This window comes from Deltaproteobacteria bacterium (assembly GCA_013151235.1).
Classification (GTDB): Bacteria; CG2-30-53-67; CG2-30-53-67; order CG2-30-53-67; family CG2-30-53-67; genus JAADIO01.
The window spans coordinates 1-115343 of the sequence record JAADIO010000055.1; the positions used below are offsets into that span (position 1 = coordinate 1).

A 115343-nucleotide genomic window follows, 5' to 3' on the forward strand; every position below is an offset into this window, starting at 1 on the left:
AGGAGTACTTTTTTTTCTTGACAACTGTCAACCATATCAGCCTGTCGAACCATGAACGGAATCCGAAAAACGACTTTTTACGACACCATCAAGGTTTATTGCAGAATCTTCGTCTTCGGGAATCTTCGAATCCGCACTCCCTCCATAATGTATCTTTATTGAAAGTAGGCGTGTATATTCCGTTCTGCTTTAAACACCTGTCGCAGGCACGCCTTTCGAACTGGACTTGATCTGTATGGTCCGAGAATAACAAAGTCTGCCCCCGGGAGGTTCGGATAGTTGCCCATACCGCTATACAGCGCTTTGTCGATGGGTTAGAAGGTAACATTTCCATCGCCCCCCTACCACCCAAGCTACATGACTCCGGCTTTTACCATGACGGGACTTGCACCCGTTAGTGTATGCCGCCCTTCGCCGGGCACGCTCAAGATTAAAGACTTGATCCTCAATCTCCACTTATTCGTTTATAATTCCTTGACGACAGCCCAAAGTTGTTGTACAATTTACACATAATGTACATTTTGGAGGTATCGTCATGATTACTGTAACTACAGCCGAAGCCAGAAGAAAACTTGCAGAAATCGTCAACAAGGTTAAGTATGGGAAAGAGCCTGTTGTCTTAACCCGAAGGGGCAAGGAAATTGTCGCTCTTGTTTCCATGGAAGAACTTGAACTGCTACAGTACATTGAAGATCGCATTGATATTGAAGATGCCAGGAAAGCCCTTAAAGAGCCAGGTGAAAATATTCCGGCGGAAAAACTCTGGAAGGAGTTGGGGCTTTAATTCATGAAATATTCTGTTGAGTTCAGACCGTCCGTTCTGAAAAGCTTGAAGCGGCTTCCCAAAAAGGATTTGCGACGAATCAAGAAAAAGATAGATGACCTTTCAGAAAATCTGCCTGACCCTTCCATCACCAAAATGAAGGGAAACAACTCTTTCCACAGGATACGATCCGGCGATTATCGAATTATATATGAAATACATAATGATCGGCTATTCATCCTCGTTGTAAAGATCGGTCACCGGAAAGACGTTTATACAAAACTCCGATAAACTGCGTACCCTTTCGTGAAACGGCTTTGTCAATACCCCCCCCCTCGTGGCCGGGCTCTTCCCGGATTTCATTCATGCGCACGGAATAGGGACGGGTCTTCGCACGGAATAGGGACGGGTCTTTAATCTTGAATTTACTTCATCGTTCAGTATTCAATATTCTGTCCGACCCGCCCAACGGGATATCAAGATTAAAGACCTGGTACCAAATATCGGTACCAAATCTCCTCCCGGATCAACTGCCTTTTCAAATCCCCCCTATCCCCCCTTTCGCTAAAGGGGGGGAGCACAAGGTCGTGGGCTATCGTTTTGATCTTCGCCTTTTCCCCGTGCCTCCCCGCCTGCCTGTGCGTGTCCGCACCTGTCTGCGTGCGGGCCGCCCGCACAGGCAGGCGCAGACAGGTGTTCCCCGTGGTTCAGGTCACGATCGCTTTTCATCTTGATTTCCCCGACGCGGTCCCCTATGATGGGCCAAAATTTTCAAAAGGACCTGTATAATGCAAGTGATGGCGCTTCATTCCCCGAAACCGGTCTCTGAAAATCCGCTGGTTCCCGAGGAGGTGGACCTTCCCGAACCGGGCCCCGGCGAGATCCGGGTCAAGGTCTCCGTCTGCGGGATCTGCCATACCGATCTTCATACCGTGGAGGGGGACCTGCCTCTTCCCAGACTTCCACTGGTTCCCGGCCATCAGGTCGTGGGCGTGGTGGAGAAGTCCGGCAAAGGGGCAAAACGCTTTGCCGAGGGCGACCGGGTGGGACTGGCCTGGCTCCATTCCGCCTGCGGCGCCTGCTCTTTCTGCAGCACGGGGAGGGAAAACCTCTGCGAATCCGGCCGATTTACCGGGTACCACACCGACGGGGGATATGCCGAATATACCGTCATCCACGAAGATTTCGCCTACCGCCTTCCCGAGCGGTTCCCCGACGAGGCGGCGGCGCCGCTTCTCTGCGCCGGGATCATCGGCTACCGGGCGCTGCGACTGAGCGGGATCAAACCGGGGGAACGTCTCGGCCTCTACGGCTTCGGCGCCTCGGCCCATGTAACGATCCAGGTGGCCCGGCACCGGGGATGCGAGGTCTATGTCTTCAGCCGGGGGGAAAAGCACCTTAAACTTGCGGAAAAGCTCGGCGCCTGCTGGACGGGACGGGCGGAGGAGACTCCGCCTCACCTCCTCGACGCCTCCATCATCTTTGCCCCGGCCGGCGGGATCCTACCGGAGGCGTTGCGGGTCCTCGAAAAAGGAGGGACCCTTGCCCTGGCGGGGATCACCATGTCGGACATCCCCTCTCTCGACTATACAAAACATCTCTACTTTGAAAAGATGGTCCGCTCCGTAGCAAACAGCACCCGGCAGGACGGGGAGGAGCTTCTGAAAATCGCCGGCGAAATCCCGATCGAAACGGAAACGACCCTCTTCCCTCTCCGGGAGGCAAACCGGGCATTGCAACAATTAAAGGAAGGAAAAATCAACGGGGCCGGGGTGCTGAAGATTCTTCCGGATTAGTATTGCTATTTCCGGGTTTTTATTAGACAATATCTACAAGGCATTCAATCACTTCCGCTCGTATATTCATATTCTACAAAGGAACCCGTTATGCCGAACCGGTCGAGACAATTGTTCTGCAGAATTCCCGTACTGATCCTTGTTTTCGCCCTGTTCGCCTGCACCCACCTCCCCGCAAACCGGAAGCATACAGCGTCATCCCTCTCCCCGGCGAACACCTCTGCGGCAAAAACATCTCCGAAAAAGGAGGAATCCCCCCCTCCGGTGCCGGAGATGACCGACCAGCAGCGGATCGACAACGCCTTAGACGCCTACGAGGCATCCCAGGAAGACTGGGACCAGGGACTTTTCGATGATGCAATCAATCTGCTCGACCAGAGTTACGACCTGATCCTCGACATCCCCGCCGACCACGATCCCGACATCCTGCAACAGAAGGAGGACCTTCGACTCCTGATCTCCCGCCGGATTCTGGAGATCTACGCCTCCCGTTCCGGGGCAACCCTTGTCAACGGAGACGGAGCCATTCCCCTGGTGATGAACAAGTATGTCAAAGAAGAAATCAAACGTTTTCAAACAAAGGAACGGAAGTATTTTATAGAATCCTACCGGCGCGCAGGAAAATACCGGGGCTACATTGAAGAGGAGCTGAGCAAGGCGGGACTCCCGAGGGAACTGGTCTGGCTCCCTCTCATCGAAAGCGGGTACAAGGACCATGCCCTCTCCCGGGCCCGGGCGCTGGGACTCTGGCAGTTCATCGCCTCTACCGGGGCCCGATTCAACCTCAAACGGGACCAGTGGGTCGACGAGCGGATGGATTTCAAGACCTCCACCCGGGCCGCCATTGCATATCTTACGGCCCTTCATAACCTCTTCGGAGACTGGACAACAGCACTGGCCGCCTACAACTGCGGCGAAGGGAATGTCCTTCGAGCCATTCGGGAACAGCGGGTGAACTACCTGGACAACTTCTGGGATCTCTACCCCATGCTTCCGCCGGAAACCGCCCGTTATGTGCCCCGTTTTCTGGCCACCCTGCAGATCGTTAAAGACCCCGCCAAATACGGGTTCTCTGAACTGAAGGAAGACGCACCGTTGAAATTCGAGGAGGTCACGGTTGAAAAAGAGATGAAACTTTCCGACGTTGCAAAATCATTGTCAGTCCCAACCCGGACACTCACCATGCTGAATCCCGCCCTCCGACAGAAGGTCACACCGAACTATGCCTACCTTCTCCGTGTCCCGCAGAAAAAGAGGGATCTCCTGACGGCAAAACTGGATCAGATCCCCCGGTGCAGGCTGGTCCTCCGTACCTACACCACCCATCGTGTTCGGCGGGGGGAAACCCTCTCCCAGATCGCAAGGCGTTATCACGCCTCGGTACGGACCATCTCCCGTCTCAACCGAATCCACAACGTCGCTCGTATCCGGATCGGCCAACGGATCCGCGTGCCCCTCCGTCATCCCCGCAGTCATTTCAGCACCCTCGCGAAAGCCTCTGCCGGAAATTTTCGCAGGTACCGCGTGAAGCACGGCGACACTCTCTGGTCGATCGCACGAAAACACAAGACTTCCGTCTCCGTCATCAAGCGGATCAATGGACTTTCATCAAACTATTTAAAACCGGGACAGATCTTGAGAGTTCCCGTGGAAACGTAAAAGGCAACGATCAGCGGTCAGCTTTCAGAAACTTCCGTATGTTCTTCACGGCCTTCATTTTGTTCAATTCACGGCCGTCTCTTCTCCAGATGATCCACGACCGCCGCACCGACTGCGTCCCCCCAGACATTGACCATTGTCCGGCAACGGTCGAGCAGCCAGTCGACGGCGAGGATCATCCCGATCCCCTCGACGGGAAGCCCCACCGACTGCAGAACCAGGACCATCGTCACCAGTCCCGCCTCGGGAATTCCCGCCGCCCCGATGGCCGCGAGGGTCGCCGTGAGAAAGATCACCACCAATTCCCCGCCGCCAAGCGAAATCCCATAGCTCTGGGCAATGAAGATCGCCGCCACCGCCTCGTAGAGAGCCGTGCCGTCCATGTTGATCGTCGCCCCAAGGGGAAGGACAAAGCCGGCGGTTTCGTTCGAGACCCCCGCCTCTTCCGTAACGCACTCCAGGGTCAGGGGAAGAGTGGACGAGGAGGATGCCGTGGCAAAGGCCGTCAGAAGCGCCTTGGCCAGTTGCCGGAAATACCGTCCGGGATTTCTCCCGGCAAGGAGATAAAGGATCATCGGCAGAACGATCACTCCATGGATCGCAAGGCCGAGTACCACGGTGCCGACATATTTGCCGAGTTGTACCAGAAGGTCCCACACGGCTCCGCCGCCGCCCGTCGACCCGAGGCGAAAGGCAATGAGTCCGAAAATTCCCAACGGGGCAAAGTACATGATGCCGTGGACGATCTTCATCACCGCCTCGTTACAGGCGGAAAAAAACTGTGCAACAATCGTCTTCTCCTCTCCCAGCATGGAGAAGGCTACGCCGAAGAAAAGAGAGGCAACGATAATCGGCAGGATCTTCAACTCCATTGCCGCCTGCACCAGGTTCGGATAAATCAGCCCGGTCAGGAGGTCAACAACGGAATAGGCTCCCTTTGTACGGACCGCCTCGGGGAGTGGTCCGCCGAAGGTCGGAAAACCGACACCCGGTTTCAGAATCAAGACCAGAGCAATCCCGATCGCAACGGAAATCCCTGTCGTCAACATGTAGTAGAGCAAAGTTTTAATGCCCAGGGTCCCGAGACGGCGTACATCTCCCAGGCTCATAACACCCACGATAATCGAGGTGATGATGAGAGGAAGAACCATCATCTTCAGGGCGTTTAAAAAGAGGACTCCCAGCACCTCCGTATGGAGAGCTGCTTCAGGGAAAAAGGAGCCGAATGCAATGGCAAGAACGGCGCCCACCACAATCCAGAGAAGGAGGCCGGATCCACGGACGGAAAGGTTCATAAAATTATTTTCCCCTTCAATCCTTCCCGGTCGAGGAGGCGGCATCCGACACAGGGGGCGGGTTTATCATGGTTTGATCGACATCAGGGCGGGAATGAAAAATTCGTACGCGGCGCCCTTCGATCTTCAGGCGCCCTTCCGCAAAGAGACGAATCGCCTCGGGATAGATCCGGTGTTCCTGCCGCAGGATCCGGGTCCCCAGGCTCTTCCCATCATCGTCCGGAAGGACGGGCACCACGGCCTGAATGATAATCGGCCCCGAGTCCATCCCTTCATCAACAAAATGGACGGTACATCCCGAGAAGCGGACTCCATAGTCGGCGGCCTTGGTCTGCACATGGATTCCGGGAAATGCCGGGAGGAGGGCGGGATGGATGTTCATGATCCGACCGGGGAAGGCCCGGACAAAGTCCGGTGAGATAATCCGCATGTAGCCGGCGAGGATCACCAGTTCAACCCGGGCCTCCTTCAGGGCTGCAATCATTGCCCGGTCGTGATCCTCCCGCTTTCTGAAATCCGCCGGCATGATGATCCGCCGGGGGATCCCATGCCGCTCCGCCCGGTCCAAGACGCCGGCATCCGGATTGTCCGTCAGGAGAAGAACCATTTCGGCAGGCAGTCTCCCCGCCTCAATCTGATCAATAATCGACTGGACATTGGAACCACCGCCCGAGGCAAGAGCGCCGATCCGGAGTTTTCCCGTCATCGGAAGTGTACCTCCCCCTTCCCTTTGCGAATCTCCCCAATTTTCCAGGCGGACGTTCCCAACTCTTCCAAGTCTGCCAGAACATCCTGCGCATCCTCCGGAGAAACAATCAGTACAAAACCGATTCCCATATTGAAGGTACGGTACATCTCCTCTTCCGGAACATGGCCGTGCCCGGCCAGCCAGGGAAAAACCGGCGGGATTTCCCAGCTCCCACGCTGCAACTCCACGGTACAGCCCTCCGGCAGCACCCGGGGAAGATTTCCGGGCAGCCCCCCCCCGGTGATGTGAGACAATCCCTTGAGATCGTACCGATCCAGGAGAGGCAGAACGGTCTTCACATAGATCTCCGTCGGTTCCAGCAGGACCTCGCCGTAAGGACGGTCAAAAGGGGCGGCTTCCCGGTTCAGGTCGACCCCCATCCGGTCCAAAACAATCTTACGCACAAGGGAATAACCGTTGCTGTGAATCCCTGTTGAAGCAAGACCAAGGACCTGATCGCCCGGAACAACGGCGGACCCGTCGATGATCCGGGAACGCTCCACCACCCCCACGGCAAAACCGGCCAGGTCGTACTCTTCATTACCGTAGAAATCAGGCATCTCCGCCGTCTCCCCGCCGATCAGGGCGCACCCCGCCTGCCGGCACCCCTCCACAATCCCTTTCACCACATCAGCGCTCCGTTTGACTTTCAGCCTCCCCGTCGCCAGGTAGTCGAGAAAGAAGAGGGGTCGCGCCCCGGAGACAAGAATATCGTTGACGCACATGGCAACAAGATCGATCCCGATCGTATCGTGACGTCCCGTGAGGAAGGCAAGCTTCAGTTTCGTCCCTACACCGTCCGTCCCGGAGACCAGGACAGGTTCCCTGTACCGGCCCGGCTCCAGGGCAAAGAGTCCGCCGAAACCGCCGAGGCCGGTCATCACCTCCGGACCGAAGGTCGTCTTGACCATCGGAGCAATCGCCCGGACAAAGGCCTCGCCCGCATCGATATCGACACCGGCATCTTTATAAGTCAGTTTTTTTCCGGTCATTGCAACTCCTGTTCTTTCTCTTCGAGCTTTGTGCCTCTGTGCCTCGGCATCTTTATGTCTTTATCCCCGTGCTCTCCGCCTGATCCGTGGTGAATCGCTTTTGACTTTGGCCTTGCCTTTTCTTCAAGATCTTCATGTCCTTCATGGTGAAGCTTTTCAGCCTTTGATTTTACTCTGTGCCCCTTTGCCTTTGTGCCCGGCTTCTCGTTACTCCAGCAACGCCGGAAGCAGAATCCGGAAGGTACTTCCTTTCCCGGTCCCTCCATCCACCCAGATCCGCCCGCCATGCGCCTCGATGATCACCTTGGCGATATACAGTCCCAAGCCCGACCCTTCGATCTCCGTTGTTCCCCGAACTCTCCGGTATTTTTCGAAGATCGTCGGAAGATCGCCTTCCGGAATCCCCCGGCCGTTGTCGATGATGGAAATCTGCAGAATCCGCTCCGCCGCCTCCAATTCTTGTGAAGACGGACACCCGGAAGGCTGTTCCGGCAACAGGTCGGCCAGGACACGGATCTTGCCGCCGCCGGGGGTGAACTTGATGGCATTCCCGATCAGGTTGATCATCACCCGCATGAGGTAGTCCTTGTCCCCGACAATCGGAAACCGGTCGGCGCCGAAGTCCTTCTCGATGATGATCTCCTTACTCCGGGAGAACATCCGCTGTGTCCTGATCGAGATCTCCATCACATCATTCATGTCAATGCGCTGCCGGTTGTATTCCACGGTCCCCGAATCGAGTTTGGACAGATCGAGCAGTTCATTGACCAGGTTGAGAAGATGGTTGGCGCCGGTTTCAATATTCTGCAACAATTTCGTCAGGTCTTCATCAATCACTCCCCTGGTTTCGTTCAGGACAATCTTGTCACAGATGGTAATCGTCGTCAGGGGATTCTTCAGGTCATGGATGACCATGGAGACAAAGTCCGCCTTCTTCTGTTCCAATTCCTTGTCCTTGGCGATATCCCGGAAGACCTCCACCCGGCCGATCACTTCCCCCTCGGCGGAAAAGATGAATCGCGTACTTTTTACAATGGGAACACGACTCCCGTCCTTGCGGACAAGATTGAACTCTTTCATGATCTTCCGGTCCCGACCGATTGCCCCCTTCGTCTCAAGGATACGACAGTCGGCATCATCGGGACAATTGAAGATCTCCGTACATTTCCGGCCGATCGCCTCCCGGAAGCTGTAACCGGTAATCTCTTCGGCGGCGGCATTAAAGAAGACGATCTCCATCTCCTGGTTCACGGAAAAGAGCCCTTCCCCCATGGTATTGATGATGGTCTCGATCTGTTCTTTCTGATTGGCAAGCATCCGGTTGGTATGGCGCACCTCATCGTGAAGGTGTTTCATCTGCAGGGCGGATCTGACCCGGGCCAGCAGCTCCATCTCATTGTAGGGCTTGCGGATATAGTCATCGGCGCCGTGGCTCAATCCTTCGATGGTATCCTCGATGGAACTCTTGGCGCTGACCAGGATAATCGGGATGTTCCGGGTCTCCGGCTTTTTCTTAATCGTTTCACAGACCCGGTATCCATCAATCCCCGGCATCATGATGTCGAGGAGAATCAGGTCCGGCTGTTCCCGGTAGACCTCCTTTAACGCCGCCTCTCCGCTCCGGGCCGTCCGGACATAGTACCCATCCATCTTCAGAATATCGGAGAGGAGTTCCAGGTTGTTCCGGTTGTCATCGACAACGAGGATATTGGAAACAATTTCCATTAACGTTCCGCCTTTTTCTCGGGTTCTACTGCAACGACCGATTCTGCGGAGATCCGGATTCGGCATCCGCAACAGGGAGCGTAAACGAAAAGATACTCCCCTCTCCTTCGGCGCTTTCGACACGGATGCCCCCGCCATAGGCCTCGACAAACTTTTTGCTGATATAGAGGCCGAGACCGGCCCCCCGTTGTTCCGAATCCGACTCTCCGTTTAACTGGCGAAACTGGTCAAAGATGACCTCCTGGTCCTCTTCCCGGATTCCGATCCCGTTATCCCGGACGCGGATCTCTACAACCCCCCTTGCCGTACTTCCCGGCGGAGCAGGAAGGGCTTTTGCCTCAACAAAGATCCGGCCGTGATCGGGCGTAAACTTGACGGCATTCCCAATCAGGTTGATGAGGACCTCTTTGATCCGGACCTCTCCCGCCAAAACCTTCGGAAGGTCCTCGGGAATCCGGTGTTCCAGATGGAGGACACGGTCCACCAACTGGGGCTCTATGCTGACCAATGAAGAGAGGACCAGTTTTTTCACACTCAACGGTTCAATCCTGAGTTCGGCCTTCCCCAATTCCAGATGAGAAAGATTGAGCAGGTCATCAATGACGTGCATCAGATGCTGTGCGTTTTCATAGACCTTCATCAGATTCTTCAGCTGATTCTCGTTCAGGTAACCGTAGCTCCCTTTGATCAGCATGTTGGTATAGCCGAGAATCGAATTCATGGGCGTGCGCAGTTCGTGGGAAATGTTGGCAAGAAATTCCGATTTGAGCCGGTCCGCCTCCCGGATCTTCTCGTTTGCACGGGCAAGAACACGATTCTGCCGCTCCAGTTCCCGGCTTTTTTCGTTCAGCTCCTCCGTCCGGAGGAGGATCATCTCTTCAAGGCGTCGGTTCAGCTCCCGCAGTTCCTCCGGCCTTCCCTTCGGCTCCATCCTTCACACCTCTCCCCCAACGGTAATTTCCGGGATTCTCAGGGTCGGTTGGGCATCGGAGACGGGAACTCCCTGGCCGTCCTTCCCGCAGGTCCCGATGGCATCGCCTGAATCGCTCCCAACCCGGTCGATCTTCATTAAGACCTCCGGACCGTTGCCGGTAAGCGTAGCTCCCCGCACCGGTTCCCCCACCTTTCCGTTCTCAATCCGGTAACCTTCACTGACCTCGAAAACAAAATCTCCATTAATGGTGTTGACCTGTCCGCCTCCCATCCGGACCACAAAGAGACCTGTGGGTGTGGAACGAAGGATCTCCTCCGGGTCCTCGTCACCGGGCAAAATCATGGTATTGGTCATCCGGGGGATGGGACGCCGGCGGAAGGACTCACGCCGTCCGTTCCCCGTCGGTACGGTCCCCTCCTTCATGGCCGTGAGACGGTCATAGAGATAACCTTTCAGGACGCCCCGATCGATGAGAACCGTCCGGGCCGCCGGGGTCCCTTCATCATCAAACCGGAAAGAGCCCCGCTTGTTGGGCAGGGTCGCATCATCCACCACCGTCACGGCCGGAGAAGCGATCGTATCCCCGATCCTCCCGCTGTAAACGGAGAGCCGCTGCTGCGCCAGGTCGGCCTCCAGGCCGTGCCCCACCGCTTCATGAATCATGGTCCCCCCCGCCTGCGAAGAGAGAACCACCGGCATCCGTCCTCCGGGAGCGGGTGCGGCATTCAGCATCAGGAGGGCCCGCCGAGCCGCCCGTCGGGCGACCTCATCGAAGGATTCCATTTCAAAGAGTTCAAAACCGACGGCCCCGCCGACCGATTCCAGGCCGGTCTGGATCACTTCTTCTTCCCGGGCCACCACCTGTACCCGTCCGATCAAAGAAACCCGGTCATCCTCGGCCAGTTCGCCGATGGAGTTGGCGATCAGGATCCGTTTGCGGGAATCTCCGTAAACCGTCGTGGACTGGCGGATTCGCGGATCAACACTGCGGGCGGCGGCATCGGCCGACTTTACCAATTCTACCTTATGCACTGTTTCCACGCCGGCCGGATTGATCCGGACAGGATGCTGCACGGCGGATTCCCGGGAGGCCAGAAGGATGGTTTGATCCCGCCCCTCTCCCTTCAGCGCCCGGCTCACCCTCCCGGCAAGTTCCATCAGGGAGGTCAGGGAGAGATCATTGGTATAGGCATAGAGGGTACGATGATCGTGGAGAAGCCGGAGACCGGCGCCCCGCGTGATCCCGGTAACAACCTTTTCAATTTTGTTGTCTTCCAGAACGATGGAGGAGTGTTCCCCCCGCTCCAGGTAGAGCTCGGCGAAGTCACCGCCATGACGCAGGGCCTGCTTCAGGATCTTCGGAATCTGTTCTTTCGGGATCATGGTGTTTCACTTCTCCGGCGGCTATCCGGCGTCTTGGATCAACCGCTCTGCAATCTGGATCGTGTTCAGGGCCGCCCCTTTCCGGAGGTTATCCGAAACAATCCAGAGGTTCAGTCCCTTCTCGATCGATTCATCTTCCCGGATCCGCCCGACGAAGGTATCATCCTTCCCGGCCGCGTCGATGGCCAGAGGATAGACATTGTCCGCAGGATGATCAAGGACGCAGACCCCCTCGGCACAGGCCAGAAGTTCACGGGCATGATCGGCCGTAAGTTTTTTCTCCGTCTCGATATTGACCGCCTCGGAATGACAGCGAAAAACCGGCACCCGCACCGTCGTGGCCGTCACGGCAATGGCGTCATCCTCCAGGATCTTTCGCGTCTCGTTGACCATCTTCAGTTCTTCCCGGGAATAGCCGTTCTCGAAAAAGATATCAATATGAGGAAGGCAGTTGAAGGCAATCTGGTGGGGATAGACCTCCGTCCTGACCTCCTGAAAACCGAGGAGCGCCCGGGTCTGATTGAGGAGTTCATCCATCGCTTTTTTGCCCGTACCGGAGACCGCCTGATAAGTGGAGACAACAATCCGCTTGATCTTCGCCGCATCATGGATCGGTTTCAGGGCAACCACCATCTGGATCGTTGAACAGTTGGGATTGGCGATAATCCCCTGATGCCGTGTAATCGCATGGGCATTGACCTCGGGAACCACGAGGGGAACCTCCGGATCCATCCGGTAGGCACTGCTGTTATCGACCACCACGGCTCCGCTCTTCACGGCCGCCGGTGCAAAAATCAGGCTCCGATCACCCCCGGCGGAAAAGAGGGCAACATCAATCCCCTCGAAAGAATTCTCCTTCATTTCCATGACGGGGATTTCTTTGCCCCGGAAGGGGATGGTTTTCCCCGCGGAACGGGACGAGGCGAGAAGCCGGAGTTCCTCCACGGGAAAATTCCGTTCCTCCAGGATGGAGACCATCTCACGCCCCACGGCGCCGGTCGCACCGGCCACGGCAACGTTATAGAACTCTTTCTGCAGCATTTTCCCTCCTGTTATGAAAAAGGGGGTCCTTCTCCGCCGGCAGACGGAAAAAGAGTGTATTATTGCGGATTTTATATTTGATGGATCTTACTGATTCCGGGGGGAAGCTGTCAAGAAGATAAAAAACGGAATGGATTTTTTTTGAGGAAACGCAGTACTCCCGGTTGTCCGGCTTTCAGGCAAGGAACAAGGTTCATGTCCGTCCCCCGCCTCTTCGTTTCTTCCGTTCGTCATCGTCCATTAAATCAGGTAAATCCCCGTCTGAAAAATCGTACACCCTTTCACTTCCGGGGACCGGCGGATCGGCACAAGGCGCTTCATCTTCCTCGGAGACCTCTTCCAGTTCCAGCTTGAGATCGGTTTCGGGGTCCGAAAGGTCGACCACCTCTTTTTCGGAAGAGGCCCCGTTCTCCTCGCCGGCGTCATACCCGAGAGAGATCACATCCTCCGGCGATTCAGGCGCAGGCGCCGCTTCCTGTTTTTGCGTATCGTTCAGAAAAAAGGACTCTTCTTCACCCTCGTCGTCTCCCCCCCCTTCGGGTCGCCCCGGTTCGGGCAGGGCCGCCGGTCCACTCATCCCGGACGCAGAGGCTCCCTCCGGACCGGGAAGGGCCATAGATCCGGATCGTTTCGGTGCCCCGACCAGATCCTCGTATCGTACACCCGCCGAGGCTTTCTGCGGCACGGACGGCTCTTCCGGCTCGGGAACCGCCGGTTTCCGATCGTCTTCCGTGATCACCTTTACGGTTTTCCATTTCCGGAGAAGCACCAGAAAGACGGCCAGTCCCACCACGGCAACCAGGCCCACCCCCCAGAGCAAAAGCATCCGGTGATGATGTTTTGCCCGGGCCTGCACTGCAGCACGTTGCGCCGCCTGAGCCTGTTGCTGTAATTTCCGTTCTCTGCGCTGCTCCGCCGACTTCTGCAAAGCATGGATCCGATCCTGAAGCCTCTTTTGCAGGGCGGAATCGCTGACTTTGCCGGCAAAAGACCGAAGATCGGAGATCGTGCCTGTTTTCAGGAGATGATCCAGTGTAATCAACTCCAGAGCCTTCTTGGCAGCATCAACAAACCGGCCTTCCGGATAAATTTTCAGATATTCCTGGAATTTCTCCTGATGATTCGTCCGGACGGCATCCTGAAAAACCAGGACCTCCGCCCGATTCTTGGCCTCATCCAGAAAGAGGCTGTTCGGATTGCGACGGATATAATCGAGATAAACCGGCGCTGTATCAATTCTTTTGACCTCTTCAAACTGCAGGGCCATGATCCGATCTTCCGCGAGAGAAGCAAATTCGCTCTTCGGAAACTGATGAAGAAACGCCTCGTAGTCGGCGATGGTGTCCTTCTTTTTCACCTCCGTGAAGGCCACCATGTCCGGCGTGACGATCTTCTCCACCTCCGACATCGGAATACCGACAATCCCGCCGAGACTCTCGTATTTGACCATCCCTTCTTCACGCCAGAAATTATCCACCTTAATCACCCGGCCGTCTTTCAGAAAGATCCGGCTTTCGGCAAATCCCACAGCGGGCGCAAAGAAAAAAGAAAAAATGATAATCAACAAAAGAAGGTTTCTGATTCGAAGCATAAACGGATCCTTCTTCCTGGATTAAGTCTCATCCGGCCAATAGATTTATTATATAATATTTTCTCTGCGGATGGCAAACAAATGGAATCAGGAGACACCTTCATATTGAACGACAATTTGTATCAAATCATTCTTCAGTCCCTGGAGGTACCATGAAGCGCAAGCTGCCCCGTTTGACGATTTTAGCGAGAACAGCTCTCAACAACGCAGTTGCCAAAGTTATTGAAGAACATCGTCGGACGGGAGCCCCGGTTGCTCTTTGGCAAAACGGCAAGGTCGCTTTGATCCATCCGGACCGGTTGCCGGTTCACAGGCCGAAAGAGAGCAGACAACTTTCCGGTAAGAAATCCCGACAACATTGAAGTGGAGCCGGGGCCAATGCGTATGCTGGTGTCAATTTTTTTTGCTTGACAAAATTATAGCGCATGACCCTCAATCTTTCTTTCGCCGGGGACGCTCAAGATTAAAGACCTGGTACCAAATCTCTGCCTTCGCTAAAGGGGGGGGCACAAGGTCGTGGTCCATCGTTTTGATCTTTGCCTTTTCCCCGTGACTCCCCGTGTTCCCCGTGGTTAAATGTTTTTGCTTTTCGCCCTTGATCTTGCCTTTTCCATGTTTTGTTTTCCCCGTGTTTTTTGTGTCCTTCGTGGTAAGTCGCTTTTGCTCTTGACTTTGATCCCGCCTCTGCCGGATCCCGATTATCCCCGTTTCACCTGTCTCCTGCAAATTGGGGTAAGTCCTGTTAAGCCCTTTAAAACATTGACATTTTACCGTAGAGGACATACAATAAAAAAGATGGTATTTTCCAGTTTCCAGGCAATCTCCTCATGCCGGGTTCCGTGACGGTCGATCAACGAGGCCATGTATGATTCAGAACAAGGCAATTCTCATCGTCGACAGTGAAAACCATACCCTCAGGATCCTGAAGGACCTCCTGATCGGGAACGGGTTTGTCGTCTATTTTGCGCCGAACTGTGCCCTGGCCATGCAGATTGCCATCAAGGATCTGCCCGACCTGATCCTCTCGGAAATCGTGCTGGAGGACATGGACGGCCGGGAGTTCATGAAAACGGTACATAACGCACCGGAGACAAGTGAGATCCCTTTTATTTTCCTGACCTCCCGGACCCTTCTGTCGGACAAGGTATCCGCTCTCGATGCTGGCGCCGAAGACTATATTACGAAGCCCTTCAATGAGACGGAACTTTTAGCCCGAGTCCACGTGGTCCTGCGCCGCTACAACAGACGGCCGGTGACGGCGCTGACCGAGGAGGACGGCATAAAAGGGGATCTGAAGGACATCAATCTCGTCGACTTTGTCCAGCTCTTCGACATGGGAAGAAAAACGGCAACCATTGAAATCTCCGGGGAAGACCGGGAGGGACGGATCTATTTTGAAGGGGGGGAACTCATTCACGCCGTTTCCGGAAAGCGTTTCGGGAAAGAGGCACTCTATGATCTTTTTGCCGTTCGGGAAGGGTCCTTTATCGTTCACCTGAATGTCTCGTCACGGATCCGGACGATCCAGGAGGGCTCGACGAACCTGATGATGGAGATCATGCACCGTCTGGACGAACAGGGAATCCATCCCGTCGTTTCAGGACCGGAAAAGCGGACACCCCCGGAACGATCTTCCCTGCACAACGAAGGAATCCGGGAACTCTTTGAAAAAGGCGTGATTGAAGAATTCACAAAAGGGTAAAGCTCCCTTTGCCCGTCGGCGGCATCGCCGAAGCTTGCGTCCTCCGAAAGGACTTTATGGATACGGCCAAAAATATCGCCATCATCGGCGGCAACAAAGAAGCGCTGGGGCTTCTTCCGCTCCTTGAGAAGAAGAACGTCCGCGTCAAGATCATCGTAGACACCAATCCCGACGCCCTGGTATTTAAGCTCAATGAATTAGGCTTCCGCCTGGCCCGAAAGTACCATATCATCCTGAGTTCCGACCTGACCGACCTGTTGGCGCAGGAGGATCTCGATCTGATCATCGATGCATCCTCCGATCCTGCAACCCGGGCCTTTCTCGAAAAAGAAGAGTTCTCGGGAAGGGAGGTCATCAGTGTACTGAGCGCCCGTCTGCTCTGGGGGCACAAGGAGGAAGAGGCCGGATCGGACCTCCCGAAGCATTCCAAGCTCCTCTCCAGCCTGAACGACATTGTCGAGGCCGTCAATCTCACCAAGGATAAACGGCAGGTCTCCTCTCTGATCCTGCAAGTCGCCATCGAATCGACAGGCGCCGACAACGGCTCTCTCATGATCGTCGACCCCGAGGAAAAAGTCCTGAAGATCGAAGTCGCCGAAGGAATCCCGGAAGAGATCATCCCGACGATCCGCTGCCCTCTGGGCGAGGGGATTGCCGGGAAAGTCGCGCAGGAGGGACAGCCGCTGCTTCTCTCCGGGAAGTCCGACGACAGGACCTTTCGGACTCTCCGGGAACGGGAAGAGATCAAATCCGCCCTTTGTGTCCCCCTGACGGTGAACGGTTCCACCGTCGGTGTTCTGAACCTGAACAACCTGAGGGATCTCGACGGATTTACCGAGGAAGACCTTTCCTTCATTACCCGGCTGGCCGCCTTCGATGCGGAGATCCTTCTCAAATCACAGGAGTATGCCTCCCTCCGGGAAAATGCCGAAACCTTCCGGATCTGGAAAGAACTGAACCGGATCCTTAACACCTCAGCGCCGATCGAAGAACGGTTGCTGCAAACCTGCCGGACCCTCTCCGCCCGGTTTCGGGAGAGCGTCTGTTCGATCTATCTTTTCGACACCAACACACGGGAACTGACCCTCAAAGCGAGCAGTCTGAAAAGATTTACCCCCACCGATCAGAGCCACATCCAGCTGCATGAAGGCATAGACGGGTGGGCCGCGGGAGAGCAGGAGGTCGTCATCCTGAAGGAGCACCCGAATCTCGACCCGGAGGTCAGGAAGACATTCATGTCGATTCCCCTCGTCTCCGAGGGGACGATTACCGGCGTCATGAATATCCAGTTGATCTCCGCAAAGGGGCTCTCCGAAGAGGAGGAAATCCTTCTCCGGGACATCGCACGGCACCTCTCCAGCGCCGTGAAAAGCGCCCGGAAGGAAGACAGGGCCTATCTGCGGGCGACAAAGATCGAGGCGATCAACGAGGCAGGGATCAATATCCTCTCCATCATGGACCTGCAAAAACTTCTGGAACTCGTTCCCCCCTCGGCCGCCATGATCATGGACGCCGACGGCTGTATCCTCCGGCTCAAGGGGACCGACGGCGGGATGGAAATCCGGTCGACCTACTCCATGTGGGAGGAGGAGATTGAAGACCGGGTCTTTGCACTCGATGCGGAGATCGGAGCCCAGGTGGAACTCGGCAAAAAACCGCTCTATATCCGGGATCTCGGCGAGGAAGAAGGATATGAATCCTTCGGACGGGTTGTCAAATCGGTCGTGGCCATGCCCCTGATGGAACAGGGAGAGGTCCGCGGCATCCTCTCCATCTATGACAAGATCCCGAAAGGCTCATTTCACGCCACCGCCTTCGGCAGGGAGGACCTGGAAATCTTTCAGAAGTTCGTCCACTATGTTGAAAAGGCAATCGTCAACGTACAGCGAAACGACCGGACGCGGACGATCCGGAACTGTGATAATCTCACGGGCCTGCCGAATGAAGGGGCGCTCAAACGGAAGATCGAAAATGAAATCAACCGCTCCCGGCGCTACGAACGGCGGTTCATTCTGCTCACCCTCTGCTGGAGTCATGAAAAGAACGGGAGCCCACCCCTCGATGTGGAAAAGCGGAACAGCCTGATCGTGGAAATCAGTTCCGTCCTCCAGGAGAATATCCGGGAATATGATACCCTGGCTCGAACGGGACCCCGGAAATTCGAGGCTCTCTTCCCCGAGTCCATGGAAGAGATCCGCGATCTGACGACACGATTGACCCGATCGATTCGTGATCGCAAAAAAATGAAAACTTCCCCGCTGGCCGACATGGAACTGCAACTCAAATTCGGTTACGCCGTTTTTCCCGACGATGGAGTCACGATCGAAGCCCTTCTCAACGAGTCCCACCGCCTGCGCCTCGGCGCACGGATCTAACGATATTCCCGCGTCTGAACCTTTCGTCCATTCAGATAAACCTCCACCACCGCCTTCCCCTGTATTTCCAGATCGAGATCCAGGAGGGTCTCCGGAAACTTTCGGCCGGAGAAGACCTGACGCCGTCCCTTGCGGTCGTTGACGAAAACATCGGCCGTCACGGGAAGCAGCCCGAAAGGAATCCGGTAGCGGAAGCGAACCCGGATAATCGGTGCCGACGAATGCATACGTCCTTCCCGGCTCACGACAAGCGCCACCGGATGATCCCGGTCCACAGGATACCCGAAGGCGGGGGACTGGTTGATAATCCGGTTTTCAGCCACCCCCTCGTATTCCTGATACCGGACATTGCCCATCTCCAGGCCCGCAGTCTCAAACAATGCAAGAACGGAATCGAAATCCTTTCCAATCAGGTCCGGCATCCGGTACACCGGTGGACGCCCCCCCCGACTGATCAGAAGATCCACACGATTCTCTTTCAGATGGGTCGTCCCGGGATCAGGATTTTGAGAGAGAACCGTGTCCGCTTCCGTTCCGGGGAAAAAGGCCCGGGTCAACCTGCCGATGGTCAGGCCCTCTTCCTTCAGGACCACTTCGGCTTTATTCAGAGACATTCCCCGCACCTCCGGAATGGTCACATCCCGCATCCCGAGGCTCAGAACAACCTCAATGTTTCGATCCACCTTGAGCCGGGTCCCCGGCGGCGGCAACTGCCTCAAAACCGTCTTGGGGGAAAAAACAGGATCATACTCCTCTCCCGCCACCCGAAGATCCAGCCCCACCCGTCCGGACTCTTTCAGCGCCCGGACAATATCTTTCCCCTTGAGGTCCGGTACGAGAACCGTTCTGCCGGAGCTCACCCACCGCATGGCGAACCAGGCGGAGAAGATAAAGACCAGGAAAAAGCTGAAGGCAATACCGATCAGATAAAGATAACGACGCATCGGAGGGCTCCTGCAACAACGAAAACATATTCAGGGGGGTCCCGGATCAGGGATCTTCATCCCCCCCCTGTCTTCCCTTTTTTGCGAGGGGGAACAGAGGAAGGGACGCGGCCGTTCGATTTTCTTTTCTTCCTGCCGAGGTCCATCCAAAGATGAAACCCGTAGGTCGAGGGAATGGGGATCAGGATCAGACCGATGAGGATCCCCCCGGAAAGAGTCAGCCCTCCGGCCAGCAGATAGGAGTTGCCGTCGGCAAGATAGAGCAAACCGGAAGTAATCGCCAGGGTCATGGCCATAAGGCCGAGGATACTTCTCCGGAAGATTCTGGCTACATACCGTTCCGTCTGGCTGATGGTCACCGGATGAATCCGCACACGCAGCTCTTCCCGCCGCAAGGCCTTGAGTAATCCCGCCGCATCACGGTACATTCGCTGCAAATTCTCAAGTTCCGTCTTTCCCTGTTGGCAGACCGACGCGGCCTTCTCCTCACGGAGGACCTGACGGGCCAGGGGGACAATATCCTTGACGGCATTGAAATCATTCCGGTAGAGGGTCCCGATCCCCTCCACCAAGGCGGCGGTCTTGAAGAGATAGACCAGATTGCTCGGCAACTCGAAGGGGAAGGCGTAAAAACTCTCCAAGATTTCAATGGCAATCTCCTGAATCCGCTTCTGGGTCATCCCTTCCATCGTAAGGATGTCAAACATCGTTTCCGCAGCTTCCCGCAGAACCGCAGGACTCACTTCCCGGTTGGCAATACCGAGGTTATAGTACCCTTCAACCAACCGGTCGAAATCCCTCCGGGCACCGGCCAGCGTCGTCTGGATCAGTTCCTTCCTGGTTTCGGCATCGAGTTCCACCACCAACCCGTAATCGAGAAGCACAATCTTTTCCTCCGCAGTGACCAGGATATTGCCGGGATGGGGGTCGGCATGGATCACACCATCAAGGAGAATCTGTTGCGTATAGACCTCAATCAGTTTCGAAAGAACCCGATCCACATTGATGCCCTGCGCCTTCAGTTTTTCGAATTCCGTGATCTTGATCCCGTGGTAATAGCGCATCACCAGAATCCGGGGAGTGGTCAACTCGGGAAAGTATTCCGGCACGCAGAGGGCGGGGCGGTCCTTCATCAGTTCCTGGAACCGCCGGATGTTCAGCGCCTCGTGTTCAAAATCCATCTCTTCGTAGATGGTCCTGGAAAACTCATCGATCACCACCTGCAGGGAACGGAGCTGGTAGGACTGAAAAAGGTGATTCAAGACACTCAAGATCCGGTTGATGATCTTCAGGTCGATCGTAACCAGATGATGGATCCCCGGGCGCTGAACCTTGACGGCGACCTCCTCGCCCCGATATTTCGCCTTGTGGACCTGACCGAGGGAGGCGGCCGCAAGCGGTGTCGGGTCGAAATCATCAAAGACCTCTCCGAGAGGACGCCGGTATTCCTCTTCCACAACCTTCTTCACCACGGCAAAGCTTACCGGAGGGACCTCATCATGGAGACGGGAAAGTTCCCGAAGATAAAGGGGCGGGATAATATCCGCCCGAGTGGAGATCACCTGAGTCAGTTTGATAAAGGACGGTCCCAGCGCGGCAATCCGGGCCGTGAGATCACGGGCCCGCTTCTCGTGAAAACCATCGTTGACCTGCCGGCCGGCGCCGAAAAAAACAAAACGGCGATAATCCCGAAGAAAGGAAAGGAGAAAGGGAAGTGCCGTAAAAAAGATTTTCAGACCACGCAGTATCATTTCGAGGGCTTTTCCATGTACGGCGGCACCGTCCAGTTCGGCCGAGGAGGAACGGGAACCGGCAGAAAGTCTTTTCGGACAAAACACCACCACGGTTTTAGGGATACTTCTTTTCCAGATCTTGAAGCCAGGCCTCACGGAGACCGGCATAGTCCATCCCGGTCGCAGCCACCAGGGACTTCTCGAAAGGAACACCGGAGGCCAGGTCGCCCAACATCTTCTGTACGGCGTAGATCCCATGATTCCGGATGATATAATCTACAACGGTAAAACTCTCCGTGTACGCAAGAGAAGCCGTATCCCCACCCATTTTGAGAAAGGACCCTTCCAGATCCCGCAAGGGAAGGACATCCCGGCTACGAAGGATATAGGCCACATTACGGTCATGCACCTTCAGGGGCTCCCCCTCAAAATACTGTGCCAGACCTTCATTGAGCCATGTGGGAATATCACGCCCGACCATCCGGCGGATCAGGGCATGGGTGTACTCGTGATTGACGACCCGTTCCAGTTGATCACTCCGCTCCTTCAGGCCGCCGATGGGAATTCGGATCTTGCCGTCATAGACGCCTCCGGTCCAATCCGGCGTCCGGGTAACCGCTCGAAAATCATCGTCCGAATAGAGAATCGTCGTCAACCGTCCGGCAGGATAATAATTGAATTCCGCCCCGATCCTCTGGTAGGCTTCATCCAGCAGACTGATGACGAGCCATCCCGCTTCGGTGTTCTCCCGGCCGTCGTAACGGACGTCGAAATGCTCTCCCTCCCGGGTATCAAAACCGGCTTCCGCTTCCGCTTCCCGACCGGCCTTGTCGACCAGTTTCCGGATTTTGACGTCGTCGGGATTAGCCGAGAGATAGTTCTTCAGGTGGGAAATTCCTTCTTTCAGACGGTTCTGTTTATAGAGAAGTTCACCGAACATCTTCTCCACCTCCGGGTCCCGGGGGACCCTGGAAAGATATTCCTTGAAATACCTTTCGGCACGCGTCGTATCGGAGAGATTCAGCGCGGCAACCCCCATGAACTTGTAGATATCCGGAGACGGATCAAGGACCTTGACCGCCTCCTCAAAAGCGGCGATCGCTCCCTCATTGTCCTTCCCCTTCATGGCAGCGTATCCCTTCTGCAGCCAGGCACGCTGAAGATTCCGGCGAAGAACGATCTCATCAGGCAGCCGCTTTAAGGCACGCTGAAAACGATCGACCGCATCGTCATAGCGTCCCTCTTTCATGAAGGTCACCCCTTCATTGTTCCATCGGATCCCTTCGGAATCTTTCCGTGCCGAGACGTCAACCTTTTCGACTGCGCCCACCGGAATGCGCCGGCTCCCGTTGCGGGAAAGAGACTCCGGGAAATGAGAGGTGATTTTTCGTACCGCCCGTTCGACGCTCTTTCGGTCTTGCGTAAAGTTACGATGAAGTCCCAGGTAAATCACGGAGAGAAGGGAAAGAACAAGGAGAAGGAGATAACCGCTCCCGCTCCATCCGGATTTCTTTACGGAGACCGGTTCCGGGTTCTCCTCTTCCGGCTCCCCGAGTTTTTTCGCCATGCCCCGTCCCCGCATCCGCCGTTCACGGATTTCAATAATCGCTCCCGTACCTTCCAGTTCCGTCCGCAGAACATGAGCCCGTTCCAGGGACATCTCCTTGGTCAGCAGGAGAGGGAGCTGACCAAGGCGGGCCTGAAATTCTTCGGAGGATTCCCAGAAGGTCCGGCTTTTCAGAAAATCGATCACCTGATCGGCAACAGAGGGATCGGCATAGCCCATGAGAAAGAGATCACAAACCCGGTCGGAGGAGGAGGGAAAAACGCCCTCCATTCCGCAACGGGAACAAAGAATCGCTTCCGGATCCACCTTGCTGGAACAGTGAGGACAAAACATCCGGTTACCCCTCTTGCTTTGGAAAAAGCCCCCCCGGAGAAGCGGCATAAGCCCGTTCATATTAATCGATCCGTAAATGAGAGTCAATGGGATTGACATTTCTCCCGGAGGTACGATAAAAGTAGCGCAAGGCGCTGTTCTTCATGGAAGCGGGAATAAGGAGTCATGCCATGCCGTTGATCGGCCTGACCGGCGGAATCGCCACCGGGAAAAGTCTCGTTACGGATTACCTGCGCGACAAGGGGATCCTTGTCGTCGATGCCGATCAGCTTGCCCGGAAGATGGTAGAACCGGGAAGGCCTGCATGGGAAAAGATCCGCCGGGAATTCGGGCGGGAATACCTGCGGAAAGATCAGACCCTGGACCGCAGGAAGCTGGGAGACCTGGTTTTTGCAACCCCGGAAAAGCGCAGGGCGCTCGAGCGGATCATCCATCCCGAAGTTTTAAATGCAGCTCGAAAGATCATCCACCCCCTGCTTGATGCCGATCCGGATCGATGGATCATTTTCTCCGTTCCGCTGCTCTTTGAAAGTGGCTTTGATAAAATAACGGATCGGGTTGCGGTTGTCTATGTCGATGAAGCGACACAGTTGCAACGCCTGATCATGAGGGACGGGTTGACAAAAGCAGATGCGCTGAAACGCATTCGCGCACAGATGCCGATAGAGGAGAAGAAAAACCTGGCGGATGACCTGATAGACAACAGCGGCGCCCCGGACGAGACCCGCCGGCAGGTGGACGGCTGGCTGTTGAGGGTACGTCTGTCCGACAAGACTTCCGGTTAAAGCTCCATCTCCCGGAAAGGGGCCACCGGCCGTGGGGTGAAATATGAAAATGCGGCTCGACAAATACCTTCAGACCGTGGGAATCTTCAAGCGACGGACCGCCGCCCGGGAGGTCTGCGAGGAGGGAATCGTCGAGATCAACGGCCACCGGGCCAAAAGCGGCAAGACCGTCCAGGCCGGGGACCGGATCGACCTCCATCTCTACAATCGAGAACTCTCCATCGAGGTCTTGAGAATTCCCGCCGGGGTCGTTCCCAAAAAAGACCGGCCCGACTATTTTCGGACATTATAGATCTGTCGCCCCGGATCCCTGCCCTTAAAATTCCGTCTTATTTCATCATGGATCCTTCTTCCGGATAGGCCTCAATGTTATGAATGGCAAGGTCGGGTCCCCGCATCTCCTCTTCCTCGGTGAGCCGGATACCCACAGTGACCTTCAACAGACCGTAAAGCAGGACACTACAGACGAGGGCAAGAAGAAGGGCCATGACACTCCCCATAAGCTGACTGACGAAGGAGACCCCCCCCATGCCCCAGAGGGCCCTGGAGCCGAAGATCCCGGCGGCGATCCCGCCCCAGGTTCCGCAAAGGCCATGCAGGGGCCAGACGCCGAGAACATCGTCGATCTTCCATCTCTCCTGCTCGACCGTAAACATCATTACGAAGATCACCGCAGCGACGATCCCGATGACCAGGGCGCCTAATGGATGGACAAGGTCGCTTCCGGCACAGATCGCAACCAGCCCCGCCAAGGCCCCGTTATGGATGAACCCGGGATCTCCCCGGGTCACAAAAAGCGCTGCCAGAACACCGCCGACCATGGCAAAGAGTGAATTGACCGCAACAAGACCCGAGATCCCGTTGATCGCCTGGGCGCTCATCACGTTGAAACCGAACCATCCGACACAGAGAATCCAGGAACCGAGGGCCAGGAAGGGGATGTTGCTGATCGGAATCGGGTGGCTCTTCCCGTTCTTGCCGTAGCGGCCGATCCGGGGTCCCAAGAGGATCACCGCCGGCAGGGCCAACCAGCCCCCCATGGAGTGGACGATCACCGAACCGGCATAGTCATGAAAAGGAAGCCCTCCGATCTTTTCGATCCATGCCTGCACGCCGATCATCCCTTTCTCCCCGACCCCCATCCGTCCCCACATGAGTCCTTCGAAAAAAGGGTAAACCAGGGCGGCAAACACCCCCCCGGCGAAGAGTTGAGGCCAAAACTTGGCCCGCTCGGCGATCCCGCCGGAGATAATGGCCGGGATACAGGCGGCAAAGGTGAGGAGGAAAAAATAGTGAACAAGATTAAAGCCTTTCTCCGGCCCCATCAACTCCCCGGCCGGTTTCAGAAAGCTCAAACCATAAGCGAGGGGAAACCCGATCAAAAAATAGACAACCGTCGAGACCGACCAGTCGGAGAGTATTTTAACCAGGGCATTGACCTGGCTCTTTTGCCGGACTGATCCGACTTCGAGAAAGGCAAACCCGGCATGCATGGCGAAAATCATCACGGCGCCTAACATCATAAAAAGAACGTCATTACTTCTCAACAGTTCATTCATACACCTACCCCCTTATTCACATGATTTAAGAAAAACCTACGAATTCGTCACTCCATCCAAAATTGTAGCCACCTTCTGAAACTTTTTTACAAAGCAATTCCGATGCCAAAATCTTCGGGCAAACCCATTCCGCGATTTTAGCAATTAACTTATTGTATCCATATATATATGATGAAGTCGTAAAAAGTCGTTTTCCGGATTCCGTTCATGGTTCGACAGGCTACCGAGCATGGTGAGCCGGCCGAACCACACGAACGGAATATCAATCACTTACACCGTTCGCCCTGAGCGGGCCTGTCCTGAGCCGGCCGAAGGGTCGAAGGGCTTCGTGACTTTTTACGAGACCATCATATATGGTCTTTTTCATTTCTCTTCGGACAGCGTGCCGATGGGTGATTAAACGCTGAAAAAACAGGCAGCTGCCTGTTTTTTAGACAACGATGGATTCTCTCGTTACAAAAAAACAGGAAACAAATTACAGCGTCCCCGTTCCGCTTCGTCCGGTTGCAGGAGCGGGATTCTCCGGAGGGGGAGCCGGTTGCAACCCCTTGGAATCCATATCAAAAAAATTGGTCCCCTGCGTCTTTTTGACCGGGGCATATTCATGAGGTTCCCGGCCGGTTCTGAAACACTCGAAATAGGTTTTTTCTCCGCCGGAAGGAAGCAACCCCGTTTTCTTGTCCACCCGCACGAAGATCACACCCGGCGGTACGGTAAAGGGGAGTTTCTCCCGCCCCTTCAGGGCATCCTTCATAAAGTCAAGCCAGATGGGACCGGCAGCCCTGGCTCCGAACTCGCCCTTCCCGAGGGTACGCATATCGTCAAACCCGACCCAGACCGCCGTGACCAGGTTCGGGACAAAACCAACATAGAGTGCATCCAGATAATTGTTGGTTGTCCCCGTTTTTCCTGCTGAGGGACGTCCCAACTTCTGCATCCGTCGCCCCGTTCCGTGACGGACGACTTCCTCAAGCATATCCGTGACGATGTAAGCCGTTTCAGGATCCATTGCCTTCTCCACGGAAGGGTGGTTCTCCCGAATCACATTTCCATCATAATCGAGGATTCGGCGGATAAAATAGGGCCGAGCCCGCATCCCATGATTATCATAAACCGAATAGGCCGAAGCCAGTTCGGACAGCGAGAGGACCGACGACCCCAGCGCCAGGGAATAGTCTTTGGCCAGGGGACTTTCAATACCGAGTTTCCGGGCAAATCTTACCACGTTCCGGATGCCCACCTTCTGCAGAAGCTTCACCGTCACCACATTCCGGGACTTGGCCAGGGCCACGCGAAGCCGGGTCGGACCGTAAAACCGCTCGCTGTAATTGGCGGGTTTCCATTTCGTCTCCATGGAGGGATCCTGGAAAATCACCGGCGTATCAATGATCACGGTCGCCGGAGAAAATCCCTTCTCCATGGCCGCTCCATAAATAATCGGTTTGAAGGCCGAACCGGGCTGCCGCTTGGCTTGAATGGCCCGGTTGAATTCGCTCTTTTTGAAATCGTAGCCGCCGACCATGGCCTTGACCTCTCCGGTGGCGGGATCAATCGCGATCAGCGCCCCCTGTACCTGCGGCTCCTGCTCCAGCGCCAGCCGGTAGGCACCCAGTTTGGAATCATAGGAGAGGATGCGCACCAGGATCCGGTCTCCGGGAACGACGACATCCAGAACATTCTCCGGTTCGACCCAACGGACCCCGTCCGGATTGTCCGGCGTTGGATCCTTTACAGCACGTTTGGCCCACTTCATTTCATCAAACGGAAGAAATCCCAGCTCTCCTTCAACCCAGACCCAAGCCTCTTTCTTGTTGGCTTCCACCACAAGACCGTCATAAATCTTCCCGGACGGCAAGGACTCCGATCCTTCACTCGCTTGATCGTTCAACCGGGATTGGACATCCCAGTCCAGGGTATCAAGTTCGATATGTTCCAGCGGTCCTCGATAACCGTGACGTTTATCATAGGCCCGCAGTCCCTCCTGAACGGCCTTCACGGCGGCCCGTTGCATCGGCAGGTTCAGGGTCGTATACACATTGAGACCGCTCTCGTAAAGCCGGCTGCTGCCGTACTGGTCAAGAAGATAACGACGTACATGTTCCACAAAATAGGCCGAATCATTATGCTCCTCCTCCTTCTGCCGAAGCTTCAGGGGTTCCGCCTTCGCCTCTTCCATCTGTGCACGTGTGATGAAATGTTCTGCAAACATTCTCGTAAGTACAAGGGAGCGACGCGCCTTCGATTCATCCGGATGTTTGAACGGATTGAAACGTCCCGGCGACTTGGGAAGGGCCGCCAGAGTCGCCATCTCAGACAACCGGAGTTTCTCCACAGGTTTATCAAAATAGGTCTCCGAGGCCGCTTCAACTCCGTAGGCACCGGCGCCGAAATAGATCTGATTCAGATACAGCTCCAGAATTTCGTCTTTGGAAAACCGTTTTTCAATCTCCAGGGCCAGGATCACCTCCTTGATCTTCCGCTCAATCTTCCGTTCCGGAGAGAGAAAGAGTGTCTTGGCCAACTGTTGCGTAATCGTACTTCCCCCCTGGGTGATCTGTTTTGCCCGAAGGTCCGCCCAGAAAGCCCGGGTGATCCCCTGCAGATCGATCCCATGATGATGATAGAAACGGGCATCCTCGATGGCAATGAACGCCTTGACGAGCAGATCGGGGATCTCGTTCAGGGGACGGAGCACTCTCTTTTCGATATAGAACTTTCCGACCACATCCCCGCCGTCGGAATAGACCGTGGTCACCAGGCTCGGCCGATAGTCCTTGAGAACAGAGACGTCGGGAAGGCCCCGCTGAAATTTAAGATAGAAGTGAAATCCCACCGCCCCGCCGACCAGGATCAGGAGAAAGATGAAGACCAGCATCACGGTCAGGCAAGAACGAAGAGGAAAACGTCTTTTGGGGAAATTGTGAGAGGGCGGAAAAGATTCTTTCATGAGAGCGCCAACCGATATCCCAGAAGAGCCGAAAATAGAAGAACCACAAAAATGAGCGCATACAGAAGAGAGAGGGGCAAGGGACTCTTATCCGGATGGCCGAAGGCCAGGCTTTCCTTCTCCGCCCCGTCGAGTATTTCACAGGCGGGACATAGAGGACGCTCAGCAGAGGGAACTTCGCGTTCCAACAAATGCCCGCAGGCAATGCAGTAATGATACGGGGAAACAGATGGGGATGAAACCTGAGAGATTGCACCGGGAAGTCCCTTTCCAGCCCCCGACGTCTCCTTCTTCCGGAGCCGAATCCGAAGAACGGCGCCGCACTTCCGGCACTTTGCCCGGATCCCCTCTTCCGTCAGATACTCTTTCCTGACCCGGTACTCTTTCCCGCACTGTTTGCAATGTATACGCATTTTAACCACCTGCAAAATCCGAAAAGGGAGGGAAAAATGGTGTCATTATACTGAACTCATTGGACAAAGACAAACAAAAAGAAGGCCCAAATCCAGCGATAGAAAAGTTCGGAGCGTTTGTCGAAAAAGCTCGTTTTTAAACAGTAACCGTTGACGGGGGTCGGCACAAATCCGGACATCGATTTCCCTCTCATCTTGTAACCCTGTGTTTTCGTTCATTTTCTTTGCTCGTCCAAAGAAAACGAACCAAAAGAAAAGACGCCCCGGGTCACTGGATCCCGCTGACGCGGGATTCCCCTGCGCTTCTCGAAAGCCTGCCCTGAGCATGCCGAAGGGGAGAGGGGGGCTCGATAACATGCTCCGCATGGTCGCGCCGAAGGCGCGACACGATCTCGCCCTTTTCCCCTCTCCTTCTGCGATGCTCGGCTGCGTGACAGGGGGGATGCTCCCCCTCTGGGGGAGTCAGGTGCGCGGATCCCCCTTCTTGTTTCTTTTGTTTTACCTTACAGCTGTGTCGTTAACTCACCATAAACCTTAAAACCAAGAGGGGTTTTTTCCCGGGTGAAACTCCTATCGCTAATTTAGGGAAGGTTCCTCCCCGGGGGCTCCATAGTCAATGTTTTTCGGTTTTGATCTTCAAAGACGTTCATGGTATAAGGTTTCATGGACCGGATGCAACAGATCGGACAGCTCTTTGTCTGCGGTTTCGAAGGGATCCGCCCGAATGGGACGATCCTTCGGCTGATCCGGGAGTACGGGATCGGCGGGGTGATCCTCTTTTCCCGGAACATCGAAACACCCCGTCAGACGGCGGAACTGGTACAGGAACTCCAGGCAGCCGCCAAGATCCCCCTCTTCATCGGGATCGATCAAGAAGGGGGACGGGTCTCCCGGCTTCCCTCCCCTTTCACCCGGTTCCCTGGAAATGACGCCCTTGGACGGACCGCTTCCGGAAGACTGGCCTGCCGGTTCGGCCGCGCCGTGGGGAAGGAACTGGCTGTGGTGGGAATCAATCTCGACTTCGCCCCCGTCCTCGACATCAACACCCGTCCCGACAACCCGGTGATCGGAACCCGTGCCTTCGGCAGCGATCCGACGATCGTCTCGGACCTCGGCTGTGCCGTCATCGACGGACTGCAAAAGGAAATCATCGCCTGCGGCAAGCATTTCCCCGGCCACGGCGACACCTCTCTCGACTCGCACCTAACCCTCCCCGAAGTCCCTCACGGGATCGATCTCCTGCGCCGGCGGGAGCTGATCCCCTTCATCCGGGCCGTCGCCTGCGGTGTGGAATCAATCATGACGGCCCATGTCCTCTACCGGCCGATCGACCCGGATTATCCGGCCACACTTTCCCCCAAGATCGTGCAGGGAATCCTCCGCAAGGAACTCCATTTCAATGGGGTCGTCTTTTCCGATGACCTGGAGATGAAGGCCGTGGAGGATCATTTCGGGATCGAAACCTCGTCGATCCTTGCGCTGCAGGCCGGAGTCGATTCCCTCCTGATCTGCCATCATCCGGAGAAACAGGAAAAGGCGATCGAGGCGGTGACCCGCTCCGTGGAAGAGGGAGCGATTTCTCTTTCCCGGATCGAGGAATCGGCGGGACGGATCCTTGATCTCAAGAGACGTCGGCTGTCGCCGAAACCTTCGATCGACTTCACTGAAGCGGAAGAGACCGCGGGATGGCCGGAACACCGAAAACTGGCGGAAGAAATCGAGCGCCCGCAGGGTGGAAAAGGATCGTGAGGCCCGGCCCCATTCAGGCCGGGGAGACAAGAGACGACTGAAAGAAGGAACTCTCCTTGACCAGACGATGCAGGTCGTGACCGGACTGATCCCATTTTTCCAGAAGGACCTCCGCCGGGCACTTCCCCGCCCCCAGGATCAGCTCTTCGAGCGGCCCGAGCAGTTGGACCTCCTCGCCCAGCCGGGAAAGCCCCTCCCGTGCAATCCGTACCAGTTCCCGGGCCAGATCGAGAAGAAGCGTCCCCCGGATCTTTGCATGCAGCCCCAGGCGGCAGACCGATGCATGCAGTTGCCTCCGCTCCGAAAAGGACCAGTCCCGCACTAATTCCCAGGCAGCCTTCCGGGCGCCGTCATCATAGAGGATCCCCATCCAGAAGGCCGGCACCGTTATCACCATCCCCGGCGCCTGCCCGTCCACACCCCGGATCTCCAGGTACTGCTTCAGACGGACCTCCGGGAAGAGGGTACTCTGATGGAGATCCCAATCCTCCCGGATGGCATGAAAACCCTCAACCCCCTTTTTGAGATACTCTCCGAAAGGGATACCCTTCATCGGGATCCACTCCCCCTCCCGGATGATGAACAACATCGGCACTGCCAGCGCGTAGTGAAGATAATCCTCAAAGGCGGCGTCCTCCCCGAAGGCAAAAGGGAGGAGACCGCATCGGTCCGGATCGGTATGCATCCAGACATGCTCCCGCATCGTCATAAAACCGTTCGGCCGTCCGCCGGAAAGGGGGGAGTTGGCATACATGGCCGAGACGATGGAGGTGATCCCCATGGCCGTCCGGAACTTCTCCATGGCATCTTCCTCACTGGTGTAGTCGAGGTTGACCTGAACGGTGGCGGTCTCCTTCATCATGGTGTGCGCCAGGCGTCCCTGCTTTTCCAGGTAGGGCGCCATGATGCCGTAGCGGCACTTGTTCACAAAGGGGATCTCATCGGCCCGGCTCACGGGGTGCATCCCGGCGCCGATAAAATCGACGGCAAGGTCCTCCGTTACCCGGCGAAGCTGTGTCACGTATGAAGAGAGCTCATCCCGGACCCCGCCAAGACCGGGAGAAGGCTTCCCGGAGAGTTCGAGCTGCCCCCCCGGTTCGAGGGTGATGTTGGAGCCGTTCGCCCCGAGAAGACAGATCAGTTCCCCCCCTTCACACTGGGGACCCCACTGCGGTTCTTCCAGCAACCGGTCCAGGATGAGATGAACCCCCGGCACCCCGTTGTAGCCGACCGCACGAGCCGAATCCGGATCGACGCCGAGAAGTTCGAACTCTCCCCCGATGGAAAGACGGGCCGGATCCTTGCACCCCTCCCGAAAATAACGGGACAGGTCATCAAGAGTAATGCGTCGTGATTCAGTCACCACCATCGAGGTTCCTCCGGGGTTTGCCGTTGACGACAGCCCCGATCATTTGTTAAAGTTATTCAAAGTTCGTATTATAATTCTGAAAGGCCTCTCTGTCATCCGAAAAGAAAGCCTTCCTGTCATAACAAAGGAAGTCAATGGCGGCGCTGAAAATCGGCTTTATCATCGACCCCATAGAGACGATCCGCCCCGACGAGGACTCTACCTACCTCTTCATGCTGGAGGCACAACGCCGGGGGCACGAGATCTTCTACATGACCGTTCCCGACCTCTTCATGAAGGGAAACCGTCCGGGCGCCTCGGGCGTCCGGCTGGAAGTCTTCCGAGACAAAGAATACTACCGTCTCGGGAAAAAGAAGACCCTCGACCTGAACGGGTTCGACATTCTCTTCATGCGAAAGGACCCCCCCTTCAACCTCGAGTACTATACGGCTACGCTGATCCTGGAACGGGTCAATCCATCCACACTGGTCATCAACGACCCGAAGGGACTTCGAAACAACAATGAAAAAGCAAGTACGCTCCGTTTCCCCGGGCTGACCCCCGAAACACTGATTACCCATCGAATCGATCAGTTGCAGCGTTTCCTTGACGACGTGGGTGGTGAGATGATCGTCAAGTCCCTCTTTCGATCCTACGGAAGGGAGGTCCTCTACGTCAACCGGGAAGGGATGAACTGCAACACCCTGCTCGAGATGGCCACACGGGACGAGACCCGTTTCGTCATGGCCCAGCGCTACCTCTACGAGGCGGCCGACGGGGACAAGCGGATCATTCTGTTAAACGGCGAGCCGGTCGGCGCCGTCCTCTGGCTCCCGCCGGAGAAATACGGGGACAAGCCCCCCATCCGGACCCCCTGGCGGGAGGTCAAGACGGAACTGACGGAACGGGAACGGTTCGTCTGTGAGACCATCGCTCCCCACCTGAAAGAGAACGGCCTCTATTTTGCGGGAATCGATATGATCGGAGGCTACCTGACGGAGATCAATATCACCAGTCCCACATGCCTTCATGAAATCAACCGGCTCAACCATGTTCATCTCGAGGAAAAGGTGATTGATTTTGCGGAAGAGGAACAAAGGCGCAGGGCAGCATCCGGAAGATAGGCGGGGAACACCCCGTACGGGCCGTCACCCCGGCTGCATACTCCGGGCAGCCTCCCCGACCAGCGCCTTGATGATCTTTGCTTTTCCGTCTCCCTCCCCCGCGATCAATTCGGGGTGCCACTGCACCCCCAGGGCAAAGCGATGACGACCGCTTTCGATCCCCTCAACCACCCCGTCTTCGGCCCGGGCATTGACGATCAACCCTTCTCCCAGCTTCCGGACCGACTGGTGATGGGAACTGTTGACAGGGAGCCGGGGCCTTCCGACGATGGATGAGAGGAGCGTACCGGAAACCACTTCAATCGTATGGAGCGGGTCTTGCTCCTTCTTCCTTTCATGGTTCATCGCACCTGCAACCTGTTCGAGAATATCCTGATAGAGACTCCCCCCGAAAAGAACGTTCAAGAGCTGTTCGCCGCCGCAGATCCCGAGGAGGGGAAGATCCGCCACCAGCGCCAGCCGGGTGATCTCCATCTCAAAGGCGGTCCGTCGATCCTTGACCTTCCCTTCGGTGACCGACCAGACTTCTCCGTAGAGAACGGGATCGATATCGAAGGCGCCGCCGGTGACGATCAGGCCGTCGATCCGGTCGACCAGGCGGGGGACCTCCCCGGTGGAGACATAAGGAAGGATCAGGGGAATCCCGCCGGCCTCTTCCACGGCCGTCACATACCGCTCGTAGAGAAAGTATCCTCCTGCCTTCTTTTCTCCCCGCTCCTCAAAATCGGGGGTGATCCCGATGGCCGGTTTCATGGAGCTCGTCTCTCTTTCCGGAGGATCCTTCCCGGCCGCGCCCCGGTATGGCGACCCTCCTCCACCACGACCGTTCCGTTGACCCAGACGCGTTCGATCCCCCGGGGGGGTTGTTTCGGATCTTCGTAGGTGGCCGGATCTTCGATCCGGTCCGGGTCGAAGAGGACCAGGTCCGCGGCAAGCCTTTCCCGGATCCGTCCCCGACCGCGGACACCGACTCTTTCCAACGGCTGGGAGGTCATCTTCCGCACCGCCTCCTCCAGGGTGAGGAGCCCCTCCTCACGGACGAACTGCTGCAGGACCCTCGGGCAGGTGCCGTAAGCGCGGGGATGGGGGTTTCCCTCTCCGAGAGGACCGTCAAAGGCCTTGGCGCCGCTGTCGGAGCCGATCATGACATAGGGTTTCTTCAGGATTCGGCGGAGGTTGTCCGGACTCATGGTAAAGTAGATGGCATCGACCATGTTCCGTTCGGCAATGAGAAGATCGGCGACGAAATCGATCGGCGCCTTCCCCTCCGTTTCGGCACATTCCAGAACACGCCGCGCCACAAAATGCTCATGCTCCGGACGGGTCACGGCACAGATCATGATGTTGGCAAAATAGTCCGGCTCGGGATGTTCCCGGAGGATCTCTTCGGCCATCCGTGACCGTTCGGTCCGCTCGGCAAGCCGTGCCAGGAGCCGCTCCACACCCCCCTCAAAGGTCCAGTCGGGAAGGACCGCGGAGAGCCCCGTGTTGGAGGCCGTATAGGGATAGCGGTCACAGGCGACATCGATACCGCGGCGGCGGGCAGACTCGATGCGGTCAAACACCTCCTCCAGTTTTCCCCAGTTCTTCCGTCCCGAGGTCTTCAGATGAGAGATCTGCAGGGGGACTCCGGACCGGCCGGCGACGGCAATTACCTCGTCGATCGCCTCCAAGAGCCGGTTTCCCTCACTTCGCATATGAACGGCAAAGATCCCTCCTTTTTCGGCAACCGCCTTGCACAGGGTCACCAGTTCATCGGCATCCGCAAAACAGGCCGGCGGATAAATCAATCCCGTGGAGAGGCCCAGCGCCCCCTCCTCCACGGCCCGGCAAAGAGTCGAGATCATGGTCTTCCGTTCTTCCGGCGAGGGTGCCCGGTTACTTCCGTACATTGCGGAAGAACGGATCGTATTGTGCCCGGCGAGGAGCCCGAAGTTAACCGACATCCCGGTCTCGGAAAGATGACGATAATAGTCGCCCACCCCTTCCCAGGGGAGCGAGAGGCCGAAGAGGTCGCGGTAGGTCTTGATGCGCTCCTCCCGGATCCGTCCGAAGATCGGCGCCGCCGAATAACCGCAGTTTCCACCGATCTCCGTCGTCACCCCCTGCAGGACCTTGCCTTCCGCCCGGGGGCCGATCAATAGATAATAATCGGAATGGGAATGGATATCGACGAACCCGGGGGCCGCAGCAAGGCCCGTCCCGTCGATCTCCCGCTTCCCCTTTGCGGGGCAGTGGGGCCCTACGAAGGCAAACCGCTCCCCTTCGACCCCCAGATCCCCGACAAAGGAAGGATCACCGCTGCCGTCCACGATCCGCACATTTCGAATGACATAATCCATTTATTCATCCCGGTAAAGACGTTTATAATTTTCCAGGTTCCGCAATACCCGCTTCACATACCCCCGGGTCTCCCGGAAGGGGATCGACTCGATCCGCTCATCCACATCAAGGTCCTTGGTCTTCTCCCACCAACGGTCGGAAGGGCGTTCACCGGCATTGTAGCTTGAGAAAACCCGGACCAGGTCACCGCCGGACCGTTGAATGAGGTTGTTCAGATACCGGACACCAAAGGCAATATTGGTCTCCGGATCGAGAAGAGACTCCGGGGTAAAGGTTTCCACCCCGAGATCCCGGGCAATCAATTCACCGGTCGGAGGGATGATCTGCATCAGCCCGCGGGCATCCGAAAGAGAGATGCTGTCCACCTGATAAAGACTCTCCTGCCGCATCACCGCCAGGACCAGGAAGGGATCGATCCCATACCGGCCCGATTCTCTCCGGACCGTCTCCCAGAAGGCGCGGGGGTAGAGATACCTTTTGAAGAAGGGAGAATCTCCGCCGTTGACTGCGCTGTAATGATTCGTACTAACCCGGTACATCCAGCGGACGGCGTCGTAGAAATTGCCGCTCCGCTCGTAGAGATCCCCCACGTAACAGAGGTTCTTGTCCTTCTTTTCCAGAAGGTCCGCGACGGCGCGGATCTCCTCACGGGCCGCATCGGAAAAGCCGATCCGGATCAACTCTTCGGCATGGTCACGGTAATCGGCAAGGGGGGTGCCTTCCGCTGCTGCGGGTGGAGTGCGGTCACAGTCGGGGTCGTCCGACTCCGGCGAATCGGCAACAAGGTTCCAGGAGTATGTCAGTCGTTTGCGGGCCATCACGCCGTAAAAGTCCCAACCGAACTCCTTCGCAAGGCGCCGATAGATCGCCCGTGCTTTTTCAATCTCCTTTAACCGCTCCCTGCATCTTCCTTTCCAGTAAAGGGCGCCGGCATTGATCTTGGAGTCGGGATAGCGGTCCATACAGAAATCGAATGCGGCTTCCGCCTTCCGATACTTTCCCGCACGGTATTCCATCCAGCCGATTCGCCAGGCCCCTTTGGACGCAAGATCATTTTGCGGAGTCTTTTTCCCGATCCGGAGATAATACTCCCGGGCCTTCGAAATATTGCGACCGGCCTCATAAATCCGTCCCATGGCATAGAGCGCCCTGACGGTCCACTTACTCTTCGGATAATGCTTCAGAAGACGCTGAAACAGATGCCGGGCGGAACGGTCCTCATTCTTATTCCAAAAGGAATTGCCGAGCCAATACAAGGCCTCGGACCGGATCGATGCCGCCCCGGCCTCGCGGGCAACCCGCTTCAGCAGTTTTCTCCCTTCCGGCAGGTCTCCCTCCTTGATCCAGGCCCGCCCTTTCAGGAGAAGCGCCTGGTCGGTGGGAATCCCCTTCGGATAGAGCTTCACCATCTCATGACAGTTTTCGATAACCCCGGGAAACTTCAGAGCCCGGAAGAGTTCCCGGATCCGGGTGAGATACAATTTTGCATCAGGAGATTTCGGAGGACTCTTCAGGCGTCCGGCAATCGACTCCCGGCGGCGGTCCGCCTCTTTCCCTTCCTCCGTGGCCGGGGATTGAAAAGCAAGGTGAAGATAGAGATCGTAGGCTTTCGCCCAGTCTTCCCGCCCCGCAGCGACCTCTCCCGCCAGCAGAGCGATCTTCCGGGCCAACTCCCCGGAGAGTTTCATCGACTGCAATTTCCGAAGAGCCGAAGCCGCCGGGCCGAACCGCCCGGATGCGATCAGAGACTTTATCTCTTCGATTCGTACACGTTCCAGGAGAAGACTCTCCGGATACTCTTTGAGAAACTGTTCCTCATGACGAAGGGCCGTCGCCGGATCGCCCGATTCATTCTCCGCCCGAATCCGGTAGTAGAGGAGATAATCGTCCAGGATGTAATCAACACCGTCCAGCTTGTCGAGTTCGAGCCGGGCAATGAGGGAGTTCCCGTTTTTCAGGGCCATGACCCCGCTCACGAAGGTTTTGCGGATCCGTGACAGTGCCTCCCTGCCGGTCTGCTCCGTCCCCTTTTCCCGGGCCGAAAGCGGCCCGTCCGGAAACGGCAGGGCAAACCCGATCAAAAGGAGCAGCAGAAGCCGGACGGTCCATCCTCTATTTCGATTCCACATCATCTTCCCCGATCTTCTCTATCTTCTTCGCTCCACTTCCACACCGCCGATCAGGACCCGTTCAACCTCGAGGGTCCCGGACAGGACGACCACATCGGCATCACCGCCCGGCAGGAGTTCCCCTTTCCCTTCGGAAAGTCCCAGGAGACGGGCCGGCGCAAGGGTCATCATGGAAAGGGCTTCCGCTAGGGGAATGCCGATCTTTTCAACGAGATGGCGGAATGCATCCGCAAGAGTGATCCGGCTCCCGGCAAGATTGCCCGAGGCGTTCACCGCCGCGCCCTGCCGGATCGTCACCTCCTCGCCCCCCATCCGGAAACTCCCCTCCCCTTTCCCGCTCAGGGGAACGGCATCGGAAACTCCGATCATCCCCCCGGCCCCTTTCAACCGATGAATCATCCGGAGGGTAGCCTCGTGCAAATGGCGGCCGTCGGCGATCACTTCCACCGTCACCCCGGGATCAAGAAGGGCAGCCACGGCACAACCGGGATTCCGGTGATGAAACCCCGTCATCGCATTAAAGAGATGGGTTACATGACGAACCCCGGCGTCAAAGGCGGCCTGCGCCTCTTCAAAGGAGGCCCCGCTGTGTCCGAGCACCGGAAGGATTCCGGCATCTAAAATCTCCGAAACGGCCTTCATGCCGCCTTGGATCTCCGGAGCGATCGTCATCAGGCGGATTCTTCCGCTGGCGGCCTCCTGCAATGCCCGCACGGCCCCGGGTCGTGGTTTTGCCAACCCATCTTTTCCGAGGGCGCCCGCCCTCTGCGGATTGAGGTAGGGACCTTCCAGATTGAAACCGGGGAGATAGGGTAACGGCCCATCTCCGGTTCCGGGATATCCGGAGGCAAGACAGGCAAGGGTCTCCTCCAGTTCCGGCAAAGGGAGGGGACGGACCGTCGGCAGAAGCGACGTCGTACCGTGCAGGGCGTGATACCGGGCCGCCCCGGTCCATCCGCCGGCATCGTTGAAGTCGAAACCACCCCCGCCATGTACATGCAGATCAACAAAACCGGGGACCATGATCTTCCCCGTGCAGTCGATCCGGGTCGCACCGGGAGGGACCGGAAGGTTCGCGGCCTCCCCCAGGGCGGCAATCTTCCCCTTCTCCACGAGAAGCGCCCCGTCAGGGATCACATCCAGGGGGGTCAGGATCTTCCCATGGGTCAAAACAAGGGTCTTCTCCGCCTTTTCGATCCGTCCCATAGGAGTCATCCATGATGATTTTAAGGAAGAATTCCGTTCTTTAAAATTATCACAAAATAGATGTTTTATAAAGGAACATCTGGATTTAAAGAAAAGCATAAGGCGAAAAACTTTCACCACGGAGACCACGGAGAAAAACCAAGGGCAAGGGCAGCACCACAGAAAAACAGAGTAAAACAAACGTCAAAAACGAAGAGCATTCACCATGAAGGTCATGAAGGACATAAAGAAACCAAAGCCGAATGTTCTTCATGCACTGCATGGTGATTGTCTTTGAATCTGTCCTGCTTGGCGGCCTGCGTTCTTTGCGAGAGGCAGGTGTTGGTTTTGCCCCTGTCATTGTTTTTTGATTTCCCCGTGACTCCCCGTGTTCCCCGTGGTGCATTGCTTTTATTCTTTGCCTTTGCCATGTCCCGCTTCTCTCTGTGGTCTCTGTGAGCTCCGTGGTGAATTGCTATTGACCTTATTGTTTTTGATCTTAGGGAAAATTCGGGTATAATGACTCAACATCCAGGGCCATCGAAAATCAAACAAACGAGATCCCCATGGACGGCTGGACCGGCAAAATCCTTCATATCGACCTGACCCGCAGGACCCATTCCGTCGAACGGCCCTCTCCCGCACTCTATGAAACATGGATCGGCGGGAAGGGACTGGCCGGACATTATCTGGCACCGCATATCACGGAAAAATGGGACACCCCCTCCATGCCGCTTCTCTTCTTCACCGGCCCCCTCGTCGGCACCCCTTCCCCCACATCGGGCCGGATGACCATCATGTCCCGTTCCCCCCTGACCGGCACCGTGGGCGACGCCTCGGTCGGAGGCAGGCTCGGAACAACGATCAAGCAGGCCGGGTGGGACGGGATCGTCATCACCGGGAAAAGCAGCGCTCTCTGCGGAATCGTGATCGGGGATGATGAGAAGATCACTTTCACCGATGCGGAGAAATACCGGGGGATGGAGACGGGAAAGATCTTCGCCGCCCTGGGGAAAGAAGGCGGTTCGGCCGTGACCGGCCCGGCGGCGGAATCAGGCGTCCTCTTCGCGAACATCGTTGTGGACCGACGCTACTTCGCCGGCCGGAGCGGGCTCGGCCTCGTCATGGCCGCCAAGAATCTTAAGTATCTTCATGTCACGGGAACGGGGAAGAACTCCCTTTTCGACCGGGAAGAGGTGATGCACGCACGGGAGGAGATCCTCCGCCTCGCCGCCGCCTCACCGATCCTGCAGGGCGAGTTCGGGATCACCCGTTTCGGAACCGGCGCCCTCTACGACCTGATGCACAACCGGCGGATGATGCCGACCCGGAATTTCCGGGCGACCCGCTTTGAAAATGCCGGGAAGATGAACGCCTGGCACTACCGGGAACGCTACGGCTACAGGAAGACCGGCTGCCGGGGGTGCCATATCCTCTGCAAGAAGAACAACCGGAAGGGGGAGGAACTTCCCGAGTTCGAGACCATGTCCCACTTCAGCGCCCTCATCGACAATCACGACCTCGACACAGTGGTGGAGGCGAACCGGACCTGCAACGAGACGGGAATGGACACGATCACCGCCGCAGCGACCCTCGCTTGTTATGCCGAGATCGAAGATGTGACCCTGACACCCTCCGGGATTATCGACCTGCTCCGGGAAACGGCCGCCGCCCGCGGCATCGGAGCGGAACTGGCGCAGGGCTCCTTCCGCTATGCAAAAACACGGGGAAGAGCGGAGTGTGCCATGACCGTCAAGGGCTCGGAACTCCCCGCCTACGACCCGCGGGGGGTCTACGGCATGGCGCTGGCCTACGCCACCTCGACCCGGGGGGGCTGCCACCTCCGGGCCTACCCCATCTCCTACGAAATTCTTCGAAAACCGGTCGCCATGGACCGCTTCGATACGAGCGGCAAGGCCAGGGTGATCAAGATCAGTGAAGATCAGAACGCCGTGATCGATTCCCTCACGGCCTGCAAGTTCCTCTTCTTCGCCGCCTCCCTCGAAGAATATGCCCGGGCGCTCTCCGGCGTCACAGGGATCCCGACCACCGCCCAGGACCTGCTGAAAGTCGGGGAGCGGATCTACTACCATGAACGGCTGATGAATGCAGCGAACGGCTTCACCGCCGACGACGACGATCTCCCCCGCCGTTTCTTTACGGAAGGGGGGACCGGAGGCGAAGGGATGACCATTCCCCCCATCGACCGGGAAGCCTTTCTTCATACCCGGTCCAACTACTACCGGATCCGGGGACTCGATAAGAAGGGGTGTCCCACACGGGAAAAGTGTGAAGAGCTGGGAATCGAATGGAAAAACTGGTAAAAAAATATGCGATGAAACTGGTCGAGCAGGGGCTGGCCGAACCGGGCGCTCCCCTCGTGGGAGGCCTCGATGCGGAGGTGGTCTGGAACCGGGACGACCCCCTCTGCTCGCTCTTAGAAGAGGTCTTCGACCGGCTCAACATCCAAAGCCTCATCTTCACAAGGCCGGCAGAGCCCTACTTCTCAATCCTGAACCACCTCTCGGAGCGCACGGACGACGCCATCCATCCCGAGGACTGCGAAACCCGAACCTTCCTGCACGACATCCCGGTAGCGCGTAAGCTGACCGCCGGAAGGATTATCGAAGCACTGAAGAAAAGGAAGAGCCTCTACGTTAGAGGGGAGGGGATCGTCACCTTCGGAACGGTCAGTCCGGAGCAAGCCTTCGTCACCTGCAGCTCGGTCTGCTTTGCCGGGTTCGTAAAGTTTTTTCTCGACTACTGCAACGGCCGGAGGGATCCCCGCGCGGAGGCGGTCTTTCAACGGGCCTTCGCCGCTTACAGGGACTTCGTCACCACCCTGCCGGAAGGAAAGCCGCTCCATAAAGGTCCCTATCATAACCCGCAAGAGGTCATCGATGCAATGATCGAAGCGGGCAAGCGGACCATCAACTCCCGCATGGTCGACTCCTACTTCGGGAACATCTCCTATCGGTTGAACGGTACGATCTATATCAGCCGGACGGCAAGCTCCCTGGACGAGCTCGCCGGCTGCATCGACGCCTGCCCCATGGATGGTTCCTCCTGCGCGGGGATCACCGCCTCCAGCGAATACACCGCCCACAAAGAGATCCTCGAGAATACGGACAACCGGGCCATCCTCCACGGCCACCCGAAGTTCTCCGTCATCCTCTCCATGATCTGCGACAAGAAGGACTGCAATCGGAAAGACCGATGCCACATCGCCTGTCCGGAGAAACGGTTCGTCCGGAACATCCCGATCGTTCCCGGCGAAGTCGGCACCGGACCGACGGGACTCTGCCGCACCCTCCCCCCGGCCATCCGGGGAAACAGGGGCGCCCTCGTTTACGGCCACGGGATTTTTACCGTCGGCAGGGAGGACTTCCGTGAGGCCTTCGCGAATCTACTGCAGATCGAACGGATGTGCATGGAAGAGTATGAAAAACATTTGGGATGATTGCTTTTCTTCAAGGCCTTCATGGACTTCATGGTGAAGCTTTGCCCCTTTGATCTTTAAAAGGTCCGCGCGGCAATCCAGCCCCCGGCGATGAAGGTCCCGATGGCACTTCCCAGGTTGGCGAGGACCACGACCAGCAGGATCCGGCTGACCGGATTCGTCCAGAATCCACGGACGGTGGTAATGGCATCGGGCAGGTCTTCAAGATCCTTGACGGTCGGTTTCTTGACCCAGGCCTGTACCAACCCGGCGACCCAGCCGGCGGCGATCATCGGATTGAGACTGGTGATCGGCGCGCCGAAAAAGGCGGAGGCAATTGTCAGGGGGTGGGCGAAGGCCGCCGCCGCACCGAGGGCGGAGAGAACCCCGTTGACAAGAAACCAGATATAGACCGACTCCATGGAGTGGGTAGCCCCCCCTTTGAAGAAACCGAAGACGAGCAGGAAGATGATCAGCAGAGGAATCCCCCACTTCAGCAGGGTCGGGACCACCGATTTCGGCGGGGTCTCCATCAGCGGCTCCAACGGTTCATCCCGGTGGATATGCTCCTCGATCCCGGGCACGTGGGCAGCGCCGATCACGGCGACGATCTTTTCGCCGGGGGCACGGCGGATCTTTTGTGCGAGATAGATGTCCCGCTCATCGAGGAGCCTTTTTTTGACCTCGGGAAAGGCTTCGGCGAATTCCTTCAGGACGCTTTCAAGCTGATCCCCCTTTTTCATCTCTTCGATCATCTCAGCGTCCACATCTTCCGTGGTGAAGAGGCTCCCCACGAGGTGGACCATCATCTTCAGCTTATTCCAGAGACCGAGATACCCCCAGACACGCTTCAGGGTCATCTGTATATCCCGGTCCGCCAGGACCAGTTCCGCACCGTGGGCCTCGGCCTGACGGATCCCCTCGATCATCTCTGCGCCCGGCTGAACCCCCAACTGCTCCCCGAGCCGCCGGTAGAACGAGGAGAGGATCAATTGCGTCAGCAGGAAGAGGGCCTTCTTTTCACGGATGACCTTGAAGATGTTCATCTGTTTCCAGGCATCCCGCTGGATGATGGCCTTGTACCTCGCCTCACAGAGTTCCACGCAGACCGTATCGGGTTGAAGAACTTCCACCGTTGTGCGGACATCCTCCACACTCTCTTTCGAAAGGTGGGCCGTCCCGATCAGATAGACTTCCCTGCCGTCCACCCGGACCTTACGGACACGGGCGGGAAGGGAGATTTCCGTTGTTTCCATTCCCGGATTTCCTTTTCTTCTGCAATTTTTTCATATGGAGATAGAGTTCCCGGCTGACCCAGGCATCCATGGCCGCATATCCCACCTGGGCGGGAACCAACACATCACGGGCCCAGTTGGAACACTGAGACTTCTTGGAGATCCGAAATCCGAGGAGGACCGCAGAAAGTCCCCGTAGACCGTGGTTCTTGATCTCCATCTCCCGGGCCATCGTCCCCAGATCGACGAAACCGGCCGCCCTGAACGGTCCCAGCTCCTTGAGTTTCCGGATGTCATCGTCCAGGGCCGCACCCGCCTTGATAATCTGCGGGGAGGAGAGGATCTCCCGAAGTGGACGGGGGAATTTCAGGTGTCGAAGCTGGAAGAGGTAGACACTCCTCCGGCCGGCCAGTTGAATGAGAGAAGGTGGATAGGACTCCCCCTTCTTGAAGGAAGGCCGTGATTCCGTATCGAAACCGAGGACCTTCTCACTCCGGAGCCGTTCCAGAGCCTCACCCATCTCCTCACGGGAACGGATCACCCGGACGGTCCGCTCAAAACGGCGGATCGGCAGGGCGTTGATCTCCTCCCGGGTCATACGCCGGTCGAAACCGGGCCGGCCTGTTGACTCATCCGGCTTGTCCCCCCGCCGGACCGTTCCCGATTGAGTTCGCTCCTCGTGCATCATTGTCCTTTTACCGGACGTTCCACACCCGTACAAAAACCTCCGGATCGGTCATCGTTCACAAATCTCACAAGTGACGTCAACAAGCTGCATCCATATCGACATCCACGCCGGGAACATCCAAGGGAGAATTTTTCGGTGCAGTCGGTCTCATGATATACTTCATCTCACCTGCGAACGGTTAAGGCGAGCTGAATTGTGCTCCCGTAATTTTGCGTATGGCAAGAAAATCTTTGCGGTTTTCAGTAATGATTATTGCACCGATACTCAACGCACTTAACGCAATCAATACATCGTGCGACAAGCTGACGGATTTTTTTAAATCGTAACCTTGTTTTGTCCTGAGTTCGTCCAGCACACGCCCCGCTTTCGGGAACAAGATCTTTGCAGGGACAAGAACACGGCGGGTCTTCTCAAAAATAGCATAGAGGCGATCTACGCCTTCCCTGTTCTTCTTTGAATTGGCCCCGGCATAGAGTTCCATCGCAACAACAGAACTCAGATATCGGACCAGACCAGGCCCAAACAGCAATTTACTGTGCTTTCTTTCCCGAAACCAGTCAATCAGGATGTTCGTGTCAGGGACAACCTTAATCATAGACCTTTTCAATCTCAAGCCGGCCGGCGAGCTTTTTCAAAACCATATCAATCTCACTATCTGCAATCACCTGACTCAAAGCCTTATCCACTGCATCGGTATCCGTTTTCGCCCCAAGAATTTTCCGGACCTTATCGATCTTCTCCTGGTCCAGTTTCAAATGCTTTCCTTTGATCGTCGGCATTCAGAGAACTCCCTTCATGAGATATGTTCAGAAGAACGTTATCAGAGATCATGTACATTGTCAATAAATTCGTGTACACAAAAATATCAGGCATGAAGGCTGACAGGAAAGAATCCAACACCTTTTCTTTGACTTTACAGATCCCCTCTTGATAAGACATTTTCAGCTCTTCATATTGACGTACTGGAGCGGCACTTCAAGATTGCTCTCCTTGAGCATTCCGATGACTTTCTGAAGGTCGTCGATCTTCTTGCCGGTCACACGGACCTGCTGGTCCTGGATCTGGGCCTGCACCTTGATCTTGAGTCCCTTGATCATCTTGACGATCTTCCGGGCCGTATCAATATCAATCCCTTCCCGGATCAGGATGTCCCGCTTGATCATCCCCTTGGAGGTCGGTTCGATCTCCTGATAGTCGAGAGCCTTGGAATCAATCTTCCGTTTGACGCACTTACCGATCAGGTCATCCTCCACGGCCTTCATCTTCATCTCGTCCTCGGTGAGGATATGAATTTTTTTTTCTTTCTTGTTGAAGGTGATCTCCGTTTTGGATTTCCGGAAGTCGTACCGTGTGGTAATGGTCTTCCGGGTCATGTTGACGGCATTGTCCATTTCCTGCATGTCGATCTTGTTCACAATATCAAATGACGGCATGGTTGGTTCTCCTTTGTTTGAGTTCCGGGATCAGAACTCGATTCCCTTACGTGCCGGCACCCCCTCCGTCTCGGCGGGATGCTTGATCTTTTTCATCTCCGTCACGTAGTCGGCCCGTTCAATCACCCGGGGATCGGCGCCCCGTCCCGTAAGGATCAGTTCGAGTTGCTCCGGTTTTTCTTCCAGCAGGCCCAGCAATCGTTCAACGGGAAGGAGTCCCTGTGAGACACAGTTGTTCACCTCGTCCAGGACGGCCAGGTCATAGGTGTCGCGAAGAATTTTCTCCCGCACCTCATCAAAATCGGTACACACCTGCCGGGCCAGTTCCTTCCGATCGATATTGGAATCAAAACGCGGGTGAATCTCGGGAAAACGGATCACCGTCATCTCCAGGGAGGCGGCCCGAACGGCAAGGATCTCCCCGGACACGCCCCGGCCTCCCTTGAGGAACTGAACGAAGAGAACCTTTTTTCCGTGGCCGACGGCACGGGAGGCCAGGCCGAAAGCGGCCGTGGTCTTTCCCTTTCCGTTTCCCGTATAGACATGAATCATCCCCCGCATGGAATCCTCTTTTCCGGCAGCTTTGCCGCCTTTTCCATACGGGTCAGGGCCGCTTCAAAAAATCCGACCAGGGAGAGATTCTTTGCCCGGTACCGGCGATGACCCGGATCGTTAAAATCCTCACCGTCCATTTCCCGCATGATCTGCCTGCACCTCGGATAGATCGTTTCATAGAGGGTCTGCACCGCATCTTCATCAAAATGATAAGGTGCATCGTATTCCTTCGCACAGGCCCCGGGAGAAAAAGCCGTCCCCCGGAGGAGGAAGACACGATGGCTCAGAAGATGAGCCGTGCTGGATGGATGGCTCAGAAGATCAAGACGGAGGAGGGTCTCGAAATTGACACGCACATCCTCCAACTTCGTCTCCTTTTCAAACATGATAAACCCGATCGAAAGATGGATTCCGAGACCCTGCAGGACCTTCACGGCCCGGATATTCCGTTCCGCCGTCACCCCTTTCCGGAAACGCTCCAGCATCCGCTGGGAGAAACTCTCCACACCGAGGAAGAGATCGTGAAGTCCCGCCTCGCGCAATTCCGTGAAGAGGGACTCCTCCACATTATCGGCACGGCACTCCATACCAAAGGTAATCCCGGGCAGTCGGTACCGGATCAGACGGGCCAGTTCCGCAGACCGTTCCCGTCCCCGGTTGCCGGGGCCGCAGAAATTGGGATCGGCGAAATAGAAATAGGATGCACCGAACGCCTCCCGGACCCGGACCATCTCCTCCACGATATTCTCCGGCGACCGTCCCCGCCAGCAGGCCTTTCCATGAGAAAGAAAATGAATGGTACAAAACCGGCACTGCCCGTAGCAGCCGCGGCTGCCGAGGATGTAAGCCGTCCCGCAAGCAAGCCTCGTTCGAAGGGGAAAGGCCAAGCGGTCAAGGTCCGATTCCTCCGGCCGCGGGATCAGGCAGGTCCGCCCTTTCTCCTGAAAGGCCACACCGCGAGTCTGCCGCCAATCCCGGTTTTCTTCCAGCCGGGCCGCCAGCCGGACGAGCGTCTCCTCGGGATCTCCCACAACCACGCCATCGATAAAGGAAAACCGATCCAGAAGCCGGTCGTGAAAGGCACTCGGATAAAATCCGAAGAGAAAAATGCGGGAAACCTTTCCCGACGCCTTCAGACTCTTCAGCCCTTCAAGGAGGGGCTCCGTATATTCCCACTGATAGACGAGGTGGAGGATCAGTACGCTCCAACCGGCCGCAGGGGAGACCCCGGCGGTCTCGATCAGTTCCGCCTCAAACCCCGCCTTTTTCAGGGAAGCGACGGCATATCCGGCGAGAAGACAGGAGGACAGGGGGGTGTTCACCACATCGTCACACCGCGCCGCGCTTCTCCGAACGGGGGGATCGTAAATCACGAACTTCATGGATCAGGGGTCTTTCCGGGAAAATAGATGTTTATCCGATCCTGCAGGGCTCCGCTCCAAAGACCTGCAACTACCTTGTCACAGGAGAAGAGGAGGTGTCAAGGAGGATTTCCCGCCGGATTCAGTCGAAGAATCTGCCTTGGAGGGCCTCGACAACTTTCACGACGGCATCTGAACGATTGAGCGTATAGAAATGGAGATAGGAGACCCCCTGTTCGAGGAGTTCTTCACACTGCCGGATGGCGATCTCCACCCCCACCTTTTCCATCTCTTCCGGCCGGCCGGCCAAAGGCGCCATCTTTTCTTCAACCCAGGCGGGAATCGTTGCTCCGCAGAAAGAAGCAAACCTTTTCACTTTTGCCAGATCGGTGATCGGCATGATCCCCGGAAAGATCGGAAGCCGGAGACCCGCCCTTTCAGCCCTTTCCCGGAATGCAAAGAAATAACGATTATCGAAGAACATCTGGGTAATGGCGAAATCCGCACCGGCATCCACTTTTTCTTTGGTATAGATAAGATCCGCCTCGAGCGAAGGCGATTCGAGATGTCCTTCCGGATAAACGGCCACGGCAATGGAAAAGTCGTGTGTTGAGCGGACAAAGGCCGCCAGATCGCGGCCATAGGGGAATTCTCCGGCGGAAGGGTCAAAATCCGGAATATCTTCAGGGGGATCGCCCCGAAGAGCCAGGACATTTTCTATCCCTTCCTCCCGGAAGGTTTGCAACAGCGTCGCCATCGAAGCACGGGTGGCACCGATACAGGTCAGATGGGACATTACGGTGAGTGAAAAGTTTTCCCGGATGGCACGCAGTGTTTTCAGGGTGCGATCCTGCGTACTACCGCCCGCTCCGTAGGTGACGGAAACATAAAGCGGATCCAGCCGACTCAGTTCCCGAACGACTTGCAGAAAAGCAACCATCCCGGCTTCCGTCTTCGGCGGGAAAAACTCAAAGGAAAAGCCCTTTTTCCGTGTTTTCAAAAGGTCGGCGATCTTCATGAGAGACAGCGTCCTTTCCGGTTGAGAGGTTGCCGGAGGAAGCCCCGCCTTTGCAGGGATTCCTCCGGTTGGGGGAGGTGTGAGATGGGTACTTGATGAGAAATTTGGAAACCGGAAGTTTCCCTTCCCCTCAAGGGTCCATGTCCTCTTCTCCTTTTCCTCTTTCCATTAGAGCAAATCCCATGCCAAGGGGGAACCCACTCCGAGGAGAAGACACCCGGACGATCTTACCGAAACGATGAATTTCTCCGTTCTTCAGAATGTTACAGGAGAATGGCAAGGAGGTGGACAAAAGAAAAAGAAGCGCAAAGGAATTCCTCTGTTCCAAAAACGAATGCGGGGAAGGGAGAAATTACCCCGGTGATTGCGGTAATTTTTCCCAGTCCATTTCCCGGCCGAAGGCCATTCGCAATCCGCTCCGCTTTATGTTAGAGTACTTTTCGGAAGAGAAACAACAATCACCGTAAACAAGGGAAACCATGCAGCTTCGGATCGGACACCTGTCCACCTTTTATCACACATCGATCCTGCTGATGGCCGATCCGGAAACCCCGGCACGCCTCGGCGTGGAAGTAGAATGGAAACTCTTCGGCACCGGCCCCGCAATTGTCGAGGCCTTCCGGACCGGTGAAATCGATCTGGCTTATATCGGCCTGCCTCCCGCCATGATCGGGATCGCTTCAGGAGTCCCTATTCGATGCATCGCCGGCGGACACATGGAAGGGACCGTGATCGTCGGGAATGTCGCCCACCGGGACTTTGGCGATACCCACGAACTCGGCAGGATCATGGAGCAATTCCGGGGGAAAACAATCGGCGTTCCCGGCACCGGGTCCATCCATGACGTGATCCTCACCGACACCCTCGATCGTTTCAACCTGGCGGACACGGTGCAAACAGTTCACTTCCCCTGGGCGGACGAATTAATGGAGGCGATGTTCCGGGGAGAGGTGGCGGCAGCCTTCGGGACACCGGCCCTGGCCGCCGCACTGGCCCATTACGGAGAGGGAAAGATCCTCTATCCGCCCCGCCTCCTCCGGCCGGAGAACCCGAGTTACGGCATCGTTGCGGAGATCTCCTTCCTGCAAAGGGAGGCGGAGATTACGGAGCGGTTTCTTCGACTCCATGAGGCGGCCACCGAAAGACTCCGAACCGATCCTTCCGGAGCGGCAAAAATTCTCTCCACCTTTATCGGTTTCATTGATGAAGCACTCGTACTAGAAACCCTGAAGATCTCTTCCCGTTACTGCGCACAGTTGACGGAAGGATACATCACCTGTACCCTAAGTTTTGCCGAAACCCTGAAACGGTTGGGCTACATTGAACGGACGTTACCGGAAAAGGAGATCTTCGACACCACCTTGATCAAAAAGATTCATGGTCCGGGAGATCACTACGGAGACGATGCTGTAAGGAGAGGACAAACTTCATAGACAAGGAGATCGACGATGACGGAAAAGAAAAAACCGCTGCCCCGACCACCCCGAAAAGGCTTCGGACCGAGAAGGGGACCTGACACCGAAGGACCGTTGAGTGCCGACAAGATGGCAGCAGCCATGGCACAGGGAAAGCTCGAAGAATACCTGTCACAGGAATTCCAGGGGAATGAACAGGCGCAAAACCTGGCAAAGATGATGATGGGGATGACGGGAATGTCCGGGATGATGCCGTCCGGCGGGTCCGTCGGTAGTATCCCGCCGGCCGGCGGAGATCCCGCTGGCCCTCCGGAAGTCCCCGAGGATATCCGGCAGGCCTCTCTCACCGGCGACATGGGACAGCTCATGACCCTGATGAAACAGGAGCACGAAAAACGCTCCGGCGGTGAACAAAAAGCGGGTGAGGAAGCCCCCACGAAAAAAAGTCCCGATAACGAAAAGGCATCGGCACCCTCGGCGGAAGCCCCGGCCCTTCTCGACCGGGAGTCAATCGACCTTTTGATCCGGATTGCCTCGGAAAACAGCGTCTCCCTCGACTGGGTCATCGCCCGGGCCATCAAGCTCTATGCTCGGGATTACAAACTCACCGGCAGGGTCTGAAAACAAAAGGGGAAACCAAATATATTCAAGAACTTGCTGTGGTCCGACCCTAACCCCAGACTACCCAGTAAAACGAGAGGTTGTCATCGTGTTACCCTGTATAACCGCCATCTTCCCCTCTTTGTGACCGGTTTGAGAATCGGGAGGGCATCGAAGATGTTCTGTGTTTCCTGTGTACCGTTGATCAACAGGTAGTTAAAGGCAAGGATGTCCCTAATTTTTACCCACTGTGCGTTCCATTCCAGGCCGGGTGTCCAATGGGGAGGCCTCTGTTTCCTGAACTGTACAATCCCTGAAGCATGCTCGGCAAAAGAGAAATTCAGGCTCCCGCCTTTCACTGCCTGCGCGTAGGCGAAGGTCTGCAGAAAGGGTCTGCCCTTTATATATCGGCTGGTCTTTACAAAATCCAGGCCGAGCACGCGCTGTTTTGCGGGAAGCAGCATGAGAGAGCGCCTCAGCCCGGAGATTTCCTTCGTCTGGAAAAGATGCCATGCCCAGGCTGTCTGAAAGAGAAAGAAGGCAAGTACGGCCCCAAGGGAGAGTTGCTGGATCTTGTGTTCCAATGCAGGGGCGGGGAAAGAGAGGAGCAGAAATATCGAGACAATCGGAAACCATCTTTGAGCGAAAAAGATAGTGTTCATATACTTTTCAGGTGCAAAAAAGTAGATGCATAAAAAGAGAAGAGCAGCGGTCAGAAGTTCTTTGTCAATCTTTTCTGTGAATCGATTCCGGTTTGTGAAAAACGACAGCAACAGCCAGGCAAGTATTACAACGGCCGCAATCGCTTCCGTATTCCCCTGGATTCCGCCGAACATGGAGTTCACCAGGTACCCGGGGGCCAGACGATCCAGAGGTGAAGTCACCCAGTGTGCCGCAACATCGAAACCTGCCGATTCCCTTACTTTGGAGAATGACTGATACCAGAAGGCCGCAAGCAATCCAGTCGGGAATAAAGGAGATAACCGGTAGATTAAGGACTTCCAGCCTTTCCAGTGTATGAGATTGTAGAGCAGCAACCAGGCCGCTCCTATCAGAAACCATAAGGCATGGCAGAAATAGAGCAGGAACGACAAGAAGATGAGAAGCACACCTCTTCTTCTGCTGAAAGGGTGTAGAGCGGCCATAAACCAGAGGACGAAAAAAGGCCAGCCGATCAGGAAGTTCAGAAAACCCCAATAAAGGGACAGGTTGAAAACCAATAACAATGCCAGTAGCGCATTTCCCAACGGCCGTTTCCGTTTCCATGCGAGCAGGTGTATCGCCATGCCCCAGGAAAGAACCAGCACGATCAAGGAGAGCTTGCCTGCGAAGATCGGAGCGAACAGGTTGCGGGCCGCATAGATCAATAGATAGACAAGGTTGTCCGGCGAATACCAATTGATGGAATAGAGATGCGTTTGGCCGGACAGGGTTTTGTTGAGTAGATAAATTTGACATAAATGCTGTGGGAGATCTGTTGCTGGAGGGAACTCTACAAAAATGAAGGGGAATAATGTCAGAACGATTGAAATACCGGCCAACAAGCCGCGTAGGGGTATCCCTTTAAAGACTACCGGAAGATTGCGTTCCATGAAGATGGGGTTCTCCCTGCGGAAAAAGCTTGGGTGTCAGAACTTAATGGGCTGTTGCTCAAACACATTTGACATTTTTGAAGATGGCTATTCCGCCGAAGGGCACACTCCATAATATCTTCATAAACCGCCGCACCTAACAAGACCTGCCTGACTTTCTCTTCTGGTCAGCAAAAAAGATCCACACGTTAAAACCCAAAAGGTGTTTTGGCAACGCTTCCGGGAGAACATCTAACAGGGTTACCGGAATAACCATTAACGATATGAGTAACAATTCCCGTGGGGATTGTAAAGGAAATTTTAGCGCAAAAGAAAAAGCCGCCCTCCGGTGGGGAGTAACTTCCAGGAAGATTAGGGGACGTTCCTGATTACGCTGACTTATTCCTGACAAACTTTTCTCAACGAATCGTCGGGACCTCCTTTGGAAGACCGCTGCAGGTCCGAGGAAAGACCTCCCGGCCTGCTCTAACCTGATTTAAACATTGATTTTCCATTCATTTTATATTATTTTAAAGAAATTGTAATTCTGGAGAAAGGAACCCAAAAAAAATGATACTCAAGGTTGCCCTTGCGGTCTATCTGTTATCCACCATCTTCTGTCTTGTCTATTTCGTTTCTCCCCGGAAGTCCCTGGCAACGGCTTATCTGGCCAGCGCGGTCGCAGGTTTTCTCATCCATACATGGGTCCTGATCGAAAGCTATCTTCAAGCAGGGCACATCCCTGTGACCAACCTGAAGGAGGGGCTGTCCTTTTTCTCCTGGACGATTATCCTGATTTTCCTGATCATTGAATACCGCTACAAGATCCTGATTCTCGGTTCCTTCATTATTCCCCCGGCTTTTATAGCTCTCCTCTACCCGGCATTGGCGGGTGACAGAATCACGGCGCTGGCGCCACTTCTGCAGAGTTCCTGGTTAGGGGTCCATGTGACCCTGGCCTTCCTCGGGGATGCGTCCTTTGCCCTGGCCACGGCCCTGAGTGTCATGTATATCCTTCAGGAACGCCAACTAAAATCCCACAAGTTCGGCGCCACCTTTCGCAAGCTCCCATCCCTGGAGGTTCTCGATTTGATCAATCACCGGATTATGACCATCGGTTTTCTTCTCCTGACGCTCGGCATCATTACCGGAGCCCTCTGGGCCCGGGCGGCATTAGGGAGCTACATACAGGGGGATCCCAGGGAAATCTGGTCCCTGATCACCTGGGTGATCTATGCCGGCCTCGTGCATTCCCGACTGACCATCGGATGGCGGGGCCGTAAATCAGCAATCCTGACGATCGTGGGATTTTGCGTGCTGATCTTCGCCTTTCTGGCCATCAATACCTTCATTCCAAGTTATCATTATCCGGGGCGTTTCTGATGGGCATCTTCCTGGTAGGACTGAGTCACAAAACGGCGCCCGTGGAATTGCGGGAGAAGATCTCCTTTGCCGAAGAGACGATCCCGCAAGGACTGGAAAAGCTTCGGGCGGAGTCGATCCCGGAAAACATCATCCTCTCCACTTGCAACCGGGTCGAGATCATCGCTCAATGCGAGGACTGCGTCAAAGGGATTTCAGCCACGAAAGATTTCCTGTCCGGCGAACACCAGATCCCCCTCGATGAACTGGAGCCTCATCTCTATATCCGGGAAGGCAATGAGGCAATCCGCCATATCTTCCGTGTCGCTTCCTCGCTTGACTCCATGATGGTCGGGGAGCCCCAGATCCTCGGGCAGTTCAAGAATGCCTTCACGATCGCCTCGGAGGCCAAGGCGACGGGAATCATCCTGAATCGGCTCATGCACAAGGCCTTCTCCGTGGCAAAAAGGATCAAGACCGAGACGGGGATCGCCCGAAGCGCCGTTTCCATCAGTTACGCCGCCGTGGAACTGGCCAAGAAGATTTTCGACGATCTGACGGACAAGACCGTCATGCTCATCGGAGCCGGGGAGATGTGCGAACTGGCGGCCAAACACCTGATGCAAAACGGCGCGAAAAAAATGCTCGTCACCAACCGGACCTACAGCCGCGCCGTGGAACTGGCACAGGAGTTCAACGGGAGCGCCATCCGTTTTGAAAATTTCATCGAATCACTGATCCAGACGGACATCATCATCTCCTCCACCGGGGCGCCGCACTATATCCTGCACCACCACGATGTAAAAGAGGTGATTCACGAACGGAGGAACAAGCCGATCTTCATGATCGATATCGCCGTCCCCCGTGACCTTGATCCGGAAATCAACAAGATCGACAATGTCTACCTCTACGATATCGACAATCTCCAGGCCGTCGTTGAAACCAACATCGAAGAGCGGAAGAAGGAAGCGGAAAAGGCCGACAGCATCGTCACGCAGGAGGTCCGGACCTTCGAACAATGGCTCGCCTCCCTGAAGGTCACACCGATGATCGTCCTTCTCCGGGAACGGATGGAGCAGATCCGGCAGGAAGAACTCCGAAAGACCCTGCCCCGCCTGAACGGAATCTCGGAGAAGGAGAAGAGGTCGATTGAATCGATGTCGATGGCGATCATCAATAAGGTTCTTCACGGCCCGATGAAAGCCTTGAAGTCGTGTCACCCGGAAGAAAAAGAAACGCTCATGCAGGTGTTGCGGGAGATCTTCCAGTTGGAAGACTCTCCCCGAAAGATCGGGGAAAAAGATCGTTAACCGTGGTATACACTCCATTGTAAGGGAAGAAGATGACAAACTCAAAGGAAGTCCGTATCGGCACACGTGGAAGTCAGCTTGCACTCTGGCAGGCCAACTGGATCAAATCGACGCTCGAGGCCCGGCATCCCGACCTTGTGGTCTCTTTGGTGAAGATCAAGACCACGGGAGACAAGATCCTCGATGTCCCCCTGGCCCAGGTCGGCGGCAAAGGACTCTTCGTCAAGGAGATCGAAGAGGCAATGCTTGACGGAAGGATCGACCTGGCCGTCCACAGCATGAAGGATGTCCCCACCGACCTTCCCGGTCCGCTCCACCTGCCGGTGATCGCCGAACGTGAAGATCCGAGGGACGCCCTCTTGTCGCACGGCAAAGTGTTCGATGACCTGCCGCAGGGGGCGAAGATCGGTACGAGCAGCCTGCGGCGTCAGGCCCAGCTCCTCCACCGGCGTCCCGATATGGAGATGATCTCCCTCCGGGGGAACCTCGACACCCGGATCAGGAAGCTCGACACGGAAGGGCTCGATGCCGTCATTCTCGCCGCGGCGGGAATCCGCAGGATGGGCTGGGCGGAGAAGATCACCCAGATCCTGCCGACGGAAATCTCTCTGCCCGCCATCGGGCAGGGGGCCGTGGGGATCGAATGCCGCCGGGAGGATCCCCGCATCAATGACCTGATCGCCTTCATCCGTCATGATGATACCTTCGATGCCGTGGTGGCGGAACGGGCCTTTTTAAAGAAACTTGAAGGGGGTTGCCAGGTCCCGATCGCCGCCTATGCCGAAGTCGACGGCAAAAATCTGAAACTCCGGGGTCTCGTCGGAAGCGTCGACGGCAAGGAACTGATCGAAGACAAAATCGACGGGCTCCGTACGGACGGCGCCCGTCTCGGCACCGAATTGGGAGAACGGGTCCTCGCTGCCGGCGCCGGCCGGATCCTCGAAGAGGTTTACAAAAATCAGTAACCCCTTCATTGCAGGCTGTTGTTTTCCGGTCCCTCTTCGCGACAAGGAGGACACAGGAACATTATGGATTGGACGGACAAAAAATCCCCCCCGGCCCCTCTTTTACAAGGTGGAGAGAAATCATCCATCAAAGGAAAAGTCTTTCTCCTCGGCGCCGGTCCCGGCCACCCGAAGTTGATCACCCTCCGGGCGATCGAATGTATCCGGGATGCCGAGGTCATCATCTACGACTACCTGGCCAATCAGAAATTCCTTCAGTATGCCCCGAAGGGGTGCGAGATCATCTATGCCGGGAAGACGAGCGTTCACCATACCCTGCATCAGGATGAAATCAATCAGCTCCTCATCGACAAGGCCCGTACGGGAAAAACGGTGATCCGGCTCAAGGGGGGAGATCCCCTCCTTTACGGACGCGGCGGGGAAGAGGCGGAAGGACTCGCCCGGGAGGGGATCCCCTTCGAGATCGTCCCCGGCATCCCGGCGGCTACCGCCATTGCGGCCTATGCCGGGATCCCTCTGACCCACCGTGACTCAGCGTCTACGGTCGCCTTTATTACAGGGCACGAAGGATCGGGCAAGAGCGGCCCGCCCGTGGACTGGGAAAAGATCAGCACCGGCGTCGGCACGGTCGTCATCTACATGGGGGTCGGCAACCTGCAGGAAAATACCCGTAAACTCATGGAACACGGACGGGCGCCCGAAACCCCGACGGCCCTCGTCCGCTGGGGTACGACGCCGGAGCAGGAGATCCTCATCGGGACCCTGGCCGACATCTACGAGAAGGCCCGGACGGCACACTTCAAGGCCCCGGCCATCATGATCGTCGGCGAAACGGTCCGGCTCCACGACAAACTCCACTGGACCGATCAACTCCCCCTCTTCGGCCGCCGGATCGCCCTCACCCGGGAACGGGAGAACGCCGGACTCTTTTCCAAGGAACTGGAGCGGCTGGGGGCGGTGATCTACTACCTCCCCGCCATCAGCATCTTTTCCCCGGAAGAGTTCGGGATCGTCGATCAGGCCATTGAAGAAATCGAACAGTTCGACTGGATCATATTTACGAGTGCCAACGCCGTCCGATATTTTCTTGATCGTCTGATCAAGAAGAATCGGGATGTGCGTGATCTGAAAGGGATTTCGATCTGCACCGTGGGGACCGCCACGGCCCGGTCTCTAAAAACCCGGGGGATACGGACCGACCTCATCCCCGAGGAGTTCACCGGGGAAGGCGTCGTTGCCGCCCTGCTGAAGGAGGGAGATCTTCCGGGGAAGCGGGTTCTGATCCCCAGGGCGGAAAAGGCGAGGGAAGTGGTCCCCGATGCCCTCCGGGAGGCAGGCGCCGAGGTCGTCGTGGCCACGGTCTACCGGAATCTTGCCCCGGAGATTGACGCACAGGCACTCCAGGAGATCCTGATCAACCGCAAGGCAGACCTGATCGTCTTTACCAGTCCATCGAATATCAGAAATTTTGTCCGGTCCGTGCAGAAAGAAGGACTGCAGAAAACCCTGCCGGGAATCAGGACCGCATGCATCGGTCCGGTCACGGCAAAGGCGGCGAAAGAAGCCGGGCTCGATGTTGTCGTTGAACCGGAGAAATCGACACTCGAGTCGGTCTCTGAAGCGATCCGGAAATATTTCGCTGAAAAACAATGATGGTCTCGTAAAAAGTCGTTTTTCGGATTCCGTTCATGGTTCGACAGGCTTCCGAGCATGGTGAGCTTGCCGAACCACACGAACGGGGAATATCAAAGACTTACACCGTTCGCCCTGAGCGTGTCGAAGGGTCGAACGGACTTTTTACGAGTCCATCAACAATCGAACCAGAAAATTTAAAAGGGAGATGCCATCATGTTTTTCCCCAGCTACCGTCCGCGCCGGGTACGGAAAAATGAACAGATCCGAAGAATGGTCCGGGAGACCCGGCTCTCCGTGGACAACCTGATCTACCCCCTGTTCGCCATTCATGGCAAGAAGGTCAAAAATGAGATCCCTTCCATGCCGGGAAACTTCCAGCTCTCTGTGGAGAACCTCGTCCGGGAAGCCCGGACGGTCTACAAGCTCGGCATCCCGGCCGTCCTCCTCTTCGGGATTCCGAAGAGGAAAGATGCCGTCGGCTCCGGGGCCTACGACGAACACGGCATCATCCAAACCGCCGTCCGGTCGATCAAGGACAAGATCCCGGAGCTGATCGTGATCACGGATGTCTGTCTCTGCGAATATACCGATCACGGCCATTGCGGGATCGTCGAGAACGGCGAAATCCTGAACGACCCGACGCTGGAACTCCTCGCGAAGGAAGCGGTATCCCACGCCCGGGCCGGGGCCGACATCATCGCCCCTTCGGACATGATGGACGGCCGGGTCGGCGCCATCCGGGAGGCTCTCGATGAAGAAGGTTTTGATGACACACCGATCCTCTCCTATGCCGTCAAATATGCCTCCGGATTCTACGGTCCCTTCCGGGATGCAGCGGAATCGACACCCGGTTTCGGCGACCGCGCCTCTCACCAGATGGACCCGGCCAACACCCGTGAGGCCATGCGGGAGGCGGAGCTGGATGTCTCGGAAGGGGCGGACATGCTCATGGTCAAACCAGCGCTTCCCTACCTCGACATCATCTACCGGGTGAAGGAGGAATTCGATCTGCCTGTGGCCGCCTACAACGTCTCCGGCGAATTCTCCATGATCAAGGCCGCAGCAAAACAGGGGTGGCTCGACGAGAAACGGGTGATGATGGAATCGTTGATCTCGATCCGGCGGGCCGGCGCCGACATGATCCTCACCTACTGGGCGAAGGATGCCGCAAAACTGCTTCAGAAACAGCAACCATAAAAAAAGAAGACCGGAATCGCCGTTTCTGATAGAATAAAAGACGGGAGGAGGACAAATGTTCATTCGGCGATTTCATAGTGAAATCATCTTTCATCTCTTCAGCCTGATCTTTTTCGACCTGATCTATTTCATCGTCCTCATGTTGCTCCTGTTGCAGCATGAGGCGCTGTGGTTAGGCCTCGGGTCTCTTCTCGTCTTCGGCTACCTGCATCTCCGTTACTTCCGGAGTTTCTGCCGGGAGATCCGCTGGACCTACGTCACACCTCATCTTGTTTTCCCCTGCCTTTTGACGTTGGTCGCCTTTTTGACCTACGCGCCATGAAACAGGGTTCAAACTGCTTAAACCATTCAAACCGTTTAGAGAACAGACAGCCTCTTTCCATTGACAGAACCTCCTGAAAATGTTACTAATCTTCTCATTAATTCAGGGATTCAGAAGGAGAATCAGACATGTCGAACCGTTCCGAAGAACTCTTTGTCCAAGCACAGAAATTCATCCCCGGCGGGGTCAACAGCCCGGTGCGGGCCTTCAAGTCGGTGGGAGGCAGTCCCGTTTTCATCGACCGATCCGAAGGAAGCCGGATCTTCGATGTGGAGGGCCGGGCCTATATCGACTACATCGGTTCCTGGGGACCGATGATCGTGGGACATTCCCATCCACGGGTCGTCGAAGCCCTCAAAAAAGCCATCGACAAGGGGACGAGTTTCGGCGCTCCGACGGTGTTGGAGACCGAACTGGCGCAGAGGGTGATCCAGGCCGTCCCCTCCGTGGAAATGGTCCGGATGGTCAACTCCGGCACGGAGGCAACGATGAGCGCCATCCGGGTTGCCCGGGGCTATACCGGACGGGACAAGATCATCAAGTTCGAGGGGTGCTACCACGGCCATGCCGACGGCCTGCTCGTTAAGGCCGGCTCCGGCGCCGCCACCTTCGGAGTCCCGACCAGTCCCGGCGTCCCCGCTGATTATGCAAGGAACACTCTCACCGCCCCCTTCAACAATCTTGAGGCCGTGGAGAAGCTCATCGCCGAAGAGGGAGACGATATCGCCTGCATCATCGTTGAGCCGTTGCCGGGAAACATGGGCGTCGTCCCCCCGAAGGCGGGTTTCCTGGAGGAACTCCGGAAGATCACGGCGGAAAAGGGGATCGTGCTGATCTTCGATGAAGTCATGTCCGGTTTCCGTGTCGCCTACGGCGGCGCCCAGGAACGCTTCGGGATTACACCCGATATGACGACCCTTGGAAAGGTGATCGGCGGCGGACTTCCCGTCGGCGCCTACGGCGGGAAGAAGGAGATCATGGAACAGGTCTCTCCTTCCGGCCCGGTCTACCAGGCCGGGACCCTCTCGGGGAATCCTCTCGCCATGACGGCCGGAATCGAGACCCTGAAGATCCTCTCCGAACCGGGCGTCTACGACCAATTAGAGGAGAAATCGACGAAGCTCTGCAAGGGGATCCGGGAGGCCTTTGCGGAAGCCGGTGTTCCCGCCTTCCACACCCAGGTGGGTGCCATGTTCTGTACCTTCTTCAACAACGGGGAAGTGACCGACTACACCTCGGCGGCCCGATCCGACACGGAACGGTTCGGGAAGTACTTCCATAACATGCTGGAACAGGGGATCAACCTGGCGCCGTCCCAGTTCGAAGCGGCCTTCATGTCTCTGGCCCACTCCGATGAGGATATTGCAAAGACAATCGACGCCTGCCGGAAGAGCTTACGGAAACTTTGATGAAGTCGTAAAAAGTCACGAAGCCCTTCGACAGGCTCAGGACGAACGGTATAAGTGGTTGATATTCCGTTCGTGTGGTTCGGCGAGCTTCCGAGCATGGTGAGCTTGCCGAACCACATGCTCGGTAGCTTGTCGAACCATAAACGGAATCCGGAAAATGACTTTTTACGAGACCATCAACTTTAAGCTGCAACACAAGACGATTCCCTTTCCTTTCACTGCCCTTTGCCCTCTGTCGGGGGGACGGTTTTTCTTCAACACTGTGCGCTGCATACTGAAAATACGGCCCTCGTAACGAACGGTATGAACGAAGAGAAAAAACCGGATCAATCCACCTTCACGCCGGACCAGAAGCGGGCGATTCACACCTTGGGACGGAATCTCTGTGTCTCCGCCGGAGCCGGGTCCGGAAAGACGACGGTCCTCGTAGAACGATTCCTCTATCTCCTCGAAGAAGGACAGTTCAAGATCAACGAAATTGCGGCGATCACCTTCACGGAAAAGGCCGCCGGCCAGATGAAGGAGAAGATCCGGAAGAAGCTACTGGATCGGATGGAGAGAGCAGCAACTCCGGAGGAACGCCGCCGCATGGAAACCCGTTACCGTGAGGCCGGCTCCGCATGGATTCACACAATTCACGGACTTTGCACCCGCATCCTAAAGGAACAGGCGGTCGCTGCCGGGATCGACCCCGGCTATCTGACCCTCGACGAAACGGAAACCCTCCTTCTTCTCCACAAGACACTGAAATCCTTTATCGTAAACCGCCTGAATCAGGGGAAAGCGTCGATGGTGCGGCTTCTCTCCGCATACGGACTGGAGAAGACCCGGAAAATACTTACGGCCCTGGTTCAAAGGCGCGTCGATGCCGCCCCCTGGATCAATATCTATCTTAAACAATCCGATGAGGAGATCCTGCGCCCACTCTTCGAGACACGCAAAGATTTGGAGACGGAATTGAAATCGCACATCGCCCGTCTCCGGGATTACGGGGCGGACGACCCGGCAGACCGGATGGAGCAAAACCGCGTGACGGCCCTTGCCCTCCCGGATACCGGTCCGCTCAACCCGGAAACACTGACCACCCTTCTGAAGATAGATCTTCGGGTAGGAAGCAAGAAGAAGTGGCTTTCCGGGGATCTTCCGGCCGTTAAAGCCCTGCTGAAAGAGATCAAAGACCGTGCGAAAGATCTTCTTCCCTTATACAGCGAGGAAGCAATACGGCGGGAGCCGGAACACTTCTCCGTGCCCTCTGCCGGGAACTGGATCCCTTGTTAGAGGAGTACTTGCGGGACAAGGCACAACTGGGGGTTCTCGACTTCGAGGATCTTCAGATCAAGACCCGGAACCTCCTCCGGGATCATTCCGGAATCAGGGAACACTATCGGAAGAATTTCGCCACCCTCCTCGTAGATGAACATCAGGATACCGACCCCCTGCAGATGGAGATCATCGAACTCCTTGCCGGCGGGGAGGAAGGACGGATCTTCGTGGTCGGCGATGACAAGCAGTCAATTTATGGTTTCCGCGGCGCCGACGTGACCGTCTTCCGGGACTACCGGGCAAAGACGGCAAAGAACGGCGGGGGATGCCTGATCTCCCTGAAGACCAATTTCCGAAGCCAGGAAGAGATCCTTCGTTTCATCAATCATCTTTTTGGGAGGATCTTCCCTTCCGGCAATGAAACGATCCCCTTTGAAGGTCTCGATCCCTTCCGGAAGAGTCTGCCCAATGAACACTTCATCGAATCCTGTCTGATTGCCGCAGCCAAGGAGGAGAAAAAAACCGCCGAGGAGATCCGTCAGGAAGAAGCCGCAGCCCTGGCGCTGAGAATCCGGAGCATGGTCGACAAGGGAGAGAAACGGATCCTCTCCGACGATGGAGAACCACGGGCTGTACAGTTCGGCGATATCGCCCTCCTCTTCCGGGCCATGACCGATGTCAGGATCTATGAAGATGCACTACTTCAATACGGCATTCCCTTCACCGTGGTCAGCGGCGGCGGCTTTTTCAAAAAACAGGAGGTCCTCGACATCCTCAACTTTCTTCGCCTCCTCCTGAATCCGGAAAATGATGAGGCGCTGGCGGCTCTGCTACGAAGTCCTGCGGCCGGTGTCCGGGATGATACCCTCTACTTCATGACCCGGGGGCGGACCCTTTCATCGGGACTGACCGTTGCGGAAGCCCTTGACGGTATCGACGATTCGGAAAAGGCGATCCTGATCCGGACCCGGAAACTTCTCGAAGATTTTCGGCACATCAAAAACCGGGTTGAGATTCCCGAGCTGATCGGCGGTTTTCTTGATCGGACAGGCTACGGGGCCGCTCTGTTGGCCGACCCCGTTTATGGTCGACAACGCCATGCCAACCTGCAAAAACTAATGGACATGGGACGAGATTTTTCCGCCGGTCCTTTCTTCGGCCCGGCCGATTTCATCGATTACATCGACGAACTGATGGATCGAGAGACCCGGGAGGGGGAATCCCCTGTGGAGGAGGAAGGGGAAGATACCGTCAAGATTCTTTCGATCCATAAAGCCAAAGGGCTCGAATTCCCCGTCGTTATTCTTCCCGATCTCGGCAGAAATGCCGGGGGACGCGGATCAGGTTTCGTTGCAGTTGACAGGCACCTCGGGATCGGGATCAAGATCCCCGATGGGACCGGCGGATGGTGCAGCGGGTTTCTCCGGAAACGGATCGAGGAGACCCGGGAAAAGGAAGAAATCGAAGAGGGGAAAAGACTCTTCTATGTCGCCGCCACAAGAGCGCGTGATTTCCTTGTTCTCTCCGGGCAGGTCAAGAGGTCGAAAAACCCGGGCCGGGAAGCCGCCCTTCCGATGGAGTGGCTCTGTGAGGCTCTCGGGATCACCGAGGAAAACTGCCGGGAGGAGATCTCTTACGGAGGCCGGCAAATCCGGCCCATCACCCCACCCCGGAAACCGGCCTCGGAAGCAGCGGAAACAGTCCGCTGGATCGACCGCTTTCCGGAACTGCTCTCCGGAGAGATTCCTGATCTCTCCGGACAGATTGTCGATGAGGAGTTGGCGAAACAGGTCTTCAAGAAACCCCGGTGCCGTCCCTCCCGCCGATTCACCGTCTCCCAACTGCTGCTGATCCGGAAGTGCCCCCGAATGTACGAACTGGCGACCCGTTTCGGAATCTCGGAACCTGAAGTAAAAATTCCGCCCCATGGGACCGGCGGAGAAGGAGGGCGGGAACGGGGCAGCCTGGTTCATCGCATTCTGCAACAATGGGACCTCCGTCGGGAAAACCTCTCCGGGACCCTTGACCTTGAACTGGCCCGCTCCGGGTACCCGGAAACCGATCAGCAGGCAATCCGATCGGAGATCACCCCCTGGCTGGAGGTTTTTGCCCAATCCGGGACGGCCGAGGAGATCCGCCGGTCCGGGCAGGCCTATGCCGAAATCCCCTTTTACCTTAATCTGCAGGGGTACCGGATTGAGGGGGTGATCGATAAACTCTATCGCGGCCCTTCCGGACGGCTGATGATCCTCGATTATAAAACCGACGGAATTTCAGCGGAGGAAATCGAGACCCGGGCGGCGGAATATCGTTTGCAGCTTTCCGCCTATGCCCTGGCCGTATACCGCCTCTTCGGGGAAGAGGTCGAAACGGCCCTCGCCTTTCTCCAGCCGGGAATCATCCGCCCAATCGACCATGACCCCGGCCGGACGGAGATTGAAATCATCGAGACGATCCGGGCCATCGACGGGGTAAAGAGCCCTCTCGTGGAGCGGACCCGGTGTCTTAGCTGCGGATACAGGGAGTCCTTCTGTATGACGGGATGAACCCCGAAGGAGAGACCTTCAGGTAGCTGATAAAAATCGTGAAATGAGCGCAAAGAGAATGGAATTCGTATCCGCGAAGCAAAGATGGCCGTCCCTGAAGATTCGACTCGCCCGCTCATCCTTTCGAAGCCGGTTCCGGCTGGACCCGAAGGAGTTCGCGTACCTTGCCGACAAAGGGGATGAGATCATCCGCCGCCATGGTGAGGATTTCATACGGAACCGGCTCGCCCCGGCTTCCCCGAAAAATGACGGTCGGCAGACACCGATGAGAGGTCATCCCGTTTTCACGGCTCAGCATGCCACGGCCACCTGCTGCAGGAGCTGCCTGGCGAAGTGGCATGGAATCCCGAAGGGGGCCCCGCTGACCGATGCGGAGATCAACTATATCGTGGAGATCATCATGGCCTGGATCGGAGAACAGACAACGGATGGACAAGGAACGCTTATTCCGCAGTGACAAAGGTGGAAAAACGGATCGCCTCAAGTTTCCGTGCAAGATGACGGGCATCTGCTTCACGGAGAAACCGGCCGATCCGTACCCGGTAATAGATTTTTCGGCCGTTGTCCCACCGGCGAAGATGGACATCCTTGAAACGTGAGGCAAGGGTCCGCTTCAGGGCCTGGGCATTTTCTTTGTGCAGGAAGGAACCGACCTGTACCGTAAAACGAAGGGGCGTGGGGACGGCTTTCCCCCCTCTCTTGTAATAGCGGTTGTCTCCGAGAGAGAGAATCTCCACCTTCACGGGAACCACACCCTCGTCCACCATGCCGAGGGCCTTGGCCGCCCCGTAGGAAAGATCAATGATCCGGCCCCGCACATAGGGCCCCCGGTCATTGATCCGTACCGTTACGGTCCGTCCGTTGTTCCGGTTGGTGACGCGGACCCGCGTCCCCAATGGGAGGGTCTTGTGGGCGGCCGAGATACCATACATATTGTAGACCTCACCGTTGGCGGTCCGCCGTCCGTGGAAGTCCTTTCCGTACCAGGAGGCGTTGCCGTACTCCACCCGGCGGCCCCCTTCAAGATGGATGCCGCCTCGATGGACGGCACACGCCCCGGAAAACCAGAACAGCAGGAAAACGAAAAGCAAACGCAGACGATACACCGGTCCGGGGCACCCGCCGGAAAGAGGGGGATCAGAGGCCGATGATGTATTTTTCATCTCCCTCCCCCAACTCGGCCATCTCTTCCTTCTGCTCTTCATAACCGGAGCGCCCCATGAGGGCATAGGTTGCGACTTTTCCGTCCTCCACACCGGGCTGGTTGAGGGGATTGATCCGGTAGAGGCCGCCGGAGAAGACCGTCTGAATCTCATACATCATGAAGAGCTGGCCCAGAGTGAAGGGATTCAACTCTTTCAGCGTCAGGGTCAGGTTGGGACGTTTATGGCGGGTCAGGGCATAGCCCGTGGCCTGCTGTTCCGCATGGATCAACTCGTTGAGGGTATGGCCCCCCAAATAAGAGATCCCCTCCATTTCGGGATAGCTGTCCGGGATCTCCATTTTCTCCCGGAATTTTTCCAGGCCGAGAAAGGTGATCACCTTGTCGTTCGGTCCTTCCACATAGAGCTGAATCTGGGAATGCTGGTCCGTCGTCCCTAAAGATTTGACCGGTGTCTGCCCGGCAAAGACCTCCCGGCCGTCAAGGGCCTCCCGTTTCCCCAGACTTTCGGACCAGAGTTGACGATACCAGTCGGCAAAACCGTAGAGGGCATTGGAATAGGGCATCATCACGGAGATCCGCTTGCCCCGTTTGGCATTCAGGATATAGTGAATGGCCGCATTCAGGTAGGCCGGATTCTCCCGGAGTTTCACCTTGCGGCACCATCGCTCCATGAAGGCCGCACCGGCGAGAAGTTCCCGGATGTTGATCCCCGATACCGCAGCGGAGAGGAGACCCACGGGGGTCAGGACGGTGAAGCGTCCCCCCACACCGTCAGGAATCACCAGGCACGAATAACCTTCCCGGTCGGCAACCCGCTTCAGGTTTCCCCTGGAGGCGTCCGTCGTCACAATGATCCGATCCTGATGGTTCTCCCGCCCGACGGCATCAATGAGGGCCTTCTGGCAGATCAGGAAATTGGCCATCGTCTCCGCCGTTCCGCCGGACTTTGTGATTACGTTGAAACAGGTCTTTTTCAGGTCCAGAATATCGAGCAGACCCCGCAGATTGTCCGGATCGACATTGTCCAGGACATAGATGCGCGGCGCCCGTTTACGCCCCGTCTTGGTCAACTCGTTGTAACGGGGATGGTTGAGCGCCTGGTGCAAAGAGGTATTCCCCAGTGCGGAGCCCCCGATCCCCAGGACCACGAAACTCTCACACCGTCTACGGACCCCCTTGGCAATTTCCAGAATACCCTTTACATCCTGATCCGGTAAATCCATGAACGGAAGTTTACCACTCGATTTTTTTTCCTTGATCTGCTGGTGAATCTCTTTGGCCTCCGACTGAAGGGACTCGATCTCTCCATCAAAGACCCCGTGTTCCTCACCCATGAACGAAGCCATGACATGATTATAGTCGAGACGGACCGCCATCTCCTGTTTCCAGACCTTATTCTTATAGGAAATCATTCTGCCTCCCTTCAGGAGTTCTCTCGCCCCGGTTATTACGTACCCCACCACTTTGATGCCGGCAGTACGGATTCCGATAGGATGAAAATGAGGTTATGTTGATATTGTGTGATATTATTGGAAAATGTACCACAGAAAAGAAGATGAATCAAGAAAGTAGCGCAAAAATATTACTTCCTGCAGAAATCCTCTGCGGGGAAATCAAAACGTCAGGACATGGCCGCCCACCCCGACCCCCAGGCTCTCCGCCACGGGAAGGCATTTGGCCTTGAGGAGGAACACAACTCCCGTCCGGATCCCGTAGAGGGTCTCGTAATGTCCCATCCCTTTGGCAATCACCAGGTCGGCACGATCCCAGACCTTTCGGAACTCGGCCGGTGCCTCTTTCAGTGGAAGACCGATCGACGCCACGGTATGGGGGACGATGGGCACCAGACCGGAGAAACCGAGACCTTCAAGATCGACAACGGTCGCATCGTTTAATATCGGCTCCGCCTTGGGGGAGACGATCACCTCCTTGCCCATTTTGAGAAGCTGTTCCACCAGGAGCAGGTCAAAAACAACCTCGCCGCAATTATCGGTCAGGTAAAGGATCGTACGGACCTGCTCCACCTCCTGCCGAAAACGGTCAAAGTGATCGACGGCAAGCCCTTGCCGCAGTTCATCATCAAGAGTCTCCAGGGCATTCCGGGAACCGTCGACCCCGAAATCAATGGCATTACCGGCAATGGCCGCGCATACCGCGGAACGGAGCGTCAGCCCCTTTTCCCGGAGGGGGATTGCAACCTCAGAGGCAATCCGGTTGCTCTTCTCCTTCAAAGCGGCGTAGGGATCCGTCCCTGTTTTTCCCCGGATCGTCCGGTGAATCAACGTTCCCAGTTCCGCCGGGATTTTCCCGGGGAAATCCCGTTGCAGCAGACCGAGGATCTCCTCCATCAGGGCAAGGCGTACCGCCGGATCCTCCACGGCCAGTTCCACGGCATGGGTCGCCTGATCGATGAGACAGCGCACACAAAGGTAAGTCGGAGAAATCATGATACGAAACAAACCTCATACCCCGGGATTCCGGAACCGTCAGGAGTAACACGGACTTCAGCCCCCAGTTTCAAAATTGAGTCATCATATCATAGCCTGTAATCCTGAAACAAGAGACAAACAGCCGACAATTCTTTGTCTGTTTTTTATCTTTACAACAGAGATGGTATAGATAATAATAACCGGATATGCATTTTCAGCGGTCACAATTTTAAGAGGTCCCGGCGTCAGGTATTCATGAGGAGAAAATCATGTTAGATCCCAAAACGGTTACTTTATATACAGGCGGTCACAAAGGCACCGAAGAATATTTTGGAATATCCGCCGAAAAGTGGGGAATGAAAGAGGTGACCTTCAACTTTGAAGGACATGAAATCAACCGTCGGCGGGGATTGAAAATCCTGTCCGAGGAGGAACTCCTGCGTGGCGCCGTCGGCCCGGACATTATCCAGAAACGTATGGAACGTACATTCGCGACCACCCCCATCATGCAGAAAATATTTCAGATCCAGTTTCATATTATCAACAACGGTTATCAGGTTTTCGCTGTCGGCTGGTTATTGTCAAACGGAACGGTCAAAGGCGGCACCGGCTGGGGAGTGGAACTGGCAAAGTTATTCAACCGCCCGGTGCATCTCTTTGAGCAGGAGAGGAAGGAGTGGGTCTCCTGGGTCCACAATGAGTGGATCACGGAGGAACCCGTCATCGCACATAAAACACTGGCCATGACGGGGACACGATATTTGAGCGAAGATGGCAAAGCTGCCATAGATCAGCTCTTCGAACGGTCGTTCAATGGTTAATCGCTGTCGGAAGGACCCCGGCGGACCGGTTCCTGGCATTCACGACAGCCGTTCCACGGGTCGGGAGTAAGTCCGGATGGCGGAAAACCTCAGTCTCCCCTTCCCCTCGATCCGCACATCGACCGCAACGCCCTCCCGGAGGAGGGGAAGGCCGGAAGGGGGTCTACAGCTTGGGTCCGTTCTCGGAATAGAGGCTTTGATGGAAGTGCCGGGCAAAGCTCATGACAAAGAGGAGACTCTGCCGAACCTCGGGATCCCGGGCCGCTTTCCAGAGGGCCGGCAGCCCGGCCTTCTTCGGCTGATCTTTCATCTCCGCCATCGCTTCCTGTGCACTTTCCACCGCCGCACCGATCAGGTCTTGAATCTGGGGGTTCATAAGACGGCTCACCAGATTCTCAAACATGCTCAACATCCGCTCGACGATGCTGTCGGTAAAGGCATGCGTCGTCGAACCGAGAAACGTCGCCATCTGAGTCAGGACTTCCAGACTACCACTGTTAATCAACTCCTCAATCGCCGGCATCGCCCGCATTAGGTCCGCTTTTGCCAGTTCATCCAACAGGGCCATCATCGTTTCCATGTTTGCAGCCATCCGTGCAATGACGCTGTCTCCCATGGAGTTTTTGGCCGCACTGATGAAGAGGGCCACCTCCTTGAGATCATTCAGAGAGCCACTTTGGTACAACTCCGTCAGGGTCCGGACTGATTGCTGCACGGCCTGAAAGACTTCGGGCTTCGCCACCTGATCGGCCAGAGCCGTCAGGGGCTCCATGATCGCGGCCATCCGCTCGATCATGGGGTCGGTTTGTGAATCCTTGTAGGCCTGAATCGCCCCGGCGACCTCCGACAGAGTCTCCGCATGGTTCCGGAGACCATCGATGGAATTCGAACCGGCCTGCATCATCGTCGGTAGATCCGGTTCCCGTAGCTCTTTATTCTGCATGGACATATCGTGCCTCCCTCTCAGAGTATGCCCCGAGCGCTTAACCAGTAAAGGCGGTTGTAGGCCAGTTTGAACCAGTGAATCATCTGAGACGGCTCCCCGGGATTGGGCGGCGTGTTGTAGTTGAACCAGACATAGGTCCCCTCCTCGAGACTGGTTTCCACGAAGCAGAAAACCTTTCCGTCATATCGGCGCCCCGGGCATCCCTCTTTAATCATGCAGATCAGTGATTCCGCAACGGTGTCGGCCTCGAAGTGGGCGGTCGATCCTGCCTTACTGATGGGAATATTGGTGGTGTCCCCCACCACAAAGACATTCTCCTTCCCTGCCATGGTCAGGCTGTGCTTATCCGTCGGGATCCAGCCGTCGGCGCCGAGGCCGGATTCTTCAATAAGGGGCATACCCTTGTGCGGGGGCACAGCAATGAGAAGGTCATAGTCCAGCGTGGATCCTTCCTCGCTGTGAATCTGCTTCTTCAGCGGATCGACCTCCTTCATGTTGAAGAAGGTTTCATACCGGATTCCCCGACGTTCGAAGGCCTTGACCGCCCACTGGGCAACCGGCTCCAGGACATGGACCCGGGCAATGGGATAGGTATAGAAGAGTTCGTACTTCTCTTTCAGACCGTTTTGGGAGAAAAGGTCGTCGAGCATGAAAGTGACTTCCAGGGGCGCCACGGGACACTTATGGGGAACACCGACGGAAACGACAATCCGCCCCCCCTCAAACTCCTTCAACGCCTTCCGGAGTTTTTTGGCTCCGGCAAGATCATAGAACCAGTGCGCGCCCTCCTTGAGGCCGGGGACTTCCTCGGGGACAATTCTGGAACCGGTGGCAATGACCAGGTAGTCGTAAGGGAAGGACCTTCCGCTCTGCGCCGTGACCGTCTGACTCTCGGTGTCGATCTTCACGGCAGGGTCGACGTAGAGGTTGATCAGCGGGTCGAGGAGCCCGCGTTGATCCCGGATAATCTCATCGTCCTGCATCCGGCCAAAGGCGACGTAGAGAAAACCCGGCTGATAGACATGTTTCTCCGAAGCGCTGAGCATGTTGACGGTGACCTCTCCGCTGCGCAACTCGGTCCGCAAACCCCGGGCCAGCAGGTTGGCGACAATCGTCCCGCCTGTCCCCCCTCCGATAATAACGATACGCTTTCCCATGCGATGCCTCCTCTCTGACGGCGTTTCCGACCCACCGTCCATTCAGGCCACACGCTTCATTCAGATCCGGCTCCTTCTGCGATTCTCTCCCCGGGCCGGCCCCGGAATCCGCAAGATGGAGCCCCCTTTATGAGATCATCTATTTAACTTTCTTCACCACGATGCTCCAGAATCCATCCTTTTCTTCGGCGCCGAGATACTCCTGCCCCACTTTGTGGATCCACTCCGGAATGTCTTTGGCGGACCCTTGGTCGGACGAGAGGACTTCGATCACCGTACCGACCGGTTCGCTCTTCATCATGCGGATCAGTTCCATCAGCGGTCCAGGACAGTAGGAATCCCGTGCATCCACACTCTTGTCAATGGTCAGATTCATTTCGCGGCCTCCTTTCGACTACAGGTCTAAAGATTGATAATATTATACCCTTCTGCGTCCACGAGAAACTTCGTCATCCCTGCGACTTCGTCGAAGACGTCCTCCTCAAGGTCCGCCTCCGTCATACCGAGTACCTCCATCGCCATGGGACAGGCATAGATCTTTGCCGCACCGAACTCCCGTGCCTGCCGGAAGAGATCGAGATAGGGGGGAACCTTCTTCGCTTGCAGGACCTTTGAAAAATCCGCCCCGGAGAAACGTTCTTCGTCACCAATCCCCTTCCGGAACTTCCGAATCGCCCCCATAGAGACGAAGAGCAGGACCTCAATCCCGGACACGGCCGCCACCGAGGCAATCATGCCGGCAAGCTGAACCTTTACATAGTCCTCGGATGAGAGGATGATTGCGATCTTTCTTCCCTCTGCCGTCATAAGCCCTCCTTACGCAACCCCTGGAATCTTTCCATCCTTTGCCTTCCTCCCTGTTAAAAAGCAAAGGAGATGCCAAATATTCACAAATATGAATATTTTCGATAACCCGATGATTTGACGTCTTTTTTTTGATTAGTTTGAAAGGAATTTCAACAAGCGGGACGCCCTCGATTTGCAGAAATGAGAATTGAGGCGAAATTCCGGTCGCAAAATTGAGAAGGGAAGAGATGAAGACAAAATTCTTTTGTGGGGGATTATTCTTTCTGTTCCAGTTTCCTGTAGAGCGTCGCCAGACTGATCCCAAGTCGTTCCGCCGCTTTCTGCTTGTCGCAGCCGGACCGTTCAAGAACCCCTTCAATATGCATCCTTTCGTAAACCCGGAGTGCGCTTTTTAGATTTTCTCTGGAGAGGGTCTCGGAGCGGCGATCCCCCTCCAGGAGATTCGGCGGCAGGTCTTCCGGTTGCAGCGTGGGAGGCGTCCCGAGAATCATGCTTCGTTCCATGACATTTTCCAGTTCCCGGATATTGCCTTTCCACCGGTACCCGGACAGAACCCGCAGAACCTCCGGGGAGACATCCCGGAACCGGCGGTTCATTTCAAGATTGTACTTCCGAATAAAATGATTGACCAACAGAGGGAGATCATCGATCCGCTCCCGCAATGGAGGGACCTTGATCTCTACAATATTGAGCCGATAGTAAAGATCCTCCCGGAAGGTCCCGGCATTCATCCGCTCCTGAAGATCCTGATGGGTCGCTGCGATGAGACGGATATCAACCTTGACTCGTTCCGTCCCTCCCACAGGCAGGATCTCCTTTTCTTCAATAGCCCGAAGGAGCTTGGTCTGGAGCCCAACGGAAAGGTCCCCTATCTCATCGAGAAACAGGGTCCCCTCGTTAGCGACCTCAAAGAGCCCCTTCCTGTCTTCCTGCGCATCGGTGAAGGCCCCCTTGCGATAGCCGAAAAGCATGGAATCAAGGAGGGTCGCAGGAATGGCACAACAATTGACGGGAATGAACCGTTTCGCCCGCCGGTCACTCCTGTTGTGAATAGCCCGGGCCACTAATTCCTTGCCGGTCCCGCTCTCCCCCGTAATCAGGACAGTCCCCTTGGAAGAGGCCACCCTTTTGATCAATTCCAGCATCTCCCGAACCGGTTGAGACTGCCCGATAATATCGGAGAAATCGTATCGGCCTGCGACCTCTTCCCGAAGGAGCCGGTTATCCTCGGTCAGGTCGGTGAGTTGAAACAGCTTTTTGATCCGGAAGACGACGTCATCCAGGAGAAAAGGTTTGATGATGTAATCCACCGCACCCTGCCGCAGGGCCTCCACCGCCGTATCGACGGAAGCATAGGCCGTCATCATGACCACCGGCGTGCCGGGCCGGGAGGTCTTAATCCGTCGGAGCAGATCAATCCCGTTTATGCCGGGCATCCGAATGTCGCAGATGACGGCATCGAAAGCAATGCGATCGAAGAGTGTCGAGGCCTCATCTCCGTCGGCCGCCGTCACCGGGCTGTATCCTTCCTCGGCAAGAACCGACGACAGGGATTCCCGGATGGTTGTCTCATCATCAACGATAAGAATTTTCTTTGACATCTTCCCTCACTCCTGTCGACTGCAACTCAATTCCAGGGGAAGGAAAACCCGGAAGGTACTCCCTTTCCCCGGACAACTTTCAACTTCAATTCTACCACCGAGACTTTCCATAACACCGTAGCTGATAAAGAGTCCCAGCCCCGTGCCGCGTCCCACGTCCTTGGTGGTGAAAAAGGGCTCAAAGATCTTCGGCACAATCTCGGGAGGGATCCCCGTTCCCGTATCTGAAATTTCGATGACGACCCATTCCCCGGCCCGGCAAGTCTCTAACGTCAGGGTTCCCTCTCCCTCCATAGCATCGGCGGCATTGATCATCAGGTTCATCAAGACCTGCAACAGGGAATCACGCACCAGTTCCAGCGGGGGGAGCTTAGGATCAAAGTCGGTGACGATCCGAAGCCCGGCGGCCGTCTGGTTGTACTTTAGAAAAGCCAGCGCATTCTCCAGGACCTCCCGCAGATTCACCCGCTCCGTCCCTTTCCGGGCGGGCCGGGAAAAATCGACCAACTCCCGTACGATCCCTGAAATCCGGTTGATATGGGTCAGGATCGATGCCAGCCTTTCTTCGTTCCCGGGATCATCGATCCTGCGCCGGATCAATTGAACCAGCGTGGAGATCGAGGCAAGTGGATTCCCCACCTCATGCGCAATCCCCGAAGCCAGAAGCCCCAAGGCGGCCATCTTCTCCTGGTGAACAAGTTGAGCCTGGGATTCCCGGAGCTGAAGCGTCGCTTCCCGTACCCGTCTCTCAAGTCTCCGTTCGGCTTCCAGAATCTGTTCCATTTTCCGGTCCAGACTGAACATCATATCATTGAAGAGTTCCCCCATCTTGTCGGTGGGATTCTTCGTCGCCGCCTGAAAAACTTCACATTGCCGACAATCCTCTAATGGGTGAACCCGATTATGAGAGGGGGACTTCCCACAGTAGGTCCCGGCAATCTGCCAGCAACGGAGATTGGCGGACTGATAGGCAGGACAATCCTGTCGGAAGCACCGGGTCATCTCCCAACACCGAAGGAGACGGGGATTTTCGAAGCGGGTCTTAAAATCCCGGCTCTGTTCCGCCTCAAAAAAGAGGCGGCCCAATTCCGTGGTCAGCCGTTCGAACTCCGTCTTGCAATCCTTCAGTTCCTTCAGCTCCGCCCGCAGATTACGGACGTTCTCTTCTCCTGCCATGGCATTCCAACCCCTCCATCCCCAGTAAAGACAATACACAATATACCCCATCCAGGGCGGAGCTGACAATTCCCCCGGCATAGCCGGCCCCCTCCCCTAAAGGATAGAGACCTCTCACCGTCACTGAGGCGTAATCCTTTCCCCGGACAAGCCGTACCGGAGAAGAGGTCCGGGTCTCCACACCGATCAGGATTCCGTCCTCGGAGATAAAACCGGGAATTTTCTTCCCCCAGACCCGCAGCGCCCCCTTGAGCCCCGTCGTCACAAAATCGGGCAACACTGCGTGGAGGTCACAGGAGTAGACCCCCGGCCGGTAGGTCGTTTCCGGAAGACTGGACGAAACAGTCCGCCTCAGAAAATCAGTAACCCGCTGTGCCGGTGCGGAGTAATTCTCTCCCCCCGCTCGAAAGGCCGCCTCCTCCCACTTTCTCAGAAAGGCAAGACCTGCGAGAGGCCCCCGGCCCGAAAAGTCCTCCCTGCGAACCGATACCACCAGACCGCTGTCGGCATAGCCGCTTGCCCGGCCAAAACGGCTCATGCCGTTGGTGACGATCCGACCCGGCTGAGAATTAGCTGCAATCACCTGCCCGCCGGGACACATGCAGAAGGTATAGACCCCGCGATCCTGTTTACGATCCCGGTAGGTTAAACGATAACGGGAGGGACCGAGCCTCGGATGACCCGCCCACCGGCCATATTGAACCCGGTCGAGCCTCCCCTGGGGATGTTCAATCCGGACTCCGACGGCCAAGGGCTTTTGTTCCATCGCGACGCCGGCCCGCTCCAGAACGGCATAGGTGTCTTCCGCCCCATGGCCTGTTGCCAAAACGAGCCGGTCCGTTTCAATTTTTTCCCCGTTCTCCAACCCAAGACCACACAACCGGCCATTCTTCACAAGAATTCCGGTCATCCGGCTTCCAAAACGGACTTCGCCCCCGAGAGACTCAATCTCTTTTCGCAGGGCAACAATCACGCCCCGAAGCCGGTCGGTCCCAATATGAGGATAGGCCTCGTAGAGAATTTCCGAAGGTGCCCCGGCTTTTACAAATTCGGAGAGAAGCCAGGGAATCATCGCCGACCGTTTTCCCGTGGTCAGTTTTCCGTCGGAGAAGGTCCCGGCCCCTCCCTCTCCGAAACAGACGTTGCTCTCGGACCGGAACACCCCCTTCGACCAGAAGGTGGAGACATCCCGGACCCGTTCCTGCATGGGACGTCCCCGTTCAAGAACGATCGGCTCCGCCCCCGCCCGGGCCAGGAGAAGGGCGGCGAAGATCCCGGCGGGACCAAAGCCGACGACGACCGGCCTTTTATAAAAACTTTTCTTGTGAAGTACGAAAGGCGGCCCCGGAGGCATCACGATTTCGGCCGAAATACCTTCTTTTTCTCTGATGATCTTGAGGAGTTCTTCTTCCCCATCCGCGGAAATTTCAACCGTATAGAGAATGCGAACATCGTGACGTGCATCAATGGAACGTTTCAGAATGTGGAGGGAACGGATCCGGCCGGAGGGAATGTGGAGAAGGTCGGCCAGCACATCTTTCAAATCCCTGCGATCTTCGTCAGGAGTGAGCCGAATTTCTCGAATTGAAAAAGGCATGATGATTCATAAAAAGGGGAGCCCCCGGCTTTTTGGGGGTCCCCCTTTTTATTCAGGTTCCCATATTCCAGGAGGAGAGGTACTTCTGCTGCTCCTCCGTCAGTTCGTCTATGGAGATTCCCATGGTGCTGAGCTTCAGGGAGGCGACCCAGCTGTCGATCTTCTTGGGAACCTCGTAGACCTTCCTCCCAAGCTTCCCCTTTTCCTGTACGGCATATTCGGAGGCGAGCGCCTGGGTGGCGAAGCTCATGTCCATGACACAGGCGGGATGCCCCTCGGCGGCGGAGAGATTGATCAGGCGCCCTTCGGCCAGTACGTAGATCTTCCGCCCGTCCTCCAGGATATGCTCGTCGACGAAGTTGCGTACATCCTTCCGGACCGACTTGGAGATGTTATTGAGGGCCACGAGATCGAGTTCGACGTCGAAGTGACCCGAGTTACAGACCATGCAGCCGTCCTTCATGACCCTGAAATGTTCTTCCCGTACGACGTGTATGTCGCCGGTCAGGGTGCAGATCAGGTCGGCAATCCGGGCCGCCTCGATCATCGGCATGACCCGGAATCCGTCCATGGCCGCCTCGATCGCCTTGACCGGATCGACCTCGGTGACGATGACGTTCGCACCCATCCCCCGGGCACGGTCGGCAAACCCCCGTCCGCACCAGCCGTAACCGGCGGCAACCACGGTCTTGCCGGCAAGGAGTATGTCGGTCGCCCGGATGATCCCGTCGAGGGTCGACTGCCCCGTGCCGTACCGGTTGTCGAAGAGGTGCTTGGTGTCGGCGTCGTTGACGGCGATCACCGGAAAGAGAAGGGCGTCGTCCTTTTCCATCGCCTTCAACCGGATCACACCGGTGGTGGTCTCCTCCATGCTGCACACGATCTGCCCGGCCAGCTCCGGATGGTCTGCATGGATGGTCGAGACCAGGTCGGCCCCGTCGTCCATTGTTATGTTGGGACCGTGCTTGACGGCCGCCTGGATATGGCTGTAGAAGGTGTCCCGGTCCTCCCCCTTGACCGCAAATACGGGAATCCCGTAATCCCGAACGAGGGAGGCCGCCACATCGTCCTGTGTGGAAAGGGGGTTGCTGGCACAGAGAAGGACGTCGGCGCCGCCCGCCTTCAGCGTCCGGACCAGATTCGCCGTCTCCGCCGTCACATGGAGGCAGGCGGAAATCTTCAGTCCTTGGAAGGGGAGTTCCTGCTCAAAACGGGCCCGGACCTCCTTCAGGACCGGCATGTCCTGATCGGCCCACTCGATTCGCCGTCTCCCTTCGTCGGCAAGTTCCGGCGCCGCAATATCACATTTGGTCGTTGTTTCCGTTGCCATCGGTTCTTCCTTTCCTCTGTTTGTTTACACCATGAAGGACATGAAGATCATAAAGAAAAATCAAATCAAGTTATTACCGACCGTTCGCTATGCTCACTCAAGACGCAGAGTGCGTAAAGGAGGACAGGGGAAATTCTTTGTTTTTTCTCTGCGTCCTCCGCGACTCTGCGGTGAGATCATGTCTTTCTTATCTTTTGTGATTTGTTTTGCCTTCTCTGTGACCTCCGTGTGCTGGTGAATGCTTTTGCTTTTGATCTTGAACTTAGCCTCTTTGTGCCTTTGCCTTTGCCTCTTCGCTTTCTCAGAGTCCCGCTGCCGACTTGAGCTCTTCTGCCATGTCGGTCTTTTCCCAGGTGAATCCCGGTCCCTTCTTCCAGTGGATCCCCTCCGGGCTTCGCCCGAAATGGCCGTAGGCGGCGGTCGCCCGATAGATCGGACGCTTCAAATCAAGTTTTTTAATGATCGCCGCCGGCCGCATGTCGAAAATCTCCCGGATAATCTCGATGATCCGTTGATAAGGAATCTTCTCCGTTCCGAAGGAGTCCACGTGGACCGAGACCGGCTGGGCCACACCGATGGCATAGGCAAGCTGTACCTCGCACTTGTCGGCGATCCCCGCAGCCACGACGTTCTTGGCGATATACCGGGCCATGTAGGCACCGGAGCGATCGACTTTGGTCGGGTCCTTGCCGGAGAAACAGCCGCCGCCGTGGCTTCCCACGCCGCCATAGGTGTCGACGATGATCTTCCGCCCGGTAAGGCCGCAATCCCCCATGGGGCCGCCCACGACGAAGCGTCCCGTGGGATTGATATGATAGATCACCTTCTCTTCGTCCAGGAGGTTCGCCGGGATGACCGGCTTGACGACCTGCTCAATCAGGTCCTCACGGATCTGCCTGAGGGTTACGTCGGGACTGTGCTGGGTAGAAAGGACAATCGTATGAACCCGTTTCGGGGTACCGTTCTCGTACTCAATGGTTACCTGCGACTTACCGTCGGGCCGGAGGTAATCCAGAACGTCCTCCTTCCGGACATCGGAGAGCCGCTGCGTCAGTTTGTGGGCCAAGCTGATCGGAAGCGGCATCAACTCCTTCGTCTCGTTCGTGGCATACCCGAACATGAGACCCTGGTCCCCGGCCCCCTGTTCCTCATGCAGCCCAATCCCCTCGCTCACCCCCTGGGAAATGTCGGGCGACTGCTCGTCGATGGAGGTGATGACGGCGCAGGTCTCATAATCAAAGCCGTATTTGGCGCGGGTATAGCCCAACCCCTTGATCGTCTTGCGCACGACTCTTGGAATGTCGACGTAACAGTCCGTCGTGATCTCGCCGGAGACCATGGCCAGTCCCGTCGTCACCAACGTCTCGCAGGCAACACGGCCGTTCGGATCCCGATTCAGAATCTCATCGAGAATGGAATCGGAGATCTGGTCAGCTACCTTGTCGGGGTGACCCTCCGTTACCGACTCCGAGGTGAATAGATATTTTTCCGGCATGGATCCTTCCTTTCTCCAGGGTTTGAAACGATTAGAACTTCAGTAACGAATATACAGGATAACCATTGAGCTTCTCCCGCCCCTTCAGGAATTCCAGTTCTACCAGAAAGGCACATTCCACGATATTTCCATCCAGCTGCTTTACCAGATCAATGGAGGCCCTGACCGTCCCCCCCGTCGCGATCAGGTCATCGGCGATGAGGACATTCTGACCCGGAGAAATCGCATCTTCATGAATCTCCAACTGGTCCGTGCCGTACTCCAACTCGTAGATCGTCTTGTGCGTCTTGTAGGGAAGCTTTCCCGGTTTCCGGACCAGGATCACCCCGGCACCGAGACGGTAGGCCAACGCCGCCCCGATCACAAATCCTCGGGACTCGATCCCGACGACAAGATCAATATCCCGATCCATATAGCGGTTTGCAAGGGTATCGATGGCGCGGGCGAAAGCCCGTTTATCGGACAACAGGGTCGTGATGTCCTTAAAGATGATCCCCTTCTTGGGAAAGTCGGGGACATCCCGGATCAGTTTTTTGAGTCGTTCCATGAAAAGCTCCTATCTTTTAAAAAGTCCTATTCGTAAAGTGGCCTGTCTGCGTGCGGAGACACGCACAGGCAAGCATTTGAGGGCGGCAGGGCAGCCCCCCCGGTGCGTCACAGTATTTACGAACAAGACGACCCCTTACAGAATCTCGTCTAAAATCAGAGATTCCCTGGTGATAATATAGCGGAGTTTCTTGAGGGCTGAAGACTCAATCTGCCGTATCCGCTCCCTCGTTACGCCGAACTCCTCGCCGATCTTCTCAAGGGTCATCGGATCCCCATCCTCGAGTCCGAAGCGGAGGATCACCACGTTTTTCTCGTTCTCCGTTAATTTTTCCAGCCAGACGGAGATCATCTCGTGCCGCTTGATCCCTTCCACAATATCATCGGGCGAAAGAATGGAGGTATCTTCAATGACATCCTTGAGAGAATTCTCCTGCTTTTCGCCGATCGGCATATCGAGAGACTGTGTCGAGCGGACAACCTGCATTACCTCTTTGATCTTTTCAACGGTCGTATCCATCACCTCCGCCATCTCATCCACGGTAGGCTCCCGGCCCTTGACCTGGATCTGCTCCCGCAGAACCCGGACCAACCGGTTGATCTTCTCGTCCACATGAATGGGCAAGCGAATCGTCCGAGTCTGGTTCACGATGGAACGTTCGATCGCCTGGCGAATCCACCAGGAAGCATAGGTACTGAATTTGAATCCTTTTTTGTACTGAAACCGTTCCACCGCCTTGATCAACCCGATATTCCCCTCTTCGATCAGATCCAGGAAGGGAAGTCCCCGGTTCATGTACCGTTTGGCAATGCTGACAACGAGTCGAAGGTTGGATTCAATCATCTTCTCCCGTGCCGATGCGTCATTTTTCTCCACGCGCTTGGCCAGGGCGACTTCTTCTTCCGGGGTCAGAAGAGGGATGGCACTGATTTCACGAAGGTAGATCTTGATCGTGTCCAGAGAAGCGGAAATCGCCTTCTGCTTCTTCGGCGATTTCTTGCCGGCCTTCGCCTTCATAACATCCGGAGACGCCTCAGCGTCTTCTCCTTTTGCATTCTGCACCAATGCAGACCTCCATTACGCCGGAATATATGATCACCAAGACCGCCATGGCGGGGAAACCGAGTCAATTTTACTCCATCGTAAAGAGTGGTCGGGGCGAGAGGATTTGAACCTCCGACCCCTGCGTCCCGAACGCAGTGCTCTACCAGACTGAGCCACGCCCCGATCCGGAAGTCTGCTCAGGCCTCATCCTTTTGCGATACGGCCCGGGAAGACATCTTCTTTACAACGTAGAAACCTCCTATGAGGAGGATGACAAACAGAATCGAGAGGAGATTAAAATATTTCTCGATAAATCCGGTGATATAATCCCCGAAAAGAACGATCATGCCGGCAACCAGGAAGAACCTGGCCCCGCGGCTTATGAATGATACTAAAACGAATTTCAGAAAGTCAATATAAAAAACCCCTGCCGAGAGGGTGAAGATCTTGTAGGGGATGGGGGTAAACCCGGCAATTCCAATGGCCCAGGCCTCATATTTTTCGAAATAGTCATGTACCATACGGATTTTCCCCGCCGAAACAAATCGGTTCAGAAGGGGACGGCCGCCCTTCTGCCCGAGGAAATAGCCGAAGACCCCGCCGGCCGCCGACCCCACCGTACAGAGAAGAGCGTAATAGAGGGCCTGACTGGGGGCGTTGAGCGACATGGCGATCAGGAGAATATCCGGGGGAAGGGGAAAGAAAGAGGACTCGGCAAAGGCAAGAAAAAAGAGCGCCACCAGAGCATTATCGGTTTGTGCCCAGGAAACAATCCAGGTTTGCAATTCATGAATCCAGGGCATCATTCCTCTTTCCCCGGCGGGAAGGGCTTTTCTCCCAACCGTATCTTCCGACGAGTTTAACAAACCGGCAGGGATCGAGTTCGATCCGATCCATCCCGGAAGAACGTTTGATCACTTTGATCAGACGCTGGGAGCCGTCGACCTCCAGGGGGATGATCATCTTCCCTCCCACACGGAGCTGCCGAACCAGATGTTCCGGAATCCGGGGAGACCCGGCGGAGACCACAACAACATCAAAGGGAGCCTGATCCGGCCAGCCGTAGGTCCCATCCCCGATCCGAATCGCCACATTGGAAAGCCCAAGGCGGTCAAGGCGCGGCCAGACCTGATTCCCCAAAGGACGGATCCGTTCCATGGCAAAGATCCGTTCCGCAAGATGCGCCAGGATGGCCGTCTGATACCCGGAGCCGGAGCCGATCTCCAGAACCTTTTCGTTCCCCTGCAATTCCAGCGCCTGTGCGACATAGGCAACCGTGGAAGGCTGGGAGATCGTTTGCCCGTACCCGATGGGAAGTGCAACATCCTCATAGGCCCGAAGCGCCAGCGCCTCATCGACGAACCGGTGACGAGGCACACGGCGGAAAGCGGAGAGAACCCGGACGTCTTCGATCCCCGCTGCGGGAAGGATCTCGTCCACCAGCCGTTTCAGGGCAATCCCGGGATTCCTGTATTGGACCATGACGACCTTTCCGACGGCAACAATCGCTCAATCGCCCTCAAAGAGGATGCTTTCCATCTTCTCGAAGACCTCATAATGGGTCAGATCAAGATGCAGGGGAGTCACGGAGATGCCGTTTTCAGCAATGGCCTCATAATCGGAATGCCCCTTCCCCCCGGAAATAATCTCCTCCCCACCGATCCAGTAGTAGGCACGCCCTCTCGGGTCCTTCTTTTCCACCACCGGGTCCTTGAAGGTCCGCCGCCCCATGGAGGTAATCCGGATTCCCGAGAGCTGCTCCGCCGGCAGACTGGGAACATTCATGTTCAAGAAGGTATCGGCAGGCAGTCCGTGATCTGCGATCTTCCGGGCCAGCCGCAAAGCGGCCTTCGCTGCCTCCCCGTACCGGAAATGCCCCTCACCGACGACGGAGACTGCCATCGAGGGAATCCCGAGCAAGGCCCCTTCCATCGCCGCCGCAACCGTGCCGGAATAGGTGATGTTATCGCCCAGATTGGCTCCCCGGTTGATCCCGGAAATCAGGAGGTCCGGTTTTCCCGGCAGGATCGTATTCACCGCCAAGGTCACACAATCGGTCGGTGTTCCGTTCACGCTGTAAACATCTTCCCCCAGTTCATGGACCCGCAGTGGTTTGTGGAGGGTCAGGGCATGGCCCACGGCGCTTCGTTCCCGGTCCGGCGCCACCACAACGACGCGCCCCAACACGTGCAGCGTTTCTGCCAACGCCCTCAACCCCGGAGCGGAAACCCCGTCATCATTGGAAAGCAGAATCAGCAAGAAAACCTCGATCGGACCGAGTCGCCGATCAAAATGAAAAAAGCCCCGGAAGGGCTCTCGTTCATTCAGCCGGCAATGAATTCACGGACGTGATACGGAAAATCAACAAATTCCATTCGTTCGGGAAAATTGGTCGGGGCGAGAGGATTTGAACCTCCGACCACCTGAACCCCATTCAGGTACGCTACCAGACTGCGCTACGCCCCGCTTGCACGTACAGAAAAATTCAGTCGCAACCTTTGATCCAACAAGAAGAAATCTTACTGAGTCCGTCGTTTGATGTCAAGGCTTTTCTCCCGCCACAACGATCGGCATGCAGCAAACAAAAGCTTTTTCGGGGGAGGGGGGGAGTTATCGATCATAGACAAACAATACAAATCGGTTGACAGCACATATATAAAGTTAAATCGCAAAGCCCTCCATTTCCTGCTGAACATCCGCTTCAACCCCTTAGAAAAGAGCCTCTTCAAAGGAATCCGTAAACTGCCTCCGGGAACGATCCTCCGTTTCCAGCGGTCTTCCCTGCGGCAGCAACGATATTGGAGTCTTCCCGACTCCGTCGATTCCTCGATCCACCGCCCGGAAGACTGCATCGAAGAAACCAAAATGGGGCTTCACTTTCGACCCCTATTACCAATTCCAGAAAGACCTGCGAAAAACGGAAATAAGAGAATTAACCCCGGAACGGATTCGGGAGCAGGGGATCTTCAACCATTCATCGAACAAATCCTGACACATCCCCCGCACCGCTGGATGCGCTGGCACTATTTTCTCCTCTGACTGATTCTGGGAATCAAACCGAACGACTCATTCCATACTGCACCGGCCCTCCTCTCGGCAAAAAACCAGCATTCGCCCGTACCGGGTCTGTACCCGGGGATCAACCCTCTTGCGGCAATGCGGCGAAGATGTTTACGAAGACTGTTCGCCTGAGAATAAATATCCCGAACAAGGATGAGAAAACGTGCATCGGGAAAGATCCCACGGAGATAACCGATTTTGTTCATCAGGTGGGTCGATTTGTTCAGGATTAAAGAAGAACTCGCCCCACTTCAGGACGGTTTCATTCCCGTAGCGGATCTTCCGGTAGCCGCGATAGACAAACTGCATAGGATAATCCGTCTACAATAAAACAGATCAAACGCCCGCCGTACCCGGTCACAAACCTCTACGGCATCGGAGGCACTTCCCGACGGACAGCAGGCTACCGTCCCGCAGGGCACACAGCCGACCTCGGTCCAGAAGCGGTTCATCTCGGAGCCGACCACCTGGATCCGCCGGTTCGCCGAAAAGAGGTTGCGGAAGAAGATCGTCCCCGAGCGCATTACTCCGAGAAGAAAAAGATTGGCCGGTGACCTCATGCTTCCTCCTTACCTCCGGATCCGACGGACCCATGCAACGCGTGAGAGGAAGAAAGCCGGACGAAATACTCCCTTATTCCCAAGAAGACATATCCGGCAAGGCCATAGAGAGCAAGTGCCACGGGATAGACAAGCCATGAAGGGAACCGGCCTGAAAGGAACGATGAGATAACCGCAAGCAACAGCGCGAAAAAAGGCAACAGACACAAACGAACCGCACGGATACGGATCTCCTCCGCCTTACGCATGGCAAATACCCAGAGGAGGAAAACGGCAACGCCCGTCACCGAGGTCCCTGCGGCAATCCCTGAAAGGCCGAAGGGCGAGACCAGGGCAAGGCTGGCCGTGATATTGATTAGAAGACGGATGGGTGAAAGCTTCATCACGATATCGGGCCGCCCCATGCTAACAAAAACCGACCCGACCGCCCCCACCCCTCCGCGCAGAACCAAACCGACCGCCAGGATCCCGAACGGGACGAAGGCCTGCTGGAAAAGGGGCTTTCCCGGATAAAGAACGGCAATAAGGGGATGAAATCCCCACCAGAGGACCAGGGCTGTTCCGGCAAGAAGAAAGAGCGTGATCCCGATGGTGTTCCGTATGAAGTTCGTCAAGGCATCTCTGCGATCCGCAAGGTAAAGCTCGGTAATCACCGGCCCGGTCACCTTGATCAGGGCGGTCGGGAGAAGAGTCAGTCCCTGCGTAAAGAGAAAGGCCACGCTCAAGATGCCGACCGGACCGGTCCCGAGAAAATAGCCCCCCAGGAGAAAGGCGATTCGTCCATCCAGTTCCAGGAAAAACCGGCTGAGCAGAATCCGCCGCCCATAGGACATCAGATGCTTGAACGGTTTACGGAGTCCGCTGAGAGTGAACTTGGCATAAATCTTTCCGGCCCAGGCAAGGAGCACAAAGAGAAGCCCCTCGGAGACGACCAGGGCCGCAGCGGCGGCGACCAGCGTACGACGGACCATAACAAGAAGAAGGGTCACCCCCACGATCAGGATCACGCGCCAGCTCTCCCCGATGGCAAAGTTGCGTATCCGGCGCAACCCGCGTATACGGGCCAGGATCATCTTGTTGACGGCAAAGAGGGGGATCCCGGCCACTGAGATCCCGATCAGGACGGAAAGTCGCGGAGTCCTGAGAATGCCGGCCAGGGAATCCCGGAACACAAGGAGAAGTAGGCAGACAGCGAGGCTTCCTGCAAGCGACAGAATTAGAGCGGACGACAAATAGCGTCGCTCCAGCTCCGGGAGGAACCTGTGTTCCGTGGCAAACTTGGTCACTGCCCCCGGCAGGCCGAGACTCGCTAATGTCCCGGCCGCGAGGTAGACCGTCATAAAGAGTGTATAGACGCCCAGTCCACCGCTTCCGAAAAGGTTCCCGATAAGAACATTCAGCCCGACCCCGGCGAGAGCGATCACCGTCGTGCTGCCAAGGACCCAGAAGGCCTCCCCCGCGATCCCCCGGAGCGGATCCTGCACCCTCCTTTTCATTCCACTCCTTTCCTTCCCGATTCACCCTCATATGGGAAACTGCTGGCGTCCTCTGAAGGAAAAGAACTCTCCCGCCACAAGGTCACGCTCTCTTCAAAGGTCGAGGCAATTCGGACCTTCCGGGAGATCCGCCGGAGGAATTTTTCCCAGCCGATCAGGGCTTGGTCGGTAGAAAAGTTCATGATATGAGCCATATAGTTGTGCGGCTGTACCACCGGACGTCTGTGCAGCAAATAACAAAGAAACCGGGACCGGGACAGGACCGCAAGGCACATACGGAACCATACACTCCTCCCTGGAGATTCGTAACTTGCCGGAATCAGGAGACCAAGCCGGGGGAGAATCACCAACTGGTCGGAGTCTTGCGGATAGACCCTCCAGGGACGAAAGATCTCACGGAACCCTCCGGACGCAGGCAAGCCGGTTTCACTTAAAGGACGCTTCAACCAGAGTATGGAGGTCAGGAAACAGCACCTTCTCTCCGCGTAGAGCCGATCCGTGACGCCCGGTTTCCATCCGTGCCCCGGTGCGACGAAGATTTTCGGGAACCGCCACCCCAGCCTGCGATAGATCCGTCCACTCCACTCGATCTGCCGCTCCTGTTCGGCCACAGGCCGAACGGAAGCCGTCCGATAATCGTGGAATTCGACATACCGTCGCCCCATTGATGGCTGTAGCCGTGATCCGCAACCAGAATGTGGCGGGTATTCCTTTCGAGAAAATCAATCAATCTGCGGGAATCGGCATATTACAAATAACGTAACGGCCAAGCGCCAGGGACTCGAAAACCATTCGGGGCATGCCGTCATGATAATTAATGCGCAACAGCCCCTTGACCTTTCTCAGGACAAGACGGATATCTTCGACATAACCTAAAAAACGGAGATTGGGAGGAAGCCCTTTCGGATCCGCACCACGTCCGACAACATCGATCCTGAGATCCGGAGAATCTTCGGCCAACCGGCAGAGGGTCTTCCAACCATAAAAGTCCCGGGTATCGGAGCTGGCATGAAAACCGATATACGCAAGCAGGCTCCACTCCTCCGGAAGAGGGACCTCTTCAACCGGAATATGATTCAGTACCGGTAGGTATTCGGCTTCAACACCTGCGGATTTAAGTTCATCAACCAGATGGTGGGCACACGCCGTATGGCGGGCCACAAAGGCGGAGACATAAGATATGAATGTTCGAGAAAAATGTATGGCCACCCGTGCAAACAAAACCAAAAATCCCCGAACACCGCTTATTGCTCCCGCTACGGCGGGAATGTCACGCTCCGCACCGATATCCCGAAGAGGAGGACGGTACCTGACGGTCACCTTCAGAACGTCTCCTCCGGTCCACTGGAGAAGGACCGGCTTACCCAGACAACAAGCAATCGGCGAAAAAGAAGGATACGAGTATTTGAGGGTGAATGACAATAGACGAGATCCGCCTGCTTCATCCGGCGAATGACTTGCAAGATATGCTTCGGTCGGAAAGGACGGTCATAGGAATCAATTTCCATGGCCGTCAGGCGTCTCAGCAAGGAAAAGGCAGGGTGGACCTTGCAGGACGCCAAGACAACCACCCGCAAGGAAACATCCTTTTCAGTCATCGCAGCCTGATGCGTCATCGTTCAGAACACCTTGCGCGGGAATCAGACCTGGAATGGAAATCATGCACAAAAGACGGTTGCGAACAATCCCCATCCTCGGTCCGACACAGAAAAATTCATCCGCTCCGATCTCCTCCAAAACAACATCCTCCACTCTCTTTTGCGTGGGTACAGTCTACCTGTATCTCGGAAGCCATGTCAACTTTTTCCATTTATTACTTGGGATTCCGACCGTTTGCTCCGTGATTCTCCTTGATTCAGCATGGCTGATCTGTTAGGGTAAATCCGTTTGGAGGCTTAAATTCACTGAAAGGAACTGTTTGTCATGATCCATCTTCTGATCTCCGTCGCCGCAGGGGCGGTGATTTTCTGCCTGCTCTATTTCTTTCATGTTCTTGCCTGGGGATGGGCGCTGCCGATCGCCCTGGTCGTTATGATGGGAGTCAATTATCTCCTGGGACGCCGGCTCAGTAAAGCCATTGCCGAACTCATGGAGGGGGTCGGACGGGACCTGAAAACCGGGAAGATGGACCGGGCGATCCGAACCCTGGAAGGGGGATTGAAATACGGTCGTTACCAGTTCTTTGTCACCTCTCAGCTGAAAGCCCAGATCGGTGTTATTCATTACATCAAGAAAGACTTCAACACCGCCTTTCCCTTTCTGAAGAAGGCCTTTGCCCGGCACTGGATCGCCCAGGGAATGCTCGCCGCGATCTATATGCGGCGGAAAGACAAGGAACGAATGATCAAAACCTTCCAGCGGGCCGTACGATACAATCCCAAGGAGGGGCTTCTCTGGAATCTCTATGCCTTCTGCCTGCTTCGCACGGGAGACCGGGCCGAGGCGATCCAGGTCTTGATCAAGGGGTCGAAGAAGCACCCCAGCGATGAACAGATTCGGAAGAACCTGATTCATCTGCAAAACAATAAAAAGATGAAAATGAAAAGCTATGGCGAGATGTGGATCCAGTTTCACCTGGAGAAGATGCCCGGCAACCTGGGCCGGCGCCCCTCCTACCCCGTCTCCCGGAGACGGCGCATGGCTCGCCGTTGATTCCCGGTTCCCCGCACTACTCCTCGGCCTCCTCTTCCCATTCCGGCTCATCCGGGAACATCGACTGCATTCGTTCTTTTGTCCACTCCTCAATCTCCCGGGCGGTCGCGAGGTTGAGAATCTCTCTGGCCAGTTTTCGGGAATCCTTCAGGGTCACCTGCCGGAGGATACGCTTGACCCGTGGAACGGCAACCGGGTTCATACTGAAGGTCTGAAGCCCCAGTCCTAAAAGAGCCGCTGCATAGAGAGGATCTCCGGCCACCTCGCCGCACATCGCCGCCGGAATATTTGCCTCCCGGGCAACCGTCATGACATGCTTGATCATTCGGATAATCGCCGGATGCAAAGGTTCATAAAGGTAGGCGACGTGCTCGTTGACTCGGTCAATGGCCAGGGAATACTGGATCAGATCATTGGTCCCGATGCTGACGAAATCAACCTCGTTGACGATCAGATCGATGGCAATCGCTGCGGATGGAACCTCGATCATCACGCCCAGGGGAATTTCCTCTTGAAAGAGTACCCCCTCTCTCCGAAGATCCTCCAATACCCCGTAGTAGATCTCCTTGGCCATCCGCAGTTCCCGGAGACCTGAAATCATAGGGAACATGATCTTCAGATTCCCGTAAATTCCGGCCCGTGCCAGTGCACGAAGCTGTGTCCTGAAGATGTCCGGGTGTTCCAGGCAAAAACGGATTGCACGTAATCCCATGGCAGGATTGCTCTCTCCGGGGTAAGGAATGTGCCGCGCCAGTTTGTCCCCGCCCAGGTCCAGGGTTCGAATGATCACCGTCTCCGGATAGATGATCTCCAGGGCACTCTTGTAGGCCTGGAACTGGTCTTCCTCGCCCGGAAGTTCCGTGCGGTTGAGATAGAGAAATTCCGTCCGGAAAAGTCCCACGCCGTCGGCACCGTGTTCCAAAACTCCGCAAACATCTTCGGGGGTCTCAATATTCGCCGCCAGGCGGATTTTATGCCCATCCAGGGTCTCCGCCGGCAACGGGGACAGCTTCTGCAGTTCCTTTTCAAAATAGATATAGCGACGCTGCTTTTCCAGATACCGATTAAAGGTTTTGCTGTCCGGATTGACGATCACGGTCCCGCTGTTGCCGTTTAAGATCAGGGGATCACCGGTTTGAACCCGGGCCGTAAAATGGACCATGCCGACCACGGCCGGAATTTCCAGCGAGCGGGCCATAATCACCGTGTGACTCGTTTTACCTCCCAGATCGGTTACAAACCCTTTGACATGCTTCCGGTCCATTTGCATGGTATCCGCCGGCGTCAGATCATGGGCCACCACAATCACATCTTCGTTCAGGCCGGCAAGACTGTGCTGCTCACGGCCGGAGAGATTACGCAGGATTCGTTCCCCCACATGGATCATGTCGGATTTCCGTTCCTTCAGATAATCGTCTTCAATCCCGTTAAAAACCGTCAGGAACTGATCCAGAACTTTTTTCAAGGCGCCATCCGCGGCGATCTCCTCCCGACGGATCACATCTCGGACCCCGTCGATCAGGAGAGTGTCCTGAAGCATCAGGATATGACTTTCAAGAATATAGGCATGAGAAGCGCCGACACGGTTGCTGAACTGTTTTTTTACGGACTGAAGCTGTTCCACCGAGATTGAAAGGGCCTGATCAAACCGCCGGATCTCTTCGTCCACTCGGTCCGGTGGAATCGACTGGACTTCCGCCTTGACCATTTCCCGGTTCAGCACATAGGCCTTCCCAATCACGATCCCGGGCGAGACCCCCATCCCTTTGAATTTCATCTATTCTTCTCCAAACTTCTCATTGACCAGCCGGACCAGGTTCTCCAGCGCTTCCGCCTCATCCGGACCGGAGACCCGAACCGTCAACTCCGTCCCCTGGGCGGCAGCCAGCATCATGATGCCCATAATGCTTTTCCCGTTCACTTCGGTGCTCCCCCGAATCACAACAATTTCCGACTCAAAGCCGTTGGCCGTTTGTACGAACATGGCAGCGGAACGGGCGTGCATCCCCAACTTGTTCTGAATCGTTACATTGGCCGCCTTCAAACTTTCACTCCCCACGCCTTTCTATCACCATACACGGCACAACCGGGGATCCCTTGCGGATATGCTAAAAGGTGATCCATCCCATGTGTGTCAAAAAAAGGGACAACAAAAAGAGAAAAACGACCCGCACCGAAAGGGGGACCCCCCTTCGCTCCCCAAGCCAGGCACCGGCGATCACAACGAGCAAAAAACCACACAATCCAAAATAGGCAAAAGACCGCATGGGCAAGGCCTGTATCCCCCAGAGAGGAAGAAAGGCCCCCACGGCAAATAATGTCAGGGCATTCATCCAGTAGATCTTCTTCTGAAGTTCCAGGCGCTTCAGATATTGCAATAAATTCAGACCGGAACCATAACCATTGACGATGCCCGACACCCGCAACCAGAGCGTCACGCTGTTGTAGAACAACAGAAAAAAAAGAGGCGCCATGGTTTCCGAAAACATCGCCGTCAGAACTGCCGACAATCCGGCGAGCGGACGCAGCGTCCCCCAGACGAAGGAATCCCCCAAAGCACCGAGGGCACCGGTCAGATCCTCCCGGAAAAGATCTATCTGCTCCACAGAGACATGCCCCTCCGCCCGTTCCATTTCAAGGCGGAGCGTTCCTCCCGCAATCATCCCGGCAAAATAAGGATTGGTGTTAAAATATCGCAGATAACGCCGGGAGACTTCTCCATCGTCTACCCCTCTCGGCAGAAAAGGCACCAGCATATAGGCAAACCCGATCCCCTGAAAATTTTCATAGTTCCAGGCCGCCTGCAGAAAGAAACTCCGTACCACCAGCTGGGTCCCTTGCACGAAAGAAAGCGATCTCTTCTTCACCACCGTTTCTCCATCATAGACTTCCTTCGCCCTTTCAGAAAGGTAATTCCCAACGCCGCCGCCATCAGAACCGCCGGTACAAATCCCGGGACCTCACCCAGAATCCAGAAAAGGAGAAAAGCCATAAGCCCACCTGCGGTACAAAACATCCATCCCCGGGACAAGTCTTTCCGGACGACCAGAGACCCGATCCCGATCGCGGGGAGAAGAAAAAAGAACAACCGCAACCCTCCCGGCAGGGTTTCCGGCAAAGCCGTATAGGCCTTCCACAGCAGGGAAGAGAAAAAACCGGTGACCAACAGGGTCAGCAGGAAATAATAAAGAAAAAAAAGGCCGATCCCCGCCCACGTTGAGCGTCGTACACCCTGCCCCAGCGATGGAGCCGCCTTTGCCATGTGGATCAAGCGTGCATTCTTTCTCCGAAGCCACCGGTCCAGAAAACCGATGGGGTATAAGAGAAGCCCCACCCACAAAAAGACCCACGCCGGCCACGCCATATCGATACCGGGGCCGGCGCCCCACACAGACAGCGAGATCCCGGTCGTCAGAATGGCCGACAGGGTCGCATTCTTCGGAACGTGCCCCCCCACGGGAAGACCACGGAACCAGAAGAGTTCCAGGACCACACCGATCTGCATACCGTCATGAAAATCCCCCAGAAGCCACCCGACCAAGGGTGCAGCCACAATCGGCTGGGAAATCATGAACTGCCCGAAGGCCAGGCGATCCAGCCCGATCACCCCGCCTGCCAATGAAACCCGCAAAAGATCCCCGAACAAGAGTTCCTCCGCCTTCCCACCGATAATCCGAATCGTAGAAACTCTCCGAATTTCAGAGCAGGCTTTTCAGATTAACCGACTGTTCCGCAGGAACCGTCCGCACTTCCACCCGGATCCCCGAATCGAGAATCGCCTGCAGTTCCATCAGATCGTCCTGGGAGGCATTGATGCCCTGTCCCAGAAACTGCGTTTTCCCCATCGAATGGAGACCACCCAAATTGACTTCCTTCAATGGAAGACCGCAGGAGATCGCCTTCCTCACATCCCGGGGATGACGGAAAAGGAGGATCCCCCGATATGATGAAAATTCTCCGGCAAGGCACCGATCAACCGCCTCCCGCACCGGCAGAACCTCCGTACGCACACCGTAGGGGACCACCATCTCCATGAGACTGCACTGAAAGGCGTTTTCTGCCGCAGCATCGTCGGCAACCACCACCAGATCCGGATGAACGTAATGAAACCAGCCTTCGACCACCTGCCCATGAATCAGACGATCATCGATTCGACAAAGTACGATACCCATTATTTTCTTCCCGGGAGCCGGGACATTTCCGGCTCAGTCCATGAGCAGCTGCATCAGGACCTCAGTCCCTGCTGCTCCTTCAGAAGTTCACTGGCCACAATGATCCCCCGTTTGCCGGCCTCTTCGAGGAGACCGCACAATTCCAGCAGGGGCCCATCCTTTCGCATCGTCACCCCTTTGATCAGCATCGGGAGATTCACGCCCGTCATCACCTCCACGGGAATCTCCGGGCTGTCCAGAAAGGAAAGGCCGATATTGGAAGGGGTGCCACCGAACATATCGGTCATCAGAATCACGCCACTGCCCTGATTCACTTCCCCTATGGCTGAGGCAATCTCTTCCCGCGCGACCTCCACCGATTTATTAAAATCCACGGAGACGGTTTTCACACCCGTCTGTTTGCCCAGCATCCCCTCCATGCATTTGTATAACTCCGTACCGAGGTTTCCATGAGTCACGATGACCAGACCGACCATCTCTCTTTTCTCCTTTCGACTGAAAACACACAAGACTGCATTCCGGAATTCACAATCCGGTTCACACATACCATAACACGAAGAATCAGGCCCTTGGTGGTCCTGTTCGCAAATACCGTGACGCACCGAGAGGGTTGCAGGGTAGTCTCGTCAAGACGCGCGACTGAGGCGTACCCCTGTGGTACGGTGCAGGGAGCACAGCGAAGACAAGGCCGCCCTGCGGCACTCAAATGCCACCGTATTCACAAATAGGGGGCCACTTAGCCGCGTTCAATATCCCTGTACCATACGGCAACCCGACAGGAACCTGCTTCCAGATGGGACCGGACGGCATCCGTAATCACCACCGAACGGTGCCGCCCGCCGGTACAGCCGATTCCCAGGGTCAGGTAGGATTTCCCTTCCCGCACATACTGCGGAATCAGGTAATCGAGAAAATCATAGAGCCGCTTCAGATATTCCCGGGTCCGGCTCTGCTCCAGGACATAACGGACCACGTCGGGGTCCCGGCCGGTTCGGCTGCGCAGATGTTCTTCAAAGTAGGGGTTCGGCAAAAACCGGACATCGAGCACCATATCCGCGTCGTGTGCAATCCCGTATTTAAAACCGAAGGCGACCAGCGTAATCGACAGATTGTCATGATACAACGAGGTCTCAAAATGTTCCCGCAGGAGGTTGCGCAGATCATGAATCGAATAGTCCGACGTATCGATTACGATATCGGCACTTTCCTTGACGTCGGCCAGCATCTCCCGTTCCAGAACCAGCCCCTCCCGGACCGAAGATTCCGCCAGGGGATGTTTCCTCCGTGTTTCATTGAACCGCCGGATCAACACCTCCCGGGAGGCCTCTAAAAAAAGGATACGATAGTTCACGCCCCGCTTCCGGATGGCCTCCAACACCTCACGGTACCGCTTAAGAAAACGTTTCTCCCGGATATCAACGACCAGAGCAACCTTGTCGATCTCGCTGCCCCGTTGTCCACACAATTCCAGAAATTTCGGAATCAGATCCAGGGGCAGATTGTCGACACAGAAAAACCCCATATCTTCGAACTGTCCGATGGTCGTACTCTTTCCGGACCCCGAAATACCACTGATAATCACCAGGCTAAGCGTCTGTTTCTTCATGCTGACGGGAAATCCTCTTCATCAGCCGTTCTTCAAAACGGCGGGCGGAGAAATGACCGGCCGATTTCAGAAGATGGTTCCGGGCCGCCACTTCTATGATCAACGCCATGTTTCGTCCGGGCCGGACCGGCATCTGCAAAAAAGGTTTCGGGACATCCATAATCCTGTAGGCCCGCTCATCGAGCCCCAGTCGTTCGACATTGTCTCCGGGGGCCCACTCCATCAGTTCCACCACCAACTCGATTTCCTTTTCATGCTGTATGGACGAAACCCCATAGAGGTCCTTGATGTTAATCACCCCGAGGCCCCGGATTTCCATGTGCCGCCGGGTCATCTCCGGGCTTTTCCCCATCAGGGTTTCCGGTCCGTTCTTCCAGATGGTTACGGCATCATCCGCAACCAGGCGATGTCCCCGGTCGATCAGGTCAAGGGCACACTCACTCTTGCCGATCCCGCTCTTGCCGAGGATCAAAATACCGACACCGTAAACATCGACCAGGACCCCCGGTCTTGTCAGGTGCCGCGCCAGGGCCTTCTCCAGGTACGAAGTCACCTGTTGAATACAATGCGAGCTGAAATGGGGGGTCAGGAGCAGAGGAATATTTCGGTCCTCGCAGACCGCAACCAGTTCTTCCGGAATTTCCAATCCCTTGGTCACGATACAACAGGGGAGCGGGGATTGACTGAACTTGAGCAGGTTCTCTTTGCGGTCGGCGGGTGAAAGCCTGAAGAGGTAGGAGATCTCCGTCTCCCCGATAATCTGGATCTTGGCGGTATCGATATGCGCCGTATAGCCCGTCAGGGCCATACTCGACTTCTGGATACGGGGCTTCCGGATCGGGTTTCGCTTCCCTTCTCTGCCGGCGATCCACTCCAGATCCAGCTTGGATCGGTTGGCCTCAAAGAGATCCTCCACCGAAATCTCACATTTGAATCCTTCATGATCGGAACGCATGGAACCCCCCTGCCTTTCAGGCTACAGTCGAGCCAGGGCCGTTGACGACTCTCCGGGGATCGTTTCTGAAAAGAACGGACGGAACAAAAAATGACGGAGGCGGAAAAAGGATTTTAGGATCCGTATTTCTCATCTTCCTCGCAGATCAATTGATAAAGTTCCTTGGCGGAGCCGGCCTCCAGAAGGCGATCCCGAAACTCCCTGTTTTTCAAGACACGGGAAATTCGCGCCAAGGCCTTCAAGTGGTCTCCCGGTGAATCTTCCGGGGCAATAAGGACGAAAAAAATATGAACCGGTTTCCCGTCCATGGCATCAAAGTCTACCCCCTTGTGAGAGATGCCGCAAGCCAGAACCAGACGGTCCATGTTTTTCAATTTGCCGTGGGGAATGGCAATCCCTTCGCCGATTCCGGTACTCCCCAGAGCTTCCCGTGCCAGGATCACCTCTAAAAAACCGTTTTGATCCCGGATTTTTTCCCGGGAATCAAGCAAGGCGGCAAATTCGTTTAAAACCTCTCGTTTATTTTCTCCCTGAAGATCGGGCAGGACCAGTTCCAGATCCAGAATATCCGTCAGTCTCATACTTGACCTCTTATTATTTTCTCTATTACCTGCGCCACCCCGATCCACTGCTGCCGGGTTCTCCGGATGTTCCCGCTCCCTTACTCGTACACCGGTTCAATCAACCCGAGATTCCCATCCTTCCTGCGATAGAGCACATTAACCTCTTCCGACGTTGAGTCCGTATAAACAATAAAATCCTTATCCAGCAGATCCATCTGCAGCGCCGCTTCATCCACGGACATCGGTTTCACGGCATATTTCCGTGACCGAATGATCCGGGGTTTGGAAGGATTAAAACCTTGTTCCAGCTCTTCCCCTTCCGCTCCTGCGGCCGGATCCTGAATCAAGGCCTCATCCGGCAGCCCGCTCTTCCCTTTTCCGTCCCAATGCTTTGATTTGAAGCGTTTAAACTGTTTCCCAACGCTCTCGATCGAACGATCCACCGACTGGTACATATCTTTGGTTTCTTCCTTGGACTGCAGCAGATGACCTCCCACATTACAGGAAACCTCCGCAATGTGTCGATATTTTTCCACACAGAGAGTTACCTGGACTTCCGCTTCTTTGTGAAAATGACGTTGCAGTTTTTTTAATTCCTTCTCAATATGCGATCGCAGGCCGTCGGTCAACTCCATATGTCTTGCAGTAATGTTCAATTGCATAGTCTTTCCCCTTTCTCGTCATCCCCTCGGTGTCCGGGAAACAGAGTCGAGACGAATGTTCGGTCCACCCAATTGATTTGAGTCGAATCGGATCGATTCAGAAAAGACCCCTTTCGAATCGTGGGTCATCGTTGCAGTGATACAAAAAACAGCCAAATTACCGGATCATTCTTCTTCTTTCCGTTGTGGAAAGAATATTCTGCTCGATACGATATTTCGTGACCGTTCTCCGGGCAATATCTATCCCCTGCTTTTGAAGAATCTCAACAATCTTCTGGTCACTGAGCGGTTTCTTCCGATCTTCCTCCATGATAATCTTGCGAATCTGTTCCTGAACACTGATCGACGAAACCGTCCCATCCTCCGTACGAAGGCCGCTGCAAAAGAAATATTTCAGCTCGAAGATCCCGTGGGGCGTATGGACATATTTGTTGGTCGTCACCCGGCTGATCGTGGACTCATGCATATTGATGTCCTCCGCTACATCCCGCAGCACCATCGGCTTCAAACGCGAAGGTCCCTTCTCAAAAAAATCCCGCTGAAATTTCAGGATGCTTTCCATGGTCCGGTAGATGGTCTTCTGCCGCTGTTCAATACTCCGAATCAACCAGAGGGCGGACTTGAACTTCCCCTCTACATATTCCGCCGTGGACCGATTCATCTGGTTCTTATTTTTCAACATCCGACGATAAAAGGAAGAGACTCTGAGGCGCGGCAAGCCATCATCGTTCAGGAGAATGAGAAAATCATTTTCATCGCGGACCACATAAATGTCCGGGATAATATAGACCGGGTCCTCCCCGCCGAACGAGCGGCCCGGTTTGGGTTCAAGGTTCTCAATGACCCGGGATGCCGTGTCGACATCCTCCAGCGTTACCTCCAGTTTTCGGGCAATGGCGGCATAATCCTTTTTCTGCAACCATGGAAGATAATCCTTGATCATGGCTTCCACCAGCGGCAGATCGGCATCCAGTTGCCGGACCTGAAGAAGTAGACACTCCTGTAGATCTCTGGCACCTACACCGACGGGATCCAGACTCTGGACAAGGTCCAGCGCCCGTGCAATGGTCTCCGCTTCCGCCCCCGTCATCGTCTCCAACTCCGTCTCGCTCACGCGCAGATAGCCGTCCCCATCCAGATTACCGATGATGTTTTCCGCGATCATCTTCTCTTCATCGCTTATGTGGGAGAGGTTCAATTGCCAAAGAAGGTGCTCACTCAAACTGGGTTTACGGGAAAGGGTATTCTCGTAGGAAGGGGTCTCACCATTGTCGGAATAGGGCTCATAGGCCTCGTAACCGGACCCCATGGAATCCTTCAGGTAGTGCTGCCAGTCAAAATCTTCCTCTTTTCGCTCCGGTTTACCGTCCTCTTCCGATTCTTTGTTGAGCGTGGCCCCTTTTTCCTCTTCCGTTAATTCCTGTGCTTCTTCTTCCAGGACCGGGTTTTCCACCAGTTCCTGATGGATACTCTGGATCAATTCCAATTTCGAGAGCTGGAGGAGCTTGATCGCCTGCTGAAGTTGGGGGGTCATCACCAGCTTCTGAGTCAGTTTCAGGTTGAGTCTCGTGTCTAATTGCATAGGGGTCTGAGTTCCTCTCTTATGATCCAGCGTAAGACAGTCATGTCGAGACTGACCGGTCAAGCAATTTCAAAGTTTTTTCCAAGGTACTGATTCCGTACCACCGGATCTTTCGTTACTTTTTCGGGAGGGCCACTTACCTGAATTTCACCTTTGATCATTATATACAACCTGTCGGCAATTTTCAACATTTCTCTCGCATTATGGTCCGTAATCAGAAGGCCAATCCCTTTTTCTTTCAATCGTTTAATCATCTCTTCGATCTCTCCCACAGCAATGGGGTCAATCCCGGCAAAGGGCTCGTCGAGGAGGATGAAGGAGGGAGAAATCACCAGGGCCCGGGCAATCTCCACCCTTCTCCGCTCCCCGCCCGACAAGGTAAACCCCTTCTGTTTCCGAAGGTGGGCAATCCCGAAATCACGCAGCAAAGATTCCAGACGGTCCTTTTTCTCACCGGTCGAAAGATGCATGTTCTCCAGGATCGCCTTCAGATTCTGCTCTACCGTCAACTTCTGAAAGATCGACGCCTCCTGCGGAAGGTAACTGATCCCTTTTCGGGCACGCTGCACCATCGGATACCGGGTAATCTCTTCCTCCCCCAGAAAGACTCGTCCCCGGTCCGAACGAATCAGCCCCACCATCATGTAGAAGGTGGTCGTTTTCCCGGCCCCGTTCGGCCCGAGAAGGCCGACGATCTCACCGGGAGCGATCGTAAGATTTACATCCCGGACGGCCTCGCTTCCATGATAACGCTTGAGCAACCCTTCGGCAAGCAGCACCGGACCGGCAGGGTTCCCGACGGCATGCATCATTTCCCGGCCCCTTCTTCCCCGGTCTTTTTTCCTTTCCCCGGATAAAAGAGAAATTTCGGCCGTTCCACCGTATTGCCCTCCACCTCCGTCCGGTCTTCATTCAGGTAGATCCTGATCACCGGCCCGATCAGGGTATTGTCACCATCGTAGACCTTGGCGTTCCCCGTCAATACCAGGATCTCCCCTTCTTCCAGATACTCCGCCCGATCCGCCACGGAAGAGCGCGTCCCGCTGATCACTTTCACATGTCCCGTCGCCACCACCCGTTTCAGATCCTTCCCTTTGTTCTCCGGATAAGTTTCCACCTTGTCTGCATAAAGAATCATCTCTCCCCGTACGACCTTGACATGGTCCAGAAAGGTAATAATTCCCGACTCGAAGTTGCCTTCCATTCTCTCCGAGGTAATGATAATGGGAAGGTCCTTTCCGGGGGGTTGCCCCGCAGCGATCACGGGAAGGAGAAGGGAGAGGCACAAAACCACCGCACACTTCAACCGCCCTGCTCTGAACCGAATTCTTCTTCCATTCATCCTTGCCACTCCTTGCCGGAACCGGGTCCGGGCAGGATCACCATCCGGACATGTCCCTCCACTTCCAGCTTTTTTCGATCCGGCCAGTATCGTATCCGGTCGCCCCGAACCTGATCACAAGCCGTCTTCAGCCGAACCGGTTGATCCGAAGAGAGGAGACCTTTCCCCGCCTCCCAGACCAGTTGCTTGGCATAAAGAGTATACCCGGAATCGCTTTGCACCGTAACATCACCGCGTAAAACAACACGCTGTTTTTTCTCCCAATAGTCCCCTTTGCGTCCCGCCATGCGCAGCACATCTCCCTTCTCCAGCAACACCTCGATTTTCACCTGGTCCATATGGACCCGGGAATCCTTCAGGAACCGCTCCGCCCGGTCCGCCCGAATCTCCCACTTCCGCTCCCCTTGTTCCCGCTCGGTAAAATGAAATTTTCGAAAGGAGACCTCCGCCCGCTTTTCAACCCGTTGCCGGAATCCTTCTACACCCTTTTCCCGGCCTTTCCCGGGAATCATCCGGAAAAACAGGATGAGAAGAAAGAGGATCGCTACCAGAAGAAAAAGAGAGTATTTTGTCTTTTTCACTGCAATAACAGGCATTTATGACCTCAAGATGGCCTGAGTATAACACAGATCAGGGGTGCTCACAACCGAATCTCACGGCAATTTCCCAACCCCGGGACCCGCGATCAGAAGGATCCTGATTTTTCGCAATATCGCCCGGGCCTCCGAACCGGAGAGCTTTTCTTCCGGGTTAAAATTCCCCGCTCCATCGAGATCCATGATCCCCATGGCAAGGAGCCTTCGCACGACCGGATAGAGAAGATGTCCCTTCGGCAGATCCAGCGGCCCTCTGCCGCTCTCCGGCAGCGGGCTTGCTTCCACCCCGCCCTGTTCAAGGAGCGCATCAAAAATTCCGGCCGCATCCCCCCGCGTCACGGGGAGATCCGGCTGGAAGCGATGACCGGCCTGAGCGGACATCCACCCCAAACGGACCACCTGGATGATCTCCTTTCTCGCCCAGTGGTTCGACACATCAACAACGATTTTCTCTCCTGACCGTTCGGGAAGACTGCCGGCAGGAATCTCCATCAACATCAGGACGGCCAGTCCCGCCCGGGTAAGGGTCCGCACCTTCTTCAAGGGCGTCAGTTCCGGAGGAAGCGAGACCGGCCGGAGGATCCCCTCCATGGGCAGCGATCCTTTCATCGGCCCTGTCCCGGGAAGACATCCACAAAACATGAGGAGGAAACAAATCCGGAGGAAAAAAGAAATGTAAAAAGAACGCTGTCCTTGATGCTCCATGTCGTGCAACCCCGCCGTGCCGTCGGTCAGTCAATCGATTCTGTTTTCCTGACCGAAGGAAACTGGGATCGATCGGTATGAGGAAGAAAGAGGGCGGCACTAAGCAGACTCATGAACTCCCCTTCCACATTTAACTCCACATAGGTAATCCTCCGGCAGATTTCGTCCAGTTCCTCCCGCCGGGCGTTGGACAGAAGGGTCAGGCAGGCCCCGGTCACGGAACTGTTTTTCAATGGTCGATAGCGTTCGAGGGGGATGTCGGGCAGCATCCCGATATTCCGGGCGGACTCCGGATCGATATACCCCCCGAAGGTCCCCGCCACATGGAAATGCTCGAGATCCCCGAAGGAGACCCCGGCATATCGGGTGATCACCGTCAACGCCGTATACATGGCCCCCTTGGTCCGGAGCAGGTTGTTGATATCGAGTTCCGTCAGAAGGATCTCCTCCCCACACCCCGTCGCTTCCGCCGGGACAACCCGGTAGGCCTTCACTCCATCCTTTTCCACGACAAATGGCCCCTCCGACGCAAACTTTCCCCGTTCGTCGATAACACCTGTCCGAAAAAGCTCGGCCATCAGGTCGATCAGCCCCGATCCGCAGATCCCCACGGGCGGGACGTCTCCAATCACCGTACAGCGGGACTCTCCGCTCTCCCCATCGATTCGGACGGACTCAATGGCCCCGTCGGCGGCACGCATCCCGCACCGGACCACTCCCCCCTCCAGGGCCGGCCCGGCGGCACCGGCGGCCACCATCAGCCACTCCCGGTTTCCCAGGACGATCTCGGCGTTCGTTCCCACATCAACGAGGATCGATACCGATTCCGCCCGGTGCATCCCCGAGACCAGGATCCCGGCGATCACATCCCCGCCGACGTAGCTCCCCACGTTCGGAAGAGAGTAAAGAAGAGCCTTTGAATTTCCGGTCAGTCCGACCGTGCGTGCGGGATAGATATCGGGCCGGTTCACCACGGGAAGATAGGGCTCGCGGCAGATTCGGAGCGGGGAGAGACCGAGCAGGAGGTGAATCATGGTGGTATTGCCGGCAACGGCGTAGGCGTAGATGTGCCGGGAATCGATGCCGTGCCGGTCACAGAGGGCGCCGATCTCCCGGTTCATGGCATCGATAACCACCTGCTGAAGCTCCCGCAGTCCTTCCGGCCGCCGGCAGTGGTGGATCCGGCTTAAGATATCCTCCCCGAAACGGACCTGTGGATTTTCCTCCGCCCATTCCTCCAGCACGCGTCCTCCGGTCAGATCGATCAGGGAATAGACAATATTGGTCGACCCGAGGTCAACGGCCACACCGAAGTTCTCCCGGCTCCGGTCACCGGGCTCCACATCGAGGAGTTCCCAGTCGGTGCGGCAACGTCCCACGGTCAGGGTCAGGGCGTACCCCTGCGTATGGAGCAGATCGGAAATCTTTTCCGCCAGGGGAAGAGAGACAACGGGGCGGGAAAATTCGCCGGTCCGTTCCAATGTGTCCAGCACCCGGTCGACATCACCCCGGTTGTCGCCGAGGACCGGGGTAGGAATCTTCAGCGGGACCTTCCGAACCAGGGGATCGAGATCCTCCGATGGAAGGAGGGGGCTTGCATCATGCAGGTTGCGCTCTTTCATCATGGACTCTCGGTAACATTCAGAGGAAGGGCCTCTCAGGAACTTTCATAGACCACCCTTCCCATCTCTTCCACATCGTACCCCCCCAGGTCATGGATCGTCTTCCGGAAGACAGGATCGTTCCGGAGAATGTCAAGGAGGGCAACAATCGGTTCCAGCTTCAGCAAGTCTTCCGGAATCACAAAATCATAACGTTCCCGAGCCTGGGGGATGAAGTCAAGGTCGAGGGCCCGGGCCGCCGCCAGGATACAGACCCCGGCATCGGCCGTCCCGCCGGCCACGGCGGAGGCCACTCCCATATGGGTATACTCCTCCCGGTCGTATCCCCTGATGCTCAAGGGATCGATCCCCAGCCGTTTCAGATGAGAATCCGTCAGCAGACGCGTCCCCGATCCCTTCTGGCGATTGACAAAAACAACCTCCCCGCGGGTCAGGTCCGGGAATCCCCGAATCCCCTTTGGATTGCCCTTCGGCACACAGAGCCCCTGCCGGCGGAAGACCAGATTCACCAGGATCACCGGGGTCCCGGAAAGAAACCTTTTTACGAAGGGGACGTTGTACTCGCCGCTCTTTTCATCGAGGAGATGGGTGCCGGCAAGATGAGCCTCCCCCCGTTTGACCGCCATCAGCCCCCCCATGCTGCCCACATGTGCCGAGGAGAAGGTCATTTCCGGATGGGCCTTCTTCAGCAGATTCGCCAGGATATCAAGAGAGTTGTCGTGGCTCCCGATGCAGACGAGGGTCCGGTCGATCTCCGAAGGGGAGCGGAACAACCGGACGTCAACGGCCTCCCCGGCGGCGATTCCCTCACTCCCGCCCGGAATCCGGATCACCCCATCGGCCCGCACGAGGGACATGAGCATCCCGGCCCCCCGTTCCACGGGGGTGACAATTCTCTTTTCTCTGACCCGGCCGACCTTGACCCGGACAAACTCCTCCGGCCCGAGGGTGGAGGAGACCTGCCGGGCAAGGACGGCTGTCAGGGTTTCCGGCGGGGAAGGGGCGAGCCCCTGCCACCGGAGGATCAGCGGTTTCAGGAAAAGGTCCATCGTCAGAACGGCAGAGACGGGATAACCGGGAATCCCGACCACGGGTTTGCCGTTCACCCGGGCAAGAATCACCGGTTTGCCGGGCTTGATATTCACCCCCTGTACAAAGACCTCCCCGATTTCACGGAGGACATGGACCGTATAATCCTCCCGCCCGGCAGAGGAGCCGGCATTCACAACGACCAGGTCCGCTTTCTCCAGAGAACGGAGAAGGGCCGTCCGGATCGCCTTCGGATCATCCCGGACGATCTCCTGCCGCAAAGGAATCCCCCCCCATTCGCGAAGCATCCCGCAGAGAATGCGGGAATTGAATTCGGTGATTTCTCCCTCCCGGGGGGTTGCCCCGGGCTGGATCAGTTCATTCCCCGTGGGAAGTACGGCAACCACGGGACGGCGGCGTACCCGAACCTCCCCGACTCCACCGGCCAGCATAGCCCCCAAGTCGGCGGGGCGGATGGGATGGTTTTCCGGCAGGATCAGTTCCGTAGCGACAATGTCTTCGCCGGTTCTCCGGACGTGCTGATAGGGCGTGGCCGGAGCGAGAATCTCGATCTCCCCTTCCCCGCAGCGATCGACCTCCTCGATCATGATCACTGCGTCCATCCTTTCCGGAAGGGGATCCCCCGTATCGACAAAAACGGCCTGCCGCCCCACCTGCAAGCGGACGGGACGCGTCTCGGAGGCACCCTGGGTATCGGCAAAACGGACGGCCACACCGTCCATGGCGGCACTATGATAGGTCGGAGAAGACCGAAAGGCCGTCACCGCCTCCGCCGTGATCCTTCCCAGGGAACGATCCACAGGAAGGGTTTCACCCTGCAAAGGAACGTTGATACCGGCCGCATCGAGTCCTTCCTGCCACAGCCGGAGGGCATCCTTTAAAGAGGTACTGTCCGGATAGACCTGCCGTTTCACTTCAATGACACTCCTCGCATGTTCAGGGTCCAGGTTGCTTCTCTTTACGAAGGGAAAAGCCGGACGATCACCGACTCCCCTTTTTCCAGACCCGCTTTTTCTTCCGGGATCACCACGGTTCCCGCTGCCGCAACAAGAGTGGAGATCAGACCCGACTTCCCCAGGATCGGGCGGGCCGTGACTTCCTCTCCCTCCCTCTTCAGAGCAACACGCAGGTAGTCCTCCCGCCCCGGCCGGGAGGAAACACTCCGGGTCAGCGTCGCGATAACCGTCCTCCCCGACCGGTCGGTCCAGTCGGGAGGTTGCTCTCCGGAAAGACTCTGCAGGATCGGTTTCACAAAAAGGTCATAGCCGATCACCACGGCAGCCGGATGTCCCGGCAGCCCGAAAACAGGGCGGCCTTTTACAAGTGCGCAGAGGGTCGGTTTCCCGGGCTTCACCGCCACACCGTGAAAGAGGAGCCCCTCACCGAGGGAGGTGAGGACCTTTTCCGTCAGGTCCCGGGTCCCGACGGAACTCCCGCCGGAGAGAATCACCAGATCACTCCCGGCAACGGCACGATGAACGGCCTCCTCCAGACGATCTTCATCATCAGGGATAACCCCGTACCGGATCGGCCTGGCCCCGGCCTGTTGAAGAAGCGCTGCAAGATGAAAGGAATTGATGTCCCGTACCTGACCCGGATGCGGGGTCTGATCGGGCGGAACAATCTCGTTGCCCGTCGGAATCACGGAAACCGCCGGCCTTCGATAGACAAAGATCTTCGTGACCCCCAGGCCGCAGAGGAGCCCGATATCCTGGGGGCGAATGCGCCGGCCGGACCGAAGAATCTCCTGCCCTTGCCGAACGTCGTCCCCGGTCCGGATCACATTTTCACCCGGTGCCACCGATCGAACCACTTCGACCATCCCGGCATCTACGGATACGGTCTGTTCCAGCATCACCACGGCATCGGCACCTGCCGGCAACATTCCGCCGGTGGCAATCCGCACGGCATCCATTTCCCCCACCGAGATCTCCGGGACCGTTCCCATCGGAATTTCACCGATCACGTTCAGATAGGCGGCCATCGACTCCGAGGCGCCGAAGGTGTCCCGGGCACGCACGGCATACCCGTCCATCGTCGAGCGGGCAAAGGAAGGAAGATCCTCGGGAGAGGACACCGGTCGTCCGAGAATCCGGCCGAGTGCGGCCGGAGTCTCGATCTCTTCCATCGGTGGCACAGGAAAGCAAAAGGTCTCCCGAAGCCGCTGCTGGGCCTCTTGCCGGGAGAGGACCGCAGAACGACCGAGCATGTCTTTGGGGATTTCTGAAGGTTTCATAGGAAAGATTTATATCATATCCGGAACGTCCCTGACAAACTGAACTTCTGAATGGGCTCCGGACACAAAAAAACCGCTGCCCGAAAACCAGGCAGCGGCGGCATAACAAGTTTGACTTCGATTCAGTGCGCTTTTCTCAACTTGTAATGCTGGTGAGTCCCTTTGGCCTTGAACGTAGCAAAATCAAAGGTCTTATAGAACGGACTCTTTTTGTTGTGGCACTTCTTACAGGTCGTCGCATCAGGCAGGATAAACCCCTTGGCCTGAAGGTCGGCCAGTTTGAAGTCCCGGTTGGTCATCATGACCTTCATGTAGCCGGAACCCGGACCGTGACACGCCTCACACTGAACGCCGGGCATATCCGCCTTGCCGTTCGTCGTGTGACACCCCAGGCAGGTTGCGTCGGTGGTATAGTCCTTGGCACCATCAAGACCTGCTGCCTTCTTTTCCTCGGCTTTGACCCCCGGTTTCAGAAGTTCAAAGGCCTGGGCCATCTTGGTTGTTTTCCAGCTCTTGTACTCTTTCCTGTGGCACATCTTGCAACGTTTCACTCCCACATAATTCGCAGCAAAGAGGCTGTTGACTCCCACAAAGGAGAAGACGACCACCATCATGATCAACGTCATTTTTTTCATCGCTGTTTCACCTCCTTTCGCATGGAATTTTATAGCACCTGAAACCCTGCTTAAGAAATTCGCAAAGCTTTATATCACCAAAGACGAGTGAGAGTCAAATATATTCATGTAAATTCTCTTTAATATCATTCCGGGTTTTTTACTCCGGTCGATGTGTTTCCCTCCCGGGAGGACTTGCATCATCGGACCGGACATACTATGATAGACCGGAAAGAGGGGAAGCAGGACTATGTATCGTGAAAAACCGTCCGTCAGTGTTATTATTCCCACATACAACCGCTATTCACTCCTTTGTGAGGCAATATCGTCCGTTATCTCCCAGAATGATCAGGATTTTGAACTGATCATTATAGATGACGGTTCGACCGATGGAACCGGCGACGTGGGGAAAAAATTTCAGGGGAAGCTGCAATACCATTATCAGAAAAGAAGGGGCGTCAGTGCCGCCCGGAATCAGGGGATCCGTCATGCACGGGGGAAGTGGATTTGCTTCCTCGATTCCGACGACCTCTGGCATCCCCGGAAACTGGAAATCCAGCGTTCAATCATGGAGAAGGATCCGTCGATGCAGATCTCTTACACGGAAGAGATCTGGTACCGCCGCGGTCTCCGCGTCAACCCCGGGAAGAAACACGCCAAGCAGACCGGCTGGATTTTCGAACACTGTCTTCCGCTCTGCATCATCAGCCCTTCCTCCGTCATGATCCGGAAGACTCTCTTCCGGGAAATCCCTCCCTTCGACGAAAGTTTTCCAGTCTGCGAAGATTACGACCTCTGGCTCCGGATCTCTCAGCGGTATCCCGTCCATCTAATCCGGGAACCCCTGATCACCAAGCGGAACGGCCATCCCGGACAGCTTTCAGCAAGCGGCTGGGGCTTTGATCGATACCGGGTCAGAAGTATCGCCCGTCTCCTCCGGTCGGGGCGGCTTTCCACATCCCAGAAGAAGGCCGCCCGGATCATCCTCCGGAAGAAATGCACCATTCTTTCTCAAGGATTTCATAAAAGGGGAAAGACGGCGGAAGGAAAATATTATGAACAGCTCTGCAAGACCGCAGAAGATGCGTGAAATGACACATTTCCTGTTGCCATCCTTAATGTGCCGTGCTATGTTTGACGAAGTCGTAAAAAGTCGTTTTCCGGATTCCGTTCATGGTTCGACAGGCTCACCACGAACGGTCCATTAAACTTTCCGAACCACACGAACGGAATTCAATCACTTACGCCGTTCGCCCTGAGCGGGCCTGTCCTGAGCCGGTCGAAGGGCCTCGTGACTTTTTACGACACCATCATGTTTCACTTATTATTTTTCATGGACATTCAGCGAGGTTGTCATTTTCAAAACGATCGATTCCTTTGCTTTCACCAACGACAAAACCACAACCATGGGTATGTTCAACAAACTGAACCGGAGCCTGAAAGTACGCTTCGTCGTCTTTCTTGTACTGATTCTCACCCTTGCTATCGGTGCCTCTTCCTATCTGCACCTTCAGATTCAGTACAATCAGTTGATGGATATTGACCGTGAGAAACTGCGGGACATTGCCGGTGCCGTGGAGCGCAGCATCAAGACTTCCATGGAGGAAGGCAAGAGCCAGAATGTCAAGCAGATTATCGGCGACGTGGGAACCCTGCCGGACATCCTGAAGATTCGGATCTTCTCCAAACGGGGGGTGATCCTGATCTCCAGTATTGAGGGAGAAAAAGGGACCCTGATCGACGAACATGATCTGCAACTTTTGCATAACCGGAAGTTTTCGACCGTCTACGACGCGGAAAACCTCCAACAGCCGGTCTTTTCCATCATCAAACCGATTTACAATCAACCCCGCTGCTTTCGTTGTCATGGCTCCAGTACGAACCAGATCAACGGAGTCCTCGAGGTTGAGGTCTCCATGAAAAAAGTTCGTTACCGCCTGCAGGCCATCCGAAACTTCATGATTACCTCCACCCTCATCACCCTGCTCGTGCTGGTCCTGACGATTCTTTTTCTCCTTTCGCACCTCGTAAACCGGCCGATTCAACGGCTGATCACCACCATGCGGAAGGCACAACAGGGAGACCTGACGGTTCGCGTGGGTCAGGAAGCCACGCTTGAATTTCGCGAACTGGGGTGGAATTTCAACTCCATGATCTCCCGTCTGGAAAAAGCGCTGGCCGACCTGAAGCACCTCCACGAAGAACAGATGGAACGGGTCGACCGCTTTGCGACCATCGGCGAACTGGCGGCCGGCATCGCCCATGAGATCAAAAACCCCATCGCCGGGATCGGGGGAGCCATCCAGATCCTGATGGAAGATTTCCCTCTCCAGGACCCTCGCCGGGAGATCTTTGAAGAGATCCTGAAACAGATCGACCGGATCGACCGGGACGTTAAGGATCTTCTGAGTTATGCCCGGACGGCCAAGCCGACCTTGTCCGAACAGGATATCAATCATGTCATTCATCAGGCCGTCTTTCTGATCCGTGATCGGGCGGCCCAGCAACAGGTCGAAGTTGTTATGGAGCTGGATCAATCTCTCCCCAGGATCGAGGTCGACGGGAAACAGATTCAGCAGGTACTGGTCAACCTGGGATTGAACGGGATCCAGGCCATGCCCGAAGGGGGGCGTCTGCAATTCTCTTCGGCCATGATTGAACGGAGCGGGGGCAGCCGGTTCGTTGAGATCCGGGTTTCTGACACCGGTCAGGGAATCCCCTCCCGGACCATGGCCAAGATTTTCACACCCTTTTTCACCACCCGTCATACCGGCACCGGCTTGGGGCTCCCGATCAGCCAGAAGATCATTCACCAGCATCAGGGAAAGATCGAGGTACGGAGCAACCCGGACGAGGGGACCTGTTTTATCATCCAGCTCCCCCTGTTGAGAACGGACACGAAGGAGTAACCCGGAAGAACGCGATGCGAATCGAGAAACGAACCTCCTTACGTCTTCCTCTCTCCATCCATGTCGCCTACTGGGTCCATCAGCAGGAACGACAAGAGGTTTACCAGGTCGAATCGGTCAATATCGGAGCAGGGGGAATCTTCATCCGGACGGAGCTGCCCCTCGGGATCGGAACTGAAGTCCATTTGGAGTTCACCCTTCCCGGCAGCCGGGAGCCAATCCGGATACAGGGGAAAGTCGTATGGTCCGGTGGAATCTCCACAAAGGGCGCTGACAAAATTCAGGGAAAAGGCATCGAGTTTACTGCCTGTGATGACCGGATTCGGAAACAACTGCTGGATTACATTGAGGCAAACAAAACAGATATAGAGACGGAATAGGAGTTTGTTTAAATGTCAAAAGCGACCATCCTTGTTGTCGATGACGAAAAATTAATCTGCTGGTCCCTGAAAGAGAAACTCGAAAAAGAGAACTACGAAGTCCTGACGGCCGGCTCCGGAGAAGAGGCGATGGAAATTATCAACCAGGCCCAACCCGACCTGATCCTGCAGGACAACAAACTCCCCGGCATCAGCGGCATAGAACTTCTGGAAGAAATCAAGAAGATCCGGGAAGAGTCCCTGGTCATCATGATGACCGCCTACGGCGACGTCAACACCTCAGTGAAGGCGATGAAGTTAGGGGCCTACGATTTCGTGGAAAAGCCCTTTGACATCGACATGATCAAACTGACCATCGCCAAAGCCCTGGAAACAGTCAATCTGAAACAGGAGGTGCAGGTTTACAAAAACCGTGAGAAAGCACAGTACGGAATCGACAATGTCATTGGAAAAACACCGGCCATGCAGAAGGTCTTTGAGATGGTTGGGAAACTCTCCAAGAGTGATGCCACCACCGTTCTGCTCCAGGGAGAGAGCGGAACCGGCAAGGACGTCATTGCCAAGGCCATCCATTATCAAAGCCGCCGGGTGGAAAAACCCTACATGGAGATCAACTGCACCTCTCTGCCGGACACACTGATTGAGAGTGAACTCTTCGGCCATGAGAAAGGGGCCTTCACCGACGCCAAGGCAATGAAAAAGGGACTCTTCGAACTGACCGACGGGGGAACCATCCTTCTCGATGAAATCGGCGACATGCCGATGCCGACGCAGGCCAAGCTGCTTCGCGTGATCGAAAACAAGTCCTTCAAACGGGTCGGCGGTGTAAAAAATATTGTCGTTGATGTTCGAATCATCGCCGCGACGAATAAAGACCTGCATGAGGCGTCCCGCGACGGGACCTTCCGGGCGGATCTCTTCTACCGCCTCAAGGTCTTTCCGATCTATCTGCCTCCTCTGCGGGAACGGAAAGACGATATTCCTCTGCTGGCCCGTCATTTCATCCAGTTCTTCAACCGGGAGTTCAAACGAAAGGTCAAGGGGATTTCCCGGAAAACGGAAGAGCTGATGATGCGTTATGACTGGCCGGGGAATGTACGTGAATTAAAAAATGTGATCGAACGGGCGATCATCCTTGAAAGTTCCGAAATGATCCTCTCGGAACATCTCCCCATGGAGATCACAATGCCTTCACAATCCTCCACACCTAAGGGACTCCCGGTCAAGCTGCCCGCAGAAGGGATTTCCATGTCGGAAGTTGAAATGGAGCTGATCCGACAAGCCCTTGAAACGGCACAGGGAAACCAGGTTCATGCTGCGCGTCTGCTCAAGATGAGTCGGGATACACTACGATACCGCATGAAAAAATATAATCTCCTCTGAAGATGAACAAGCAACCGCCGCACACACATCCCGGATTGTGCATCCTGAATATCCGGTCGGGAACACCCGCACAAGCGCTGAGCCTGCTCCGCGGGGATCGGCTGGTCCGGATCAACGGTTACGAAATCCACGATCCGCTCGACGTCCGTTTTTACGGAAGCGAAGACGTGCTGACCCTGGAATTCGAACGGAACGGGAAGCGTTACAGTCTCTCCGTGGAGAAGGAGATCGACGAAGACCTCGGGCTGGAATTCGAGGCGCCGCCGACCCTGACCTGCAAAAACCACTGTCTCTTCTGTTTTGTCCACCAGATGCCTCGCGGCCTGCGGCATGCTCTCTATCTCAAAGATGACGACTACCGCCTCTCCTTTCTCCACGGGAACTATATCACCCTGACCAATTGCGACGAGGCGGATTACGAACGGATTTTCCGGCAGCGGCTTTCTCCGCTCTACATCTCCGTACATGCCACGAACGATACCGTCCGAAGGAAGATTCTCGGCAATCCCAATGCCCCGCCCATCCTGCCGGCACTGAAGCGCCTGACCGAAGAGGGCATCCGAATCCACGTGCAGGTCGTCCTCTGCCGGGGAATCAACGACGGGAAGGTCCTGGAACGTACCGTCTCCGACCTCGCGGCCTTTTATCCGGAGATACAATCCGTCGCAGTCGTACCGGTCGGACTGACCCGGTTTCGGAAAAACCTCCCGCAGCTTTCTCCACTAACCGCCTCCGATGCGGTGAATCTGTTGTACCTTCTCCACCCTATGCAGGAAAGGTTCCGAAAAACTTTCGGAGAAAGCTGGATCTTCCCTGCCGACGAATTCTACCTGATGGCCGGCCTCCCCTTCCCTCCGCTGGATACCTATGATGATCTTCCACAATTTGAAAACGGTATCGGCATGGTCCCCTTGCTGCAACAAGAGGTCAACGAAACAATCCGGGACCTTCCTTCCGGCCGGGTCAAAAACGAAATCACGATCGGGACCGGCCATCTGGCTTACCCCGTTCTACAGGAACTCCTTGTTGGTGTGTCAAAAAATACCGGAACAACCATCAATCTTCTGGCGATTACAAACCATTTTTTCGGCCCGGCCGTCACCGTCTCCGGTCTGCTCACCGGCTCCGATCTTCTCAAGGGCTTCGCGGACCGGAACCATGGAAAGACGATTTATCTCCCCTCCAACATGCTGGACTCCGGCGGTACACTCTTTCTGGACGGTTTGACCGTAAAAGATGTACAAAAGAAGCTGGATTGCCGACTCCGATTCATCACACCGTCTGCAGAAGGGCTCCTCTCCCCTTTCCGGAAAAGATGAAAAACCGACTTTTTAAAGGAAGACCCACCGTTTCCTTTTAAATCACCTTGACAATTTTGGGCACCCTAACATAGAATTTTAGTATAGGTGGAAGCACATTATCCGCCCCTTGCAAACGCACTTTCCCTGAGGAGATCATTCCGGATGGCTGGAAGACTCGGCGCTCTCCTGATGAACGCGCACCTGATCAGCGAAGACCAGTTACAGCAGGCATTGGCAAAGCAAAAAAAAGAAGGCGGGAGGCTGGGCAGTAATCTCGTCCAGATGGGATTTGTCCAGGAAGACAACCTGATCAGCTTCCTGAGTCAGCAGTATGGCATCCCTTCCGTGGATGTCACGAACTTCGAAATCGATCCCGAAGTCGTCAAGCTCATTCCATCCGAGGTCGCACAAAAATATATGATCATGCCCATCAACCGGACCGGCTCGACCTTGACCATCGCGATGGTCGACCCCTCAAACGTTTTTGCCATCGATGACGTAAAGTTCATGACCGGCTACAATGTCGAACCGGTTGTGGCATCGGAAGGTTCGATCAAACAGGCCATCGATCAATACTACGATTCGGCCGACATGCTGCAGACGGTTATGCAAGACATTCAGGATGAGATCAACATCGATATCATCGAAGATGTCGAAGAAGACCTTGATCTGGGCGAAATCAAACAGGCCGTGGAAGATGCCCCCGTTGTCAAACTGGTGAATTTAATTCTTTCGGAAGCCATAAAGAAGGGTGCCAGCGATATCCATATCGAACCCTATGAAAAGGAGTTCCGGGTCCGCTACCGGATCGACGGGGTCCTCTATGAAACCATGGCACCTCCGAAACGGCTGAAGGACGCCCTCACCTCCCGATTGAAGATCATGGCCGAACTCGATATTGCCGAACGGCGTCTTCCCCAGGACGGACGAATCAAGTTGAAAATGAAAAACAAGGAGGTCGATCTGCGTGTTTCAACCCTGCCGACCCTCTTCGGGGAGAAGGTCGTGATGCGGATCCTGGACAAGAGCAATCTTATGCTCGACATGACCAAACTCGGTTTTGATCCCGAGGCCCTGAAGAAACTGCAGGAAGCGATCTTTTCGCCCTACGGCATGGTCCTCGTCACGGGCCCGACCGGAAGCGGAAAATCGACCACCCTCTATTCCGCCATGGGGCAGATCAACAATCCCGAGATCAACATCATGACGGCGGAGGATCCCGTGGAGTACAACCTCTTCGGCATCAACCAGGTGCAGATGAAAGAGGAAATCGGACTGAACTTTGCCGCGGCACTCCGCTCTTTTCTGCGCCAGGACCCGGACGTCGTCATGGTCGGGGAGATCCGGGATTACGAAACGGCCGAGATCGGCGTCAAGGCCGCCCTCACAGGGCACCTGGTCCTGAGTACCCTGCATACCAACGACGCACCCAGTACGATCAACCGGCTGCTGAACATGGGAATCGAACCCTTCCTGGTGGCCTCTTCGGTCATCCTGATCATGGCCCAGCGCCTGGCCCGCCGGATCTGCCCCGAATGCAAGCAACAGGTGGAGATCCCTGAAAAAACCCTTATTGACATCGGGCTGTCACCGAAACAGGCTGCCGGTATCACCTGTTACCAGGGAACGGGATGCAGCAAATGCAACGATACCGGCTACAAAGGCCGGGTCGGGCTCTATGAAGTCATGCCGGTCGATGAACAGATCCGGGAGTTGATCCTTGAAGGCGCCTCAGCGACGGAGATCAAACATCTCGCCATCAGCAACGGCATGGAATCTCTCCGGATGGCCGCGCTGAAAAAGCTGATGGACGGTCAGACCACGCTGGACGAAGTCCTCCGGGTAACCTTCGGAGACTAACAAACAACCGGATCGAGAGAGCATCGATCGATCCACCCCTTTCCAAGGAGACCGGAATGCCACTGAGCTTACACCAGTTACTCAAAACCATGATCGAAAAAGGTGCCTCGGATCTTCACATCACAACCGGTTCGCCTCCACAAATTCGCATCGACGGAAAACTGGCGCCGATGAACCTCCCCGATTTGGCTCCCGCAGAAACCAAACAGCTCTGCTACAGCGTCTTAACGGACGCACAGAAGCACCGATTTGAGGACCAGAATGAATTGGATGTCTCCTTCGGCGTGAAAGGACTGAGCCGGTTCCGTGCGAACTTTTTCGTACAACGGGGGGCTATGGCCGCCGCCTTTCGAACGATCCCATATAAAATTCTCAGCTTCCAGGAGCTGGGCCTTCCTCCGATCGTCGAAAAACTCTGTGAGAAACCGCGCGGATTGATTCTGGTTACGGGACCGACGGGAAGCGGCAAATCCACCACCTTGGCATCCATGATCGACAAGATCAACCGTGAACGCCATGAACATATCATCACCATTGAAGATCCGATCGAGTTTCTTCACCACCACAAGAATTGCGTGGTCAACCAACGTGAAGTCAACTCCGACACCAAATCCTTTAAAGACGCTTTGAAATATGTCCTTCGACAGGATCCGGATGTCGTGCTCATCGGCGAGATGAGGGACCTGGAAACCATCGAGGCCGCTCTGACCGTTTCAGAGACCGGTCATCTGGCCTTCGCCACACTCCATACGAATTCCTGTGTCCAGACCATCAACCGGATTATCGACGTCTTTCCTTCCCATCAGCAGTCCCAAGTACGGGCTCAACTCTCTTTTGTTCTGGAAGGGGTGCTGTCCCAACAGTTAATCGCCAAGGCCGGAGGAGAAGGACGTGTTCTCGCCCTGGAGGTCATGATCCCCAATGCGGCGATCCGAAACCTGATCCGGGAAGACAAGGTACACCAGATCTACTCCACGATGCAGACCGGGCAGGGACAGTTCGGCATGCAGACAATGAACCAGTCACTCCTGGATCTCTATCAACGGCGGATCATCTCTTATGACGATGCCATCGGTCGGTCCACGGTCCCGGAGGAGCTACAGGCTATGCTGCAACATGGAACCACCACAACCGATTCACGAGAACATGCCGGGGCCCGCCCCGCAAAGGTCCGCTACTGACCCGGTTCAGGCCCGGAGCCTTTATCATCCAGAAACTCAGGAGAATGAATCATGGAAGTTTTCAAGTACGCAGGAAAAACGAGTTCCGGCGGGATCAAGAAAGGGGTCATCGAAGCGGCTTCCCGCGACGCTGCGGTCGCTATCCTTCGCCAACAGGGTGTCCGTACGACCTCCATAAAACCCAAACCGAAAGACATTGAAATCAAGATCCCCGGCCTGGGGGGCGGCGTCAAAGAAGCCGAAATTGTTATCTTTACCCGTCAGTTCGCCACCATGATCGACGCCGGGCTTCCGCTGGTACAATGCCTCGACATCCTCTCGGCACAGACGGAAAACAAGAACTTCGCCAAGGTCATTTCCGCAGTCAAGCAGGATGTGGAAGACGGATCCACCTATGCCGACGCCCTTCGCAAACACCCAAACATTTTCAGTGACCTCTATGTCAACATGGTGGAAGCCGGCGAGGTCGGCGGTATTTTAGACACCATCTTGAACCGCTTGGCCGGATACATTGAAAAGGCGATGAAATTGAAGAAAAAAGTGAAGGGCGCCATGGTCTATCCGGCAACGGTGGTCAGCGTTGCCGTCATTGTGGTGGTCATCATCATGGTCTACGTCATCCCGGTCTTTCAAAAAATGTTCTCCGGCTTCGGGGGGGTTCTGCCCGCTCCGACCCGGCTCGTGATTGCCATGAGTGAATTCCTGAAAGCAAACATCTTCTATATAATCATGGGGCTGTTTGCCTTCGTCGTTACCTTTTCCCAAACCTACAAGCGAAATTCAAAATTCAAAAAAGGGGTCCACATCGTCCTGCTGAAATTCCCCCTGATCGGTCCTCTGATCCGGAAGGTCGCCGTCGCCAAATTCACACGAACTCTGGGGACCCTGATCAGCAGTGGTGTACCGATCCTCGACGGGATGGACATCGTTGCACGGACGGCCAACAACAAGGTGATCGAAGAAGCCGTTATGAAGACCCGTACCAGCATCCAGGAAGGGCGGACCATTTCCGAACCGCTTGCAGAGACCAAGGTCTTCCCACCGATGGTCGTACAGATGATCGGCGTGGGAGAACAGACGGGGGCCCTCGACTCCATGCTGAGCAAGATTGCCGACTTCTACGATGAGGAAGTGGATAATGCCGTCTCCGCCCTGACCTCCATGCTGGAACCGATCATGATGGTTTTCCTGGGGGGAACCGTCGGCTTTCTTGTCGTCTCCATGTATCTGCCGGTCTTCCGGATGGCAGACATG

104 protein-coding genes and 2 tRNA genes (1 of these 106 running past the window's edge) are annotated in these 115343 nt (G+C 55.8%); 35 read left to right on the forward strand and 71 right to left on the reverse strand.

Annotation, left to right across the window (positions count from 1 at the left end; genetic code table 11):
• Positions 1-535: 535 nt before the first annotated feature.
• The 4 genes from GXP58_10170 to GXP58_10185 all read left to right on the forward strand — a co-directional run bounded on the left by GXP58_10170 (position 536) and on the right by GXP58_10185 (position 4218).
• Positions 536-784 carry a type II toxin-antitoxin system Phd/YefM family antitoxin gene (locus GXP58_10170; protein ID NOY53962.1) on the forward strand — a complete coding sequence of 83 codons (249 nt, stop codon included), beginning with the start codon at positions 536-538 and terminating at the stop codon, positions 782-784.
• Between the two features lie 3 nt (positions 785-787).
• Positions 788-1054, forward strand: a complete 267-nt coding sequence (locus GXP58_10175) for a type II toxin-antitoxin system RelE/ParE family toxin (GenBank protein NOY53963.1) — start codon at positions 788-790, stop codon at positions 1052-1054.
• A gap of 497 nt (positions 1055-1551) precedes the next feature.
• Positions 1552-2559, forward strand: coding sequence for a zinc-dependent alcohol dehydrogenase family protein (locus GXP58_10180; GenBank protein ID NOY53964.1), 1008 nt, complete (start codon positions 1552-1554; stop codon positions 2557-2559).
• Between the two features lie 90 nt (positions 2560-2649).
• The gene (locus GXP58_10185; protein ID NOY53965.1) at positions 2650-4218 is read left to right on the forward strand and encodes a LysM peptidoglycan-binding domain-containing protein; all 1569 of its coding nucleotides are present in this window, start codon (positions 2650-2652) and stop codon (positions 4216-4218) included.
• Positions 4219-4286: 68 nt separating this feature from the next.
• On the opposite strand, the gene GXP58_10190 is transcribed toward GXP58_10185, so the two are convergent.
• The 8 genes from GXP58_10190 to GXP58_10225 form a co-directional block, all read right to left on the reverse strand.
• Positions 4287-5513, reverse strand: a complete 1227-nt coding sequence (locus GXP58_10190) for a dicarboxylate/amino acid:cation symporter (protein NOY53966.1) — start codon at positions 5511-5513, stop codon at positions 4287-4289.
• Positions 5514-5529: 16 nt separating this feature from the next.
• Positions 5530-6219, reverse strand: a complete 690-nt coding sequence (locus tag GXP58_10195; protein ID NOY53967.1) for a phosphoribosylglycinamide formyltransferase — start codon at positions 6217-6219, stop codon at positions 5530-5532.
• Positions 6216-7253: a phosphoribosylformylglycinamidine cyclo-ligase gene (locus tag GXP58_10200; protein ID NOY53968.1), complete on the reverse strand. Its 1038-nt coding sequence runs from the start codon at positions 7251-7253 to the stop codon at positions 6216-6218. The genes GXP58_10195 and GXP58_10200 overlap by 4 nt, the downstream gene beginning before the upstream one ends.
• Before the next feature lie 207 nt (positions 7254-7460).
• Positions 7461-8978 carry a response regulator gene (locus GXP58_10205; GenBank protein ID NOY53969.1) on the reverse strand — a complete coding sequence of 506 codons (1518 nt, stop codon included), beginning with the start codon at positions 8976-8978 and terminating at the stop codon, positions 7461-7463.
• A 25-nt stretch (positions 8979-9003) separates the two neighbouring features.
• The gene (locus tag GXP58_10210) at positions 9004-9909 is read right to left on the reverse strand and encodes a hypothetical protein (protein ID NOY53970.1); all 906 of its coding nucleotides are present in this window, start codon (positions 9907-9909) and stop codon (positions 9004-9006) included.
• A gap of 3 nt (positions 9910-9912) precedes the next feature.
• Complete coding sequence (locus tag GXP58_10215; protein NOY53971.1) at positions 9913-11295, reverse strand: TldD/PmbA family protein; 1383 nt, start codon at positions 11293-11295, stop codon at positions 9913-9915.
• A 21-nt stretch (positions 11296-11316) separates the two neighbouring features.
• Positions 11317-12336 (reverse strand): aspartate-semialdehyde dehydrogenase, encoded by a 1020-nt coding sequence (locus tag GXP58_10220; GenBank protein ID NOY53972.1) that lies wholly within the window; start codon positions 12334-12336, stop codon positions 11317-11319.
• 193 nt (positions 12337-12529) lie between these two features.
• Positions 12530-13927, reverse strand: coding sequence for a hypothetical protein (locus GXP58_10225; GenBank protein ID NOY53973.1), 1398 nt, complete (start codon positions 13925-13927; stop codon positions 12530-12532).
• A gap of 152 nt (positions 13928-14079) precedes the next feature.
• Here GXP58_10225 and GXP58_10230 point away from each other — a divergent pair, with 152 nt between their 5' ends.
• From GXP58_10230 to GXP58_10240, 3 genes are all read left to right on the forward strand, one after another.
• Complete coding sequence (locus GXP58_10230) at positions 14080-14289, forward strand: hypothetical protein (protein NOY53974.1); 210 nt, start codon at positions 14080-14082, stop codon at positions 14287-14289.
• Positions 14290-14792: 503 nt separating this feature from the next.
• Positions 14793-15629, forward strand: coding sequence for a response regulator transcription factor (locus GXP58_10235; GenBank protein ID NOY53975.1), 837 nt, complete (start codon positions 14793-14795; stop codon positions 15627-15629).
• Between the two features lie 56 nt (positions 15630-15685).
• Positions 15686-18004: a GAF domain-containing protein gene (locus tag GXP58_10240; protein ID NOY53976.1), complete on the forward strand. Its 2319-nt coding sequence runs from the start codon at positions 15686-15688 to the stop codon at positions 18002-18004.
• On the opposite strand, the gene GXP58_10245 is transcribed toward GXP58_10240, so the two are convergent.
• From GXP58_10245 to GXP58_10255, 3 genes are read right to left on the reverse strand one after another with little or no spacing between them, the layout of a single operon-like run.
• Positions 18001-18948, reverse strand: coding sequence for a PASTA domain-containing protein (locus GXP58_10245; GenBank protein ID NOY53977.1), 948 nt, complete (start codon positions 18946-18948; stop codon positions 18001-18003). The genes GXP58_10240 and GXP58_10245 overlap by 4 nt on opposite strands.
• A gap of 56 nt (positions 18949-19004) precedes the next feature.
• Entirely contained in the window at positions 19005-20792 is a 1788-nt protein-coding gene (locus GXP58_10250; protein NOY53978.1) for an AarF/ABC1/UbiB kinase family protein, read from the reverse strand.
• Positions 20793-20796: 4 nt separating this feature from the next.
• Positions 20797-22581, reverse strand: a complete 1785-nt coding sequence (locus GXP58_10255) for a tetratricopeptide repeat protein (protein ID NOY53979.1) — start codon at positions 22579-22581, stop codon at positions 20797-20799.
• 170 nt (positions 22582-22751) lie between these two features.
• On the opposite strand from GXP58_10255, the gene GXP58_10260 reads away from it, so the two are divergent.
• Together GXP58_10260 and GXP58_10265 are read left to right on the forward strand one after the other, a co-directional pair.
• Positions 22752-23366 carry a dephospho-CoA kinase gene (locus GXP58_10260; GenBank protein NOY53980.1) on the forward strand — a complete coding sequence of 205 codons (615 nt, stop codon included), beginning with the start codon at positions 22752-22754 and terminating at the stop codon, positions 23364-23366.
• Between the two features lie 49 nt (positions 23367-23415).
• A complete protein-coding gene (locus tag GXP58_10265; protein ID NOY53981.1) occupies positions 23416-23658 on the forward strand; it encodes an RNA-binding S4 domain-containing protein in 243 nt (80 codons plus the stop codon).
• Positions 23659-23695: 37 nt separating this feature from the next.
• On the opposite strand, the gene GXP58_10270 is transcribed toward GXP58_10265, so the two are convergent.
• The 3 genes from GXP58_10270 to GXP58_10280 form a co-directional block, all read right to left on the reverse strand.
• The gene (locus GXP58_10270; GenBank protein ID NOY53982.1) at positions 23696-24925 is read right to left on the reverse strand and encodes an ammonium transporter; all 1230 of its coding nucleotides are present in this window, start codon (positions 24923-24925) and stop codon (positions 23696-23698) included.
• A gap of 475 nt (positions 24926-25400) precedes the next feature.
• The gene (locus GXP58_10275; protein ID NOY53983.1) at positions 25401-27800 is read right to left on the reverse strand and encodes a penicillin-binding protein 1A; all 2400 of its coding nucleotides are present in this window, start codon (positions 27798-27800) and stop codon (positions 25401-25403) included.
• A gap of 68 nt (positions 27801-27868) precedes the next feature.
• Positions 27869-28285, reverse strand: coding sequence for a hypothetical protein (locus GXP58_10280; GenBank protein ID NOY53984.1), 417 nt, complete (start codon positions 28283-28285; stop codon positions 27869-27871).
• Positions 28286-28957: 672 nt separating this feature from the next.
• Between GXP58_10280 and nagZ the strand changes: the two genes are divergently transcribed.
• The gene (gene nagZ / locus GXP58_10285) at positions 28958-30034 is read left to right on the forward strand and encodes a beta-N-acetylhexosaminidase (protein ID NOY53985.1); all 1077 of its coding nucleotides are present in this window, start codon (positions 28958-28960) and stop codon (positions 30032-30034) included.
• Positions 30035-30047: 13 nt separating this feature from the next.
• Here nagZ and GXP58_10290 read toward each other — a convergent pair whose 3' ends face one another.
• Positions 30048-31403: a glutamate--cysteine ligase gene (locus tag GXP58_10290; protein NOY53986.1), complete on the reverse strand. Its 1356-nt coding sequence runs from the start codon at positions 31401-31403 to the stop codon at positions 30048-30050.
• Between the two features lie 134 nt (positions 31404-31537).
• Between GXP58_10290 and gshB the strand changes: the two genes are divergently transcribed.
• Complete coding sequence (gene gshB, locus GXP58_10295; GenBank protein NOY53987.1) at positions 31538-32506, forward strand: glutathione synthase; 969 nt, start codon at positions 31538-31540, stop codon at positions 32504-32506.
• Positions 32507-32530: 24 nt separating this feature from the next.
• On the opposite strand, the gene GXP58_10300 is transcribed toward gshB, so the two are convergent.
• Genes GXP58_10300 through nagA form a run of 4 tightly spaced genes read right to left on the reverse strand, consistent with a single transcriptional unit; the run spans position 32531 to position 38184 of the window.
• Positions 32531-33259, reverse strand: a complete 729-nt coding sequence (locus tag GXP58_10300) for a gamma-glutamyl-gamma-aminobutyrate hydrolase family protein (protein ID NOY53988.1) — start codon at positions 33257-33259, stop codon at positions 32531-32533.
• The gene (locus tag GXP58_10305) at positions 33256-34848 is read right to left on the reverse strand and encodes a D-aminoacylase (GenBank protein ID NOY53989.1); all 1593 of its coding nucleotides are present in this window, start codon (positions 34846-34848) and stop codon (positions 33256-33258) included. Before GXP58_10305 ends, GXP58_10300 begins: the two co-directional genes overlap by 4 nt.
• Positions 34849-36981, reverse strand: a complete 2133-nt coding sequence (locus GXP58_10310; protein ID NOY53990.1) for a transglycosylase SLT domain-containing protein — start codon at positions 36979-36981, stop codon at positions 34849-34851.
• A gap of 15 nt (positions 36982-36996) precedes the next feature.
• Positions 36997-38184 carry an N-acetylglucosamine-6-phosphate deacetylase gene (gene nagA, locus GXP58_10315; protein NOY53991.1) on the reverse strand — a complete coding sequence of 396 codons (1188 nt, stop codon included), beginning with the start codon at positions 38182-38184 and terminating at the stop codon, positions 36997-36999.
• A 545-nt stretch (positions 38185-38729) separates the two neighbouring features.
• Here nagA and GXP58_10320 point away from each other — a divergent pair.
• Together GXP58_10320 and GXP58_10325 are read left to right on the forward strand one after the other, a co-directional pair.
• The gene (locus tag GXP58_10320) at positions 38730-40487 is read left to right on the forward strand and encodes an aldehyde ferredoxin oxidoreductase (protein NOY53992.1); all 1758 of its coding nucleotides are present in this window, start codon (positions 38730-38732) and stop codon (positions 40485-40487) included.
• On the forward strand, positions 40472-41623 hold the full coding sequence (locus GXP58_10325; protein ID NOY53993.1) for an rRNA adenine dimethylase: 1152 nt from the start codon (positions 40472-40474) through the stop codon (positions 41621-41623). Before GXP58_10320 ends, GXP58_10325 begins: the two co-directional genes overlap by 16 nt.
• Before the next feature lie 56 nt (positions 41624-41679).
• Here the strand turns inward: GXP58_10325 and GXP58_10330 are convergent, their stop codons facing one another.
• The 8 genes from GXP58_10330 to metF form a co-directional block, all read right to left on the reverse strand.
• Positions 41680-42858 (reverse strand): TraB/GumN family protein, encoded by a 1179-nt coding sequence (locus tag GXP58_10330; GenBank protein NOY53994.1) that lies wholly within the window; start codon positions 42856-42858, stop codon positions 41680-41682.
• The gene (locus tag GXP58_10335; GenBank protein NOY53995.1) at positions 42818-43522 is read right to left on the reverse strand and encodes a 3'-5' exonuclease domain-containing protein 2; all 705 of its coding nucleotides are present in this window, start codon (positions 43520-43522) and stop codon (positions 42818-42820) included. The genes GXP58_10330 and GXP58_10335 overlap by 41 nt, the downstream gene beginning before the upstream one ends.
• Positions 43523-43703: 181 nt before the next feature.
• Positions 43704-44120, reverse strand: coding sequence for a type II toxin-antitoxin system VapC family toxin (locus GXP58_10340; GenBank protein ID NOY53996.1), 417 nt, complete (start codon positions 44118-44120; stop codon positions 43704-43706).
• Positions 44113-44304, reverse strand: a complete 192-nt coding sequence (locus GXP58_10345) for a hypothetical protein (protein NOY53997.1) — start codon at positions 44302-44304, stop codon at positions 44113-44115. The genes GXP58_10340 and GXP58_10345 overlap by 8 nt, the downstream gene beginning before the upstream one ends.
• A gap of 162 nt (positions 44305-44466) precedes the next feature.
• Complete coding sequence (locus GXP58_10350) at positions 44467-44958, reverse strand: YajQ family cyclic di-GMP-binding protein (GenBank protein NOY53998.1); 492 nt, start codon at positions 44956-44958, stop codon at positions 44467-44469.
• 30 nt (positions 44959-44988) lie between these two features.
• Positions 44989-45519 carry a cob(I)yrinic acid a,c-diamide adenosyltransferase gene (locus GXP58_10355; GenBank protein ID NOY53999.1) on the reverse strand — a complete coding sequence of 177 codons (531 nt, stop codon included), beginning with the start codon at positions 45517-45519 and terminating at the stop codon, positions 44989-44991.
• Positions 45507-46895 (reverse strand): B12-binding domain-containing radical SAM protein, encoded by a 1389-nt coding sequence (locus GXP58_10360; protein ID NOY54000.1) that lies wholly within the window; start codon positions 46893-46895, stop codon positions 45507-45509. Before GXP58_10360 ends, GXP58_10355 begins: the two co-directional genes overlap by 13 nt.
• A gap of 121 nt (positions 46896-47016) precedes the next feature.
• Positions 47017-47892 carry a methylenetetrahydrofolate reductase [NAD(P)H] gene (gene metF, locus GXP58_10365; GenBank protein NOY54001.1) on the reverse strand — a complete coding sequence of 292 codons (876 nt, stop codon included), beginning with the start codon at positions 47890-47892 and terminating at the stop codon, positions 47017-47019.
• Positions 47893-48371: 479 nt separating this feature from the next.
• Here metF and GXP58_10370 point away from each other — a divergent pair, with 479 nt between their 5' ends.
• Positions 48372-49325, forward strand: a complete 954-nt coding sequence (locus GXP58_10370) for an ABC transporter substrate-binding protein (GenBank protein ID NOY54002.1) — start codon at positions 48372-48374, stop codon at positions 49323-49325.
• A 15-nt stretch (positions 49326-49340) separates the two neighbouring features.
• The gene (locus GXP58_10375) at positions 49341-49928 is read left to right on the forward strand and encodes a hypothetical protein (protein ID NOY54003.1); all 588 of its coding nucleotides are present in this window, start codon (positions 49341-49343) and stop codon (positions 49926-49928) included.
• 83 nt (positions 49929-50011) lie between these two features.
• On the opposite strand, the gene GXP58_10380 is transcribed toward GXP58_10375, so the two are convergent.
• Entirely contained in the window at positions 50012-51499 is a 1488-nt protein-coding gene (locus GXP58_10380; GenBank protein NOY54004.1) for a hypothetical protein, read from the reverse strand.
• Between the two features lie 549 nt (positions 51500-52048).
• On the opposite strand from GXP58_10380, the gene ccsB reads away from it, so the two are divergent.
• From ccsB to GXP58_10430, 10 genes are all read left to right on the forward strand, one after another.
• Positions 52049-52861, forward strand: coding sequence for a c-type cytochrome biogenesis protein CcsB (gene ccsB, locus GXP58_10385; GenBank protein ID NOY54005.1), 813 nt, complete (start codon positions 52049-52051; stop codon positions 52859-52861).
• Complete coding sequence (locus tag GXP58_10390) at positions 52861-54150, forward strand: glutamyl-tRNA reductase (protein ID NOY54006.1); 1290 nt, start codon at positions 52861-52863, stop codon at positions 54148-54150. Before ccsB ends, GXP58_10390 begins: the two co-directional genes overlap by 1 nt.
• A gap of 32 nt (positions 54151-54182) precedes the next feature.
• Positions 54183-55115, forward strand: coding sequence for a hydroxymethylbilane synthase (gene hemC, locus GXP58_10395; protein NOY54007.1), 933 nt, complete (start codon positions 54183-54185; stop codon positions 55113-55115).
• 63 nt (positions 55116-55178) lie between these two features.
• Positions 55179-56768, forward strand: coding sequence for a uroporphyrinogen-III C-methyltransferase (gene cobA / locus GXP58_10400; GenBank protein NOY54008.1), 1590 nt, complete (start codon positions 55179-55181; stop codon positions 56766-56768).
• Between the two features lie 195 nt (positions 56769-56963).
• Positions 56964-57947: a porphobilinogen synthase gene (gene hemB / locus GXP58_10405; GenBank protein NOY54009.1), complete on the forward strand. Its 984-nt coding sequence runs from the start codon at positions 56964-56966 to the stop codon at positions 57945-57947.
• Between the two features lie 55 nt (positions 57948-58002).
• Positions 58003-58269, forward strand: a complete 267-nt coding sequence (locus tag GXP58_10410; protein ID NOY54010.1) for a hypothetical protein — start codon at positions 58003-58005, stop codon at positions 58267-58269.
• Between the two features lie 128 nt (positions 58270-58397).
• Positions 58398-59678 carry a glutamate-1-semialdehyde 2,1-aminomutase gene (gene hemL, locus GXP58_10415; protein NOY54011.1) on the forward strand — a complete coding sequence of 427 codons (1281 nt, stop codon included), beginning with the start codon at positions 58398-58400 and terminating at the stop codon, positions 59676-59678.
• A 303-nt stretch (positions 59679-59981) separates the two neighbouring features.
• The gene (locus tag GXP58_10420) at positions 59982-60956 is read left to right on the forward strand and encodes a UvrD-helicase domain-containing protein (GenBank protein NOY54012.1); all 975 of its coding nucleotides are present in this window, start codon (positions 59982-59984) and stop codon (positions 60954-60956) included.
• A complete protein-coding gene (locus tag GXP58_10425; GenBank protein NOY54013.1) occupies positions 60950-63487 on the forward strand; it encodes a UvrD-helicase domain-containing protein in 2538 nt (845 codons plus the stop codon). The genes GXP58_10420 and GXP58_10425 overlap by 7 nt, the downstream gene beginning before the upstream one ends.
• A 58-nt stretch (positions 63488-63545) precedes the next feature.
• The gene (locus GXP58_10430; GenBank protein NOY54014.1) at positions 63546-63944 is read left to right on the forward strand and encodes a DUF4186 domain-containing protein; all 399 of its coding nucleotides are present in this window, start codon (positions 63546-63548) and stop codon (positions 63942-63944) included.
• On the opposite strand, the gene GXP58_10435 is transcribed toward GXP58_10430, so the two are convergent.
• The 3 genes from GXP58_10435 to GXP58_10445 all read right to left on the reverse strand — a co-directional run bounded on the left by GXP58_10435 (position 63931) and on the right by GXP58_10445 (position 67099).
• Positions 63931-64692: a septal ring lytic transglycosylase RlpA family protein gene (locus GXP58_10435; GenBank protein NOY54015.1), complete on the reverse strand. Its 762-nt coding sequence runs from the start codon at positions 64690-64692 to the stop codon at positions 63931-63933. The two genes, GXP58_10430 and GXP58_10435, sit on opposite strands and share 14 nt — an antisense overlap.
• Positions 64625-66064 carry a glucose-6-phosphate isomerase gene (locus tag GXP58_10440; GenBank protein ID NOY54016.1) on the reverse strand — a complete coding sequence of 480 codons (1440 nt, stop codon included), beginning with the start codon at positions 66062-66064 and terminating at the stop codon, positions 64625-64627. Before GXP58_10440 ends, GXP58_10435 begins: the two co-directional genes overlap by 68 nt.
• Positions 66065-66265: 201 nt before the next feature.
• A complete protein-coding gene (locus GXP58_10445; protein ID NOY54017.1) occupies positions 66266-67099 on the reverse strand; it encodes a DUF89 family protein in 834 nt (277 codons plus the stop codon).
• A 251-nt stretch (positions 67100-67350) separates the two neighbouring features.
• Here GXP58_10445 and GXP58_10450 point away from each other — a divergent pair, with 251 nt between their 5' ends.
• On the forward strand, positions 67351-67902 hold the full coding sequence (locus tag GXP58_10450) for a hypothetical protein (GenBank protein ID NOY54018.1): 552 nt from the start codon (positions 67351-67353) through the stop codon (positions 67900-67902).
• Between the two features lie 163 nt (positions 67903-68065).
• Here the strand turns inward: GXP58_10450 and GXP58_10455 are convergent, their stop codons facing one another.
• The 21 genes from GXP58_10455 to GXP58_10555 form a co-directional block, all read right to left on the reverse strand.
• A complete protein-coding gene (locus GXP58_10455; GenBank protein NOY54019.1) occupies positions 68066-68851 on the reverse strand; it encodes a DUF1641 domain-containing protein in 786 nt (261 codons plus the stop codon).
• A gap of 14 nt (positions 68852-68865) precedes the next feature.
• On the reverse strand, positions 68866-70005 hold the full coding sequence (locus GXP58_10460) for an NAD(P)/FAD-dependent oxidoreductase (protein ID NOY54020.1): 1140 nt from the start codon (positions 70003-70005) through the stop codon (positions 68866-68868).
• Positions 70006-70144: 139 nt separating this feature from the next.
• Positions 70145-70381, reverse strand: coding sequence for a sulfurtransferase TusA family protein (locus GXP58_10465; GenBank protein NOY54021.1), 237 nt, complete (start codon positions 70379-70381; stop codon positions 70145-70147).
• 26 nt (positions 70382-70407) lie between these two features.
• Positions 70408-70812 (reverse strand): hypothetical protein, encoded by a 405-nt coding sequence (locus GXP58_10470; GenBank protein NOY54022.1) that lies wholly within the window; start codon positions 70810-70812, stop codon positions 70408-70410.
• A 254-nt stretch (positions 70813-71066) separates the two neighbouring features.
• Positions 71067-72413, reverse strand: a complete 1347-nt coding sequence (locus GXP58_10475) for a sigma-54-dependent Fis family transcriptional regulator (protein ID NOY54023.1) — start codon at positions 72411-72413, stop codon at positions 71067-71069.
• 6 nt (positions 72414-72419) lie between these two features.
• Complete coding sequence (locus GXP58_10480; GenBank protein NOY54024.1) at positions 72420-73589, reverse strand: hypothetical protein; 1170 nt, start codon at positions 73587-73589, stop codon at positions 72420-72422.
• Entirely contained in the window at positions 73564-75132 is a 1569-nt protein-coding gene (locus tag GXP58_10485) for an FAD-dependent oxidoreductase (GenBank protein ID NOY54025.1), read from the reverse strand. Before GXP58_10485 ends, GXP58_10480 begins: the two co-directional genes overlap by 26 nt.
• A 106-nt stretch (positions 75133-75238) precedes the next feature.
• Positions 75239-76516 (reverse strand): adenosylhomocysteinase, encoded by a 1278-nt coding sequence (locus tag GXP58_10490; GenBank protein ID NOY54026.1) that lies wholly within the window; start codon positions 76514-76516, stop codon positions 75239-75241.
• A gap of 301 nt (positions 76517-76817) precedes the next feature.
• Positions 76818-78011: a methionine adenosyltransferase gene (locus GXP58_10495; protein NOY54027.1), complete on the reverse strand. Its 1194-nt coding sequence runs from the start codon at positions 78009-78011 to the stop codon at positions 76818-76820.
• 31 nt (positions 78012-78042) lie between these two features.
• Complete coding sequence (locus GXP58_10500) at positions 78043-78558, reverse strand: adenine phosphoribosyltransferase (GenBank protein ID NOY54028.1); 516 nt, start codon at positions 78556-78558, stop codon at positions 78043-78045.
• Positions 78559-78693: 135 nt separating this feature from the next.
• Positions 78694-79620, reverse strand: a complete 927-nt coding sequence (locus tag GXP58_10505; GenBank protein NOY54029.1) for a sigma-70 family RNA polymerase sigma factor — start codon at positions 79618-79620, stop codon at positions 78694-78696.
• An 88-nt stretch (positions 79621-79708) separates the two neighbouring features.
• Positions 79709-79785: transfer RNA gene (locus GXP58_10510), tRNA-Pro, on the reverse strand.
• 14 nt (positions 79786-79799) lie between these two features.
• Positions 79800-80405, reverse strand: coding sequence for a DedA family protein (locus tag GXP58_10515; protein ID NOY54030.1), 606 nt, complete (start codon positions 80403-80405; stop codon positions 79800-79802).
• A complete protein-coding gene (locus GXP58_10520) occupies positions 80389-81084 on the reverse strand; it encodes a protein-L-isoaspartate(D-aspartate) O-methyltransferase (protein NOY54031.1) in 696 nt (231 codons plus the stop codon). The genes GXP58_10515 and GXP58_10520 overlap by 17 nt, the downstream gene beginning before the upstream one ends.
• A 27-nt stretch (positions 81085-81111) precedes the next feature.
• Positions 81112-81861: a 5'/3'-nucleotidase SurE gene (gene surE / locus GXP58_10525; GenBank protein ID NOY54032.1), complete on the reverse strand. Its 750-nt coding sequence runs from the start codon at positions 81859-81861 to the stop codon at positions 81112-81114.
• A gap of 130 nt (positions 81862-81991) precedes the next feature.
• Positions 81992-82068 (reverse strand) — tRNA-Pro (locus tag GXP58_10530).
• 557 nt (positions 82069-82625) lie between these two features.
• Positions 82626-82868: a sulfotransferase gene (locus tag GXP58_10535; protein NOY54033.1), complete on the reverse strand. Its 243-nt coding sequence runs from the start codon at positions 82866-82868 to the stop codon at positions 82626-82628.
• 45 nt (positions 82869-82913) lie between these two features.
• Positions 82914-83222: a hypothetical protein gene (locus GXP58_10540; protein NOY54034.1), complete on the reverse strand. Its 309-nt coding sequence runs from the start codon at positions 83220-83222 to the stop codon at positions 82914-82916.
• A complete protein-coding gene (locus tag GXP58_10545) occupies positions 83219-84718 on the reverse strand; it encodes an oligosaccharide flippase family protein (GenBank protein NOY54035.1) in 1500 nt (499 codons plus the stop codon). Before GXP58_10545 ends, GXP58_10540 begins: the two co-directional genes overlap by 4 nt.
• Positions 84715-85383, reverse strand: a complete 669-nt coding sequence (locus tag GXP58_10550) for a hypothetical protein (protein NOY54036.1) — start codon at positions 85381-85383, stop codon at positions 84715-84717. The genes GXP58_10545 and GXP58_10550 overlap by 4 nt, the downstream gene beginning before the upstream one ends.
• A 61-nt stretch (positions 85384-85444) precedes the next feature.
• Positions 85445-86038 (reverse strand): glycosyltransferase family 4 protein, encoded by a 594-nt coding sequence (locus GXP58_10555; GenBank protein ID NOY54037.1) that lies wholly within the window; start codon positions 86036-86038, stop codon positions 85445-85447.
• Positions 86039-86641: 603 nt separating this feature from the next.
• Between GXP58_10555 and GXP58_10560 the strand changes: the two genes are divergently transcribed.
• A complete protein-coding gene (locus GXP58_10560; protein ID NOY54038.1) occupies positions 86642-87370 on the forward strand; it encodes a tetratricopeptide repeat protein in 729 nt (242 codons plus the stop codon).
• A gap of 16 nt (positions 87371-87386) precedes the next feature.
• On the opposite strand, the gene ptsP is transcribed toward GXP58_10560, so the two are convergent.
• From ptsP to GXP58_10655, 19 genes are all read right to left on the reverse strand, one after another.
• Positions 87387-89147, reverse strand: coding sequence for a phosphoenolpyruvate--protein phosphotransferase (gene ptsP / locus GXP58_10565; protein ID NOY54039.1), 1761 nt, complete (start codon positions 89145-89147; stop codon positions 87387-87389).
• Positions 89148-89414 carry an HPr family phosphocarrier protein gene (locus tag GXP58_10570; protein ID NOY54040.1) on the reverse strand — a complete coding sequence of 89 codons (267 nt, stop codon included), beginning with the start codon at positions 89412-89414 and terminating at the stop codon, positions 89148-89150. It lies immediately after the preceding gene.
• A 64-nt stretch (positions 89415-89478) separates the two neighbouring features.
• Positions 89479-90237, reverse strand: a complete 759-nt coding sequence (locus GXP58_10575) for a PTS system mannose/fructose/sorbose family transporter subunit IID (GenBank protein ID NOY54041.1) — start codon at positions 90235-90237, stop codon at positions 89479-89481.
• On the reverse strand, positions 90234-91016 hold the full coding sequence (locus GXP58_10580; protein ID NOY54042.1) for a hypothetical protein: 783 nt from the start codon (positions 91014-91016) through the stop codon (positions 90234-90236). The genes GXP58_10575 and GXP58_10580 overlap by 4 nt, the downstream gene beginning before the upstream one ends.
• Before the next feature lie 52 nt (positions 91017-91068).
• The gene (locus GXP58_10585) at positions 91069-91542 is read right to left on the reverse strand and encodes a PTS sugar transporter subunit IIB (GenBank protein NOY54043.1); all 474 of its coding nucleotides are present in this window, start codon (positions 91540-91542) and stop codon (positions 91069-91071) included.
• 53 nt (positions 91543-91595) lie between these two features.
• A complete protein-coding gene (locus tag GXP58_10590) occupies positions 91596-92018 on the reverse strand; it encodes a hypothetical protein (GenBank protein NOY54044.1) in 423 nt (140 codons plus the stop codon).
• A gap of 260 nt (positions 92019-92278) precedes the next feature.
• Positions 92279-93148: an RNase adapter RapZ gene (gene rapZ, locus GXP58_10595; protein NOY54045.1), complete on the reverse strand. Its 870-nt coding sequence runs from the start codon at positions 93146-93148 to the stop codon at positions 92279-92281.
• Positions 93129-94103, reverse strand: coding sequence for an HPr(Ser) kinase/phosphatase (gene hprK, locus GXP58_10600; GenBank protein NOY54046.1), 975 nt, complete (start codon positions 94101-94103; stop codon positions 93129-93131). The genes rapZ and hprK overlap by 20 nt, the downstream gene beginning before the upstream one ends.
• A gap of 113 nt (positions 94104-94216) precedes the next feature.
• Positions 94217-94684, reverse strand: a complete 468-nt coding sequence (locus GXP58_10605) for a PTS sugar transporter subunit IIA (GenBank protein NOY54047.1) — start codon at positions 94682-94684, stop codon at positions 94217-94219.
• An 80-nt stretch (positions 94685-94764) separates the two neighbouring features.
• Positions 94765-95328 (reverse strand): ribosome-associated translation inhibitor RaiA, encoded by a 564-nt coding sequence (gene raiA / locus GXP58_10610; GenBank protein ID NOY54048.1) that lies wholly within the window; start codon positions 95326-95328, stop codon positions 94765-94767.
• Positions 95329-95485: 157 nt separating this feature from the next.
• Positions 95486-96910 carry an RNA polymerase factor sigma-54 gene (gene rpoN, locus GXP58_10615; protein NOY54049.1) on the reverse strand — a complete coding sequence of 475 codons (1425 nt, stop codon included), beginning with the start codon at positions 96908-96910 and terminating at the stop codon, positions 95486-95488.
• A gap of 59 nt (positions 96911-96969) precedes the next feature.
• On the reverse strand, positions 96970-97719 hold the full coding sequence (gene lptB, locus GXP58_10620) for an LPS export ABC transporter ATP-binding protein (protein ID NOY54050.1): 750 nt from the start codon (positions 97717-97719) through the stop codon (positions 96970-96972).
• Positions 97719-98252 carry a hypothetical protein gene (locus GXP58_10625; GenBank protein ID NOY54051.1) on the reverse strand — a complete coding sequence of 178 codons (534 nt, stop codon included), beginning with the start codon at positions 98250-98252 and terminating at the stop codon, positions 97719-97721. Before GXP58_10625 ends, lptB begins: the two co-directional genes overlap by 1 nt.
• On the reverse strand, positions 98249-98848 hold the full coding sequence (gene lptC, locus GXP58_10630; protein NOY54052.1) for an LPS export ABC transporter periplasmic protein LptC: 600 nt from the start codon (positions 98846-98848) through the stop codon (positions 98249-98251). Before lptC ends, GXP58_10625 begins: the two co-directional genes overlap by 4 nt.
• A 57-nt stretch (positions 98849-98905) precedes the next feature.
• Positions 98906-99457 (reverse strand): S-layer homology domain-containing protein, encoded by a 552-nt coding sequence (locus GXP58_10635; GenBank protein ID NOY54053.1) that lies wholly within the window; start codon positions 99455-99457, stop codon positions 98906-98908.
• Positions 99458-99579: 122 nt separating this feature from the next.
• Positions 99580-101178, reverse strand: coding sequence for an ATP-binding protein (locus tag GXP58_10640; GenBank protein NOY54054.1), 1599 nt, complete (start codon positions 101176-101178; stop codon positions 99580-99582).
• A gap of 32 nt (positions 101179-101210) precedes the next feature.
• On the reverse strand, positions 101211-103139 hold the full coding sequence (locus tag GXP58_10645) for a molybdopterin biosynthesis protein (protein ID NOY54055.1): 1929 nt from the start codon (positions 103137-103139) through the stop codon (positions 101211-101213).
• Positions 103140-103183: 44 nt separating this feature from the next.
• Positions 103184-104434 carry a molybdopterin molybdotransferase MoeA gene (locus tag GXP58_10650; GenBank protein NOY54056.1) on the reverse strand — a complete coding sequence of 417 codons (1251 nt, stop codon included), beginning with the start codon at positions 104432-104434 and terminating at the stop codon, positions 103184-103186.
• A 149-nt stretch (positions 104435-104583) separates the two neighbouring features.
• Complete coding sequence (locus GXP58_10655; protein ID NOY54057.1) at positions 104584-105096, reverse strand: hypothetical protein; 513 nt, start codon at positions 105094-105096, stop codon at positions 104584-104586.
• A gap of 229 nt (positions 105097-105325) precedes the next feature.
• On the opposite strand from GXP58_10655, the gene GXP58_10660 reads away from it, so the two are divergent.
• The 8 genes from GXP58_10660 to GXP58_10695 form a co-directional block, all read left to right on the forward strand.
• Positions 105326-106165 (forward strand): glycosyltransferase, encoded by an 840-nt coding sequence (locus GXP58_10660; GenBank protein NOY54058.1) that lies wholly within the window; start codon positions 105326-105328, stop codon positions 106163-106165.
• Positions 106166-106481: 316 nt separating this feature from the next.
• A complete protein-coding gene (locus GXP58_10665; GenBank protein ID NOY54059.1) occupies positions 106482-107984 on the forward strand; it encodes a HAMP domain-containing protein in 1503 nt (500 codons plus the stop codon).
• Between the two features lie 14 nt (positions 107985-107998).
• Positions 107999-108364 (forward strand): hypothetical protein, encoded by a 366-nt coding sequence (locus GXP58_10670; protein NOY54060.1) that lies wholly within the window; start codon positions 107999-108001, stop codon positions 108362-108364.
• Between the two features lie 12 nt (positions 108365-108376).
• The gene (locus tag GXP58_10675; GenBank protein NOY54061.1) at positions 108377-109747 is read left to right on the forward strand and encodes a sigma-54-dependent Fis family transcriptional regulator; all 1371 of its coding nucleotides are present in this window, start codon (positions 108377-108379) and stop codon (positions 109745-109747) included.
• Between the two features lie 2 nt (positions 109748-109749).
• A complete protein-coding gene (locus tag GXP58_10680) occupies positions 109750-111066 on the forward strand; it encodes a DUF512 domain-containing protein (protein ID NOY54062.1) in 1317 nt (438 codons plus the stop codon).
• A gap of 144 nt (positions 111067-111210) precedes the next feature.
• Positions 111211-112908 (forward strand): type IV-A pilus assembly ATPase PilB, encoded by a 1698-nt coding sequence (gene pilB, locus GXP58_10685; GenBank protein NOY54063.1) that lies wholly within the window; start codon positions 111211-111213, stop codon positions 112906-112908.
• A 56-nt stretch (positions 112909-112964) separates the two neighbouring features.
• Positions 112965-114089, forward strand: a complete 1125-nt coding sequence (locus tag GXP58_10690; protein NOY54064.1) for a type IV pilus twitching motility protein PilT — start codon at positions 112965-112967, stop codon at positions 114087-114089.
• 51 nt (positions 114090-114140) lie between these two features.
• Positions 114141-115343 carry the 5' portion of a type II secretion system F family protein gene (locus GXP58_10695; protein ID NOY54065.1) on the forward strand. It continues 9 nt past the right edge of the window, so only the first 1203 of its 1212 coding nucleotides appear in the window; its start codon is at positions 114141-114143; its stop codon lies off the right edge, out of view.

Bases quoted from the DNA above. Each gene is read 5' to 3' on its own strand.
- GXP58_10655 (NOY54057.1), bottom strand. From the start codon at position 105,096: ATGAAAAAAATGACGTTGATCATGATGGTGGTCGTCTTCTCCTTTGTG.
- pilB (NOY54063.1), top strand. From the start codon at position 111,211: ATGGCTGGAAGACTCGGCGCTCTCCTGATGAACGCGCACCTGATCAGC.
- rpoN (NOY54049.1), bottom strand. From the start codon at position 96,910: ATGCAATTAGACACGAGACTCAACCTGAAACTGACTCAGAAGCTGGTG.
- nagZ (NOY53985.1), top strand. From the start codon at position 28,958: ATGCAACAGATCGGACAGCTCTTTGTCTGCGGTTTCGAAGGGATCCGC.
- GXP58_10590 (NOY54044.1), bottom strand. From the start codon at position 92,018: ATGGTCGGTCTGGTCATCGTGACTCATGGAAACCTCGGTACGGAGTTA.
- GXP58_10650 (NOY54056.1), bottom strand. From the start codon at position 104,434: ATGCTCGGTCGTTCTGCGGTCCTCTCCCGGCAAGAGGCCCAGCAGCGG.
- GXP58_10625 (NOY54051.1), bottom strand. From the start codon at position 98,252: ATGAATGGAAGAAGAATTCGGTTCAGAGCAGGGCGGTTGAAGTGTGCG.
- cobA (NOY54008.1), top strand. From the start codon at position 55,179: ATGGATTGGACGGACAAAAAATCCCCCCCGGCCCCTCTTTTACAAGGT.
- GXP58_10560 (NOY54038.1), top strand. From the start codon at position 86,642: ATGATCCATCTTCTGATCTCCGTCGCCGCAGGGGCGGTGATTTTCTGC.
- GXP58_10450 (NOY54018.1), top strand. From the start codon at position 67,351: ATGTTAGATCCCAAAACGGTTACTTTATATACAGGCGGTCACAAAGGC.
- GXP58_10370 (NOY54002.1), top strand. From the start codon at position 48,372: ATGCAGCTTCGGATCGGACACCTGTCCACCTTTTATCACACATCGATC.
- ptsP (NOY54039.1), bottom strand. From the start codon at position 89,147: ATGAAATTCAAAGGGATGGGGGTCTCGCCCGGGATCGTGATTGGGAAG.
- GXP58_10680 (NOY54062.1), top strand. From the start codon at position 109,750: ATGAACAAGCAACCGCCGCACACACATCCCGGATTGTGCATCCTGAAT.
- GXP58_10430 (NOY54014.1), top strand. From the start codon at position 63,546: ATGGAATTCGTATCCGCGAAGCAAAGATGGCCGTCCCTGAAGATTCGA.
- GXP58_10640 (NOY54054.1), bottom strand. From the start codon at position 101,178: ATGATGAAAGAGCGCAACCTGCATGATGCAAGCCCCCTCCTTCCATCG.
- GXP58_10420 (NOY54012.1), top strand. From the start codon at position 59,982: ATGAACGAAGAGAAAAAACCGGATCAATCCACCTTCACGCCGGACCAG.
- hemC (NOY54007.1), top strand. From the start codon at position 54,183: ATGACAAACTCAAAGGAAGTCCGTATCGGCACACGTGGAAGTCAGCTT.
- GXP58_10470 (NOY54022.1), bottom strand. From the start codon at position 70,812: ATGACGGCAGAGGGAAGAAAGATCGCAATCATCCTCTCATCCGAGGAC.
- GXP58_10335 (NOY53995.1), bottom strand. From the start codon at position 43,522: ATGCACGAGGAGCGAACTCAATCGGGAACGGTCCGGCGGGGGGACAAG.
- hemL (NOY54011.1), top strand. From the start codon at position 58,398: ATGTCGAACCGTTCCGAAGAACTCTTTGTCCAAGCACAGAAATTCATC.
- gshB (NOY53987.1), top strand. From the start codon at position 31,538: ATGGCGGCGCTGAAAATCGGCTTTATCATCGACCCCATAGAGACGATC.
- GXP58_10410 (NOY54010.1), top strand. From the start codon at position 58,003: ATGTTCATTCGGCGATTTCATAGTGAAATCATCTTTCATCTCTTCAGC.
- GXP58_10195 (NOY53967.1), bottom strand. From the start codon at position 6,219: ATGACGGGAAAACTCCGGATCGGCGCTCTTGCCTCGGGCGGTGGTTCC.
- GXP58_10230 (NOY53974.1), top strand. From the start codon at position 14,080: ATGAAGCGCAAGCTGCCCCGTTTGACGATTTTAGCGAGAACAGCTCTC.
- GXP58_10300 (NOY53988.1), bottom strand. From the start codon at position 33,259: ATGAAACCGGCCATCGGGATCACCCCCGATTTTGAGGAGCGGGGAGAA.
- GXP58_10355 (NOY53999.1), bottom strand. From the start codon at position 45,519: ATGCGGGGGATGATTCATGTCTATACGGGAAACGGAAAGGGAAAGACC.
- GXP58_10635 (NOY54053.1), bottom strand. From the start codon at position 99,457: ATGAAAGGATCGCTGCCCATGGAGGGGATCCTCCGGCCGGTCTCGCTT.
- GXP58_10675 (NOY54061.1), top strand. From the start codon at position 108,377: ATGTCAAAAGCGACCATCCTTGTTGTCGATGACGAAAAATTAATCTGC.
- GXP58_10280 (NOY53984.1), bottom strand. From the start codon at position 28,285: ATGCGTATACATTGCAAACAGTGCGGGAAAGAGTACCGGGTCAGGAAA.
- GXP58_10330 (NOY53994.1), bottom strand. From the start codon at position 42,858: ATGGAAACAACGGAAATCTCCCTTCCCGCCCGTGTCCGTAAGGTCCGG.
- GXP58_10255 (NOY53979.1), bottom strand. From the start codon at position 22,581: ATGTTTTGTCCTCACTGTTCCAGCAAGGTGGATCCGGAAGCGATTCTT.
- GXP58_10310 (NOY53990.1), bottom strand. From the start codon at position 36,981: ATGATGTGGAATCGAAATAGAGGATGGACCGTCCGGCTTCTGCTGCTC.
- GXP58_10375 (NOY54003.1), top strand. From the start codon at position 49,341: ATGACGGAAAAGAAAAAACCGCTGCCCCGACCACCCCGAAAAGGCTTC.
- GXP58_10305 (NOY53989.1), bottom strand. From the start codon at position 34,848: ATGGATTATGTCATTCGAAATGTGCGGATCGTGGACGGCAGCGGTGAT.
- metF (NOY54001.1), bottom strand. From the start codon at position 47,892: ATGAAGATCGCCGACCTTTTGAAAACACGGAAAAAGGGCTTTTCCTTT.
- GXP58_10205 (NOY53969.1), bottom strand. From the start codon at position 8,978: ATGGAAATTGTTTCCAATATCCTCGTTGTCGATGACAACCGGAACAAC.
- GXP58_10380 (NOY54004.1), bottom strand. From the start codon at position 51,499: ATGGAACGCAATCTTCCGGTAGTCTTTAAAGGGATACCCCTACGCGGC.
- GXP58_10260 (NOY53980.1), top strand. From the start codon at position 22,752: ATGCCGTTGATCGGCCTGACCGGCGGAATCGCCACCGGGAAAAGTCTC.
- GXP58_10535 (NOY54033.1), bottom strand. From the start codon at position 82,868: ATGAACAAAATCGGTTATCTCCGTGGGATCTTTCCCGATGCACGTTTT.
- GXP58_10275 (NOY53983.1), bottom strand. From the start codon at position 27,800: ATGCTGGTCTTCATCTTTCTCCTGATCCTGGTCGGCGGGGCGGTGGGA.
- GXP58_10360 (NOY54000.1), bottom strand. From the start codon at position 46,895: ATGAAGTTCGTGATTTACGATCCCCCCGTTCGGAGAAGCGCGGCGCGG.
- GXP58_10235 (NOY53975.1), top strand. From the start codon at position 14,793: ATGATTCAGAACAAGGCAATTCTCATCGTCGACAGTGAAAACCATACC.
- raiA (NOY54048.1), bottom strand. From the start codon at position 95,328: ATGCAATTGAACATTACTGCAAGACATATGGAGTTGACCGACGGCCTG.
- GXP58_10345 (NOY53997.1), bottom strand. From the start codon at position 44,304: ATGCCGACGATCAAAGGAAAGCATTTGAAACTGGACCAGGAGAAGATC.
- GXP58_10550 (NOY54036.1), bottom strand. From the start codon at position 85,383: ATGGGGCGACGGTATGTCGAATTCCACGATTATCGGACGGCTTCCGTT.
- GXP58_10665 (NOY54059.1), top strand. From the start codon at position 106,482: ATGGGTATGTTCAACAAACTGAACCGGAGCCTGAAAGTACGCTTCGTC.
- GXP58_10200 (NOY53968.1), bottom strand. From the start codon at position 7,253: ATGACCGGAAAAAAACTGACTTATAAAGATGCCGGTGTCGATATCGAT.
- GXP58_10265 (NOY53981.1), top strand. From the start codon at position 23,416: ATGCGGCTCGACAAATACCTTCAGACCGTGGGAATCTTCAAGCGACGG.
- GXP58_10455 (NOY54019.1), bottom strand. From the start codon at position 68,851: ATGTCCATGCAGAATAAAGAGCTACGGGAACCGGATCTACCGACGATG.
- GXP58_10660 (NOY54058.1), top strand. From the start codon at position 105,326: ATGTATCGTGAAAAACCGTCCGTCAGTGTTATTATTCCCACATACAAC.
- GXP58_10545 (NOY54035.1), bottom strand. From the start codon at position 84,718: ATGAAAAGGAGGGTGCAGGATCCGCTCCGGGGGATCGCGGGGGAGGCC.
- lptC (NOY54052.1), bottom strand. From the start codon at position 98,848: ATGCCTGTTATTGCAGTGAAAAAGACAAAATACTCTCTTTTTCTTCTG.
- GXP58_10445 (NOY54017.1), bottom strand. From the start codon at position 67,099: ATGATTTCTCCGACTTACCTTTGTGTGCGCTGTCTCATCGATCAGGCG.
- lptB (NOY54050.1), bottom strand. From the start codon at position 97,719: ATGCATGCCGTCGGGAACCCTGCCGGTCCGGTGCTGCTTGCCGAAGGG.
- rapZ (NOY54045.1), bottom strand. From the start codon at position 93,148: ATGAAGAAACAGACGCTTAGCCTGGTGATTATCAGTGGTATTTCGGGG.
- GXP58_10175 (NOY53963.1), top strand. From the start codon at position 788: ATGAAATATTCTGTTGAGTTCAGACCGTCCGTTCTGAAAAGCTTGAAG.
- GXP58_10220 (NOY53972.1), bottom strand. From the start codon at position 12,336: ATGCTGCAGAAAGAGTTCTATAACGTTGCCGTGGCCGGTGCGACCGGC.
- GXP58_10170 (NOY53962.1), top strand. From the start codon at position 536: ATGATTACTGTAACTACAGCCGAAGCCAGAAGAAAACTTGCAGAAATC.
- nagA (NOY53991.1), bottom strand. From the start codon at position 38,184: ATGGGACGGATCGAAAAGGCGGAGAAGACCCTTGTTTTGACCCATGGG.
- GXP58_10440 (NOY54016.1), bottom strand. From the start codon at position 66,064: ATGATTTCCTATAAGAATAAGGTCTGGAAACAGGAGATGGCGGTCCGT.
- GXP58_10290 (NOY53986.1), bottom strand. From the start codon at position 31,403: ATGGTGGTGACTGAATCACGACGCATTACTCTTGATGACCTGTCCCGT.
- GXP58_10390 (NOY54006.1), top strand. From the start codon at position 52,861: ATGGGCATCTTCCTGGTAGGACTGAGTCACAAAACGGCGCCCGTGGAA.
- ccsB (NOY54005.1), top strand. From the start codon at position 52,049: ATGATACTCAAGGTTGCCCTTGCGGTCTATCTGTTATCCACCATCTTC.
- GXP58_10480 (NOY54024.1), bottom strand. From the start codon at position 73,589: ATGGCAGGAGAAGAGAACGTCCGTAATCTGCGGGCGGAGCTGAAGGAA.
- GXP58_10215 (NOY53971.1), bottom strand. From the start codon at position 11,295: ATGATCCCGAAAGAACAGATTCCGAAGATCCTGAAGCAGGCCCTGCGT.
- GXP58_10500 (NOY54028.1), bottom strand. From the start codon at position 78,558: ATGGAACGACTCAAAAAACTGATCCGGGATGTCCCCGACTTTCCCAAG.
- GXP58_10190 (NOY53966.1), bottom strand. From the start codon at position 5,513: ATGAACCTTTCCGTCCGTGGATCCGGCCTCCTTCTCTGGATTGTGGTG.
- GXP58_10605 (NOY54047.1), bottom strand. From the start codon at position 94,684: ATGAGACTGACGGATATTCTGGATCTGGAACTGGTCCTGCCCGATCTT.
- GXP58_10465 (NOY54021.1), bottom strand. From the start codon at position 70,381: ATGAATCTGACCATTGACAAGAGTGTGGATGCACGGGATTCCTACTGT.
- GXP58_10180 (NOY53964.1), top strand. From the start codon at position 1,552: ATGCAAGTGATGGCGCTTCATTCCCCGAAACCGGTCTCTGAAAATCCG.
- GXP58_10540 (NOY54034.1), bottom strand. From the start codon at position 83,222: ATGAGGTCACCGGCCAATCTTTTTCTTCTCGGAGTAATGCGCTCGGGG.
- GXP58_10490 (NOY54026.1), bottom strand. From the start codon at position 76,516: ATGGCAACGGAAACAACGACCAAATGTGATATTGCGGCGCCGGAACTT.
- GXP58_10460 (NOY54020.1), bottom strand. From the start codon at position 70,005: ATGGGAAAGCGTATCGTTATTATCGGAGGGGGGACAGGCGGGACGATT.
- GXP58_10350 (NOY53998.1), bottom strand. From the start codon at position 44,958: ATGCCGTCATTTGATATTGTGAACAAGATCGACATGCAGGAAATGGAC.
- GXP58_10475 (NOY54023.1), bottom strand. From the start codon at position 72,413: ATGTCAAAGAAAATTCTTATCGTTGATGATGAGACAACCATCCGGGAA.
- GXP58_10225 (NOY53973.1), bottom strand. From the start codon at position 13,927: ATGCTTCGAATCAGAAACCTTCTTTTGTTGATTATCATTTTTTCTTTT.
- hemB (NOY54009.1), top strand. From the start codon at position 56,964: ATGTTTTTCCCCAGCTACCGTCCGCGCCGGGTACGGAAAAATGAACAG.
- GXP58_10325 (NOY53993.1), top strand. From the start codon at position 40,472: ATGGAAAAACTGGTAAAAAAATATGCGATGAAACTGGTCGAGCAGGGG.
- GXP58_10340 (NOY53996.1), bottom strand. From the start codon at position 44,120: ATGATTAAGGTTGTCCCTGACACGAACATCCTGATTGACTGGTTTCGG.
- GXP58_10270 (NOY53982.1), bottom strand. From the start codon at position 24,925: ATGAATGAACTGTTGAGAAGTAATGACGTTCTTTTTATGATGTTAGGC.
- GXP58_10210 (NOY53970.1), bottom strand. From the start codon at position 9,909: ATGGAGCCGAAGGGAAGGCCGGAGGAACTGCGGGAGCTGAACCGACGC.
- hprK (NOY54046.1), bottom strand. From the start codon at position 94,103: ATGCGTTCCGATCATGAAGGATTCAAATGTGAGATTTCGGTGGAGGAT.
- GXP58_10240 (NOY53976.1), top strand. From the start codon at position 15,686: ATGGATACGGCCAAAAATATCGCCATCATCGGCGGCAACAAAGAAGCG.
- GXP58_10520 (NOY54031.1), bottom strand. From the start codon at position 81,084: ATGGTCCAATACAGGAATCCCGGGATTGCCCTGAAACGGCTGGTGGAC.
- GXP58_10185 (NOY53965.1), top strand. From the start codon at position 2,650: ATGCCGAACCGGTCGAGACAATTGTTCTGCAGAATTCCCGTACTGATC.
- GXP58_10495 (NOY54027.1), bottom strand. From the start codon at position 78,011: ATGCCGGAAAAATATCTATTCACCTCGGAGTCGGTAACGGAGGGTCAC.
- GXP58_10585 (NOY54043.1), bottom strand. From the start codon at position 91,542: ATGGGTATCGTACTTTGTCGAATCGATGATCGTCTGATTCATGGGCAG.
- GXP58_10690 (NOY54064.1), top strand. From the start codon at position 112,965: ATGCCACTGAGCTTACACCAGTTACTCAAAACCATGATCGAAAAAGGT.
- GXP58_10435 (NOY54015.1), bottom strand. From the start codon at position 64,692: ATGAAGAGCAGAAGGAAGAGATGGCCGAGTTGGGGGAGGGAGATGAAA.
- GXP58_10515 (NOY54030.1), bottom strand. From the start codon at position 80,405: ATGCCCTGGATTCATGAATTGCAAACCTGGATTGTTTCCTGGGCACAA.
- GXP58_10245 (NOY53977.1), bottom strand. From the start codon at position 18,948: ATGCGTCGTTATCTTTATCTGATCGGTATTGCCTTCAGCTTTTTCCTG.
- GXP58_10320 (NOY53992.1), top strand. From the start codon at position 38,730: ATGGACGGCTGGACCGGCAAAATCCTTCATATCGACCTGACCCGCAGG.
- GXP58_10670 (NOY54060.1), top strand. From the start codon at position 107,999: ATGCGAATCGAGAAACGAACCTCCTTACGTCTTCCTCTCTCCATCCAT.